Here is an 82,306-nt window from a genome sequence, read left to right as displayed (position 1 = left end):
CCGGAACGGTCGCGGGGATCTTCAGGACGCGGGAGGGCCTGCGGCCCTATCGCAGCCTGCGGCAGCGGCTACAGGATCAGTGAGGCAGGTAGACGGTCAGCATCTGGCCTGGCTTGAGGGCCTGGCCGGCGCGGGGATTCCAGCGCTTGAGGTGTTGCATCTCGACGTTGAAGCGCTTGGCCACCATGTACAGCGAATCGCCTTGCTTGACCTTGTACTGGGTCGACTTCTTGTCGGCGCTGGCGACCATGGTCTTCTTGCCGGAGGCCTTGGCGCTGGTTTTGCTGCTGGCCTTGGCTTTGCTGGTGTCCTGCATGACCAGGGTCTGGCCGACCTTGAGCTGCTTGCCGCTCAGCTTGTTCCAGCGTTGCAGGTCCTTGACGTCGACCTTGTTGGCCTTGGCGATCTGCGACAGGTTATCGCCCCGCTTGACCCGGTAGTTGCGCTTGGCCTGGGCCATTTCGCGACTGTCGGCACCCTCGAACACCGGCTTGAACGAACGCTGGCTGATCAGTTCTTCGGGCTTCATGGTCGACAGGCTGGCGCTCAGCAGTTGCGCCTTGGATGTCGGCACCAGCAGGTGCTGGGGACCGTCGATAGTGGTGCGCTGCTTGAAGGCCGGGTTGAGCTGGAACAGCTCGTCCTCGTCGATATTGGCCACCGCGGCGACCTTGGACAGGTCCATACGCTGGTTGATTTCGACGACCTGGAAATAGGGTTCGTTGGCGATCGGGTTCAGGTTGACGCCATAGGCTTCGGGCGCCAGCACCACCTGGGACAGGGCCAGCAGCTTGGGCACGTAGGCCTGGGTTTCCGACGGCAGCGGCAGGTTCCAGTAGTCGGTGGGCAGGCCGAGCTTCTCGTTGCGCTCGATGGCCCGGCTGACCGTGCCTTCGCCGGCGTTGTAGGCCGCCAGGGCCAGCAGCCAGTCGCCGTTGAACATGTCGTGCAGGCGGGTCAGGTAATCCATGGCCGCGGTGGTCGAGGCGGTGATGTCGCGACGGCCATCGTAGAAGCGGGTCTGGCGCAGGTTGAAGGAACGACCGGTGGACGGGATGAACTGCCAGAGGCCTACCGCGTCGGCCCGGGAATACGCCATCGGGTTGTAGGCGCTCTCGATCACTGGCAGCAGGGCCAGCTCCAGCGGCATGTTGCGTTCTTCAAGGCGCTCGACGATGTAATGGATATAGAGGCTGCCGCGTTCGCTGGCATTCTCGAGAAACGATGGATTGCTGGCGAACCACAGGCGCTGCTGTTCGATGCGCGGGTTGACGCCGATGCCTTCCTGCAACTGGAAACCTTCGCGCATGCGCTCCCAGACGTCCTGGGGCAATTGCGGGCTGGGTTTTTCATTCAGCCAGATGGGTTTCTGCTTGATGCGGGCGTTGAAATTCTGGGTGTGCGAAGCGTCGGTTTGCGGGACGTGGCTCGTGCTTTGGCAGCCCGCCAGAGTGGCGGACACAGCCACCGCGATGGCTTGAGCCAACCGCGTCAATGCGTCTGAATTGATGGATTTACGAATAGATGACGACATTGGCTGGAAGTAAGTTCCGGGCAAAAATGTCGGGCGATTCTAGAAAGCGCACCCGGTGAGGTCAACCATTCAGAATTTTCGTACCAACAGGCAACCCGCTTAGAACTTATCTTTCCAAGCCCGCAAGGCAGCAAAAACCGCACTCTGAGCCCGGTTATCGAGGCCGTTCCGTTCGTCCGCTTTTTGTTTAACGGATGTTTCACCGGTACGCAGGAAGGGGTTGGTGAGTTTTTCCAGGGCCAGGGTGGAGGGCAGGGTCATTTTGCCGTTTTCCCGCAATTCGCTGACTTTTTGCAGGCGCTCGGCGATGTCCGGGTTGTCCGGTTCCACCGCCTGGGCAAAACGCAGGTTGCTCAGGGTGTATTCGTGGGTGCAGTACACCAGGGTGTCTTCGGGCAGCGCGGCCAGGCGGCTCAGGGAGTGGTGCATCTGCTCCGGCGTGCCCTCGAACAGGCGCCCGCAACCGGCGGCGAACAGGGTGTCGCCACAAAACAGCAGGCCGTGATGGTAGTAGGCAATGTGCCCCAGGGTATGCCCGGGCACCGCGTAGATCTCGAAGTCCCAGCCAAGGATGTTGGCCCGGTCGTTGTCGTTCAGGGCCACGTCGCGCCCCGGGATGTTTTCGTTGGCCGGGCCCCAGACCTTGGCGCCGCTGGCTTTTTTCAGCTGTTCGACACCGCCGACGTGGTCGTGGTGGTGATGGGTCACCAGGATATCGCTCAACTCCCAGCCCGGATGCCGGGCGAGCCAGGCCTGTACCGGTGCGGCGTCACCCGGGTCGACCACTGCGCAACGCTGATGGCGATGGTCCTGTAACAACCAGATGTAGTTATCGGTGAACGCGGGCAGGGCACTGATCTGTATCATCGTTGGAGTCGCCAAGCGGAAAACATTGGCGCATCTTAGAACTTCTTGGCGGGTTGGAGAATGCAATGACCGATAAAGCGTTCGCTCAGGCCGATCCTGACTGGCTGGCTCTCATCAGTGCCGCCCGTGAGTGGCTGTCCGGGCCACTAGGGCAATTTCTGCTGGATGAAGAACGGCGCATGCTCGACGACGAGCTGGGGCGCTTCTTCGGCGGCTATCTGGTGCATTACGGCCCGTCGGCGCAAACCCCGCCGGCGGCGCCTCAGGTGCAGCGCAATGTACGCCTGGGCGCGCCGCTGCCCGGCGTGGAGATCGTTTGCGAAGAGCAGGCCTGGCCCCTCAGCGAGCACGCCGCCGATGTGGTGGTGCTGCAGCACGGCCTGGATTTCTGCCTGTCGCCCCACGGCCTGCTGCGCGAAGCCGCCAGCGCCGTGCGGCCCGGCGGGCATCTGTTGATCATCGGTATCAATCCCTGGAGCAGCTGGGGCCTGCGCCATGTGTTCGCCCATGACGCCTTGCGCAAGGCGCGCTGCATTTCCCCGTCGCGGGTTGCCGACTGGTTGAACCTGCTGGGCTTCGCGCTGGAGAAACGCCGCTTCGGGTGCTATCGTCCGCCGCTTGCCTCGGCGGCCTGGCAGGCTCGGTTGGCCGGCTGGGAGCGCAAGGCCGGTGACTGGCAACTGTCCGGCGGCGGCTTCTACCTGCTGGTGGCACGCAAGATAGTGGTCGGCCTGCGCCCGGTGCGCCAGGTACGCCGCGAGCCGATGGGCAAGCTGGTGCCGCTGCCGATGGCCAAGGTCAACCGCCGGCACAGCGAACCCCCTCTTTAATTCAGCCGGGCCGAATCTGCCCGGCTTGGGCGTTGTCGATCGACGATCGGCAAGCCACAGGTATTTTCGATTGGAAGTCTGGCATGAGCGATAGCGTAGAAATCTTCACCGACGGCGCCTGCAAGGGCAATCCTGGCCCGGGGGGCTGGGGCGCACTGCTGGTGTTCAAGGGCGTGGAGAAGGAACTCTGGGGCGGCGAAGCCAACACCACCAACAACCGCATGGAGCTGATGGCGGCGATCCGCGGCCTGGAAGAGCTCAAGCGCGAGTGCCAGGTGATCCTGGTCACCGACTCGCAGTACGTGATGAAGGGCATCAACGAGTGGATGGCCAACTGGAAAAAGCGCGGCTGGAAAACCGCGGCCAAGGAACCGGTGAAAAATGCCGACCTGTGGCAGCAGCTCGATGAGCAGGTCAACCGCCACCAGGTCACCTGGAAATGGGTGCGCGGCCATACCGGTCACCACGGCAACGAGCGGGCCGACCAACTGGCCAACCGCGGCGTCGACGAGGTCCGCGGTTACAAACAGGCCTGATGCCCTGGACGGGTAGTCAGTCGCAACGCAGCGGCCGTTCGAGCCGCTGCTTCATTTCCCCCATCGCGCGGGGCGAATCCACCAGCACCGCATCCATCTTCAGGCAGGCGGCCGCCTGGTAATCCTCGGCCGTATTGACCCCGATCGCCAGCATCCGCACCTTGCCCCGGGACTGGAAGCAATCCACCGCGGCGGGTGTCCACAGCCGGGCATCCACCTTGGAGCGGGCCTCGCCCAGGGTGAAAGTCTCGACCAACTGCACCGGGCGCCGGTACTCGAAAGCCACCCAACTGGCCGGTGCTGGCGGCGCCGTGCAGCTGTGGGCCAGGGCGACGCTGGCCAGGCGATCCCGAGTGTTGTCCCGGGACTCGAACAGCCGCGCCTGCGGGTATTGCGCGAACGCCTGCTGGTAGCTGGCATCGGTGGAGTAGATCAACACCCGGTTCCAGGCGTGCAGCTGCTCCAGCAATTGGGCGACCGCCTTGGCCTGAGGCGCGGCGGGCAGGGCCTTCATATCGAGAATGACCGGCACGGCGTCGGGGATCGCCGCCAGCGCTTGCTGCAATGAGGGAATGGTCACCGCCTGGGAGCGATAGGGAAATGTCACCTGGCCATCGGTCGCGGTCTGCTTGAAGTTCCAGCCGGCATTCAACGTTTGCAACTGCGCCAGGGTTTTCTCGCTGACCGCGCCGGATGCCGGGGTATTGGCGCTCAGGTCCGCCGGTCGGTACAGCACCGGCACGCCGTCGCGGCTCAGTTGCACCGTCAGCCAGAGCATGTCTGCACGGTTGCGCAGGGCGTTGTCGATGGCCAGCAGGGTGTTCTCGGGAAAGTCCGCGGCACCGCCGCGATGGGCGACGATCAAGGGGGCTTGTCCGGCGTCGGGGCCAGTTGCTGGCAGGGAAGAACAGCCACTGATGAAGGCCGCGGCCAACAGCAGTGGGATCATCTGTCGAGTCTTGAGCATGGGAGGGCGGTTTCCTGGAAGTGAGTGCAAGGCCGGGTGCCTGCACCCGCCCGCCTGAGTGGCCGTACGGTAGCGCAATGGCCTCGCTCATTTAAACAAACGCGTGATGCGCGGGGTGAATTAGTGGCGCGGTTCCGGGGCGATCAAAGGGTGAGGATGGCGCTGGCCAGTTGCAGGTCTGAGTACCCTGGGTTGCCGAGCGTTTGGCGAATGTGCCGCATGGCCGCTTCCAACTGGGCACCGCGGATCTCGCCGGCGCTGGCGACAAAGGCTGCGGCATCGGTCTTGGCGGCGAGCACGAGTTTGTCGTCCTTGAACGAGCTGGTGGCCTTCGAGCTGCCTTCGGTGGCGCTCAAGGCCAGGCTCATGGTGATGTCGGTGCTGATCACCAGGCTGGTGGCCTGGCCGATGTCGGCGAACAGGCAGGCGCAGAGCAGTAATGGCAGTCGGGTTTTGCAGGTGGTCATGGCAGGCTGGAGTCCGCTGAAAATATCGTCGGGCACCCTAACAAGCCGCCGTGCGGCGAACTGCATGAGCTTTGCGAATGATTGTTAAAAACTGCGCAGGCCGGGGACAAGCGAATCCGCCATGCGTGCCATGCCGCGAGAGCGTGCTAAAATCCCGCGCCTTGAAAGACTTCCACCGTTGAGAACTGACCCCTGATGGCCAACAGATCTGTTGTACTCGATACCGAAACCACCGGCATGCCGGTGACCGACGGCCACCGGATCATTGAAATCGGTTGCGTCGAGTTGATCGGACGGCGCCTGACCGGTCGGCATTTCCACGTCTACCTGCAACCGGATCGCGAGAGCGACGAGGGCGCGATCGGCGTCCACGGCATCACCAACGAGTTCCTGGTGGGCAAGCCGCGCTTCGCCGAAGTCGCCGATGAGTTCTTCGAGTTCATCCAGGGCGCGCAGCTGATCATCCACAACGCGGCGTTCGACGTTGGCTTCATCAACAACGAATTCGCCCTGATGGGCCAGCACGACCGCGCCGACATCACCCAGCACTGCACAATCCTCGACACCCTGTTGATGGCCCGGGAACGTCACCCCGGCCAGCGCAACAGCCTCGATGCCTTGTGCAAGCGCTACGACGTCGACAACTCCGGCCGTGAACTGCACGGCGCCTTGCTCGACTCGGAGATTCTCGCCGACGTCTACCTGACCATGACCGGCGGCCAGACCAGCCTGTCCCTGGCCGGCAACGCTTCGGACGGCAATGGCAGCGAAGGTTCGGGCAACCGCGCCAGCGAAATCCGTCGCCTGTCGGCGGATCGCCAGCGCGGGCGGATCATTCGCGCCAGCGAAGCCGAACTGGCCGAGCACCAGGTGCGTCTCGAGATCATCGCCAAATCCGCCGGTGCCCCGGCGCTCTGGACCCAGCTGGCGGAAGCCAAGGCCCAGCAGCAGTAGTTGTTCGTGAGCGACCTTTTGTTACAGGAGGTCGTTGACGGGGTTCCGCGCCGGCCCCCGAGCTTCTACCCTGAGGTGATTGGCGGACCCTTGTCCGCCGCCTCAGGATGCCTGGTGCCATGTACAAAGACCTGAAATTCCCCGTCCTTATCGTGCATCGCGACATCAAGGCCGACACCGTCGCCGGCGACCGGGTGCGGGGGATCGCCAGGGAGCTGGAGCAGGAAGGCTTCAGTATCTTTTCCGCGGTGGACTATGCCGAAGGGCGCTTGGTGGCTTCTACCCATCACGGCCTGGCCTGCATGCTGATCGCCGCCGAAGGCGCCGGGGAAAACACCCACCTGTTGCAGAACATGGTGGAACTGATCCGCCTGGCCCGGGTGCGCGCACCAAACCTGCCGATCTTCGCCCTGGGCGAGCAGGTGACCCTGGAAAATGCCCCGGCCGACGCCATGAGCGAGCTCAATCAGCTGCGCGGCATCCTTTACCTGTTCGAAGACACCGTGCCGTTTCTGGCGCGCCAGGTGGCGCGGGCGGCGCGCAACTACCTCGATGGCCTGTTGCCGCCGTTCTTCAAGGCACTGGTGCAGCACACGGCCGACTCCAACTATTCCTGGCACACCCCGGGGCACGGCGGTGGCGTGGCCTATCACAAGAGCCCGGTGGGGCAGGCGTTTCACCAGTTCTTCGGTGAGAACACCCTGCGTTCGGATTTGTCGGTGTCGGTTCCGGAACTGGGCTCGCTGCTCGATCACACCGGGCCCCTGGCGGAAGCCGAGGCGCGGGCGGCGCGCAATTTCGGCGCCGACCATACCTTTTTCGTGATCAATGGCACCTCGACTGCCAACAAGATCGTCTGGCATTCCATGGTCGGTCGCGACGACCTGGTGCTGGTGGATCGCAACTGCCACAAGTCGGTGCTGCACGCGATCATTATGACCGGCGCCATCCCGCTGTTCCTCTGTCCGGAGCGCAACGAACTGGGGATCATCGGCCCCATCCCCCTGAGCGAATTCAGCCGCGAGTCGATCCAGGCCAAGATCGACGCCAACCCGCTGACCCAGGGCCGGCCGGCGAAGGTCAAGCTGGCGGTGGTCACCAACTCGACCTACGACGGCCTCTGCTACAACGCCGAACTGATCAAGCAGAGCCTGGGCAACAGCGTCGAGGTGCTGCATTTCGACGAGGCCTGGTACGCCTACGCGGCCTTCCATGAGTTCTTCGAGGGGCGTTACGGCATGGGCACCTCGCGCAGCGCCGACAGCCCGCTGGTGTTCACCACCCATTCCACCCACAAGCTGCTGGCGGCGTTCAGCCAGGCCTCGATGATCCATGTGCAGGACGGCGGTGCCCGGCAGCTGGACCGCGACCGCTTCAACGAAGCCTTCATGATGCACATCTCCACCTCGCCGCAGTACAGCATCATCGCCTCGCTGGACGTGGCCTCGGCGATGATGGAAGGGCCGGCGGGGCGCTCGCTGCTGCAGGAAATGTTCGACGAGGCCCTGAGCTTCCGCCGGGCCCTGGCCAACCTGCGCCAGCACATCGCCGCCGATGACTGGTGGTTTTCCATCTGGCAGCCAGAGCGGGTGGAAGGCATCGATCAGGTCAGCACCGCGGACTGGCTGCTGGAGCCGGAAGGCGAGTGGCACGGGTTCGCCGGGGTGACCGACGACTATGTGCTGCTGGACCCGATCAAGGTCACCCTGGTGATGCCCGGGCTCACCGCCGGCGGCGCCCTGAGCGAGCGCGGGATACCGGCGGCGGTGGTCAGCAAGTTTCTCTGGGAGCGCGGCCTGGTGGTGGAAAAGACCGGCCTGTATTCCTTCCTGGTGCTGTTCTCCATGGGCATCACCAAAGGCAAGTGGAGCACGCTGCTGACCGAGCTGCTGGAGTTCAAGCGCAACTACGACGCCAATGTCAGCCTCGCCGCCTGCCTGCCGAGCATCGCCCAGCAGGACATGGCGCGGTACCAGGGCATGGGCCTGCGCGACCTCTGCGACCAGTTGCATGCCTGCTACCGCAGCAATGCTACGGCCAAGCACCTCAAGCGCATGTACACCGTGCTGCCGGAGGTGGCGATGAAACCCGCCGACGCCTACGATCAGCTGGTGCGGGGCGAGGTCGAGGCGGTGTCCATCGATGCCCTCATCGGGCGGGTGGCGGCGGTGATGCTGGTGCCATACCCGCCGGGTATTCCATTGATCATGCCGGGCGAGCGCTTCACCGAATCTACCCGCTCGATCATCGATTACCTGGCCTTTGCCCGTACGTTCGATAGCAGCTTTCCCGGCTTTGTCGCGGATGTGCATGGATTGCAGCATGAAGACGAAGGCAATGGGCGGCAGTACACCGTCGATTGCATCAAGGTTTGAGGACGTTTCCCGCTATGCAGCCAATGATCAATCCCAAGTATCCCGGCCTGTCGGTGCGCGTCGCCGACGAGGGTTTCGCCGCTTACGTCTGGGGCAGCGACTTCAGCTTCGAAGTCAGCGCCTATGCCCAGGCACAGAGCGAACAGGCGGTGGCCAAGTGGCCGTTGCACCACATCACCCCGTACCGCAAGTGCTACGGCATCGACCCCGAAGAGTTCAGCAGCTATCGCGATGCCGCCGACAGCGCGGTGTTCATGGCTTACCTGGACGACGAGCCGGTCGGCCATCTGGTGGTCAGCACCAACTGGAACGGCTACGCCCATATCGACGAGCTGGCGGTGCACGCGCCGGCGCGGCGTCACGGGGTGGCCAAGGCCTTGCTGGACGTGGCGCAGTTCTGGAGCCGCAAGAAAAAACTGCCGGGCATCATGCTCGAGACCCAGAACAACAACCTGGGAGCCTGCCGGCTCTATGAGCGCTGCGGTTATGTGGTCGGCGGCATCGATCACCTGCGTTATCGCGGGATCGACCCGACCACGGCCGAGGTGGCGATTTTCTGGTATCGGCTGTTCAACGACGAGCTGGCACGGGAAGCCGGGGTCTAGCCAGCCAACATGCTTTCGGCCTTTTCCGTGAGGGTTTCCAGCAGCGCCTCCAGGGTCGGTGAGGACGGGTTGCCGCTGCGGGTCAGGGCATAGAGGGTGACCGGGATCGGTGGCGACAGCGGACAGACGTCCAGGCCGCCCTCGCGCGCGCCGAGGGCGGTGAAGGGGTCGACAATCGCCAAACCTTCGCCGGCTTCGACCATGCTGCGCATCATCTGATGGGTCTGTACCCGGGTATGGATGCTCGGGCTGGGGCGCAGGTTCTGCAACTTGCTGTCCAGGGTCACGCTCAGCGGATCCTGGCCTTCCAGGCCGACCATGGCCTGGCCCGCCAGGTCCTGCAGGGAAATGTACTTCTGCTTCGGTTGCAGCCAGCCGTGGGGGGCCAGCAGTTGCAGCTTGCCCTGGGCCAGGGCGGTGCACTGGATATCGGGGTGGTCGGGATTGTGCAGGCTCAGGCCCAGGTCGCCTTCGCGCAGCAACAGGCTCTTGACCATGTCGCGGGTGCCCTGGCTGGCAAGGTTGCACGGGGTGTCGGGAAAACGCCGGCGCAGGGCGGCGATGCTCTGTGGCAACAGCTGCTGGGCCAGGGGCGGGGTGCCGATGATGCGCAAGGGCGGCGCCTGGTATTGCTTCAGGCTGTCGGCCAGGCGTTGCACGGGTTCGAAGGCGTCATACAGGGTGGCGATCGCCGGCTGTAGCTCGCGGGCCTCCCGGGTGGCTTGCAGGCGTCCGCGAACACTGGCGAAGAGCATGAAGCCCGATTGGCTTTCGGCGTCGCGCAGGATCGCTTCCACCTCGGCCACCGGCAGTTGCAACAGCTCGGCGGCCGTGCCCAGGTGACCGGTTTGCAGGAGCGCCTGAATCACTTCGATATGACGTAAACGCATGCTTGAAGTCCATGTCCAGCCGGTGAGGGATTCACACTGAATCCTAACTCATGTCTGCGCATATGACTTCTGCTCATAACGGCACGTTATGAAGGAAGAATGGTCTCGGGTTCGCGAATAAGGGTGATGCCCGCTTGCACGAGGAGGAACTGGTTGTCGTCCATTTTGTTGACGCGGTCGCCAATGGCCAGGCGATAGGTGGTGACGGGCTCCGAGCCGGCGATGCCCTCTGGTGAGGGGGTGGATTCCTGGAACTCATGCACCGAATAGACACGGCCTTCCGCGTCCCTTGCATGAAATTGTCCGACGAGTACTGCTGCCATCTTTAGAGCCTCTGGAGATAAAACACTCAATTCGCGGTCCTGTAGACCCTGCCTTGGCGAAGTAAGTTTAGCGGCGGAAAAAAAATAGTCCGCGGCCCTGATTGCAGCTGGCATGCAGCGGTGTGACGCCTGGAAAAGCTCGCGGAATTTCCTGCGGCGGGTGGCTGTGGGCGGGGTGGATCATCTATAACTACCAGCCTCCTCAACCAGAAGTCGGGAATTCACTATGAGCAACGTCTACACGATTGCAGTGCTGGTCGGCAGCCTGAGGAAGGCCTCGATCAACCGGAAAGTGGCGCTGGCCCTGGCGGAACTGGCGCCGGCCAACCTGCGGTTGAATATTGTCGAGATCGGCGACCTGCCGCTCTACAACGAAGACATCGATGTAGACCCGCCGGCCGCCTACAAGGCGTTCCGCGAGCAGGTGAGCGCCGCCGATGCCGTGCTGTTCGTCACTCCGGAATACAACCGTTCGGTTCCCGCACCGATGAAAAATGCCATCGACGTGGGGTCGCGCCCCTACGGCAAGAGCGCCTGGAGCGGCAAGCCGGGGGCGGTGATCAGCGCATCCCCGGGCGCCATCGGCGGTTTTGGCGCCAACCATCACCTGCGCCAGTCCCTGGTGTTCCTCGATGTGCCATGCATGCAGCAGCCGGAAGCCTACCTGAGCGGCGCCGGTTCGGCTTTCGACGAGGCGGGCAAGCTGTCCGAGTCGGTCAAGCCGTTCCTGCAGAAGTTCATCAACGCCTACGCCCAGTGGGTCGAGCAGCACAAAAAGCTCTGATCCTGGCCCCGCGGGAGTCGGCCAGCCGGCTCCCGCGGCTGATGGGCTATTCCTCTCGCTGTGAGAAAAGCGCTTTACCGCATATCTGAATATTCATATATTCGCCGCTCCATATGCCTGGAGTGGCCCCTGTGTCCGACGCTCTCAACCCCGCCGAACTGTTCAAGGCGCTTGCCGACGAAACCCGCAGCCGCATCGCCTTGCTCGTGACCCGCGAAGGCGAGTTGTGTGTCTGTGAGCTGACCGTCGCCCTGGGCCAGAGCCAGCCGAAGATCTCCCGGCACCTGGCGCTGTTGCGCAGCTGCGGCCTGCTGGCCGACCGCCGCCAGGGGCAATGGATCTACTACCGGCTGCACCCGCAATTGTCACCCTGGGTGACCACACTGCTGCAGGACACGCTGGAGGCCAACAGCCCCTGGCTGCAGGCTGACCTGCAACGGCTGCAGACCATGGCCGATCGCCCCGTGCGCTGCTGCTGAATCCCCACCACCTCACTTTTCCTGTTCAAGGCTGCCCGGCATGCTGACTGCTGCATTGATTTTCCTGCTGACCATTACCCTGGTGATCTGGCAGCCCAAGGGCCTTGGCGTGGGCTGGAGCGCGGTGTTCGGCGCGGTGCTGGCGTTGCTGTGCGGGGTGGTGCAACTGACCGACATTCCGGTAGTCTGGCAGATCATCTGGAACGCCACCGGCACCTTCGTGGCCTTGATCATCATCAGCCTGCTGCTGGACGAGGCCGGCTTTTTCGCCTGGGCCGCCTTGCATGTGGCGCGCTGGGGGCAGGGCAGCGGGCGCAAGCTGTTTGCCTTCATGGTGTTGCTGGGGGCGCTGGTGTCGGCGCTGTTCGCCAACGACGGGGCAGCGCTGATTCTCACGCCGATCGTGATCTCCATGCTGCTGGCGCTGCGCTTCTCCCGGGCTGCGACCCTGGCGTTCGTCATGGGTGCCGGGTTTATCGCCGATACCGCGAGCCTGCCGCTGGTGGTGTCGAACCTGGTGAACATCGTTTCCGCGGACTTCTTCAATATCGGCTTCAACCAGTACGCCGCGGTGATGCTGCCGGTGAACCTGGTCAGCGTGGCCGCGACCCTGGCGGTGCTGCTGTGGTTCTTCCGTCGCGACATTCCGCAAGCCTATGACCCCGAGGAACTGGAACCGCCCGCCAGCGCGATCCACGACAAGGCCACCTTCGTCGCCGGCTGGTGGGTGCTGATCATCCTGCTGCTGGGGTGTTTTGCCCTGGAGCCGCTGGGCATTCCCATCAGCGCGATTTCCGCGGTGTGCGCGGCCTTGCTGCTGGGCATCGCGGCCAAGGGCCACAAGATCTCCACCCGCAAGGTGCTCAAGGAAGCACCGTGGCAGATCGTGATTTTCTCCCTCGGCATGTACCTGGTGGTGTACGGCCTGCGCAATGCCGGGCTGACCACCCACCTGGCCGGCTGGCTCGACCGCTTCGCCGACTACGGCATCTGGGGCGCGGCCATGGGCACCGGGCTGCTGACCGCCGTCCTGTCATCGATCATGAACAACCTGCCGACGGTGCTGATCGGTGCGCTGTCCATCGACGCCAGCCAGGCCACTGGCCTGATCAAGGATGCGATGATCTACGCCAACGTGATCGGCAGCGACCTGGGGCCGAAAATCACCCCGATCGGCAGTCTGGCCACCTTGCTCTGGCTGCATGTGCTGGATCGCAAGGACATCCATATCGGCTGGGGCCGCTACTTCAAGGTCGGTATCGTGCTGACCCTGCCGGTGCTGCTGGTGACCCTGGCGGCGCTGGCCCTGCGTTTGTCGGTGATGTGAGGGGCGGGTTGGTATTCGCCGAAAACCCGCATCCACCACGTAACCCGTAGGAGCGAGCTTGCTCGCGAAGTGTCGTATCTGGCACCCCGCGTTGTCCCTATCGCGAGCAAGCTCGCTCCTACAGGTTCGGTATTTGGCGCAACCCTCACGCTCACCTTGTGCTGAAGGCGTCGTAGAGGCTCAACTCGCCCCAGGCACATTCGGCCAGAGGTCCGCCACCAGGAACAGGCGCTCGGCTTCTTCCCAGTCGCCGGCGCGGTTTTCCGTCAGGCGCACCAGCAACTGCGCCGGCGCGTGCGGATCCAACTCCTCCAGCCAGGCTTGCAGCTGTGGGTCGCCCCAGGTCTGCTCCGCCGGGTAGGACGCCGGCGCCAGCCAGGCCTGGCGCGGCAAGGGTTGCCAGCGCCCGGGCGGGCTTTGCGCGATAAAGGCCGGCCAGTCGCGCTGGTGCAGCCAACGCCCACGCAGGTGCTGCGGGTGGGCGCCGAGGGGCGGCTGCGTGGCACCGGGCCAGGGGTAGAGCAGGTAGCCGCCGAGCCACAGGTGGGCGCTGAAGTCCTGGATATCCATGGCCGCCAGCACTTCCAGGCTGTCGGCCCGGGCGGAGATCGGCAACTGGTGTTCGTTCAGGTGCGCCAGCTTGCGGTCCAGGCGATCGTGGCAGCCGGGGCCCAGCCACAACGCGGTGTTCGCGCCGTTGCCATGTTGCGGGCCGAGGTAGAGCTTGATCGCCAGTTCCAGATGGTGAATGCCGTCGCGATCGCGCAGCAGCATATCCAGCTCGCCCAGGGTGTGGCCGGCGCGGCGGATCGGCAGGTTGGCCGCCAGCAGCTCGACGCCTGGCGCGTGCTGTACGGCAAATTGCCACAGGCGTTCGTAATAGAGGCCCAGGCGCTTTGTCGGGCCGAGGGCCAGCCAGCGGCGCAGGGCGCGGCCGTCCTGATCCAGTTGGTGCAACCAGTGCGCCAGCAGCTGCGGCGCCTGCACCCAGTCGCTGCCGGCCAGTGGATGGCGCTGGGGCCAGGGCGTCTCGTCGAGCATCGGCGGCGCGAGGATGACCCAGGCCAGGTCGCGCACTTCGGGGTGGCGCAACTGGCGGGGGAGGTCGAGCAAGCCGGGAAACAGGATCATTCTGCGAGCATAGCGCCTAACGTCGAGGCTGAAAGGATTTTGTCTATGGCCGGCTTTCGCCCATAATCTCTGCTTTGCCCGTCCCAGAACCCCTGCAGGAGCCCCATGGAGCAATTTCGCAATATCGGCATTATCGGTCGCCTGGGCAGTTCGCAGGTGCTGGACACAGTTCGCCGACTGAAAAGGTTTCTGCTCGCCCGCCACCTGCATGTGATTCTCGAAGACACCATTGCCGAAGTGCTGCCCGGCCACGGCCTGCAGACCTCCTCGCGCAAGCTGCTCGGCGAAGTCTGCGACATGGTGATAGTGGTCGGCGGCGACGGCAGCCTGCTGGGCGCCGCCCGCGCCCTGGCGCGCCACAACATTCCGGTGCTGGGGATCAACCGGGGCAGCCTGGGGTTCCTGACCGACATTCGTCCGGACGAGTTGGAGGTCAAGGTCGCCGAAGTCCTCGACGGCCACTACCTGGTGGAAAACCGTTTCCTGCTGCAGGCCGAAGTACGGCGCCACGCCGAAGCCATCGGCCAGGGCGATGCACTGAACGATGTGGTGCTGCACCCGGGCAAGTCGACGCGGATGATCGAGTTCGAGATCTACATCGACGGCCAGTTCGTCTGCAGCCAGAAGGCCGACGGCCTGATCGTCGCCACGCCGACCGGCTCTACGGCCTACGCCTTGTCCGCTGGCGGGCCGATCATGCATCCCAAGCTCGACGCTATTGTGATTGTGCCGATGTACCCCCATACCTTGTCGGGAAGGCCGATCGTGGTCGATGGCAACAGCGAGCTGAAAATCGTCGTGTCCAAGGATATGCAGATCTACCCGCAGGTTTCCTGCGACGGGCAGAACCATTTCACCTGTGCCCCCGGTGACACCATCACCGTCAGCAAGAAGGCGCAGAAACTGCGCCTGATCCACCCGCTGGACCACAATTATTACGAGGTCTGCCGGACCAAGCTCGGCTGGGGCAGCCGACTGGGTGGTGGAGGCGACTGATGCTCGATCCCGCGCGAAGTTACGACCTGATCGGTGATGTGCACGGTTGCGCCCTGACCCTCGAACACTTGCTGGACAAGCTCGGTTATCGCAAGCAGGGCGGCGTCTGGCGGCATCCGTCGCGCATGGCGGTGTTCCTCGGCGACATCATCGACCGTGGCCCACGGATCCGCGAAGCCCTGCACATCGTCCACGACATGGTCGAGGCCGGCCAGGCGCTGTGCGTCATGGGTAACCATGAGTTCAACGCCCTGGGCTGGGTCACCCCGGCAGCGCCCGGCGGCGGCAGGCATTTCGTGCGCGAACACACGCCGCGCCATGCCCGCCTGATCAACGAGACCCTGGCGCAATTCGAGCAGTACCCCAAGGATTGGCACGATTTCCTCGCCTGGTTCTACGAGATGCCGCTGTTCATCGACGCCGGGCGTTTCCGCGTGGTGCACGCCTGCTGGGACGCCGGCCTGATCGAGCCGCTGCGGGCGCAATACCCCGACGGTTGCATCGACGAGCACTTCCTCCAGGCCTCGGCGGTGCCCGGCAGCTTCGCCAATAACGTGTTCGACCGCCTGCTGCGCGGCACCGACATGCGCCTGCCCCATGGCCTGACCATGACCAGCGGCGACGGCCTGACCCGTTCGTTCTTCCGCACCAAGTTCTGGGAAGACGACCCGCAGACCTACGGCGACATCGTGTTCCAGCCCGATGCGCTGCCCGAACCAGTGGCCCGCACGCCGCTGTCCTCGGCGGAGAAAAACAACCTGCTGCGCTACGGCGTCGATGAGCCCTTGCTGTTCGTCGGCCACTACTGGCGCAGCGGCAAACCGGCGCCGATTCGCTCGAACCTGGCCTGCCTGGATTACAGCGCAGTGCTCTACGGCAGGCTGGTGGCTTATCGCCTGGACCAGGAAACCCGCCTGGATCCGGATAAATTCGTCTGGGTCTATGTCGAGCGGCCGGAGGTGCAGCAATGATGTCGGGCCGCGCGGTCTGCTATTTCACTTCGCAACTGGCTGTCACAAGGATTCACCATGGATGACACGACGCTGGATCAACTGGAGGCCGCGCTACAGGCCTCGCCGGGAAACGTCGCACTGATCGCTCTGCTGCTCAAGGCTTGTCTGGAACGCGCTGATCACAAGCGAGGCCTCAAGCTGATTCCCGAAGATCTGCAGCAACTGCCGGATGCCGAGACGCTCAAACCGCTCGCCGCGCAGCTGTATCTGGTCGCCGGGGAGGCGCAAAAGGCCCTGACGCTGGCAGCAGGTGATGACGCGCATCTGCAATTGCTGCGCGCGCGGGCCCTGGCCGATCTTGATCGACTCAAGGAAGCACAGGTCGAGTACCGCGCCGCTGTCAGCGCTAACCCGGCGCTGGAGGACATGGTGCTGTGGCGCCGGTTGAACGTATCCGTCGTGGACTTTCCGGCTGGAGAAGGGCGCCCGAAGCTGCGGGTGATCTCCAACGACGACACCGATCAAACCGAAGTCCGCCGATTGTTGGTACCGGACACCGAGACTGTGACCTTTAACGACATTGGCGGTCTGGACGATCTGAAAAAGACCATCCACAAAAAAATTATCCTGCCGTACCAGAAGCCCGGGCTGTTTGAACGCTTTCGCAAGCGCGTCGGCGGCGGTGTGTTGCTGTACGGGCCTCCGGGTTGTGGCAAAACCTTGCTGGCCCGAGCGACTGCCGGCGAGTGCAAGGCGAAGTTTTTCAACGTGGCGATTTCCGACGTGCTGGACATGTACATCGGTGAATCGGAGCGTAAGTTGCACGCGTTGTTCGAGCAGGCGAGGGCGCAGGCTCCGGCGGTGATGTTCTTCGATGAAGTCGAAGCGTTGGGCGGCAAGCGTTCCAACACCCGAGAATCGACGTCGTCGAAACTGGTCAGCCAGTTCCTCTCGGAAATGGATGGTTTCACCCATGACAATCATGGCGTGCTGATCCTTGCCGCGACCAACGTGCCGTGGTCGGTGGATTCGGCGTTCCGCCGCCCGGGCCGGTTCGACCGAGTGCTGTTCGTGCCGCCACCGGATCGGGCGGCGCGGGAAAACATGCTGCAACTGATGGTCAAGGGACGCCCGTTGGCCCCTGATATCGATTTCGCGTTTCTGGCAAAACACACCTCGGGTTTTTCCGGGGCCGATCTCGGGGAACTGGTGGAAACCGCCGCCGATGAAGCCATTGAAGAGTCGATCAGTGAAGGTGCCGAGCAACCGATTTGCGACCGACACTTCAAAGAGGCCCTCAAGGTAGTGCGCGCCACTACCCTGGAATGGCTGACCACCGCGCGCAACTACGCGCGTTATGCCAACGAAGGCAATCAGTACGACGAAGTGTTGGCGTTTCTCGACAAGCACGGCAAGGGGCGCTGATGGGAACTCAGAGTATCTACCGGATCGAGGACGAGCCGCGTCCTGGCGCGCTGGCGCGGTTCGCCGTGTCGCCATTCTGGCCGCTGCTGGCGCTGATGATGGGCGGGCTGTGGCTCGGACTGCCGTGGTTCGTGCTCAACTCGGTGGCGGTCGGTAGTCCGACGCGGGTGCGCGAATGGATCTGGGTTGCGGTGGGGGTGGTGGGCAGTGTGATCATCGGTCTGGCCTTGATCAGCCTGCTGAACAATGGCTACCTGAGCACTCAGGCGCAGATTCAATACGCCTTGCTGGTGTTGGTGGTGTGGAAACTGAGCATCGGTTACGTGCTGTTCACCCTGCAAAACGCAACCATCGAGCTGTACCAATATTATGGCGGCGTGCTCAATCGCTTCGCGCCACTGGTCGCGCTTGCGGGGGCCTTTGTGCTCAAGGGGCTGGTGGTCAAGCTGGTGCCTGCGACCCTTTGGTATCTGGTGGTGAGCTGATGAATACGTCTTATCTGCTGCAAGTGGCTTATCAGCGGTTGCAGTCTGCTCACTATGACGGCGCCATCGACAGCCTGCGGCAACTGTTGGCCGATGATCCAGAGTGCGCTGAAGCCCACGCGTTGCTGGCGATTTGCTTGATGAACATGCGCCGGCTGCATGCCGCGCGCCACGAAGCGTCGCTGGCGCTGGCGCTGGATCCGGCGTTGCCGCTGGCGCACTACGCCGCCGCGCATACCGACATGGCCTCGCGGCAATTCAAGAGCGCTGAACAGCACCTGTTGCAACTGCTAGACATGGAACCCACGGAACCGCGCTATTACCGCAGCCTCGCCGATCTGTTTCAACTGACCGGCCGTTTGAGTCAGAGCCAGGCGCTGCTCGAAAAAGCACTGGAATTGGAGCCGGATGACCCCGTCAACCTGGTGGCGATGGCTGAGTATCATCAGGCCTGTGGCCATTGGCAGCAGGCAGAAGGTTTTGCCCGCCAGGCACTCCAGGCGGATCCCGGCCATGCCGGGGCCGTTGTAGTGCTGGGCCGTTTGCGGTTGCGTCAGGGTGACATCAACGGCGCGCGCGAACACGCGATCTGGGCCTTGCAGGAAAACGCCAACAATGTCTCCGCACTGAGCCTGCTGACCGCCGTGAAGGCGCGCAGCAATGTGTTCATGGGCTTCTGGTGGCGGTTCAACAGCTGGCTGACCGAGCGCAGTGCCACCGGCGCCATCATCTTGTTGCTGGCGATGTTCGTGGTTTATCGCGTCACCGTGATCACCCTGACCGCTCAGGGTTACCCCGCAGTCGCCGAAGTCATTGACTGGGTATGGCTGGGTTTTGCCCTCTATACCTTCACCGCACCGCAGATTTTTCGGCGTGCGCTGGAGAAGGAACTGACTCAGGTAAAACTTTCAAGGGAGTTCTAGGACGACAGGCCATTGCGCCTGTCGATCCGCTCGCTGACCTGATGCCCGGCAGTGTGTTGCCACATCAGCGCCGTTAAACTAGCGACATTCATTGGAGAGTGTTCGACCATGTCGTCTTTTGTTGAAATGATTGAAAACATCACCCCGGACATCTACCAGAGCCTGAAACTGGCGGTAGAGATCGGCAAATGGTCCGATGGCCGCAAGCTCACCGCCGAGCAGCGCGAACTGTCCCTGCAGGCGATGATCGCCTGGGAAATGCAGAACCTGCCCGAAGAGCAGCGCACCGGTTACATGGGCCCGCAAGAGTGTGCGTCGAAGTCGATCGAAGTGCCGAACATCCTGTTCAAGTCGGATGCCATCCATTGATCGAGATTGGCCGTGGCTCCATCAGTAAAATGTCGGCGCGCCTGGACGGGGCGGATGTGCAGTATGCCTTTCGTCTTGGCGACACCGAGGTACCGGTCAATCCATTGATCGGCAGCCCCCTGCGCCTGGAATACCTGGGGGCGATCCACTGCATCCATTGCGGGCGCAAGACCAAGACCAGCTTCAGCCAGGGTTACTGCTACCCGTGCATGATCAAGCTGGCCCAGTGCGATGTCTGCATCATGAGCCCGGAACGCTGCCACTACGACGCCGGCACCTGCCGCGAGCCGTCCTGGGGCGAGCAGTTCTGCATGACCGACCACGTGGTGTACCTGGCCAATTCGTCGGGGATCAAGGTCGGCATCACCCGCGCCACCCAGCTGCCGACCCGCTGGCTCGACCAGGGCGCCAGCCAGGCGCTGCCGATCATGCGCGTGGCGACCCGCCAGCAGTCCGGTTTCGTCGAGGATCTGTTCCGCACCCAGGTGGCGGACAAGACCAACTGGCGCGCCTTGCTCAAGGGCGACGCCGAGGCGGTGGACCTGGCGCAGGTGCGCGACCAGCTGTTCGCTTCCTGCGCCGAGGGTCTGCGTGCCTTGCAGGAGCGCTTCGGTCTGCAGGCGATCCAACCGCTTACCAACGTCGAGCCGATCGAGATCCGCTACCCGGTCGAGCGGTACCCGGCCAAGATCGTCAGCTTCAACCTGGACAAGAACCCGATTGCCGAAGGCACGCTGCTGGGGATCAAGGGCCAATACCTGATCTTCGATACCGGCGTGATCAATATTCGTAAATACACGGCCTACCAGCTCGCCGTGCATCAGTAGAAGGATTCGACGCATGCGCACCGAACAACCGAAGATGATTTACCTGAAGGACTATCAGGCGCCCGAGTACCTGATCGACGAAACACACCTGACCTTCGAGTTGTTCGAGGACCACAGCCTGGTCCATGCGCAACTGATGATGCGCCGCAATCCGGTGCATGGTGGTGGCCTGCCGCCGCTGGTGCTCGATGGCCAGCAGCTGGAGCTGCTGTCGGTGTCCCTGGGCGACCGTGAGCTGACGGCCGCCGATTACCAGCTGAACGCCAACCACCTGACCCTGCAGCCGACCAGCGAATCCTTCACAGTCGACACCAGCGTCAAGATCCACCCGGAAAGCAACACCGCCTTGGAAGGCCTGTACAAGTCCAGCGGCATGTTCTGCACCCAGTGCGAGGCCGAGGGCTTTCGCAAGATCACTTACTACCTCGACCGCCCGGACGTGATGAGCAAGTTCACCACCACTGTGGTGGCCGAGCAGCACAGCTATCCGGTGCTGTTGTCCAACGGCAACCCGATCGCCAGCGGGCCGGGCGAAGACGGCCGGCACTGGGCGACCTGGGAAGACCCGTTCATGAAGCCGGCCTACCTGTTCGCCCTGGTGGCGGGCGATTTGTGGTGCGTCGAGGACAGCTTCACCACCATGAACCAGCGCGAGGTCGCACTGCGCATCTACGTCGAGCCGGAAAACATCGACAAGTGCCAGCACGCCATGACCAGCCTGAAGAAGTCCATGCGCTGGGATGAAGAGACCTACGGCCGTGAGTACGACCTGGACATCTTCATGATCGTCGCGGTCAACGACTTCAACATGGGCGCCATGGAGAACAAGGGCCTCAACATCTTCAACTCCAGCGCCGTGCTGGCCCGCGCCGAAACCGCCACCGACGCCGCGCACCAGCGGGTCGAGGCGATCGTCGCCCACGAATACTTCCACAACTGGTCGGGCAACCGCGTGACCTGCCGCGACTGGTTCCAGCTGTCGCTCAAGGAAGGCTTCACGGTATTCCGCGATGCCGGCTTCTCCTCGGACATGAACTCGCGCACGGTCAAGCGCATCCAGGACGTGGCCTACCTGCGCACCCACCAGTTCGCCGAAGACGCCGGCCCCATGGCCCACGCCGTGCGCCCGGAAAGCTTTATCGAGATCTCCAACTTCTACACCCTGACCGTGTACGAGAAGGGCTCGGAAGTGGTCGGCATGATCCGCACCCTGGTGGGCGCCGAAGGCTTCCGCAAGGGCAGCGATCTGTACTTCGAGCGCCACGACGGCCAGGCCGTGACCTGCGACGATTTCGTCAAGGCCATGGAAGACGCCAACGGCATCGACCTCGCCCAGTTCAAGCGCTGGTACAGCCAGGCCGGCACCCCGCGCCTGGCGGTCAGCGAGGCCTATGACGCGAAGGCGAAGACCTACAGCCTGACCTTCCGCCAGAGCTGCCCGCAAACCCCGGACAAGGTGGAAAAACTGCCGTTCGTGATTCCGGTCGAGCTGGGTCTGCTGGACGCCAAGGGCGCGGCCATTGCCCTGCGCCTGGCCGGTGAAGCCACCGCGCAAGGCACTTCGCGGGTGATCTCGGTGACCGAAGCCGAACAGACCTTTACCTTCGTCGACATCGCCGAACAACCGCTGCCGTCCTTGCTGCGCGGCTTCTCGGCGCCGGTGAAACTGAGCTTCCCCTACAACCGCGACCAGCTGATGTTCCTCATGCAGCACGACAGCGACGGTTTCAACCGTTGGGACGCCGGCCAGCAACTGGCGGTGCAGGTGCTGCAAGACCTGATTGCCCAGCATCAGCAGGGCCAGGCACTGGTGCTGGACCAGCGTCTGGTCACCGCGCTGGCTACGCTGCTGGCCGACGACAGCCTGGACCAGGCCATGGTCGCGGAAATGCTCTCGCTGCCGGGCGAGGCCTACCTGGCCGAAATCAGCGAAGTGGCGGATGTCGAGGCCATTCACACGGCGCGCGAGTTCGCCCGCCAGCAACTGGCCGCCAGCCTGTTCGACGGGCTGTGGAAGCGTTACCAGGCCAATCGCGAGGTCTCCCGGACCACCGACTATGTCGCCGAGTCCGCGCACTTCGCCCGCCGCGCCCTGCAAAACATCGCGCTGTCGTACCTGATGCTCACCGAGAAGCCGGAAGTACTGGCGGCCGCCATCGAACAGTTCGACGCCGCCGACAACATGACCGAGCGCCTGACCGCACTGGCGGTGCTGGTCAACTCGCCGTTCGAAGCCGAGAAGGCCAAGGCCCTGGCGGTATTCGCCGAGCACTTCAAGGACAATGCCCTGGTCATGGACCAGTGGTTCAGCGTCCAGGCCGGCAGCATGCTGCCGGGCGGGCTGGAGCGGGTCAAGGCGCTGATGCAGCACAAGGCGTTCAACATCAAGAACCCGAACAAGGTGCGCGCCCTGATCGGCGCCTTCGCCGGCCAGAACCTGATCAACTTCCACGCCGCGGACGGCTCCGGCTACCGCTTCCTGGCGGACCTGGTGATCCAGCTCAACGGCTTCAACCCACAGATCGCCTCGCGGCAACTGGCGCCGCTGACCCGCTGGCGCAAATACGACAGCGCCCGGCAGGCGCTGATGAAAGGCGAGCTGGAACGCATCCGCGCTTCCGGTGAGCTGTCCAGCGATGTGTTCGAAGTGGTGAGCAAAAGCCTCGCCTGACCCCACCCTGTGTAGGAGCGAGCTTGCTCGCGATAAGGCGTGAACGATAACGCGCGGCATCTGGGGCCGCGCGTTGGCTTGAGGTTTTTCGCGAGCAATCGAGCGTCGACCGGCCGCTCCTACAGGGGAGTGGAGCTGTCCGGCTCGCTCTGCAAGGCTTCAGGCAGATTCCGGTGATAGTTCTGCGCGCCTATGGCGTGCAGGATGCCGACCCGTTCAAGCTTGGTGTGGACCTTGAGGTTGGCTTCGCACAGCTTCACCACAATCCCGCGCTTGTGCAGCTGACCTATCACTTCCTCCAGCATCTGCAAGCCCGTGATGTCCATGAAAGGCACGTGTCTCAGGCGAATGATCAGCACCTGCGGGTCGCTGTGGGTCTGGGCCAGCGCGCGCTCGAAAGTCTCGGCGGCACCAAAGAACAGCGGCCCCTCGATGGTGTAGATCAGCACGCCCGGTGGTAGATGCAACTGGCCGTTGCTGTGCAGCTCGTGTTGCAGGTCCTGTTCCACCACCTGTTGCACCTCCACCGAGGAGGCCATGCGCCGCAGGAAGTGCAGCATCGCCAGAATCACCCCGATATTCACCGCGATCACCAGGTCGCTGAACACCGTGAGGGCAAAGGTGGCCAGCAGAATCGCCACGTCCGCTCGGGGTGCCCGTTGCACCATGCGCTTGAAGTGGTGCAGTTCGCTCATGTTGTAGGCGACCACGAACAGGATCGCGGCCAGGGCGCACAGCGGGATATTGGCCGCCAGCGGCGCGAGAAACAGGATGATCAGCACCAGGACTAGCGCATGGGTGATGCCCGCCAGCGGGCTGCTGCCGCCGTTGCGGATATTGGTCGCGGTGCGGGCAATCGCGCCGGTGGCGGCGAATCCGCCGAACAGCGGGGTGGCCAGGTTGGCGATGCCCTGGCCGATCAGTTCCTGGTTGGAGTCGTGGCGGGTGCCGGCCATGCCGTCGGCCACCACCGCCGACAACAGCGACTCGATGGCGCCGAGCATGGCGATGGCGAAGGCCGGGCCGATCAGGTCCAGCACCCGGGGCAGGCTGATCTCAGGCAACTGCAACGCCGGCAACCCCTGGGGAATGCCGCCGAAGGCACTGCCGATGGTGGCCACGCCGTCGAACTGGAACAGCGACTGCAGGACCGTGGCCAGGGTCATGGCGACCAGGGGCGCCGGTAGGCGTTTGAGTTGGGGGACCTTCGGCACCCACAACAGCAGCGCCAGGCTCAGCAGGGCCAGCAGGGTGGTGGCCAGGTGCAGGTCGGGCAGGGCCTGCAGCAGGTGCCAGAGCTTCTGGTGAAAGTACTCGCCGCCGACGGCAGGCAGGCCGAAGAAATCCTTCCACTGGCTGACCCAGATGATCACCCCGATCCCGGCGGTAAAGCCGAGTATCACCGGGGCCGGGATGAACTTGATCAGGGCTCCGAGGCGACTGATGCCCAGCAGGAACAGGATGATCCCGGCCATCATGGTCGCCAGTTGCAGGCCGTCGACCCCGTACTTGGCGGTGACCCCGGCCAGAATCACGATAAAGGCCCCGGTGGGCCCGGCGATCTGCAAGCGGCTGCCGCCGAACAGCGACACCAGCAGGCCGCCGACGATGGCGGTGTAGATCCCCTGTTCGGGCTTGACTCCGGAGGCGATGGCGAATGCCATGGCCAGGGGCAGCGCCACCACGCCGACAATCACCCCGGACACCAGGTTGCGGGCCCAGTGGGCGCGTCCCAGCAATCCGGCTTTCCACGCCTCGCGTATGGCAATCATGGCCCACTCCTGACGTCCGACTCGCAAACCACGCCGCTCATCATAGCCAAAGCCAAGGGGCGCGGCCCATGGCCCGGATCAGTCTTTGTGCGGCTATCTGGTGCCGGCGCTGAGTGGAATCCGCGGTGTTTGTGTTCCAGCCTCGGCTACGCTTCGTGCGTGACCCCCGGTATCGACTGAGCAGTCAGGTTCCAGGCCGGGTACGGTGGTTAACAAAAGATAACGTGGCGTCGATTGTCAGACGTTTCTAAAGCCCGATAGGATAGGTCAGCTTCCGAAGGGGCTCTAGATTGCAGGTTTCAGGACATTGTCCTAACCGCCCCGAACGGCGCCCTGTAAAGGTTGAACGACCTAACAATAATAAATGGGGGAGAGTCTATGAGTGAGCCTGTCATGGGTGTGAGTTCCTGCCGCCCGCCGGCCTTGCGCAGATTTGCGTTGCTGGCTACAGCGCTCTCGCTGTTGGGGGCCGCCCTGTTGCCGGCCCCGGTCCAGGCCGCCGCGTCCGCGGCGGACACTGTCTATTCCACCGAATCGGCCAAGGCCAGCAAGGGCCTGATGCTCGATGTCGTGCATGCCGGTTCGCGCCTGGTCGCCGTTGGCGATCGCGGGCACATTCTCTATTCCGACGACCAGGGCCAGACCTGGACCCAGGCCAAGGTGCCGACACGGCAGCTGCTGACTGCGGTGTATTTCGTCGACGCCAAGCATGGCTGGGCCGTCGGTCACGATGCCCAGGTGCTCGCCAGCGAAGACGGCGGCCTGACCTGGACCAAGCAATTCGAAGACCTCAAGCGCGAAGCGCCGCTGCTGGACGTGTGGTTCCAGGACACCAGCAACGGGTTTGCCGTGGGTGCCTACGGCGCGCTGCTGGCCACCACCGATGGCGGCAAGAACTGGGAAGACGCCAGCGACCGCCTGGATAACGAAGACCAGTACCACCTCAACGCCATCGCTGCGGTGAAGGACTCCGGCCTGTTCATCGTCGGCGAGCAGGGCAGCATGTTCCGCTCCGCCGACTGGGGGCAGACCTGGGAACGCCTCGAAGGCCCTTATGAAGGTTCGTTCTTCGGCGTGATCGGTACCGCCCAGCCCGCCACGCTGCTGGCTTACGGCCTGCGCGGCAACCTCTATCGCTCCAGCGATTTCGGCAGCACTTGGGAGCAGGTCGAGCTCAAGGCCGCTCGCGGCAGCCTGGAGTTCGGCCTGTCCGGCGCCACGCTGCTGGACGACGGTTCGTTGGTGATCGTCGGTAACGGCGGCAGCGTGGTGCGCAGCACCGACAACGGCGTGACCTTCAGCGTCTACAACCGTCCGGACCGGATCTCCCTGGCAGCGGTGACGGCAGCCGGCAATGGCAACCTGATTCTGGCGGGACAGGGCGGTGTGCGCTCGACCTCGTCGAATGGCGCCGATCTCGGAAAATAATCAGGGCAAGCAAGCCGGGCCAATAATAAGAAGGCGGGAACACTTCCATGAGCAGTCATCAAACCGACAAGGCGACGTTTCTCGAACGTCTGATTTTCAACAACCGCCCGGCAGTGATTGTGATCTGCCTGCTGGTCAGCGTTTTCCTGTTCTGGCAGGCCACACTGATCAAGCCGTCCACCAGCTTCGAGAAAATGATCCCGCTCGAGCATCCCTTCATCGAGAAGATGATGGAGCATCGCAACGACCTGGCGAACCTGGGCAACACCGTGCGTATCTCGGTGGAGGCCAAGGACGGTGACATCTTCACCAAGGACTACATGGAGACGCTGCGGCAGATCCACGACGAGGTGTTCTATATCTCCGGCGTCGACCGCTCGGGCCTGAAGTCGCTGTGGAGCCCCAGCGTGCGCTGGACCGAGGTGACGGAAGAGGGCTTCGCCGGCGGCGAAGTGATCCCGCAGAGCTACAACGGCTCGGCCGACAGCCTCGACCTGCTGCGCAACAACGTGCTCAAGTCGGGCCAGGTCGGGCGCCTGGTGGCCAACGACTTCAAGTCGAGCATCGTCGACATCCCGCTGCTGGAGTCCTACCCGGACCCGCAAGACCAGGGCAAGCTGCTGGCCCTGGACTACCAGAAGTTCTCCCACCAGCTTGAAGAAAAGATCCGCGACAAGTTCGAGGCGCAGAACCCCAATGTGAAGATCCACATCGTCGGTTTCGCCAAGAAGGTCGGCGACCTGATCGACGGCCTGATCATGGTGGTGATGTTCTTCGGCGTCGCCTTCCTGATCACCCTGGTGCTGCTGTACTGGTTCACCTGGTGCATCCGCAGCACCATCGCCGTGCTCATCACCACCCTGGTGGCGGTGGTCTGGCAACTGGGCCTGATGCATGCCGTGGGCTTTGGCCTCGATCCCTATTCGATGCTGGTGCCGTTCCTGATCTTCGCCATCGGCATTTCCCACGGCGTGCAGAAAATCAACGGTATCGCCCTGCAATCCAGCGGCGCCGACAACGCCCTGACCGCGGCCCGGCGCACCTTCCGCCAGCTGTTCCTGCCGGGGATGATCGCGATCCTCGCCGACGCCGTGGGCTTCATTACCCTGCTGATCATCGACATCGGGGTGATCCGTGAGCTGGCCATCGGCGCGTCCATCGGCGTGGCGGTGATCGTGTTCACCAACCTGATCCTGCTGCCGGTGGCGATTTCCTATGTCGGCATCAGCAAGCGGGCGATCGAGCGCAGCAAGAAGGACGCTACCCGCGAGCATCCGTTCTGGCGCCTGCTGTCGAACTTCGCCAGCCCGAAAGTCGCCCCGGTGTCGATCTTCCTGGCCCTGCTGGCCTTCGGTGGCGGCCTCTGGTACAGCCAGAACCTGAAGATCGGCGACCTCGACCAGGGCGCGCCGGAACTGCGTCCGGACTCACGCTACAACAAGGACAACAACTTCATCATCAACAACTACTCCACCAGTTCCGACGTGCTGGTGGTGATGGTCAAGACCGCTTCCGAAGGCTGCTCGCGCTACGAAGCCATGGCGCCGATCGACGAGCTGATGTGGAAGATGCAGAACACCGAGGGCGTGCAGTCGGCGATTTCCCTGGTGACCGTGTCCAAGCAGATGATCAAGGGCATGAACGAGGGCAACCTGAAATGGGAAACGCTGTCGCGCAACCCGGACGTGCTGAACAACTCCATCGCCCGCGCCGACGGCCTGTACAACAACAACTGTTCGCTGGCGCCGGTGCTGATCTTCCTCAACGACCACAAGGCCGAGACCCTCGACCGCGCGGTGCATGCGGTGCAGGAGTTCGCCAAGGAGCACAACAAGGACGGCCTGGAGTTCCTGCTGGCGGCGGGTAACGCCGGGATCGAGGCGGCCACCAACGAAGTGATCAAGCGTTCGGAGCTGACCATCCTGGTGCTGGTGTACATCTGCGTGGCGGTGATGTGCATGATCACCTTCCGCTCCTGGGCGGCGACCCTGTGCATCGTCTTGCCGCTGGTGCTGACCTCGGTGCTGGGCAACGCCCTGATGGCGTTCATGGGCATCGGCGTCAAGGTCGCGACCTTGCCGGTGGTGGCGCTCGGGGTGGGGATCGGCGTGGACTACGGGATCTACATCTACAGCCGCCTGGAAAGCTTCCTGCGTGCCGGCCTGCCGTTGCAGGAAGCCTACTACCAGACCCTGAAATCCACCGGTAAGGCGGTGCTGTTCACCGGCCTGTGCCTGGCCATCGGCGTCGCCACCTGGATCTTCTCGGCCATCAAGTTCCAGGCCGACATGGGCCTGATGCTGACCTTCATGCTCCTGTGGAACATGTTCGGCGCGCTGTGGCTGCTGCCGGCGCTGGCGCGGTTCCTGATCAAGCCGGAGAAACTGGCGGGGCAGAAGGGCCACTCGCTGTTCGCCCACTAAGCTTCGAGGCCTCAAGCAAAACCGCGACCCAGGTCGCGGTTTTTTATTGCCCGCCAAGGCACACCGGCCTGTAGCCGCTGCCGAGCCCGCGAGGCTGTGATCGACCGGCACGGTCGCAGCGGTCTTCCGGGCCCAGGAGGGCCTGCGGCCCTGGCGCAGCCTGCGGCAGCGGCTACAAGGAGTGAGGGTGCTGGCGAACTTTGTAGTGCCACTACAGCCGCGCCGCGCCGGACCCGCTATCATGGCCGCTTTCCATTGCTGACTGACTACCATGACTGCCGCTACAGACACTTTGCTGACTGCCCTCCAAGCCTGCGACATGCTGGAAATCGACGGGCTGCATGCCTTCGACTTCACCCTTGACGACCAACAGCTGCTGATCGAATGCATGGACGGCCGCGCGGCCAAGCGCTGGAGTTTCAGCCTGGCCCAGGTCAACGCCGCGACCTTCGACGACAGCCTGCAGAGCTGGACCATAGTCGGCGATTCCGGTGAGCACCGCCTGGTGTGCATGAGTGCTTTCAGTGCCCGTAACGATGAGGAGGATGAACATGAGGATGCGTAACTTCTGGCCACTGCTGATGGCTGGCAGTGTCGGCGCCATGGCCGTGCAGGCCGCGCCGGTCGAGACCCAGGAACTGCTGGTCGGTTCCTACACCCAGGGCCAGAGCGAAGGCATCTACCGCCTCAAGTTCGACGGTCGCACCGGCAAGATCGAGGCCAAGCCGCTGCAGGTGGTCAAGAGCGCCAACCCGTCCTGGCTGACCCTGTCCAAGGATCAGAAGCAGCTGTTCGTGGTCAACGAGAACGGCCCGGGGCAATCCGATCCGATCGGCCGGGTCAGCAGCTTCAGCATCGAAGCCAAGAGCCGCAAGCTGAACCCGATCAACCAGGTGCAGAGCCTGGGCAACGAGCCGACGCATTCCAGCCTGAGCGGCGATGGCCGCTACCTGTTCGTCAGCAACTACTCGGTGGTCGCGGATCCGGGCGGCAGCCTCGCGGTATTGCCGGTCGGTAGCGATGGCAAGCTGTCGCCGGTGGTCCAGCTCAGCAGCCACCCGTCCAGCCGGGTCAACCCCGAGCGCCAGGCTTCGGCCCACGTGCATTCGGTGGTGTCGTCGCCAGATGGCCAGTTCGTGTTCGCCAGCGATCTGGGCGCGGACAAGGTCTTCGTCTACCGCTACGATCCCAAGGCCAACGCCGAACACCCTCTGACCGCGGCCGAGCCGGCGTTCGTCGAGCTGCCGCCGGGTAGCGGCCCACGCCACTTGCTGTTCAGCGCCGATGGCAAGCACGCCTACCTGACCATGGAAATGAGCGCCCAGGTGGCGGTGTTCGACTACCAGGACGGCAAGCTGACCCAGAAGCAGATCCTCGACTTGACCAGCGGCGGCAAGGACAAGAAGGCGGCAGGCGCGCTGCATGCCTCCAAGGACGGCAAGTACCTGTACGTGAGCAACCGCGGCACGGCCAATCAGTTGCTGGTGTTCGCCATCGACGAAGCCACCGGCCAGCTCAAGGAGATCCAGCGGCGTTCGGTGGAGGGCGATCACCCTCGTGAGTTCAGCCTCGATCCGAGCAACAAGTACGTGCTGATCGGCAACCAGAAGAGCAACGAAATCGTGGTGATCGAGCGCGACGCCAAGACCGGTTTCCTCGGCAAGACCGTGCAGAAACTGCCGTTCGACTCACCCAGCGATATCAAATTCCTGGTGCGTCAATAGGCCGCAGGCCCCGGTTGACGGGGCCTGAGCCTTTCTATTAATGACGCTGATATCTGCTACTGCTGGAAAAAATTTCAACCCGCCAACCCTCGGGCGTAGTTTTGCTTCACGGCCCGGCGCATCAAGGCTTCCGGGCAAACAAGCCGACTGCATACGAGGGTTACCCAATGAACTTCAATCTCTTCTCCGTGATCGCCGCTTCCGCCATCTCCGCTACCGTGGCCCTGCCAGCCAGCGCCAACGTGGAAATCAGCGAGAAAAAATCCGCGACCAACACCTACACCCAGAAATACCTGCAACAGAGCGCCAACTTCTACGCCGCGCTGGATCACAAGATCCAACACTGAAATTCCCCGCACCGCCCAGGTATGCAGGAGCGAAGTCACTGGCTTCCCTGAATGGACTCGTCCATCCGGTGGATCAGCAGTGATGTCGCTCCTGCATCACCTGTATGCGACGTTTTCCCTCTTGCCAGGCAAATTAGCTTGGTAATGTCACATCGCCATATGTTTAAATTTGACGCTAATTAATTGACTCCTCCTTTCCAAGGATCGACAGCATGGCGATGCGTCTGGCAGTGGTTCTTCTGTTCCTCTATTCCTCCCCGATTCTCTCGGCTGCCCAGCCCGTCGAAGGCGAGCCGGAAACTTCCCGCGAACGAATGCTGACCCTGCTCCAGGATTGATTGGCCGCGGATTTACGATCAATCCAACTGATGGTGACTATGCACCGAGGTTGTTTCTGCGGCGGGCGCTTTTAACGGATTCTGTGGGCACTGAAACATGCTCACGGAGACCACCATGGCCCACTCGATCCTCACCTCTGCCAAGCGCGGCGCCTATGTCGCCATTGGCTTGTACCTGGCCATGGTGCTCCTGGTCAGCCTCTCGGCCCAGACCCCGTCGACGGTGCAACCACCGATCCAGGTCGTTTACCCGGCCATCCAGTTCGAACACCGCGCGCAAGCCGCCGAGCACGCCCCGGATGCGGGAGTGGCGCTGCTATGAAGGGACGCAGGTTCTGGGTCATTGCCATCCTGGCGTTCATGACCAATGGCGCTTCCTTGCTGGGGATAGGGCAGGGCTCGGCTGGTTCGCTGGCCCGGGCCATCGAATGCAATCACAACATCGCCCACAACATTGAAACCGCCACGGCCCTGGGCCTGTTAGCCGGCAATCCGCCGCTCAAGCCTCGGGCGGCCTTGCTCGGTCCATTCAGCGTGGATTGCTCGGCGCTGCAAATGTGCAGCGTATTCGCCGAACCGGCGCTGGCCTGAAAACGCCGCGATCTTCTGTAGGAGCGAAGCTTGCTCGCGATAGCTGCGCAGCAGCGCTCTATCCATCACACCGCGTTATCGTTGCGGATTTATCGCGAGCAAGCTTCGCTCCTACAGAAGCTGAAAGAGTAGGCTCAGGCCTTGGCCATGACTGCGACAAACAGCTCCGACTCCAGGAACCGCTGCAACCAGCACTGCAAATGCCGATACGGCGTCTGCGCAAACCACTCGCGATCGACATGGGCGAACTGCCGCACGAAAGGCGCCAGGGCCATGTCCGCCAGGCAAGGATGCTCCGCCAGCAGGTAATCCTGCTGGCTCAACAGCTCATCCAGCTGGCGCAGAAACATCTCTCCCTGGCCACGGTAATGCTCCATCGGCTGCTCGGGGTAACGCTCGGCGTATTTGTAGCGATCAAGGTGCAGCTTGAACACCTGGTCGTTTTCCGCAATCAGCGCCTCGATCCGTTGCTGCGCCGGCCCATCGTCCTTCAGCAGCCAGTCCTGCGGATCGTGCTGGGCCAGGGCCCAGCGCATGATGTCCAGGCTTTCGTCGATCACCCGCCCGTCAGCGTTGAGCACCGGCACCGTGCCCTTGGGCGACAGCGCCAGCATCTCGGCCGGCTTGGCCTTGAGGCTGACTTCGACTATCTGCAGCGGCACCCCGCTGTAGCGCAGCGCGAGGCGGGCGCGCATGGCGTAGGGGCAACGGCGGAACGAATACAGGGTATTCATTTCACCTCCAGGGTGCTCAGGCCGTTGCCCTGGCGCCGTACCTGGATCTGCACCGGAATCCGCTCGTGCATTTCCTGCACGTGGGAAATCACCGCCACCTTGCGCCCCTGGGCCTGCAAGCCGTCTAGGGCGTCCATCGCCAGTTGCAGGGATTCCGGATCGAGGCTGCCGAAGCCTTCGTCGATAAACAGCGACTCGATCTTCAGCGTGCTGGAGGCCATGGACGCCAGGCCCAGGGCCAGCGCCAGGGACACCAGGAAGGTCTCGCCGCCGGACAGCGAATGCACCGAGCGCAGTTCATCGCCCATTTCCGTGTCCATCACCAGCAGGCCGAGCATGCTGCCGCCGCGCTTGAGGCGATAGCGCCGCACCAGTTGGCGCAGCTGCGCGTTGGCGTGATGCACCAGCAGATCGAGGTTGTAGGCCTGGGCGATCTTGCGGAAGGTGTCGCCGCTGGCCGAGCCGATCAAGGCATTGAGCCGCGCCCAGCGCTGCCATTCGGCGTAGGCCTGGGCGATCTGCTCGCCCAGCGCCTGGTTGGCGTCTTGCCGGCGCTGGTCCTCGGTCTGCTGGGCGCGCAGTTCGGCGCTCAGCTGTTCGCTGGCGGCCAGCTGGTTGTGCAGCTCGCTCAGGGCGCTGGCCAACTGGTCGGCGTCGAGCTGGCCGTCGTGCTGGGTCTGGTGGCTGTGCAGGCGTTGCTCGCGTTCGGTGACCAGGACCTTGGCCTGTTCCACCGCCTTTTCGCTGGCTTGCAGTTGCTGGCGCAGCGCGGCGACCTGCTGGTCGTCGAGGCTGAGCAGCTGTTCCAGGCCGCCATCGTCCAGCTCCGGGTGCTGCTGGCGCCAGTCGGCGATCCTGCTGCCCAGTTCCTGCTGTTCGGCTTCCAGGGCCCGCAGGCGTTCTTCCTTGCCTTGCAGTTCCGTGCCCAACTGCACCAGCAGGCTGCGGACTTCCTGCAACTGTTGGTTGGCCAGCACATCGGCGGCGCGGGCCTGTTCCACGGCCTGTTCCAGATGCTGCTGCCACTGCTCGGCACTGGCGTGTTCGCCCAGCAGTTGCACGAGCTTGTTGCGGGCGGCCTGCTGTTGCTCGGCCAGGGTATTGAATTGCGCCTGGGCGGCTTGCAGTTGCTGCACCCGGGTCTGCTGGCGGTCCTGTTCCTTGTCCAGGGCCAGCTGGCGCTGTTGCTGCTCCTGTTGTTCTTCCTTCTGCTGGTCGAGCTGCTCCAGGCGTTGCATCACCTGCTGGTCGATCTGCATAAAGGTCGCGGCCGGGTCGCTGCGCAGGGCTTCGAGGGTATCGGTCGGCAGCAGGGTGGCGAAGGCGGACAGCTCTTCTTCCAGGCGCTGGCGATCCGCGCCCAGTTGCTGTTGCTGCTGGGTCAGGTGTTGCGTGGCTTCCTGGCTGGCCTCGATCGCCGCTTGCAGTTGCTGTTGCAGGCGCCCGGCGTCCTTTTGCAGTTTCAGCAGGGCGCCTTGGCGCTGTTCGTCCTGCTGGATGCTCTGGCTCAACTGGCTCAGTTGCTGGTTCAGCCAGGCGTCGCGCTTGCTGGCGTCCTGGTCGAGCAGCGCCGCCGACAACGGATGGGCTTCGATACTCGGCGCCAGGGCCTGCTGCTGGCTTGCCAGTTGCTCCTGTTGCTGGAGGAATTCCTTTTGCTGGGCGATCAGGCCGCCGACCTGGCTGCGCAGTTCGGCGAGTTTTTCCTTGAGTTCATCCACCGCCTTGCGCGCGTTGGCTTCTTCGCTTTCGTCGTGGCGACCCAGGCTTTGCAGCAGCGCCTCGGGTTGATGGTAAGGATGCTCGTGGCTGCCGCAGACCGGGCAGGGCTGATCGTCCTGCAACTGCTCGCGCAGCTCTTCGACACTGGCACTGCGGGCCAGGCGCTGACGCTCCAGCAGTTGCTGGGTCACCGTCAGGGTCTGTTCGGCGACTGTCAGTTCGGCCTTGCTCTGCAGGCCGATCCGGTTCAGCTCTTCGCGCTGGCGTGCGGCGGTCTGCTGCTTGTCCGCCAGTTCCGCGCCGCGCTTGTCCAGTTCCTGCTGGCTGGCCCACAGCCGCGCCAGTTCTTCGAAGGCGCGCTGTTGCTTGCGGTTGTCCTGCAGCAGGTCGCTGAGGATCTGCAACTGTTCGGCCACCGCATGGGGCTCGGCGCCGGCTTCGCTGTACAGCACTTGCAGCTCATCGCGTTGCGCGGCCAGTTGCTGCGCCGCGTTGGCGGCCCGCTGTTGCAGGCCGGGCAGTTCTTCCTGGCCCTTGTTCAGCCGGTTGCCGGCCAGCATCAACTGTTGCAGGCGATCGCGGTAGGCGTTCCAGGCATCGCTCAGCGGCGCCAGATGGCTGCTGTGTTCCAGTTGCTCGGCAATCCGTTGCAGGCGTTCGCCCACCAGGCGCTGCTGTTCGAGCATGGCCTGGATCGCCTGCTGGCCTTGCTCGCTGGCCTGTTGCAGCTTGTCCTTGAGCTCGCCGGCTTCGCCGCAGGTCTTGCCCAGGTGGGCGAGGGTGCTTTGCTCGGCAAAGGCCTCGCGCAGCAGCGGGGCGCTGGCGCTTTGCTGTTCCTGCGCGCCAAGCAACGCGGCCTGTGCCGTGCCCAGTTGTTGCTCCAGTTCGCCCTGGCGTTGTTGTTCTGCGCCTTGTTGCTGGCGCTGTTGCCGGATCTGTTCGCGCAGCGGCGTCAGTTGCTGGTTCAGTTCTACCTGGCGGGCGAACTGATGGCGTTGCGGCGCCAGTTGCTCCAGGCGGGTCAGCCGGGTCCGCTCGCTGGCCAGGCCTTCCCAGGCTGTCTGCGCCTGTTGCAATTGTTCGGCGGCGCTCTGCTGCTGGTCCTGCAACTGCTGCAGTTCCTTGAGCCAGGCGTGTTGCAGCTCCAGCTGCTTGAGCTGCGCCTGCTGGGCCTTGAGCTGTTGCTGGGCGGCGTCGAAACGCTGGTCCAGCTCGGCGCGGGCCTCGGGCTCCAGCGGGGTGATGCCGCTGGCCTGGGCCTTGAGGGTCTTGTGCTGTTCCTCGGCTTCCTTGCTCTTGCTGTAGGCGCGCCGCCCGAGCTGGCTGTAGATCGAGGTGTTGGTGAGCTTTTCCAGCAGCTCGCTGCGTTCCTTGTCGTCGGCCTTGAGGAAGGCGCTGAACTCGCTCTGGGCCAGCATCACCGCGCGGGTGAACTGCTCGAAGTTGAGCCCCAGCTTGGCTTCGATCAGTTGCTCGTAGTCGCGCTTCTGGCTGGCCAGCAGTTGATTGCTGTCCAGGTCGTGCAGGCTCTGCTTGCTGGCCTGCAGCTTGCCGTTGGCCTTGTCCCGGGCGCGGTTGGTTTCCCAGCGCGCGCGGTAGCGATGGCCGTCGATGCCGACGAAGTCGACCTCGGCGTAACCGCTGCCGGTGCCACGGCGCAGCAGGGTGCGCGGGTCGCTGGTGAGCATCTCGCTGTCCACCTCCGGCACCTTGGTTTCGCGGCCGATATTGTTCAGCCGCGGCACCGCGCCGAACAGTGCCAGGCACAGCGCATCGAGCAGGGTGCTCTTGCCGGCGCCGGTGGGCCCGGTGATGGCGAACAACCCGGCGCTGGCCAGGGGCTCGGCGCTGAAGTCGATTTCAAAGGGGCCGGCCAGGGAGGCCAGGTTCTTCAAGCGGATGGCGAGAATCTTCATGGCTGCTCCTCCTCGTGCTGCACTTCCTGGAGCAATTGCGCGAAGTCCTTGAGGGTCTGTTCATCCACCTCGCTGCCGTAACTGTCCAGCCAGGCGCGGCTGAACAGGTCCTGGGGGCTGAGCTGGTCCAGCTCCACCAGTTGCGCGGCGCCGTCGTCGCCTTCGCGGCCGCCATTGCCGGCGTATTCAGCGGCGATCCGCACCAGGCGCACGGCCTTGCCCTGCAGGGCGCTTTCCACCTGCTGGCGCAGGTCCGGTTGCGGCTCGTCCAGGCGTACCCGCACTTCCAGCCAGGGCTGGCGCTGTTCTTCGGCCAGCAGGTCGATGTCCGGCAGCTCCGCCAGTTGCAGCAGGATCTCCGCCAGCGGCGCCGGGCCCAGGCGTTGCAGGTTGACCGCGCGCGGGATCAGCCGCGGCTCGACGCTGACCAGGGTTTCGCCGTCGAGCTGGATATCGAGGATCTGGTGCTGGTAGCCGATCTCGGAGAACGACAGCGGAATCGGCGAACCGCTGTAGCGAATGCGTTCCTCGCCGTTGACCTTCTGCGGCTTGTGCAGATGCCCCAGGGCCACATAGCTGATGCTTGGGCCGAACAGGCTGGCGGGCAGGGCCTCGGCATTGCCGATGATCAGGCTGCGCTCGGAGTCTTCCGACACCGAACCGCCGGCCATGTGCGCGTGGCTGATGGCGACCAGCGCCTGGCCCGGCTGGCGCTTGGCATTGGCCGCGGCGATCAGCCATTCATGCACCTGGCCGATACCCCGCAGGTAATCGTCCCCCAGGTGCGCGCCCGTGACCTCCGCCGGCCGCAGGAACGGCAGCGCCAGGCACCAACCGGCAATCGCACCGCTGGCATCGGGCAACGGTAGCAACAGACGCTCGCTGTCCAACTGCCCGTCGTCCAGCCACAGCACCCGGCCCAGGGCATGGGTGCGCAGACGCCGCATCAAAGGTGCCGGCAACTCGATGCGCGAACCGGAGTCATGGTTGCCGGCAATCATCACAATGGTCAGCCCAGGCTGCTGTTCATGGGCGCTGACAATAAAGTCGTACAACCGCTCCTGGGCTTTGACCGGCGGATTGACCGTGTCGAAGATATCGCCAGCAATCAACAGTACGTCAGGGCTGTGCAGCGCCAGCTGACGCAACAGCCATTCAAGAAAGCAGGCATGCTCGAAATCGCGTTCCTGGCCATGGAGGTTCTGCCCCAGGTGCCAGTCGGAGGTGTGAAACAGACGCAAGGCAAACTCCGCAAACAATCAGGTGAGCCGCAGGGAAGAGGAGAGCGGCGTGAGGGGGGAGAGTTTAATGGTAAATCGGGTGTGGGGCTCGGTCTGATGGCCGATGGCGTCCTTTTGATGGCAGGCTGGACTCCGCGTACGGCCGCAGAGGGCGCCTATTGGCTCTCGCCTGTCAGTAGTGGGGGTAACTGGGCTGCCTCGGGCTGCGGTATCTGTTCCCAAGTAACCCGGGTCCCGTTCGGCAAGTTGACCGGATCTCCAGTCGTGATGCTTATCGTAAAGGCTTGGACCACTGTTTCGTCGACACTCCGCCCCAGTACATAGTGTTCATTGCGAGCCCTGTACCAGATCCCTCCCAGATGTAGCCAGGTATCTGAACTGACATGGCGCGGATAAAAGGCGCCTATGGGCCGCGCCAGGTCCTGTGCACGGTTACCGAACAGCCTGTGGATCGCAACCGTGAGTGGCAGCACCACGCCGTGGGGGTTCTTGCGGTGTTCTGCTTGGGGTCGATAAAACATCGATGGCTCCGCTACGGCGTTGGGGATCATAGGTTTTATAGCCGAGAATTCCCCGCCTTTCAGGCAAACGCGGTCTGGATAAATGCCTCCAGCGCCTGTTCTTCCAGGATTTCGATGGAGAAGTGCCCGAAACGCTTGGGCAGCCAGATGAGGCTTGCCCCGGATGGGGATTGCAGGTTGGCGCGGGTCAGTGGCTGGCCGTTTTCGTCGGCGTAGCGTACGTGCAGGCCGCCGCGTTCCCAGACGAGTGTCCTGGAGATCCGGGCCTTGAGTATCCGGGCGTAGTAGGCGCAGGCAGCTTCCAGGTCCTGCACCAGTACATCGACGTGACTGAATTTCAACTCCATTGAATCACTCCTGACGAACCGGCCCCCATGGTAGCCAAGCTCGCCTTGGAACTCGATGGGGCTGCGTGGTGGATCAGTCTCGACGCTTGATTTCTATCAGGCCCTTTGCGGCCGTTTAGCTGCTATTTTCACAACCATCGATAATGGCCGCTTGTGAGGTCCCGCTGGTGCGTCACGCTCGAAGACCGACCCTGCGGGGGCCATCAACGAAATGCTCAAGCGTTGCAGCGTCGATGAATGGCTCTGGCATGGCCAACAGTGGCGGGTTGTGAAATGCGGATTACCGTTATTCAAAAGAATGATGTCGAATTGCCAGATTGCTGGCATGATCTGGTCAAGCATTGAGCAAACAGGATTCGAGCAAAAGGATGTGTTCCGATGAATATCAATGCGGTTGTAATCAACCCCTTCAAGGCCTGGCTAAGTGAACTGTTGCTTAATCGCGAGCTCTTCAAGGGGCCGAATGGTAGGCCGCTATACAGCTATCAGCTCACCGAGAGTGAATACGCTTCGTTACGTGATCTGCTTAAGCAGCATCTGCTGCGCAGCGACAACCCTGCCCATTTGCTGCATCTAGGTGCCTGCTTTTGCCTATTCGTCAGTGAGCAGTATCGGCGCAACTACAACCGATCTTGGTCTTGGTCTGGCGCCGAGACAGAATTAGGAGTCCAGCTCAACCCCGCCGACCACGCAACGCTGACCCAAAAAGGTCTCGACTACTGGCAGCGCCCCGTTCGGCGGCGTGAAAGTAGGCACGACTGGCTGGGTTCCCTGTTTGCTGAAGGCGGGCTACCCTGGCCGTTGGTGCAGGATGACAGACACGGCTTTGGCCGAGCGGTTAAGCGTGGAATCAAGCACTTCTTCCGTACCGAGGGAAACCGCCGGACCACCTCGGACTTGATGTCGGATTTCGAGGAGGATCTGCCGCTAGCGTTCCAAACCCTGGAAACACGTCAGCTCCTGGCTGGTATCGTTGACCAATTGATGTACTTGGTTGAAAACTATCCACTTAAGGACCAGCAGGATCCAGCCGGCTATTTGGATAATGCCGCGCCCTATTGGTCCGGGGCGTTTCCCATCCCGCTCGACGAAACTAACGCACGCCGCTTGATCAACGACTGGCTGCGTGATGCAGGGCAGAAACGTCAGGAGCGCAAGGAGGCCCTCGAAAGGGCGCGGGATTTTACCTGTGAACATGTACTTCAAGGCGTGCTGCCCGCGTGGGCGATTCGCACCGAACTGATCCTGCCACAACGCACCACATTCACCATCGACCTTACCCGGCTCAGTAGCACTCGGCTGGATGTCGCCTACTACGAAGGCGAGCACATACTGGCCCGAGGGGGCGCAGTTTACGGACAACTGAGCGGCGATAATCTGCAGGTTCGCTTTAGCAATACGCAGGTCACCCTGGAGCGCCGCCACATATCAGAGCCAGTGACGATGCGCCTGCTAGACAATGGGCGGGTGGTCCACCGCTTCCAGTTTGAGGACAGCGCGATTGACTTCCAGTACACGCCTCTGGTCTTCGAGCGCCGCGCGGAGCGTTGGCAGCTGGCGGGGACATCCTCTTGCAGGCTGTCGGGTGACAAGGCGCTGATCCGCTTGCCTTTAGGATTTGAGCTGAACGCAGAGCTAGACTCAGCGACCGAGACTGTCCTCGACAAGGAGGCCGGCCATTGGGTCGAAGTGACTGCGGATATTTCGTTGCACTTTAAAGAAGACTTCTATCGTATTGAGCTCAATCAGGAGCAGTGTGAGGTGCTGAAACCAGCGCTCATCGGCAACCAGGCTCAGTACGACAGCAATCCCACGACCATTTTCCTCGGCTGGCCCAGTCTTGACCTGCCGGAAGGCTTCATTTACGGCCGCGACGAGTTGGTCGAATTCGCCAATGGCCAGCAGTTGGACACGCTAAGGCGTTCTGGGTTTTATGGCCTGGTTAGTTACAGCCTGCGTAGCAAGAGCGGGAAAACCCTGCTGCAGCGTCGAATTGCCGTACTTCCCAGGGAGTTCAGCCTGGGATTATCTCCCGGCATTCAAGGGCAACCGGCACGGATCACACTCAAGAGTGCGCAGCAGCTAGATTGCCGAATCGTGAGTGACAGCCTGAAATGCCGACCACTGCCCGATGTGCAAGCAAACGGTTTCTTACTGCAGCACGACAGTCAGAGGCCTCCCGCCAGCTTTGTTCTGGAGCTTGGCACTGAAGGGAATCAGCAGGCTATACAGTTGCGTCTGCCGTACCCCTACCAAGGTGCGCGCTTACTTGATACGAATCTACAGCCTATCAGCAGCAATGAGCTCAGCCTAAGCGAGCTGCTCGGCCATCGTGTTGCTCTGGCCTCAGGCCAGCCGCAAGGTCAGAGTTTTTTTCTGGTACTGGAGTTGGTGAGCGAATCAGCGCTGCGCCCTCAGCGGGTGTATGAGGTAAGGGTTGGCCAGGATCCGGTCCAACTGAGTCTGTACAGCTATCAAAACGACATCTTGCAGATGCTGGGTGCAGTGGACGAACAGGATGCCTTCATCAAACTCCATGTGGAAACCGAGCAACGCCTGCTCAGCCTGAACATCCGACGCTACAACGGGCGCTTGGCCTGGCAAGGTCAAGATATCTTTGCCATCTGCGATATCAGCTCGCCCAATGTACTCGACACCGCGCAAGTCGAGGCCATGCTGATGTCCGACCCCAAGCACACTTCGTTGGTACTGGCGGAAAGGACAAGCCAGGATGTTGGCACGGGCGTGTTTGAGATACCCAACGCGATGCAGCGCAGGGGCCCCTGGCTGATTTATCCATCCCAGGACAGCATCATTCAGTTCCGTCCAGCGTTATACGCATCGAATACCCAGGGCATCGAAATGGTGAGCGAGGTCGGCTCGCTGCACCGGGCGACAGAGGTTTTCCATCCCGAGCGCAACCCGGAAGTGATCAATCAACAGATCGCTGCGATGGCCGAAGACTTCGGTCACAGTGGCTGGCAATACTTGGCCGACCTTAAACAGCACTTCGCGCACCTGCCTCTGTCGTCGTTCGAAAGCTGGAAGGCGCTTTCGCGCCAACCACGTGCCACGGCCTTAGCTGTGCTACGCCTGGAAATGGACGAGGCATTCTGCAACCGGGTACGCGATGAGCTGGCGGTGATCTGGGAGGCAACGCCGTTGCGCCTCTGGGCTGAGGTCTATCAGTACTTCCTACGCAGCCTCCATGAGCTGGGCTTGCCGGAGGTCTTGATCCGCAATCTTGAGGAGAATCGGGCTTCTGTCTTGCGTGCAGTCGTATCCGGTTTTGACCATGTCGACGATTATCTGCATACAGGTAAGTGCGCTTCACTCACCAAAGTGCCGCCTGAAGCTGCTCTACCCATTTGGTGCGGGCAACTGCGCCAGGTTCATGGCTCGAACAGCCGCTGGCCGACGGAGCTGAGTTCCGAACTTGGATCCTGGATCTCCCGTCAACAACTGCCGGAACAGCTCAAGACGCTCTCTACGACGGGTTATGCCAATGCGGTGATCTATCTGCCGATCTTCATGGCTTTTGTGACTGCCGAAAAGGCCCGGCTGAATGACCTGAGCGTGCCATTGCCCTATCTGAAATTCGCCATCCGCATGCTCGCCGACTTTGACAGGCAAAGCTGGTTCAATCCAGTTCATGCACTGATGGTGTCTTATCTACTGGCCACGCAGAGCGAGGCATAAGGATTTTCAATGCGTTTCTTCAGGGACTTGATCGAGCAGAGCCTCAACCGTACGCGAGAGGCAACACTGGGTGTGCTGGGCATCAACCATGCGGGGCTGCGTCACCACCTTAGCGAGAGTCTGGTGGGTGAGTTGGGGGCTGAGGGCTGCTTTCTGGCACCACCAGTGTTTGAACACACCTTTGGCTGGCAGGAGTCCGACAAACGCTTGCAGGATTTATCACCCAGCTTGCTGTCTGAGAGTCTGCTGAGCACCCTGCAGAATGCCCACGCCTATCAATTTCCGAGAAGCGCGAAGCCATACGCCCACCAGCTTCATGCCTGGCGCATGCTTCTGGCCGACAAAGCCAAATCGGTGGTGATTACTAGCGGCACCGGCTCGGGTAAGACGGAATGCTTCATGGTGCCGATCCTCGAGGATCTCATTCGTGAACGTGAGCGGAGCAAGGCACCTCTGGTTGGTGTGAGGGCACTGTTTCTCTATCCGTTGAATGCGCTGATCAACTCCCAGCAAGAACGCTTGGATGCCTGGACGCGGGCCTATGGTCAAGACATTCGTTTCTGTCTCTATAACGGCAAGACCGAAGAGACCGAGGGCATCGTGCGTAAAGAGCAGGTACTGAGGCCCAACCAGATTCTGTCCCGTCAACTACTGCGCAAGGAGCCTGCCCCCATCCTGATGACCAACGCCACCATGCTGGAGTACATGCTGGTACGTCAGGTGGACAATCCGATCTTGGAGCTTTCCCGACAGCAGCAATCTCTGCGCTGGATCGTCCTCGATGAGGCGCACACTTATATTGGCTCACAGGCGGCTGAGATGTCGCTGTTGCTGCGGCGTGTGGTTCAGGCATTCGGCAAGCATCCCGAGCAGATCCGCTTTGTGGCAACGTCCGCCACCATTGCCGGCGCCGATGTCGAAGAGCATTTGAAGCAATATTTGGCCAACCTCGCCGGCGTAAGGCTTGAACAGGTCGAGGTCATCAGTGGTTCGCGTGAGTGGCCCGATCTGCAATTGCACAAGTCGCAGCACACATTGACCTTGCAAGATATGCAGGCTCTTGAGCCTGATATTGAGGACTCTCTTGTTCGCTTCGAAGCATTGTGTCAGCACCCCGTCGCCCAGGCTCTCCGACACGCTGTGGTCAGCTCACCCAAGCCGCTGGATCTCAATGACCTGATCCGTGCCGTCAGTGACGAACTGCAGGGCAGCACCCAGCTGGCCCGACAGCAGGAGGTTCTTGATTGGCTAGATGTACTCACTGGAACTCGACCCTCCCCATCGAAGCCTCCCTTCTTGAAGCTGCGCGCCCACTTCTTCCAGCGCATGCTGCATGGTCTATGGGCCTGCGTCGATCCGAACTGTAGCGCCAAATCCCAGCATTTGCAGGAGTGGCCATTTGGCAATGTCTATGTCAACCAACGCGCCCACTGTGAATGCCAGGCCCCTGTCTACGAACTGGGCTTCTGCGATGACTGCAAGACGCCACATTTGATTGCAGAAGATCGAAATGGCGAGCTGCATCAGCTCAGCCCTTATACAGGCGATGAGTTCTCCTTGAGCTATGAACATGAGGACGATGATTCCTCTACAGGTAGTGCGATTACCGGTCCCAACCACAAGGTTCCTGTTCAACGTATTGTGATTGCTGGATTACCTGCGGCCCATGAACCCTATCAGTCTGATCGAGTCGATCTGGAAACCCTGAAGGTCGGCAGCCTGCTGGGGCAGAGACCTCTTCACATTGTTTTTGCTGAGGAGAAACAGGCATGTTGCAGTGAATGTGAGCACGCTTTTCCGGACGGCCGGAGTTTCCTGAGAAAAGCTTATTTGGGGGCGCCATTTTACGTGGCGAATGCGGTTCCAACCGTATTGGAGTTCTGTCCTGATCCCGATAAGGAGGATTGTGATGGTCGCTCCCCAGAGGAGCTACCAGGGCGCGGACGTAAACTGATTACCTTTACTGACAGCCGTCAAGGTACGGCACGTATGGCGGTGCGTATGCAGCAGGAAGCAGAGCGCTCTCGTCTGCGTGGCTTGGTGTTTGAGACGCTGCGTAATGCGCAGGCCAAAATTGATAGCCAGCCGCAGGATATGCCAACCGGTGATTACGATGCACTTATTATTCAGGCAGCCAACCTGGAGAGGCTCGGTATGGCGAGTATGGCGAGCGATCTTCGCTCCCAAGCCGAAGCCATGCGCTCAGGAAACCTGGGGCAGGATCGTGTTGCCGAAGTTGACTGGGAGCAGATGGTTCGCGAGCTGGCTGCCACAAAAGACATTGAGCAATCCATTCTTGAGTACAACCGTTATGCGAACCCAGCACTGTTCGATGGTAGTCAGGGCGGCACAACCATGGCGCGCCTGTTGTTGGCCAGGGAGTTTGCCCGTCGCCCCAAGAGCCAGAACAGCACGGAAACACTGGGATTGGTTCGTGTTAGCTACAAAGGTTTGGAGACGATAAATAGTTGCCCACCGCTCTGGGAGCAGACCGCGGCAATGTCAGCAACAGGTGATCCCGGCAGCAAATCTAAGCTGACGCTCAAGGACTGGCAGGACTTTCTGAAAGTTGCACTGGATTTTTATGTGCGAGACAACACCTTCGTGCGCTTGAATCGAGACATGCAGCTTTGGATGGGCAGCCGATTCACACCCAAGTCTCTGTTCCCGCCGAAGAGCGATATCGACGAAAGTCATGTCATCAAGAAATGGCCACAAGTCAGAGCTGGCAATCCCCCGAGGCTGGTGAAGCTCCTTGAGATGGCCACGAGTCTGAGCCGAACTCAGAGTATCGATGCCGATAAAATCAACGGCTGGCTCGATGCCGCTTGGTACACACTGGTAAAAGCTACCATTTTGGAGTCTACGGATGCCGGCCATAACCTCAGGTTGGAGTCCTTAACGTTTTCGTTACCGGCCACAGGCTGGGTATGCCCACTTACGCATCGAATTTTTGATACAACGTTTAGAGGCCTTACACCTTATCTTCCTATCAAGCAGCTCCCTCGAGACTACCGGTGTCAACCAGTCCAGCTAGCCTCTCTCAGTCGCCTGCAGGTCGATGGAAGTGCTACTGCTAAGCTAACTCAGATCAGAACACGCGTTGATCAGGATCCGGTAATTGAAAAGCTTCGATATGAAGGTCTCTGGTCGAACTTGAGCGACAGAACGGTTGAGGGTGGTTTCTATTACCGAACTGCAGAGCATTCTGCTCAGCAGTCTGCTCAGAAGCTGGATACCTACGTAGACCTGTTCAAAAAGGGCAGGATCAATGTACTGAACTGCTCCACCACTATGGAGATGGGTGTCGACATCGGCGGTATTTCCGCCGTGGTGATGAACAACGTACCACCACACCCGGCAAACTATCTTCAGCGTGCTGGACGGGCAGGTCGCAGGAGTGAGGCGCGTGCCATTGCCTACACTTTGTGCAAGGCCGATCCGCACAATCAAAGGGCATTCGCTCAGCCAAAGTGGCCATTCATCACTGCCATTCCCGCGCCAAGCATTACTCTGAGTTCGGCGAGGATTGTGCAACGACATGTGAATTCACTGCTGCTCGCCATATTCTTGCGCACTCAGACTCAAAGCGATGGCGACCGTACTAAGCTGACCTTGCACTGGTTCTTCGGCGCGGATGAGTCGCCATGCCAGCGGTTCATCAGCTGGTTGGCCAGCTGCCCAGATAAATATGCAGAGCCGGTGTACATGCTGGCTAAAGGAACTTGCCTGCAGGGGCGAGCTATATTGGCCATCGCCGCGGATACCCGAGACGCCATACAGGAGATAGAGAGTCGCTGGTTAGAGGAGCTTCGCAAGCTAAATCACAAGCAACTGGCTGCCAAGGACGAGCCTTACAAGAAAGCTCTCGAGTTGGAAAAGAAACGGCACTGCGATGAATACTTGCTCAGAGACCTTGCTGCCCGTGCCTTCTTGCCAGGGTACGGCTTTCCCACCGATGTGGTGACACTGAGTACCTACAATATCGAGGACTTCAAGCATAAGCGTGAGCGGAAGAGTAGTCGCGAAGACAGCGTCTTCAACAACAAGGAGCTACCGTCACGCGGGTTAAACATAGCTATCCGTGAATACGCTCCAGGATCTCAGGTAGTCATCGATGGCCGGGTGTACCGCTCGGCTGGCGTGAGCCTACAGTGGCATGCCAATGGGCAGGTCAACGAGGCGCAAAAATTTGATATTGCTTGGCGTTGTTCGCATTGCGGAGCAGCGGGCGTTAAAGAAAACGCCTATACAAACAGTGCGGAGTTGACCTGTACTCATTGTTCAGTCCCCATTCCGTTCTCCGAGCAACGCAAGGTGCTGCGCCCCGGAGGGTTTGTCACTGATTTCTATGAGTCAACAAGTAACGATATCTCGTCGCAAAAATATATCCGCGTCGAGCGCCCGCGTATCCAGGTTGTCGGTTCCAGCATTGCTCTACCCGACCCTTGCTGCGGTTTCGTCCGCTTTGGTCATGGAGGCAGCGTTTTCCATCATTCCTCCGGTGAACATGAAAAAGGCTATGCCGTTTGCATGACCTGTGGACGCGCTGAGTCGATGCTGGCATCAGGAGACATTCCGAAAGCGCTTCTTCCGGATCAATCACACCGACCGGTGGGCGGTATTACGGGTAGCCACAAGGAACACGATTGCCCAGGTTCATCCGTACAAGTCAATATTTTCCTTGGCTACCAGATCCACACTGACGTGTTGGAAGTGTTTTTGAAAAGCCCTCTCACTGGCCACTGGCTGGGAGCCGGCACTAAAGAACAAGCTATCGCCATGACGCTGGCAGTCGCTATGCGCGATGTGATTGCAGATCAGCTCGGCATTGCTACTACAGAGATGGGGTTTGGTTTCCGCCTAGACAAAGATCTGGAAAGCGGCCAGACCCGCAGCGTGATTCAGCTGTTCGACGAAGTCAGTGGTGGTGCTGGCTTTGTCCTTGCTGGACTCGATGATCTATCGAGTTTACTGGAGAAAACCCGAGCGAAGCTCGAGTGCCCTGTTAGCTGCGAAAATGTCTGTTCTCATTGCCTGGCGGGCCAAGACAGCCGAGTTGAGAGGGAGGAGCTGGACCGCAGAATGGCGCTGAAGTGGATCCAACAATCTGGTTTGATAGAGCATTTGGAACTGCCAGCCGATCTTTCAAGGATTCCTGGAGCGCGTTACTGCTCAGTTGGACCGCTGCGCTACCTGAACTCTGCTATCAACAAAATCGACCGTAGTGTTATTGGTAACTCGATAACAGTGCTATTGCAGGGCGATGCGGAGGATTGGGAAATCGATCACCCTGAATTTCGCGAGCGTCTCTTAATCTGGCAGCTAGCGGACAAACTGCCGGTCAGAGTTGCACTACCTACGGGAGCCGCACGCGGCAGTGAGTTGAAAAACAGCCTGGCGGTACTGGCTCACCTAGGAGTGACGGTGCTTGAAGTCACCAGAGGGGTTCTTCCTGAAGGCCTTTTCCTGACGACTCAAATCACCTCTGGAGATATTTGCAAAAGCTTGCTTTGTAACGAGCCGGCGCCAGCAATGCCTGGCGCTCAATGGCTTGGGGGCAATGGCAGTTCTGTTTGGGTTAGTACACAGAAATTACCCGCCCTCGAGGGTAGAATCATCGACACGAGTGGCTGGCGCCGGCAAGAACAGGACGCCAGGGTCATCCAGGTCACCAATGAACTGAGTGGGCCTGTACGTGAGTTAGGCAAACGACTGCAAGCACTGATCGGTCAACAGGCTCCAGAGGTAGCTGAGTTACTGGCGAACGACAGAGTCATAAGTCTTAGCTATTCAGATCGATATCTTAAGTCACCTTGGTCGTTAATGCTCCTCAGCGGATTCTTGGATATCTTCAAAAACTCCGAACTCAAGAGCCTCAGCATCCAGACACTCGCTGCCAGCTCTGGGCAAACGAGCTCGTTGATATCACATGACTGGTTGCATGCCGCGGATCAAGAGTCTGTGCTGAGCCTATGGCTGGGTAGCCAGTTCTCTCTGCAGCCTACGATCGATATCAAAGAGCACACTCGGGATCTGCAGCACAGCAGGGAGATTTCCGTGGTTTGGGTTTCTGGAAAGCGCTGCAAGATATTTTTTGACCAGGGGATGGGCTATTGGCGCGGCCGCATGCCTCATCGGGCTCAAATGGGTTTCGACTTTTACAGCGATTATAAGGGCCAGGCGATGCAGATGTTGGAGAAGTACAAAGATGCAAGCATGGTTCCAAGTGGGGACTGGTCGACTTACATTAGCGTTGTAGTAGGTTGACTCAGTGACCACCTTTCTCCACATACTCGACGACTGTTCGATTGACTGATCGCTTTTGGCCGAAAGCGCACCGTCAATAAAATCTGCAGTGTCCATCCTCATCAAGCTTGCCCACTACGGGCAAGCACATTCATACCCACATCAACAGCCGCAATCGCATCCTGCCGACAAAGTCCCGACACCACTGCCACGCGGAAGCCAATCCGCGTGTTTTGTATTGCTCAAACAGTTCAAAGTGCTCCAGGCACAGTCCGGCGGCCCGCAGCTCGGGGCAGTCGGGATGGGCCAGCCGTGACAGGCTGGTAGTGAGCATGGGGTAAGGCTGGGCCGACTGGATAAGCCAGCCCAGTTCGGTCTGCCCGGGATTGCAGAACAACAGCTGGCAGCGGCCGCCCAGTTGCTGGTCGAGAATTGCGTTCAGGCGGTCACACAGTTGAGCGGCTGGGAGCGATGTGCCGCGCAGATGGGTGACCAGCAGAAAACGGTGGTTGTAGGTGGGAATCAACGCAGGCCCTGCCTCAAGGGGGAGAGGGCAGGGATTAACACACTCTCGTTACGCATTGAGGAATAGGAAATGTCCTAAAGTGGCCCTGGCCGGCTCCAGGGTTTCCTGGGTTATTTCGGGTACAGCGGCGGCAAACTGCTGGTGTCGGCCAGCGGGGTCTGCACCTGTTCGGAGATGGGGATGGCGCGGATCGCGCGCCACAGTTCTTCGCCTTGCCAGTAGTGGCCGGTTTCGCTGTAGAGCGCGCCGTTGAGGCCGTCCAGGGCGTCGGACAGGGGCACGAAGCGGGCGGCCATGTCGGCCAGGGTTTCCGGTTGCTGGCGGGCCCAGGCGTCCAGGGCCTGGCGGGTGGCTTGCGGGTCGTTGGCCAGGCTGGCGCGCTTGAGGTCGTCGAGCAGGGTGCGCGGGCTGGGGCCGGTCTGAGCGGCGCGCAGGATTGCCGGTTGCCAGCGCGCGCGCCACCAGAGGCCGAAGCCGAGCAGGGTGGTGCAGGCGAGGAGCAGGGTGCTGAGTTTCCAGGCCCACAGGGTATCGCTGTCGCCACCGGCGCCAGTCGTTGCCGCGCCAGCCGGGGTGTCCACCACCAGGCTCGGGTTGTTCGCCACCTGCAGGGTGCGCGCCGGCAGGCTGCTGCGTTCCAGGTGGTCCTCATGGGTGTTCCACCAGACCACTTCCACCGTCGGCAGGTCGATGCTGCCACTGCGATTCGGTACCAGGGCCTGGCTGTCTTCGCGGCTGCCGATCAGCCCGCGGTCGCTGACCTGATTGCTCAGCTGCGGTTGGTCCGGGTAGCTGCGCAGGCCGTTGGCCTCGGTCACTGGCAAGGGCGGCAGTTGCGAGCTGGACAGGCCCTCGGCCTTCAGGGTCAGGCTGCGGGTCAGCGAGTCGCCGACCTGGCTGTGCTCCGGCTCGGGGTTCCAGCTTTCCCCCAGGCTCAGGCTGCGGGCCGGCAGCCAGGGCGCGTCGGCCGGGTATTCGACCGGCTTGGCCTTGACCGTCAGTGGCATCTGCGCCGAACTCACGTGCATCAGCTTGCCCGGCTTCAGGCCTTGGGGCGTCGAGTCCTGGCTGCCCGCGGCATCGGCCAGGGTGGCGCTGAAGGTCAGTTCCGGAATGTTCAGCACGCCACTGTGCTGGGGGAAGATCGCGTAGCGGATCTCGATCACGCCGTGGCGCACGCCGTTGATGACTTTCTCATAGGTGCGCGACTCGCCGAGCTGTTCGACCCGGGCGTCGTCGATCTGCAGCGGCGTCAGGCTGCTGTCGTCGTACAGCGAAACCGAGTGGTAGATGTGCAGGGTCAGCACCGCCTGGGCCTGTACGTAGACGCTGTCCTGGTCGAGGCTGGCGTCGATGAACACCGGTTCCAGCGGCGCGCTGTCGCTGCGGCTTGCGCTTTGCAGCACCTGCAGGGTGATCGACTGGCTCTGCACGTCGCCCAGTTGCAGGGGCGGGATTACCACGGTGCCGGTGGTCTTGGGCAGCAGGGTGATGATCCAGCGGGTGATGGCGCGGTTGTCGCCGTTGAGGCTGGTCAACTGGTTGACCTGGCGCGTGCCCTGGACCTCGAACTGCGCTTGCAGCGGCGTCAGGTCGGGTTTGCCGAACAGCGTGACATTGTTGGATTCCAGGGTCAGCTCGACGGTTTCCCCGGAGTTCACGCGGCTGCGGTCGACACTGGCGACCAGCCCCTCGGCCCGGGCAGCAAAGGCGCCGAGCATCAGCACAAGCGTGAGTAAGAGGGTGGTGAAGCGGGTCATCGAATTTTTCCCTGATCCTGATGTTGTTGCTGTTCGTACCAGAACTTGCGGCGCAGCAGTTCGCCCGGATCGTCCGGAATCTGCCGTAGCCATTGTTCCAATGCCTGCCGGTGTTCGCCGTCGAAATTGTCCTGGGCATCGCGCAGCGGCGGGGTGGTGGTCTGTTCGTCGCCCAGTTCGCTGCCGGGAATCGTATCGTTGCCCGGGGTGGCGACCTCGTCGTCCGTTGCCTCGTCGGCGCTGGCGGGGTGGCCGTTCTCCGGTGGCTGCTGGCCCGGGGTGACCGGTGCCTGGGTCGCCGCGCCGGCTTGTGGCGGCTGGCGGGTTTCGTCGTTGTCCTCGCTTTCGCCCTTGGCCGGTTCTTCCGCTGGCGCGGGTTCGGTCTCCTGCAACAGGCGTTCGACCAGGGCCTTGTTCTTTTGCGCGGCCGAAAGCTCCGGTTGCAGCTCCAGGGCCTGTTCGTAGGCATCCAGCGCGGCTTCCAGCTCGCCGCTCTTGGCCAGGGCGTTGCCACGATTGTAGTGGGCGCGGGCGTCGTTGCCTTCGGCGAAGCGCTGAGCGGCAGCGGCGTAGTTGCCGGCCTCGTACAGCGCCACCCCTTGCCACTGCGGGTCCTCGAAATGCTGCGCCGCCTCGCCGGGCCGCTTCTGTTCCAGCAGGCGCTGGCCTTGCTGGTCGGGGCGCAGCCACAGGTCGTTGAACTCGAAGGCGTAGCTGGGTTGCGGTGCGGCGAACAACAGCAACGGCAGGCAGAACAGCCAGCCGCGGCGCCCGGCGCAGGCGGCCAGCAGCAACAGCGGCAAGAGCAGCCAGTAACCCTGGTCGGCCCAGGTGTCCAGGCGTAGGGTCTGGCCGTCGCTGCGCAGGTTCTGCGGACCGCTGAGCAGGCCCAGGCCGCGCAGATCGTTATCGTCCAGGCGCGCCGGGCGATAGCGCCCGCCGACCTCGCCGATGAAGCGCTTCAGGCTCGGGCTGTCGAGGCGCGACATCAGAATCGCCCCCTGTTCGTCCTTGAGAAAGCTGCCGTCTTCCTGGGCCACCGGCGAGCCCTGGCGGCTGCCGATACCCAGCATCAACAGTTGCGGCGCCTGGCCGCCGAGGGCCTGGCGGATGCCCTGGCGTTCCTGTTCGCTGAGGGACGAGCCGATCAGCAGGATCCGGCCCTGGCCCAGCGCGCCCTGGTCCAGCAGCTTCAAGGCCTTTTGTAGTGCCAGGTCGGCGCGATGGCCGGGCTGGGGCATGATCGACGGCTTGAGGGCTTCCAGCAGGTTGCGGCTGGTGGCCAGATCATCCGACAGCGGCACCAGGGTGTGGGCGCTGCCGGCATAGACCACGATCGCCGTCTGCGCATCGCTGCGCACCTGCAACAGGTCCAGCAGCTTGCGCCGGGCCTGTTCCAGGCGATTGGGTGGCACGTCGCCAGCGAGCATTTCCGGGGTCAGTTCCAGCAGCACCACCAGCGGGTCGGCCGGTTTCTGGCTGGTTTGCTCGACCCGCTGCCAGCCGGGACCGAGCAGGGCCAGCACGGCGAGGATCCAGGCCAGGCCGAGGGCGACCCATGGCAGCTTGCTTTCGCGACCGCTGCCGCCGCTGAGCAGGGCGGCGTGAAAGGCCGGCGGCAGGATCATCTGCCAGCGCCCGGCGCGTTTCTGTCGGTGCCACAACTGCCACAGCAGCCAGCCGAGCAGCGGCAACAGCAGCAGCCACCAGGGGCGGAACCAGTGGGGCCAGAGTTCGGCCCAGAACGGCGCGCTCATCGACGCCTCCGCAAACGCAGGCGTTTCAGCCGTTCGCGCCAGTGGGGCAAGGGCTGCAGAAAGCGCTCGCGGGTGAAGAAACGGTGCAGCGGATGGTCCGGCCAGCGCTCGCGCACCACCAGCAGCATGCTCAGCAGCAGCGCCCCGGCCAGCGGCCAGCTGTACAGCGCCTGCGCCGAACGGGCCTGGGTCGGCTGCTGGGTCACGGGTTCCAGTTGGTCGAGGGTGTCCTTGATCGCTTGCAGTTCCTGGCCGTCGCGGGCGCGGAAGTAGCGCCCGCCGGTGGCTTCGGCGATGGCCTTGAGCGCCGGCTCGTCGAGGTCCAGGCTCGGGTTGAGGCCGAGGAAACCCAGGGTGGCGCTTTGCTCCGGGTCGGCGCCGATGCCGATCGGGTAGATCTTCACGCCTTCTTCGGCGGCCAGGCGGGCGGCGGTCAGCGGGTCGATTTCGCCGCCGTTGTTGGCGCCGTCGGTGACCAGGATCAGCACCCGGCTCTGCGCCGGCCGCTGGCGCAGGCGCTTGAGCGCCAGGCCGATGGCGTCGCCGATGGCGGTGTTCTTGCCGGCGATGCCGATCTTCGCTTCGTCCAGCCACACGCGCACGGTGTGCCGATCGAAGGTCAGCGGCGCTTGCAGGTAGGCTTTGCTGCCGAACAGGATCAGCCCGACGCGGTCGCCTTCGCGGCGTTCCAGGAAGTCGCCGAGCAGGTGCTGGACCAGGTTCAGGCGGCTGACGTCTTCGTCCTGCCATTGCATGTCGGGGAAGTCCATGGAGCCGGAGACGTCCACCGCCACCAGCAGGTCGCGGCCGCTGGCGGCCACGGGCAGCGGTTCGCCCAGCCATTGCGGGCGGGCGGCGGCCACCAGGAGCAACAGCCACAACAGAATGAAGGGCGCCTGCTGGCGCCAGGTCGGCAGGTTGGCCCGGGCGCGGCGCTTGGCCAGGCCCTCCAGGTCACTGAGGAAACTGACCTTGAGCGCCGGTTCGCCGCTGTCGGCCACCGGCAGCAGCACCCGCAACAGCCAGGGCAGCGGCAGCAGGGCGAAGATCCACGGCCAGGCGAACTCAAACATGTTTGCGAATCCAGATTTCCACCGCCTGGGTCAGGCCGGCGATGGCCTTGTCGTCGAGCTTGCACTCGGGCTTGTAGGCGCCTTCCACCAGGACCATCCAGCGCGTGAGGCCGGCCGCCGGGCAGCGGTTGTCGAGGAATGCCAGCCACTTGCGGCCGTTGAGGGTGTGGCTCTGGCTGTAGGGGTAATGGTTGCGGCACAGGCGCTTGAGCAGGCCGTTGAGCTGTTGCAGCCAGGCACCGGCGGGCGCGCCGTCGTAGGGCTTGGGCAGCAGCGCCAGTTCGGCCAGCGCCGCCAGGCGCACCGGGTCCAGCGGTTGTTCGGCGCGGGGCAGGGGCTGCTGGCGTGGCCAGAAGCGCTTGAGTTGCCACAGGCCGAAACCGAGCAGCGGCAACAACACCAGCAACAGCCACCAGCCCGGCGCCGGCGGCCACAGGTCGATGGCGGGCGGGGCGATCAAGGGTTGCAGTTGGTCGAGGCTGCTCATCGGGCTTTCCCCGGGCGTTGCGGGTTCAGGTACTCGCGCAGTTGCTCGACCATTTCGCTCTGGGTGCTCAGGGGCATCAGCAGCACCCGCAGCTTCTGCGCCAGCAGTTCCCAGCGGGCGATGCGCGCTTCGCTCTGGGCCCGATAGGCCTGGCGCAGTTCGTAGTTGAGGGTGTCCAGTTCCAACTGCGCGCCGCGTTCGGCGAAGCGCAGCAGGCCGGCGGCGGGCAGGGCGTGGTCCAGCGGATCGGACAACGGCATCAGCAGCAGGTCGCAGTGCCGCGACAGCAGGCTCAGTTGCTGTTCGGCGGCGTCGCTCAGGGCGCGCTCGTCGCAGATCACTATCACCAGGCTGCCCGGGCGCAGCACTTCGCGGCCACGGCGCAGGGCGGTGCCGAGGGCGTCGCCCTGCGGTTCGGTTTCGCTGTGCAGCGACTGGTTGACCCGCACCAGGCGGTTGAGCAGTTGCAGCAGGCTCTGTTTGCTGCGCCGTGGCTTGATTTCGTAGTGGTCGTCGTCGCCGAACACCAGGCCGCCGACCCGGTCGTTGTGGCCCAGGGCGGCCCAGCCGATCAGGCTCGCGGCCTGGGCGGCGAGCACCGACTTGAACATCAGCCCGGAGCCGAAGAACAGCCGCCGGCTCTGCTCGACCATGATGAAGATCGGCCGTTCGCGTTCTTCGTGGAACAGCTTGGTGTGGGGTTCCTGGGTGCGCGCGGTGACGCGCCAGTCGATGCTGCGCACGTCGTCGCCGGCCTGGTAGACCCGCACCTGGTCGAAGTCGACGCCACGGCCGCGCAGCTTGGAGTGGTGCAGGCCGACCAGCGGGCTGCGCTGGCTCGGCGTGGAAAACAGTTGCACTTCGCGCACGCGATGGCGCATCTCGATCAGCTCGGCGAGGCTGACGCGGATGCCCGGGGCATCGACTGAGCTGGCGTTCATCGGGGTCAAGCGACGGCTACGACGTCGAGAATCCGCTGGACCACCCGGTCCTGATCGATGCCGGCGGCTTCTGCTTCGAAAGACAGAATGATGCGGTGGCGCAACACGTCGAACAGCACCGCCTGGATGTCCTCGGGGCTGACGAAGTCGCGCCCGGCCAGCCAGGCGTGGGCGCGGGCGCAGCGGTCGAGGGCAATGGAGCCCCGCGGGCTGGCGCCATAGGCGATCCACTCGGCCATCTCCGGATCGAACTTGGCCGGGGTGCGGGTGGCCATCACCAGCTGCACCAGGTATTCCTCCACGGCGTCGGCCATGTACAGGCCGAGGATTTCCTTGCGCGCGGCGAAGATCGCCTGCTGGCTGATGCGGCGCTCGGGTTTGGTTTCGCCGTTCAGCGCTTCGCCTCGGGCCTGTTGCAGGATGCGCCGCTCGACGGTGGCGTCGGGGAAACCGATCTTGACGTGCATCAGGAAACGGTCGAGCTGGGCCTCGGGCAGCGGGTAGGTGCCTTCCTGCTCGATGGGGTTCTGCGTGGCCATCACCAGGAACAGCGGCGACAGCTCATAGGTGCTGCGGCCGACGCTGACCTGGCGCTCGCCCATGGCTTCGAGCAAGGCCGACTGGACCTTGGCCGGGGCGCGGTTGATTTCGTCGGCCAGCACCAGGTTGTGGAAGATCGGCCCTTGCTGGAACACGAAGCTGCCGGTTTCCGGGCGATAGATTTCGGTGCCGGTGATGTCGGCCGGCAGCAGGTCGGGGGTGAACTGGATGCGATGGAACTGTGCTTCGATGCCTTCCGCCAATTCTTTGATGGCCTTGGTCTTGGCCAGGCCCGGGGCGCCCTCGACCAGCATGTGGCCGTCGGCGAGCAGGGCGATGAGCAAGCGCTCGATGAGTTTTTCCTGGCCGAGAATCTGCGTTGAAAGAAAGGTTCGCAGCGCGAGTAGCGCTTCACGATGTTCCATCGATGACTGTTCCTGCAGAGGGTGACCGAGGGCGTTCGAATAACGCCAGGGCTGGGGGCGTTACTTTAATCTATCCGGGCCCCTGGCGACTAACGGCAGCTGGCAAATTTCTGTAAATAGTGGGTAATTGGCCTCAGTAAGCCTTGCCGCCGTTCAGCTCTCAAGGAGCGCTTATCCGCAACGGAAATCCGTACGATTCGAAAAGATCCCAAACGTCCTCGCGATCGAAGAGCCGCCACCCCAGTGTCGTGAACCGCATCAGCTCATCCTCGCCGGGAAAGGAGTAGTAGGCCCCGGCAGATGGATCTTGAGGCGTCCCCGCCATGGGCTCATCGCGCTCCAGGCGCCTGATTGCGTCCATGATGAGACGCGCGCCTGGTTGATAAAGTGAAAGGATGTGCCACAGCAAGGAGCGCTCCTTTTCGACTGCCACACGCGCAGTCTCAATGATGCGACCCACATCAATGCCGGGACTGTCGATCCAATGGAGCGTACAACCGATCTCCGGGTCCCCGTTCAGCAGCGCCCGGAAGGTCGCGAGAACACCTCGATATTGAGGCAAGAGGCCAGAGTGAAGATTGAGGACGCCGCGTGGTGGAATTGCCAAGGCTTCATTCTTCAGGATTTGACCAAAGCGGATTGAGATGAACAGATCCGCTCCCGCATCCTGCAGCATTTGCAGGCCCGCAGGATCCCTCAAGCTGGGCAACACCCGCACAGGAACCCCAAAGCGTTGCTGCAGTTCTGCAAAACCGAATCGATGCCCGCTGCTGACCTGGTCGCTCGCTCCGATTGACCCAGGGGTCAAGGCATTGAAGAGATCCTGCTCGATCAATGCCAGTTGTCCGAGCATGCGTGGCACCTTCCTGCCCGATCCCACTCTCTCCGAGAGGAAGATTCCCACTGTGCTCTGGTGAATCTCGGGCAACAGGAAATTGAGAGTGAGATTGCTCTCCACGTCCCGGTTCACCAGAAAAGCGATTCGCAACTTCAGACCTCCTTCGGCAGACCTGTCTTGAGATGCAGCAACGGCCAATTCAACACAAGCGGATCGATTCCATTCCCATTGTTTGGCCACGACGTATGGACGCAAGGCTCGATCTGCTCGATCAATTCCGGCATCAGACCCAGCATAGTTGCTCTTTCGTCATTGCTAGGTCCCCCGGCAGCTCCTGGCCGTTCTCTGCCGATCATGGTTACAACGCGTGCGGGTGAAATCCGATGCAAGGGGATGGCAGCGGGTGCCTGACGTGCCGCCATCGCGGCGCGTCAGTGGTGGGGGCTCAGTTCTTGAAGCTGGAGTGCTTGCGGCCCTGGTCGCACAGGGCGAAGACCACCACCATCACCGCCGAGACCGCCAGGATCAGCGCCACGCCGTCGGTCGAGTGAGTGGCCGAGTTGGCCACCAGGGCCAGCCCACCCAGGGGCGCCAGGCCGCCGGCGATGGCGGTGCCGATTTCCCGGCCGGTACCGAAACCGGAGGAGCGGGTCTGGGTCGGGAACTGGCGGCTGAGGAACGAGCCCTGGGGGGCGAACATCATCGGCGCCAATACCCCGGTGCCGATGGCGATGGCCAGGTAGATCATCAGCGGTTCGCCGGTATTGAGCAGGCTCAGGAAGGGATAGGCGAACAGCACCGAGCAGAGGCCGCCGAGCATCAGCACCTTCTTGCTGCTCCACTTGTCGCAGAGCCAGCCGAAGCAGGGCACGGCGACGATCGCCACCAGGCTGGCAATGGTCACTGACAGCGAAGTGACATGGGCCTCGACGCCTTTGTACTGGGTCAGGTAGGCCAGGGAGAAGGTCTTGAAGATGTAGCTCAGGGCGTTGTAGCCGATGGCCACGAACAGCACCACGGCCAGGCCCTTGAGGTCGTTCTGGAACAGCAGCTTGAGGGGCGAGACCTGGGTCTTGGTGTTGTCTTTGTCGTGCTCTTTATCCGGCTTCTCGAACTGCGGGGTTTCCGGAATGCTGCGTCGTACCCAGAGGCCGACGCCGACCAGGGCGATGCTGCAAACGAACGGAATGCGCCAGCCGCCGGAGAGCAGGAACTCGTTGCCGTTCATGGTCAGCAGGTAGACGGTCAGCGACGACAGCAGCAGGCCCAGGTTCAGGCCCAGTGCCGGCCAAGCCCCCTGGCTGCCGCGCTTGCCTTCGCTGGCGTGTTCGTAGGAGGTCACCGCCGCCCCGGACAGCTCGGCGCCGGCGCCCAGGCCCTGGATGATCCGCACCAGCACCAGGATGATCGGCGCCCAGATGCCGATCGAGGCATAGCTGGGAATCAGGCCGATCAGGGTGGTGCACACGCCCATCATGCAGAAGGTGATCACCAATACCTGTTTGCGCCCGAACCTGTCGCCCAGGTAGCCGAACAGGATGCCGCCGAAGGGCCGGGCGATAAAGCCTATGGCAAAGGTGGAGAACGCCAGCAGCGAGGCGACTTTCGGGTTGCTGGGGTCGAAGAAGATTTTCGAGAAGACGATGGCCGCCATGGTGGCGTACAGATAGAAGTCGTACCACTCCAGCATCGAACCGAAGATGGTCGCCGCCGCCACCTTGCGCAGGCGCTTTTGTTTTTGTTGCGGCGTTTCGCATGCGGCCGGGGCCGCCTCATGTACTGACATCTGAGGATTCCTTGTTGTTTGTAGTTATTTTCAAGCGGGCGCGAGGCACCCGTGCAGCAGGGATCAACGGGCTTTGCGGATTCTCTCGGCAATCATCTGGCCGATAGGGATGGCCGAGGTCGCGGCCGGCGAGGGGGCGTTGCAGACGTGGACCATGCGCGGGGTTTCGGCGAACAGGAAGTCGTGCACCAGGGTGCCGTCGCGCATCACTGCCTGGGCGCGAATTCCTGCTTCATAAGGCAGCAGGTCGTCGACTTCCAGGGACGGGCAGTATTTGCGGCACTGTTCCAGGTAGCCGCGCTTGAACAGCGAGTTTTTCATTTCCGTAGTGCCGGAACCGAGGTTGTTCCAGAGGGTTTTCCAGAAGCCGGGGAAGGCTGCGTACTCGGCCACGTCGCGCCAGTTGACGGAGAACTTGCGATAGTTCTCCCGGCCCAGGCCGAGCACGGCGTTGGGCCCGACCGTGACGCTGCCGTCGATCATCCGGGTCAGGTGCACGCCGAGAAACGGCAGCTCCGGGTCGGGAATCGGGTAGATCAGGTGATTGACGATGTTGTTCTTCGCCGCCGGCAGGCGGAAGTATTCGCCACGGAACGGGATGATCTGGTGGTCGATTTTGACCCCGGCCAAGGCCGCCAGGCGATCCGATTGCAGGCCGGCGCAGGCCACCAGCTGGCGGGCGTTCCAGACCTTGTCGTCGCTGCTGATGGTGACCTGGTCGGCGCTTTCGACGATGGCGCGCACTGTGGTCTGCAGCTGCACTTCGCCGCCGGCCTTCTGGATGACCCGGGCCATGGCTTCGCACACCTGCTTGTAGTCGACGATGCCGGTGGCATCGAGGAACAGGCCGCCGAGGCCGACGATGTTCGGTTCGCGCCGTTGCAGTTCCTTTGCGTCCAGCTGTTCGACCTTCAAGCCGTTCTGCTGCGAGCGTTCATACAAAGCGTGCATGCGCTCGACTTCCAATGGTGTCGAGGCCACCAGCAGCTTGCCGCAGACCTCGAACTTGATCTGGTGCTGGGTGCAGAAATCCTTGGTCGCCTGGGCGCCGCGCTTGCACAGGTCGGCCTTGAGGCTGCCCGGGGCATAGTAGATGCCGGCGTGGATCACCCCGCTGTTGTGGCCGGTCTGGTGCTGGGCCAGGACGTTTTCCTTTTCCAGAATCAGCAGCGAGGCGCCGGGCTGGCGTTCGAGCAGCGCCATGGCGGTGGCGAGGCCAACGATGCCGCCGCCGATGATGCAGTAGTCGTAGATCATGCAGATGTCACCTTGGTTATTCTTGTTTGAGTCTGATCATCAGGTTGTCAGACAAAGTTAGCCAAACAAAGGACGCCGCACGGCAGCGTCCGCAGACAGTGGAGTTCAGGCAGTGGATTCAGGGCTTCAATCGATACTCGGCAGGTCGATTTTCAAGCGTTTGGCCGCAGCCCGCAGGTGCGCTTCGGCGCAGGCGGCGGCCTGCTGCCGGTCGCCGGCGGCGATGGCTTCGTACAGCGCCTGGTGTTCGCGGCCGGCATCGGCGGAACCGCCGACCGAATGGGCCGCCGAGTTTTCCCAGGCGGTGCGCCGCGCTTCGGCCAGTTGGCCACGGAGAAAATCATGGAAGGCGACGAAGTAGTGGTTCTTGCTGGCGTCGGCGATGGCCCGGTGGAACTCCACGTCGGCCAGGGCGGCCGCGGCCAGATCGTTGCGCTGGTCATGCATTTCCTGCAGGGCGGTGCGCATGCGTTGCAGGTCGGCGTCGTCACGGCGCTGGGCGGCGATGGACGCGGCCTGGGTCTCGATCCACAGGCGCATTTCGAACATCTGCACCAGATCGGGCTTGCGTCCCTTCTGGCTGGGAAAACGGAACACGCTGCCGCTGGGGTTCTGCGAAATGAACGAGCCCAGCCCGCGGCGGCTGACCAGGATGCCGTCGGCCTTGAGCTGCGCCACGGCCTCGCGCACCACCGAGCGGCTGACATTCAGTTGCTCGGTCAGTTGCTGCTCGGTCGGCAGGCGCGATTCGGCGGTCAGGCGACCGGCGTCGATTTCCTTGCGGATGGCGTTGACCACTCGTTCGACCAGGGTGTCGGGGCGCTGGAGCTGAAGCATGGAGGAGGTGGCTCGTAAGTCAGGTTGTCAGACAATGCCGGGGCGCCGGTTTCTTGTCAAGAAACCAGTCAGTTGCTCACAGCGGGTTGAATCAGCGCTGGTAGATCAACGCTCGCAGATCAAAGCTCGCAGATCAAAGCTCACTGATATAGGTGCCGGTGCCCTTGAGGATGTTCTGCAGGGTTTGCTCGACTTCCGCCAGGTCCGCCGCCGCGGTGTTGTGCTTGATCTCCAGGTGGTCGCTGCCATTAAGCGCGTCGGCGTCGGTCGCGGCGATTTCGATCAGCAGGCGGGTCGGGCCCAAGGTGACTTTCACCCCGTCCAGGGTCGAAGGTTCGCCGTCCAGGGTGATCTCCAGTTCGTCCTCGTCCGGGTAGCGGGTCATCAGGAACATTTCGCCCTGGTTGCTGTGGCAGCAGAGCATGGCCATGTTGTCTTCTTCGTCGTCGCACGGATTGGCGATCAGGTGGGCGGTGGTCATTTGCATGGGGCGAGTCCTGGGTCTGGCTCCGACGGGGGAGCGGGGCGAACAAAGTGCAATTCTGCCAGCCCGGGGGAATTTCTGCTGCTTTGTGTGTCAGAGAACAGGTCACGCTGGCGTCGCCGCAACTGTCCGTTTCTGGTACGACAGTCCCGTAAAACCGCGCTGCGGCCGCCGTTTTGTCTGGCGGCTGCTAGTGTTGTTCAGGGGCTGGCCCGCCAGTTGCCTGTCAATGACCGAATATGTCGCAGCACCGCAAGCAGCGGGCTTGCCGCACTCGTTAAGCTGCGCAACGGATGTGCACCTGTAAAGGCATTGCCTGGTGGGCCAGGACAGTCGTTTTTGCAGATGCCCATCCGGGAACGGTGAATGTGACCTGAGCGTCTCGTACAGCTTCACCACCCTGTCATCCTGCAACCTCTGCCCGAGATCCAGGAGCAGGATGACCGACACCCCCGCAAGGGGGATTTGCATGCGACGCTTTCATCAATAACAAGCCCAAGCGGAGTACCACAGATGGCGTTCTTCACCGCAGCCAGCAAGGCCGACTTCCAGCACCAACTGCAAGCGGCACTGGCGCAGCACATCAGTGAACAGGCACTGCCACAAGTGGCGCTGTTCGCTGAACAATTCTTCGGCATCATTTCTCTGGACGAACTCACCCAGCGTCGGCTGTCCGACCTGGCGGGCTGCACCCTTTCTGCCTGGCGCCTGCTTGAGCGCTTCGACCACGCGCAATCGCAAGTGCGCGTCTACAACCCCGATTACGAACGTCATGGCTGGCAGTCGACCCACACCGCGGTCGAAGTGCTGCACCATGACCTGCCGTTCCTGGTGGACTCGGTCCGCACCGAACTGAACCGTCGCGGCTACAGCATCCACACCCTGCAGACCACCGTGCTGAGCGTGCGTCGCGGGAGCAAGAACGAGCTGCTGGAAATCCTGCCCAAAGGCACCCAGGGCGAAGGCATCCTGCAAGAATCGCTGATGTACCTGGAGATCGACCGCTGCGCCAACACCGCCGAGCTCAATGTCCTGAGCAAGGAGCTGGAGCAGGTGCTTGGCGAAGTCCGCGTTGCGGTCGCCGATTTCGAGCCGATGAAAGCCAAGGTCCAGGAACTGATCGATGGCATCGGCAACAGCCAGTTCGAGATCGACGCCGATGAAAAGGGCGAGATCAAGAGCTTCCTGGAATGGCTGGTGGGCAACCACTTCACCTTCCTCGGCTACGAAGAGTTCGTGGTGCGCGAAGACCAGCACGGCGGCCATATCGAGTACGACCAGAACTCCTTCCTCGGCCTGACCAAGCTGCTGCGCGCCGGCCTCACCGTCGACGACCTGCGCATCGAAGACTACGCCGTGAACTACCTGCGCGAACCGACGCCGCTGTCGTTCGCCAAGGCCGCGCACCCAAGCCGCGTGCACCGTCCGGCCTACCCGGACTACGTGTCGATCCGCCAGATCGATGCCGACGGCAATGTGATCAAGGAATGCCGCTTCATGGGCCTGTACACCTCGTCGGTGTATGGCGAAAGCGTGCGGGTGATTCCTTATATCCGCCGCAAGGTGGAAATCATCGAACAGCGCTCCGGCTTCCAGGCCAAGGCGCACCTGGGCAAGGAACTGGCCCAGGTTCTTGAAGTGCTGCCCCGCGACGACCTGTTCCAGACCCCGGTGGACGAGCTGTTCAACACCGTGATGTCGATCGTGCAGATCCAGGAACGCAACAAGATCCGCGTGTTCCTGCGCAAGGACCCCTACGGTCGTTTCTGCTACTGCCTGGCCTATGTGCCGCGCGACATCTATTCCACCGAAGTGCGGCAGAAGATCCAGCAAGTGCTGATGGATCGCCTGAAAGCCACCGACTGCGAGTTCTGGACCTTCTTCTCCGAGTCCGTGCTGGCGCGCGTGCAACTGATCCTGCGGGTCGACCCGAAGAACCGCATCGACATCGACCCGCTGCTGCTGGAAAAAGAAGTGGTGCAGGCCTGCCGCAGCTGGCAGGACGACTATGCCGCACTGACCGTCGAAAGCTTCGGCGAAGCCCACGGCACCAACGTCCTGGCCGACTTCCCGAAAGGCTTCCCGGCCGGCTACCGCGAGCGCTTCGCCGCGCATTCGGCGGTGGTCGACATGCAGCACCTGTTGAGCCTGTCCGAGGCCAACCCGCTGGTGATGAGCTTCTACCAGCCGCTGACCCAGTCCACCAGCCAGCCGCTGCTGCACTGCAAGCTGTATCACGCCGATACCCCGCTGGCGCTGTCCGATGTGCTGCCGATCCTGGAAAACCTCGGCCTGCGCGTGCTTGGTGAGTTCCCGTATCGCCTGCGTCACGCCAGCGGCCGTGAGTTCTGGATTCACGACTTCGCCTTCACCGCGGCCGAAGGCCTGAACCTGGATATCCAGCAGCTCAACGACACCCTGCAGGACGCCTTCGTCCACATCGTCCGTGGCGATGCCGAGAACGATGCGTTCAACCGCCTGGTGCTGACCGCCGGCCTGCCATGGCGCGACGTCGCGCTGCTGCGTGCCTACGCCCGTTACCTGAAGCAGATCCGCCTGGGCTTCGACCTGGGTTATATCGCCAGCACCCTGAACAACCACACCGATATCGCCCGCGAGCTGACCCGGTTGTTCAAGACCCGCTTCTACCTGGCGCGCAAGCTCACCGGCGATGACCTGGAAGACAAGCAGCAACGCCTGGAGCACGCGATCCTCACCGCCCTGGACGACGTCCAGGTGCTCAACGAAGACCGCATCCTGCGTCGCTACCTGGACCTGATCAAGGCCACCCTGCGGACCAACTTCTACCAGACCGACGCCAACGGCCATAACAAGTCGTACTTCAGCTTCAAGTTCAACCCGCACCTGATTCCCGAGCTGCCCAAGCCGGTGCCGAAGTTCGAGATCTTCGTCTACTCGCCGCGCGTCGAAGGCGTGCACCTGCGTTTCGGCAACGTCGCTCGCGGCGGCCTGCGCTGGTCCGATCGTGAAGAAGACTTCCGTACCGAAGTCCTCGGCCTGGTAAAAGCCCAGCAAGTGAAGAACTCGGTGATCGTGCCGGTGGGCGCCAAGGGCGGCTTCCTGCCGCGTCGCCTGCCGCTGGGCGGCAGCCGGGACGAGATCGCGGCCGAAGGCATCGCCTGCTACCGCATCTTCATCTCCGGCCTGCTGGACATCACCGACAACCTGAAGGACGGCGCCCTGGTGCCGCCGGCCAACGTCGTGCGTCACGACGACGATGACCCGTACCTGGTGGTGGCGGCGGACAAGGGCACTGCGACCTTCTCCGACATCGCCAACGGCATCGCCATCGACTACGGCTTCTGGCTGGGCGACGCGTTCGCTTCCGGCGGTTCCGCCGGCTACGACCACAAGAAGATGGGCATCACCGCCAAGGGCGCGTGGGTCGGCGTACAGCGCCACTTCCGCGAGCGCGGCATCAATGTCCAGCAAGACAGCATCACAGTGGTGGGCGTCGGCGACATGGCCGGCGACGTGTTCGGTAACGGCTTGCTGATGTCCGACAAGCTGCAACTGGTCGCGGCCTTCAACCATATGCACATCTTCATCGACCCGAATCCGGATCCGGCCACCAGCTTTGCTGAACGCCAGCGCATGTTCGACCTGCCGCGTTCGGCCTGGAGCGACTACGACACCAGCATCATGTCCGAAGGCGGCGGCATCTTCTCGCGCAGCGCGAAGAGCATCGCCATCTCGCCGCAGATGAAAGAACGCTTCGACATCCAGGCCGACAAGCTGACCCCGACCGAGCTGCTCAACGCCTTGCTCAAGGCGCCGGTAGACCTGTTGTGGAACGGCGGTATCGGTACCTACGTCAAGGCCAGCACTGAAAGCCACGCCGATGTCGGCGACAAGGCCAACGATGCGCTGCGGGTCAACGGCAACGAGCTGCGCTGCAAGGTGGTGGGCGAGGGCGGCAACCTCGGCATGACCCAGCTGGGTCGTGTGGAGTTCGGCCTCAATGGCGGCGGTTCCAACACCGACTTCATCGACAACGCCGGTGGCGTGGACTGCTCCGACCACGAAGTGAACATCAAGATCCTGCTCAACGAAGTGGTGCATGCCGGCGACATGACCGACAAGCAGCGCAACCAGTTGCTGGCGAGCATGACCGACGAAGTCGGTGGCCTGGTGTTGGGCAACAACTACAAGCAGACCCAGGCCCTGTCCCTGGCGGCCCGTCGCGCCTTCGCGCGGATTGCCGAGTACAAGCGCCTGATGAGCGACCTGGAAGGCCGTGGCAAGCTGGATCGCGCCATCGAGTTCCTGCCGTCGGAAGATCAGCTCAACGAGCGCGTCGCCGCCGGCCACGGGCTGACCCGTCCGGAACTGTCGGTGCTGATCTCCTACAGCAAGATCGACCTCAAGGAGCAGTTGCTCAATTCCCTGGTCCCGGATGACGACTACCTGACCCGCGACATGGAAACCGCGTTCCCGCCGACCCTGGTCAGCAAGTTCGCCGAAGCCATGCGCCGTCACCGCCTGAAGCGCGAGATCGTCAGCACCCAGATCGCCAACGACCTGGTCAACCACATGGGCATCACCTTCGTGCAGCGCCTGAAGGAGTCCACTGGCATGAGCCCGGCCAACGTGGCGGGCGCCTATGTGATAGTGCGTGACATCTTCCATCTCCCGCACTGGTTCCGCCAGATCGAAGCCCTGGACCACCAGGTCTCGGCTCAGGTGCAGCTGGAGCTGATGGACGAGCTGATGCGCCTTGGCCGTCGCGCCACCCGCTGGTTCCTGCGCAGCCGCCGCAACGAGCAGGATGCCGCGCGCGACGTCGCGCACTTCGGTCCGCACCTGGCGGCGTTGGGCCTCAAGCTCGACGAACTGCTGGAAGGCCCGACCCGCGAGGGCTGGCAGACCCGCTACACCGCCTACGTCGAAGCCGGCGTGCCTGAGCTGTTGGCGCGCATGGTGGCAGGTACCACCCACCTGTACACCCTGTTGCCGATCATCGAGGCCGCGGATGTCACCGGTCACGACGCCGCCGATGTGGCCAAGGCCTACTTCGCCGTGGGCAGCGCCCTGGACTTGCCGTGGTACCTGCAGCAGATCAGCGATCTGCCGGTGGCCAATAACTGGCAGGCCCAGGCACGCGAAGCCTTCCGCGACGACGTGGACTGGCAGCAGCGGGCGATCACCATCTCGGTCCTGCAAATGGCCGACGCGCCAGAAGACATGGAAGCCCGCGTGGCCCTGTGGCTTGAGCAGAACCAGAGCATGGTCGAGCGTTGGCGCGCGATGCTGGTGGAAATCCGTGCCGCCAGCGGCACCGACTACGCCATGTACGCGGTGGCCAACCGCGAACTGCTGGACCTGGCCATGAGCGGTCAATCGGGCCTTGTAACGGCCTGATCGAGCGCTAAATGAAAAAGCCCCGTATCGCGAGATACGGGGCTTTTTTTATGGCCTCACGAAATGTTGTAACCGCTTCTGTAGGAGCGAAGCTTGCTCGCGATCCGCGCAGCGGCCAGACGCCTTTTTATCGGCTGGGCTTTGTGCTGGCTGTACTGACGTCATCGCGGGCAAGCCTCGCTCCTACAGAAGAAACGCGTGGTCTGCGTAGGGGCCCCAGGCGCTTACTGCTTCAACGGCGTCAGCACCTCATCCTCAAGGAATGTTGTAACTGCTTCTGTAGGAGCGAAGCTTGCTCGCGATCCGCGCAGCGGCCAGACGCCTTTTTATCGGCTTGGCTTTGTGCTGTCTGTACTGACGTCATCGCGGGCAAGCCTCGCTCCTACAGAAGAAACGCGGTCTGCGTAGGGGGGCAGGCGCTTACTTCTTCAACGGCGTCAGCACTTCATCCTCAAGGAATGCTGTAGCCGCTTCTGTAGGAGCGAAGCTTGCTCGCGATCCGCGCAGCGGCCAGACGCCTTTTTATCGGCTGGGCTTTGTGCTGTCGGTACTGACGTCATCGCGGGCAAGCCTCGCTCCTACAGAAGAAACGCGTGGTCTGCGTAGGGGGCCAGGCGCTTACTGCTTCAACGGCGTCAGCACTTCATCCTCAAGGAATGCTGTAGCCGCTTCTGTAGGAGCGAAGCTTGCTCGCGATCCGCGCAGCGGCCAGACGCCTTTTTATCGGCTTGGCTTTGTGCTGGCTGTACTGACGTCATCGCGGGCAAGCCTCGCTCCTACAGAAGAAACGCGTGGTCTGCGTAGGGGGGCCAGGCGCTTACTTCTGCAACGGTGTCAGTACCTCATCCTTGGCGTCCTTGAGCATGAACACCAGCAGCCGGGCCGGTTTGCTGGTGCTGGCGTTGGCCGACACCGGGTGCTGCGAGCCGGCCGGTTCGTACCAGGATTCGCCTGCCTTGTAGGTGATGGCCGGTTCGTCGTTGACCCTTGAGGTGATCTCGCCTTCGAGCACATAGGCCAGGGCCGCGCCCTTGTGCATGTGCGGCACCGTGGCCTGGCCCGGCGCGTAGTCGACGGTGAGCATCAGCGCGGTCTTGCCCGGCAGGTTGTTCAGGGCATGTTCCTGCAGGATCCTGGTTTTTTCCTGGCCGTACTCCGGGTCATGGGCGGCGGCGCCCAGGGAGGTGAGCAGGGTCAGGCCGGCAAGGGCGGAAGTCAGGGCAGCGAGGGTCTTCATGGTCGGTTTCTCCGGTTCGAAAGGGGCCGATTCAAGGTAAGCCCGCTGGCCCGACCGGCCTATAACCAATCCCGGCAAAGAACCGCAGACCAATGCCTCAGTGTTCGAAGTCGAGGGCGCAGGCCAGGCGGCTGGCCAGCAGGTCGATGAAGCCCTGGGCCGCCGGCAGATGAAAATGCGCCTGCATCTCGGCCGCCGAGCGCCATTGGCCGCGCACGCTCCAGCGGTGCGTGTCCGTACTGTCGCGGCGCAGTTCATAACCCAGGCAGCCAGGCGCCTCGCGCAGGGCGGTCAGAAGATGGTTCAGGTGCTCGCCAAGCTCGTCCGAGCGGCCCTGGGCGGCGCGAATCTGGACGCTGTTGGTCGCGGTACTGGACATGTCCAAGCCTCCGGAAATGCTGTAGCCGTTGCGCCGAGCGGTGACGGAGCGCGGTGCGGCGCGAACAGCTGGGTGGACGCTCAGGGTAGGGCGCCAAGGTGACAAGTCCAATAACCAATCCCGAGAAAAAACCGGGGCCAATCAGGCGATTTGTTGCAGGATGTCACGCACCTTGTCCAGGGCCGGGTTGATGTCCAGGGTCTCGATGGCGCCAAAGCCGATGAACAGTCCGTCCCTGACCGGCTCCTGATAAAAGAAGCTGTGCAGCGGGTAGAGCCCGACCTCGACCTTCTTCGCCAGCTCCAGCAACAGCGGGATGTTCACCGGCACCTTGCACAGCGCCGCCATGTGGAAGCCGGCGGTGGACGGCACCGCCTGCAGCCAGGGCGAGAGGTCGCCGTTCAGGCGCTGCAGGATACGCTCGCGGCGCCCGGTGTACACCGTGTGGCAGCGGCGGATGTGCTTGAGCAGGTAACCCTCGGCGATGAACTTGGCCAGCGCCCATTGCGGCAGGGTCGAGGTGTGGCAGTCGGTGAGGCGCTTGGCCTTGATCACCGCGCCGAGAATCGCCGGCGGCAGCACCGCGTAGCCCAGGCGCAGTTGCGGCAGCATGGTCTTCGAGAAGGTCCCGACATAGGCCACCACGCCACGTTTATCCAGGCTTTGCAGGGAGTTGGTGGGCCGCCCCTCGTAGCGGAACTCGCTGTCGTAATCGTCCTCGATGACGATCGCCCCCAGCTCCCGCGCCCGCTCCAGCAGGGCCTCGCGGCGGGCCTGGCTCATGGGCATGCCCAGGGGGAACTGATGGGACGGGGTGACATAGATCAGCCGCACGCCGTCGGGAATCCGCTCGACCTGGATGCCTTGGTCATCCACCGGCACGCCGATCACCGTCGCGCCCTGGGCGCTGAACAGCAGGCGCGCCGGGGTGTAGCCGGGGTCTTCCATGGCCACCAGGCTGCCGGGTTCCAGCACCACCCGGGCGATCAGGTCCAGGGCCTGTTGCGCGCCGTTGCACACCACAATGTCGGCATCGCTGCAGACCACGCCGCGGGAGAACGACACATGCCCGGCAATCGCGCTGCGCAGCGCCGGAAGGCCTTCCGGCTGGCTGTAGAAACCGCCGCTCTGGGCGATCCGCCGCAGGGCGTCCTGGGTGCAGCGCCGCCACTCTTCCTGGGGAAACTGATTGCGGCTGGTGGCGCCGCCGATGAACTCGTAGCGCGAGGTGCCTTCCAGGGTCGGATGGCGCAGGGGCGTGGGCAACTCCTGCCATCTTTCCAGGCTCTGCGCGCAGGCCAGGTCGGCGGCGCTCTGCTTGGGTTCGGCCTTCACCGGGCGGGCATTGACGAAGGTGCCGCGACCGATCCTGCCGATCAGGAAGTTCTCGTAGGTCAGCAGGCTGTAGGTGTCCGACACCGTCTTGCGCGAGATTCCCAGTTGCTCGGCCAGCAGGCGGCTCGGCGGCAACTGGGCGCCCGCCGCCAGTCGCCCGCACTCGATGGCGTCGCGCAGTTGCCGATACAGCTGGTCGGCCAGGTCCTTGCGCCCGTTGATGACGACATGCAGTTCCATCGATGAGATTCCAAAACGATCAGTGCCCGCCAGATTACCCGCCTGGCCGGGTTTGGTGTAGCGGCCTGGTATCGGGATTGGCCTGGCATCCTGGCGCGTACTGCGTACGCGATCGCAGCCTTCGGCAGCGGCTACAAGGTACGACGCTGTCTTCGGGCTGGGCGGTGTAGCCGCTGCCGCAGGCTGCGATAAGCCCGAAGGGCTTCGGCGGCCTTGAGCCCGACACCGCCCGGTGGACTGCCGATAAACCCCCGGATTGGCTATAGGGGCAGGCCGGCGCGGCCCTTAGGCTAGGGGGAAGATGAATGCAACGCCCACGGTGACCACGATGGAACCCCGCCTGGACTACTACAGCGCCTCGCCGGAAGCCCTCAAGGGCCTGTTGATGCTCGAGGCCCAAACCTTCGGCCTGTCCATCGACAAGCCCCTGCTGGAGCTGGTCAAGATCCGCGTCTCGCAACTCAACCACTGCGCGTTCTGCGCCGATATGCACGCGGTGCAGGCGCGCCAGAGCGGGGAGAGCGAACGGCGCCTGAACGTCCTGAGCGTCTGGCACGATTCGGCGCTGTTCAGCCCGCGGGAACGCTTGGCCCTGGCCTGGAGCGAGTCGGTGACCCTGTTGTCCGACGCCGCGGTGCCGGATGAGTTGTTCCAGGCGGTGCGCGGCGAGTTCAGCGAGCGCGAGCTGGTCGACCTGACCGTCGCGGTGGCCGCCATCAACTGCTGGAACCGCCTTGCCGTGGCGTTCCGCCAACAGCCCAGCATTTAACCCGGATCTCTTTCAATCCCAACAAGGTAATGCCCAATGAAACTGCTGCACGTCGATGCCAGCTCCAAAGGCGAACGTTCCAACTCCCGGGCCCTGGGCCGCTACTTTATCGAGCGGCTGCAAGGCCAGGGCGTCGACCTTAAGATCGACTACCTGGACCTGGCGGTGGATACGCCGCCCCATGTCAGCGAGGCCTTCGCCATCGCCACCTACACCGCTCCCGATGCCCGCACGCCACAGATGCGCCAGACCCTGGCGGCCTCGGATGCCCTGTGCCAGCGGGTGATGGAAGCCGATGCCTGCCTGTTCGCCATGCCGATGTACAACTGGTCGATGCCTTCGACCTTCAAGGCCTTCATCGACAGCATCACCCGCACCGAGCTGACCTACCTCAATACCCCGGACGGCATCGTTGGCCAGCTGACCCGGCAGAAGGTGCTGTTCCTCACCAGCCGTGGCGCTGACCTGCGCCCGGGCAATCCCATGGCCTGGATGGACGCGCTGACCCCGGCGCTGAAAGCAGCCTTTGCCTTTATCGGTGTGCAGAGCCCCGTGTTCGTCGATGCCCAGCCGCTGCAATTCGCCAACCCCGAAGCCCGCGAGCAAGCCCTGGAACGGGCAAGGGGTGAGCTGGATGCCGTGGCCCGGCAGTGGGCGGCCTAGACGGCTTTGCCGTCTATCGCGAGCAAGCCTCGCTCCTACAGAAGTGCGCGATCCCCGTAGGAGCGAGGCTTGCCCGCGATAGGGCCCGAACGGCCAACGCCAAACCTCAAGGCCGCTGCGGCTTCACCGAACTGCCAAAGGTATTGCCCATCCGCGTGCTGGTGGCCGCCGGGGTGGACAGGCCCATCTGGTTTGGCGGGCGCTTGTGGATCGGCACCTGCATGGCTTCCTGGTTCTTCTGCTCTGCCTTGGCGCCGTCGGGGTTGTTGCCCATCTGCTTGCTCAGGCAACCGTAGTCCGGGGCCTTGTAGCCACCCACGCTGACATCGACACAACCTTCTGTGGGCGCTTTGCCAGAAGCAGCGGCGGGCGCCTCGACCGGCGTGGCGGCGTGGCCGGCCAGCGGCAGGGCGCCGAGCATCAGGCTGGCGACAAGGGTGCAAAGCTGTTTCATCGGGGGCCTCCTGGCGGGCCCGGGAGGGGCCGTTGCGGTCCTTGAGTGTAGAGCAAGGCGCGTGGCGAAAAGGTGATGGTTTTTTTGCGGGTGCCGTAACACCAGATTCATAAACTGGCCTCAGGATGACGGTTTTCAGGGACAAGCCAGCCGTGCAGCGACGCCGAGCAAAGGTCGGGTATCGGTCTTTCTTTCACGCGGGGTTCGCGCGCTGCGGTCTTGCGCTGCTGCTGGTGCTGGCGGCGGGTATGGCGCGGGCGGCACCGCAGGAGCCGCCGATGGTGGATTCGCACCGGCTGCTGGACCTGAACATCGCCGCGCAAGACCTGGCCGAAGCGCTGGAACTGTTCAGTCGCTCGACCGGGATGGCGGTGCTGGTGGACCGCGAGCTGACCCGCGGGCGCCGCTCGGTACGGGTCCAGGGGCGCTACAGCGCCCGGGATGCCCTGAGTCGCTTGCTGACAGGAAGTGGTTTGATGGCCCGTTATGCCCGTTCCGATGCCTTTACCCTGCAAGTCGCCCAGCTCAGCGATGGGCCCGCCCCCAAGGGCGCGGGCGGCAACGCCGGGGCCTGGGCCAGTGACAGTTTCGCCAGTGCGCTGCAACGCGCGGTGGAGGCCGGCCTGTGCCGTTCGGAACTGACCCGGCCGGGTCGCTATCGCGCGGTGCTGCAACTGTGGATCGACCGTGGCGGGCATATCGAGCACAGCCGCCTGGTCACCACCACCGGCGATCTGCGGCGCGACGAGGCGCTGGTACAGAGCCTGAGCGAGACCTGGGTCGAGCGGCCCGCACCGAGTTCGCTGCGCCAGCCAGTGACCTTGCTTCTGATACCTGACAGCGCAGGAAAACGCATGGATTGCAGACAACGCCAAGGAGCCTCCGGGGCATGAAGAATACCGGGCACAGTGCGATGGTCAGGTTGTTCCTGACCTCCTACGACGACTTCAAGGTGCGTCTGCGACGGCGCCTGGGCTCGGAGGACCTGGCCAACGATGTGCTGCACGAAACCTACCTGCGGGTCGACCGCATGGAAGAGCCGCCGAACCTGGCCCAGCCCAATGCCTACCTCTATCGCATGGCCCTGAACATCGCCGCCGACCGCCGCGAGGCCGATGCCCGGCTGCTCACCGGCAGCGAGGTCGAGGAGCTGTTGCAGATCAGCGATGAAGCCCTGGACCCGTCGCGGGTGGTGGGCGGGCAGAAGGAAATCCAGTCCCTGCTCAAGGCGCTTTACGAGCTGCCGGCGCGGCGGCGCAAGATCTTTATTGCCGCGCGCCTGGAGGAGGCGCCGCACCTGGAAATCTCCCAGCGCTTCGGCATTTCGACACGGATGGTCGAGAAGGAAATCAAGGCTGCCCTGGGCCACTGCGCCTCGCGCCTTGAAAGAAAAGTGATTCAGCGGTTCGGTCCCGGCGCCGGAAAACCGTCCTAGTCACTAAAGGCCCCGATTAATCCGTGAGTACCCGCACGCTTGAACATCTTTAGCATCTCCACTTCTCGGGCCACACCGGACCACCGGCTGCGCAACGAGGCCCAGGACTGGCTGCTCCTGCTGACCTCGGGGCGGGCCACCGCCGCCGACGCCCGGGCCTTGCAGCAGTGGTGCGCGCAGAGCCCGCAGCATGCCGCGGCCTTCGAACAGGCCAAGTTGCTGTGGCACAGCCTGAAGCCGGCCGCCGAACAGTGCCAGCAGCAGACCCAGCCGCGGCGCTTCGGGCGCCGGGCCTTTCTCGGCGGGGCACTGGCGGCCTCGGTGGCGCTGGTGGCGGTGCGGGTTTCGGTGCCCGGCGGTTTTGCCGGGCTGAGCGCCGACTACCGCACCGAGGTCGGCGAGCAGCGCCGGGTCGAGCTGGAAGACGGGCTGAGCCTGGAACTCAACACCCAGACCCGCATCAGCCGGCGCGAGCTGGCGCAAGGCGGGCAGGGCATCGAACTGCTCGAAGGCGAGGTCGAGGTGTCGAGCCAGGGCGCGCTGCCGGTGCGGGTCCAGGCCGGCAATGGCTGGCTCAGCGCTTCGCAGGCGCGTTTCAACGTGCGCAATATCAACCACAGCGTCTGCGTGACCTGCATCGATGGCGCGCTGCAGGTCGAGGTCGCGGGCCGGCTGATCCGCCTGGACAGCGGTCGCCAGCTGACCTACGACAGCCGCCAGGTCGGCGAGCCGAAGGCGGTGGACCCGACGGCGGTGATCGCCTGGCGCGAGCAGGTGCTGGTGTTCGACAACGCCACCCTCAACACGGTGATCGACGAGATCAACCGCTACCGCCCGGGCATGCTGGTGCTGCTCAACGCCGAACTGGGCAAGCGCAAGGTGCAGGCGCGTTTCAACCTCAACCAACTGGCCGGCGTGGCCCTGCTGATCCGCGACGCCTACGGGGCCAAATGCACCGAGTTGCCAGGGGGCGTGGTGCTATTGAGCTGAAGCACAGAACCCGTAGGAGCGAAGCTTGCTCGCGATAGCGTCCATTCAGATCAACCGCGTCGCCTGGATCGCGGGCAAGCCTCGCTCCTACAGAATCGCCGTCGACACCAATGCCCCGTTACCGTTGCGTAGCCGCTGCCGAGCGCAGCGAGGCTGCGATCGAGGACGAAGTCCTCGCAAAACCTGAACATGCGGTTTTCCAGGAAGAACAGGTTGTCCGGTTTTACGGCCGTAGGCCGTTCGCAGCCTCGCAGGCTCGGCAGCGGCTACAGGTGGCGCGCCAGCACCAAACCTGTAGGAGCGAAGCTTGCTCGCGATAGCGTCCGTTCAGATCAACCGCGTTGCCTGGATCGCGGGCAAGCCTCGCTCCTACAGAATTGCTGTCGACACCAATGTCCGTAACCGCCGCATAACCGTGCGTGGCTGCTGTGTAGCCGCTGCCGAGCGTAGCGAGGCTGCGATCGAGGTGGGCGGCATTCCGACGAAGTCCTCGCAAAACCTGTGTATGCGGTTTTCCAGAAGGAACAGGTTGTCCGGTTTTACGGCCGTAGGCCGTTCGCAGCCTCGCTGCGCTCGGCAGCGGCTACAGGTGCGGTGTCCAACCGGTCTATTCCAACGGCCCCAACACCTGCCGATAACGTTCTTCACCTTGGGGCGTCTGCCGTACCAGGCGGATCTCCAGGCCTGGCGGGTTCTCCTTGCGGTTGCCGCTGAGCTGGCGCCAGCCCTTGTCCCTATCCCAGACCCGCAGCTGCAAGTCGCTGACGTGCTCCAGCACCGCCACGCCGTTTTTCGGCGCGGGCAGCGGGTAACGATCGCGGGCCGGCGCCGCCGCGCGGTACAGGGTGTCGCCCTTGAGCCACCAGCGCACCCGTTGCAGGCCTTCGCCGGGCGTCGCCGCGGTGCGGATCACATCCAGGCGGAAGGTGCCGCTGTCGGCGCTGCGCACGGTCAGGGCCGGCGGCACATCGGGGGCTTCGGCATCGGCCCCGGCCGGCACTGGCTCCATCAATTCCACGCTGGCCCGCAGTGCCACGTCCCGTTCCAGCTGGTGCAGGGTGCGCAGCAGCTCTTCGGTCTGCTCGCTGCTGGCCTGCAAATGGCTGTCGGCCCGGCTGACGCTGTCCAGCCCACGCCAGGCGATCACACTGACCACGGCCATCAGCAGGATCGCCACCATCACCTCGATCAGGGTAAAGCCGCCTTGCCGCTTATTGATCCGGGCCCTCATGGCAGCGCCACCACCCGTACCACGCCGGTGGCGGTGCGTTGCACCGTCAGGCTGTTTTGGCCGTCGGACAGTTGCACCTGCAGCGGCGCGTCTATCCATTCGGCGTTGAGCACCAGCCGCGGGCCGGGCTCGATGCGCACTTTGATCGACGAACTTTCCCAGGGCCGCGGGCGCAGCTGCGGGTCGTCCTTGAACTGGTCGAGGCCGCGACCGTCGTCGCTGGGCCGGCTGAAGGCGAAGCCCTTGGCGTCCGCCCGCCAACTGATGGGGCGGCCATCCACGCGCGCCTCGGCCTGGGCCACCTGGAGCAACTGGGCCAGGCGCTCGGCATCCTTGCGCAGGCCCTGCAGCGGGTCGGGGCGGATGCTCAGGCTGATGGCGGCGCTGGCGATCCCGATGATCACCAGCACCACCATCAGCTCGATCAGGGTGAAGCCCTGTTGTCGGGATGGGGTCATGGGGCGCGCCTCCTGTGCGTCGCTTTTCATCCTGCCCGGTGAATGTGAAATAAAAACGTGACCATTGCGCGGTAGGCTGCGAAGACGGACAAACAGGAGGTCCTTGCCATGGCATTCGTCCATCGATTTTCCCCGCCGCAGCTGGTGCAGTCCCTGGCCCTGCTGGCGATCGTGGCCGGGGTGGCGACCTGGTCGTCGCTGCTGCTGACCCCCGCCGAGTCGCGCACCCCGCAGGCGCCGCCGCAAGCCCTGGCCGCCCAGGCCCAGAGCCCGGCGCAGCAGTGGTTTTCCAACCAGCCGCTGGCGCTGGACATCAAGGTCACCGGGCTGATGGCCAGCCCCCGTGGCGCGGTGGCGATTCTCAGCCTCAACGACGCGCCGCCGCGCAGCTTCCTGGTGGGCGAGCGCCTGGCCCAGGGCGTGCAACTGGTGGCCATCGAGGGTGACGGGGTGGTGATCGAACGCGGCGGCGAGCGCTCGCGGCTGGATGTCAGCAAGTTGCCGGAGAGTCCGGCGCTGCCGGTGCTGACCCGTCAATGACGACCCTGTACGAAATAAACAGATTCCCTTGTAGGAGCGAGCTTGCTCGCGATGGACGTTAACGATAACGCGTGTTGAATGGATGNGAACGCGGCGCTCTCGGGCCCATCGCGAGCAAGCTCGCTCCTACAGTACGACCCCTAGCGATTGGGGTTCTTCGGCACCCGCGCGACCAGGGTGTCCAGGCGCGCCAGGGGCGGGGCCTCGCGGCTGCGGTCGAGGACCAGCACGCTGACCCTGGACAGCCGCGGGTCGGGGCTGGGGGCGATGTTCTGCTCGCAGCGCAGCTTGAGCCGGCCCTGGTCGCACTCGATGTTCTTGGTCCCGGGCGGCAGGCGGCCTTCCAGGCGCAATTCCGCCAGGCGCGACTGGGCCGCCAGCAGGGCGATGGATTTATCCCGCAGCAAACCGTTGCTCTGGGTCATCAACCCGGCCACGCGCACTGCCGCCGACATGGCCACGGCAATGATCGCCAGCGCCACCAGCACCTCGATCAGGGTGAAACCCCGCTGTTTGGCTGGCCGCCTGGCGGGTGGTTTGGGGAATGGCTGGCGTGGCCCAGGCATGGACGTCTCGTGGCGCAAATGAAGGCTTGCAGCCTAACCGGCAAATTTGACCGATTGGCTACGGACGCTCCCGAGCAACGTCAATATCACTGACATATTTTCTTGTAACACTGCCCGACGAATCGAAATCAAGCCAAGGAACGTCGAGATGGATGTCGTGCGCTTCACGTCACACCCCCAGTCCAACCCCAAGCCCCACCGCCCCCGCGGCCAGGGCGGTTTCACCCTGATCGAGATCATGGTGGTGGTGGTCATTCTCGGGATCCTGGCCGCGATGGTAGTGCCCAAGGTGCTCGACCGTCCGGACCAGGCCCGAGCCACCGCGGCCAAGCAGGACATCGGCGGGCTGATGCAGGCCCTCAAGCTCTATCGCCTCGACCACGGCACCTACCCGAGCATGAACCAGGGCCTGAAAGTGCTGGTGGAGCGCCCTGCGGACGCCAAGAACAGCAACTGGCGCTCCTACCTGGAACGCCTGCCCAACGACCCTTGGGGGCGTCCTTACCATTACCTGAACCCGGGGGCCAACGGCGAAGTGGATGTGTTCTCCCTGGGGGCCGACGGCCAGCCAGACGGTGACGGCGTGAATGCCGATATCGGCTCCTGGCAGTTGTAAGCGCCGCCATGACAGCCCGTTCGCCGACAGCGGCGAAACAGCGTGGCATGGCCATTATCAGCGCCTTGTTGATCGCCGCCGTGGTGGCGGTGATCGCCGGCGGCATGCTGACCCGCCAGACCCTGTTCACCCGCGGGCTGGAAAGCGAGCAGTTGCGGGTCCAGGGCAGCTGGCAGCTGCAGGGCGGTATGGAAGTCAGCCGCCAGCGCCTGTGGGAAGACCGCCAGCGCGACGTGCTGACCCGCCTCGACCAGAACTGGGCGCGGCCGATCCAGCTCGCGGCCCTGGGCCCGGGCGCCGGGCCGTTCGAGGGGCGGCTGGAGGACGAGCAGGGCAAGTTCAACCTGCGCAACCTGCTGGCCAATGACCGGCTCGACCCCTTGCAGATAGAGAGTTTCCAGCGCCTGTGCGAGCTGCTCGGGGTCAACGCGACCCTGGGCCAGCGCATCAGCCAGCGGGTGATCGCCTCCTACCCACGGCTGTTGAGCCCGGAAGGTACGGTGGCGCCGGCCAATACTGGCTTCCAGAGCGGCCGCGACACTTCGCCGGAGGCCGCACGCAAACCGCTGCTGGCCAAGCAGCCGATGCTGCGCAGCCTCGACGACCTGCTGGGGGTCAATGGCGTCGATGAAAAGCTGCTGGCGCGCCTGGAGCCCTTTGTCACCATCCTGCCGGCCAATACCTGGGTCAACGGCAACACCGCCAGTGCCGAAGTGCTCGCCGCGACGGTGCCGGGGCTGGCGCTGCCACGGGCCAAGGCGCTGATCGCCGAGCGCGACAGCGGCCAGTGGTTCATCAACCAGGGTGACTTCATCAACCGCCTGCGCATGCCGAACGTGCCGGCGGACGCGGTGCGGGTCGGCATCACCAGCGAGTGGTTCCGCCTGCAAGGCCAGGCCCGCGGCGAACGACGTCGGGTCAAGCTGCTGGCCTTGCTGCACCGCAGCGAAGACAACATGCCGCGGGTGATCTGGTCGCGGGTGGGCGTATGAGCCGCTTGCGCGTCAGCCTGCCGCCCTTGCACACACTGACGGCCGAGAGCCGGGTGAGCTTTGCCCGGCTCCAGGCTAAAGAAGGCCAGGTCAAGGAAGCCGGCGAAGCCAGCCTGAGGCAGCTGGGGCAGGTGCCCAAGACGCCGGCCGTGGAGTGTTTCCTGCACCCCGAGGACAGCCTGCTGGCGAGCATCGAGCTGCCGGCCCTGGCGCCGGCCAAGGTCAGCGCGGCGGTGGCCTGTGCCGCCCAGGCGCTGATTCTTGGCCACAGCGACAGCATGTACGTGGCCCACAGCCCGCGCGACAGCGACGGTCAGGTGCACATCAGCTGGTTGCCGCGCGAAGCGCTGGCGCAGTTGGGCCGGGTGCTGGAGCAGGCCGGCCTGAAACTGCGCGGCCTGTACCCGGCGCCCTATGCCTTGCCGGTGCCGGCGGCGGGCCAGTTGACCGCCTGTCTGCAGGACCAGCACCTGTTGCTGCGCCACAGCCCGCAGCAGGGCAGTGTGCAACCGCTGCCGGAAGACGCCTTGCAGGCCCTGCTGGCCAACGGCGCCGGGCTGCAATGGGTGGGCGAGGCGGCCCCGCAAGGGGCGCTGGAGCAACTGCCGGACAGCTGCCGCTGGACCGGCCCATCACCCGACTGGGGCCTGCACGGCGGCGTGCAGAACAACACTGCTCGCCAACAGGGCTGGGGCCGTGCCGCGGCGCTGTGTGCGGCGGCGCTGGTGGTCTGGACCCTGGGTCTGAACCTCTACGCCGCGCGTCAGGCGGCCCAGGGCCAGCAGCTCAAGGCGCAGATGAGCCAGCGGGTGCAACAGGTGTTCCCGGAATTGCCGGTAATCCTCAACCCCCTGCAACAGGCGCGTCAGCAACTGGCGGCGCGGCAGAGCGGGGCCAGCGGCGATGCTCCGCAAAGCTTCAACAGCCTGGTGCAGCAGGCCAGCAACGCCATGCCTTTCGTGATCGGCGGAGTGGAGCAACTGAACTACCAGAACGGCGAATTGCAGCTGAGCCTGCTCAGCGACACCCGCGTCCCCGCAGCCGACAGCGGCTGGCAGGGCCTGCTGACCCAGGCCGGGCTCGAAGCCAGCCCCGGCGACCAGGGCTGGACCCTGCGCGCAGCCAGTGGCATGGCGTCCGGCGCGGTGCCGATGGAAGCCGAAGACAGCGAGGAAGACGAGGATGAATAAGCTGACCCTCAACCACTACCGGCAGCGCTGGCAGCGTCAGGCTACCCAGGCGCGGCTGTACTGGAACGGTCTGGCCCTGCGCGAGAAACGCCTGCTGACCGGCGCGGCGGCGGTGCTGGGCGGCCTGCTGGTGTGGCTGGTGCTGATCGAGCCAGCGTTGAAAAAGATCGATTACTGGCAGGCCGAGATCCCCAAGCTGCGCTCCCAGTCCGAAGCCCTGGAGCTGGTGCTGCACCAGGCCGGCGGGCCCCGTGGCGGTGAGCCGGGGCAGAGCCTGGAGCAGTCCCTGCGCCAGACCCTGGACGCCGCCGGCCTGCAGGGGCTGTACCAGTTGCAGGTGGCGGGCGAGGGCGAATCCCAGGCCTGGCACTTGAGTTTTCAAGAGGCCCCGGCGGATGCCGTGGTCGGCTGGCTGCTGGGCAATCCCCGGCAGTTTTCCCTGGAAGTGATGGAGGCCCGCCTGCAGCGCGCGGGGCCGGCCGACATCGATGGCACGGCCGGCAAACTGTCCGGAACCGTTCGCATGGATCAGGCGCTGGGCGCTAAGGAAGCTTCATGAAGTGGTCAGGCTCTTTCTATGCTCGCCAGTCGCGCAAGGCGCTGCCCTTGCTCCTGCTGGGGCCGCTGGCCCTGGCGCTGGCGGCGTGCAGTAACAACAAGGAACCGCAGCCGCCGTTGCTGGTGGACAGCGAACTGGGGCGGCCCCTGGGCGAGACCAATCGCAGCGGCGGCGACGTGGTGGCCGAGCGGGAGCGGGCCCAGGCACAACAGACCCAGCGTCCCAGGTACCAGCATCCGATCAGCCGTGCGGGACGCGCCCCCGGTGCTCCCGCCGCCAGCAGCACGGTGGTGCGCAATCCCTTGGGCGACCAGCCGGTGCGCCTGAATTTCGTCGATGTCGATATCCAGGCCGTGGTCCGGGCGCTGGCGCGTTCCACCGGCCAGCAGTTCCTGGTAGACCCGCGGGTCAAGGGCAACCTGACCCTGGTCAGCGAGGGTGAAGTGCCGGCCCACCAGGCCTACGACATGCTGCTGGCGGCCCTGCGCATGCAGGGCTTCAGCGTGGTCGACGTCGGCGGCGTGGCCCAGGTGGTGCCGGAAGCCGACGCCAAGCTGCTCGGCGGGCCGATCTACAACGCCGGCAAGCCGTCGGCCAACGGCATGCTGACCCGCACCTTCCGCCTGCAGTACGAAAACGCGGTGAACCTGATCCCGGTGCTGCGCCCGATCGTGTCGCCGAACAACCCGATCAACGCCTACCCGGGCAACAACAGCATCGTCATCACCGACTACGCCGAGAACCTCACCCGGGTGGCGCAGATCATCGAAGGCATCGACATCCCCAGCGCCCTGGACACCGACGTGGTGCCGGTGCAGAACGGCATCGCCGTGGACATCGCCGGCATGGTCTCCGAGCTGCTGGAAACCCAGGGCGCCGACCCGACCCAGAAAGTCAGCGTGGTCGGCGATCCGCGTTCCAACTCGATCATCATCCGCACCGGCAGCCCCGAGCGCACCGAGCTGGCGCGCAACCTGATCTACAAGCTGGACAACGCCCAGAGCAACCCGAGCAACCTGCACGTGGTGTACCTGCGCAACGCCCAGGCCGGCAAGCTGGCCCAGGCCCTGCGCGGCCTGCTCACCGGCGAGAGCGACAGCGGCACCGGCGACAACGCGCGGGCCATGCTCGGCAGCATGGGCGGCATGAGCCAGGGCGGCAGTTCCAGCAGCGGCCAGAGCGGCAGCAGCAGCTCCAGCAGTGGCAGCTCCAGCCTCAGCGGCAGCAGTAGCTCCGGCAGCGGCTATGCCCAGGGCGGCAGTTCCAGCAGCAGCCAGGGCGGCACCCAGGCGTCCGACCAGAACCCCGCCTTCAGTGCCGGCGGCGTGACCATCCAGGCCGATGCCACCACCAACACCTTGCTGATCTCCGCGCCGGAACCGCTGTACCGCAACCTGCGGGAAGTCATCGACATGCTCGACCAGCGCCGCGCCCAGGTGGTGATCGAAAGCCTGATCGTCGAGGTCAACGAAGACGACGCCGCCGAGTTCGGCGTGCAGTGGCAGACCGGCAACCTGGGGGGCAGCGGCGTCATCGGCGGCGCCAACCTCGGCGGCAGTGGCCTCAACCTCAACGGCAAGACCAGCATCGACGTGCTGCCCCAGGGCCTCAACGTCGGCCTGGTCAACGGCACCGTGGACATCCCCGGGATCGGCAAGATCCTCGACCTCAAGGTGCTGGCCCGGGCCCTGAGGAGCAAGGGCGGGAGCAACGTGCTGTCGACCCCGAACCTGCTGACCCTGGACAACGAAGCGGCGAGCATCTTCGTCGGCCAGACCATTCCCTTCGTCACCGGCAGCTACGTCACCGGCGGTGGCGGCAACAGCAACAACCCGTTCCAGACCGTGCAGCGCGAAGAGGTGGGCCTGAAGCTGAATGTGCGGCCACAGATTTCCGAGGGCGGCACGGTCAAGCTCGACATCTACCAGGAAGTCAGCAGCGTCGACCAGCGTGCCTCGGTGGAGGCTGGTACCGTGACCAACAAGCGCGCGATCGACACCAGCATCCTGCTCGACGACGGCCAGATCATGGTCCTCGGCGGCCTGCTGCAGGACGGCTACAGCCAGAGCAACAGCGCGGTGCCGTGGCTGTCGACCCTTCCCGGGATTGGCGCGCTGTTTCGCAACGAAGGCCGCTCGACCAACAAGACCAACCTGATGGTGTTCCTGCGGCCCTACATCATTCGCGACAGCGCCGCGGGGCGCAGCATCACCCTCAACCGCTACGACTTCATGCGCCGCGCCCAGGGCGGCCTGCAGCCGGACCGCAGCTGGGCCATGCCGGACATGCAGGCGCCGCAACTGCCTTCGGCGGAGCAGGGGGTGCCGGGGGTTGTGCCGGTGGCGTCGCCCGCGTCGGGGCAGGTGCCGAGGGCGAGGATCAAAGCGGTGCCGGTTCAATGAGTTCGTTTGTTGCGCTTACGCGCCGGGTGTCTGACGGGGTACATATCCGTTGCTGCGGTAACGGCGGCTTATGGTTCCGCCCTTACGGCGGGTCACTTTTGGCAAACGCCCCAAAAGTAACCAAAAAGTCTTGCCCCTCCATTCGGTGCCTCGCTAAGGCTCGGCATGCCCTCACTCCGGCATTGCTCCGGGGGCCCGCCGCCACAGGCCATCCATGGCCTGGGGCGGCTAGCGCGGCATCCCTGCCGCGCTACCCCCTACGCAACGCCTGCGTTCGGCCTCTGGGAAAGGGGCGGGTGGATCAAGAGCAAGAGCCACAGCAAGAGCCACAGCCAAGCGCGTTTTACGCGCTTCTTGTAGCCGCTGCCGCAGGCTGCGATCGGCTGC

Annotated in this window: 69 protein-coding genes; 38 read left to right on the top strand and 31 right to left on the bottom strand. The window is 63.4% G+C overall.

The window, feature by feature from the left end:
- Positions 1 to 76: 76 nt before the first annotated feature.
- Entirely contained in the window at positions 77 to 1,534 is a 1,458-nt protein-coding gene (locus ACTJKT_RS28925; protein WP_440789820.1) for a transglycosylase SLT domain-containing protein, read from the bottom strand.
- A gap of 99 nt (positions 1,535 to 1,633) precedes the next feature.
- On the bottom strand, positions 1,634 to 2,401 hold the full coding sequence (gloB, locus tag ACTJKT_RS28920) for a hydroxyacylglutathione hydrolase (RefSeq protein ID WP_440789818.1): 768 nt from the start codon (positions 2,399 to 2,401) through the stop codon (positions 1,634 to 1,636).
- A 65-nt stretch (positions 2,402 to 2,466) separates the two neighbouring features.
- Between gloB and ACTJKT_RS28915 the strand changes: the two genes are divergently transcribed.
- Both ACTJKT_RS28915 and rnhA read left to right on the top strand, forming a co-directional pair.
- Positions 2,467 to 3,231, top strand: coding sequence for a class I SAM-dependent methyltransferase (locus ACTJKT_RS28915; protein ID WP_025809202.1), 765 nt, complete (start codon positions 2,467 to 2,469; stop codon positions 3,229 to 3,231).
- Positions 3,232 to 3,314: 83 nt separating this feature from the next.
- A complete protein-coding gene (gene rnhA / locus ACTJKT_RS28910; RefSeq protein ID WP_009048707.1) occupies positions 3,315 to 3,767 on the top strand; it encodes a ribonuclease HI in 453 nt (150 codons plus the stop codon).
- A gap of 16 nt (positions 3,768 to 3,783) precedes the next feature.
- Here the strand turns inward: rnhA and ACTJKT_RS28905 are convergent, their stop codons facing one another.
- Together ACTJKT_RS28905 and ACTJKT_RS28900 are read right to left on the bottom strand one after the other, a co-directional pair.
- Positions 3,784 to 4,734, bottom strand: coding sequence for a glycerophosphodiester phosphodiesterase family protein (locus ACTJKT_RS28905; RefSeq protein WP_440789815.1), 951 nt, complete (start codon positions 4,732 to 4,734; stop codon positions 3,784 to 3,786).
- A gap of 143 nt (positions 4,735 to 4,877) precedes the next feature.
- Positions 4,878 to 5,201 (bottom strand): DUF2388 domain-containing protein, encoded by a 324-nt coding sequence (locus tag ACTJKT_RS28900; RefSeq protein WP_440789813.1) that lies wholly within the window; start codon positions 5,199 to 5,201, stop codon positions 4,878 to 4,880.
- A 195-nt stretch (positions 5,202 to 5,396) separates the two neighbouring features.
- Between ACTJKT_RS28900 and dnaQ the strand changes: the two genes are divergently transcribed.
- The 3 genes from dnaQ (at position 5,397) to ACTJKT_RS28885 (ending at position 9,135) form a co-directional block, all read left to right on the top strand.
- Positions 5,397 to 6,155: a DNA polymerase III subunit epsilon gene (dnaQ, locus tag ACTJKT_RS28895; RefSeq protein ID WP_124303869.1), complete on the top strand. Its 759-nt coding sequence runs from the start codon at positions 5,397 to 5,399 to the stop codon at positions 6,153 to 6,155.
- A 119-nt stretch (positions 6,156 to 6,274) separates the two neighbouring features.
- Entirely contained in the window at positions 6,275 to 8,530 is a 2,256-nt protein-coding gene (locus ACTJKT_RS28890) for an Orn/Lys/Arg decarboxylase N-terminal domain-containing protein (protein WP_025809198.1), read from the top strand.
- A gap of 14 nt (positions 8,531 to 8,544) precedes the next feature.
- The gene (locus ACTJKT_RS28885) at positions 8,545 to 9,135 is read left to right on the top strand and encodes a GNAT family N-acetyltransferase (RefSeq protein WP_440789811.1); all 591 of its coding nucleotides are present in this window, start codon (positions 8,545 to 8,547) and stop codon (positions 9,133 to 9,135) included.
- Here the strand turns inward: ACTJKT_RS28885 and ACTJKT_RS28880 are convergent.
- Together ACTJKT_RS28880 and ACTJKT_RS28875 are read right to left on the bottom strand one after the other, a co-directional pair.
- On the bottom strand, positions 9,132 to 10,025 hold the full coding sequence (locus ACTJKT_RS28880; protein WP_440789809.1) for a LysR substrate-binding domain-containing protein: 894 nt from the start codon (positions 10,023 to 10,025) through the stop codon (positions 9,132 to 9,134). The two genes, ACTJKT_RS28885 and ACTJKT_RS28880, sit on opposite strands and share 4 nt — an antisense overlap.
- A gap of 86 nt (positions 10,026 to 10,111) precedes the next feature.
- The gene (locus ACTJKT_RS28875) at positions 10,112 to 10,348 is read right to left on the bottom strand and encodes a hypothetical protein (RefSeq protein ID WP_440789807.1); all 237 of its coding nucleotides are present in this window, start codon (positions 10,346 to 10,348) and stop codon (positions 10,112 to 10,114) included.
- 226 nt (positions 10,349 to 10,574) lie between these two features.
- On the opposite strand from ACTJKT_RS28875, the gene ACTJKT_RS28870 reads away from it, so the two are divergent.
- The 3 genes from ACTJKT_RS28870 (at position 10,575) to ACTJKT_RS28860 (ending at position 12,938) form a co-directional block, all read left to right on the top strand.
- Complete coding sequence (locus ACTJKT_RS28870) at positions 10,575 to 11,132, top strand: NADPH-dependent FMN reductase (protein WP_440789805.1); 558 nt, start codon at positions 10,575 to 10,577, stop codon at positions 11,130 to 11,132.
- 131 nt (positions 11,133 to 11,263) lie between these two features.
- Positions 11,264 to 11,611 carry a metalloregulator ArsR/SmtB family transcription factor gene (locus ACTJKT_RS28865; protein WP_440789803.1) on the top strand — a complete coding sequence of 116 codons (348 nt, stop codon included), beginning with the start codon at positions 11,264 to 11,266 and terminating at the stop codon, positions 11,609 to 11,611.
- A gap of 40 nt (positions 11,612 to 11,651) precedes the next feature.
- Positions 11,652 to 12,938: an arsenic transporter gene (locus ACTJKT_RS28860; protein ID WP_440789801.1), complete on the top strand. Its 1,287-nt coding sequence runs from the start codon at positions 11,652 to 11,654 to the stop codon at positions 12,936 to 12,938.
- A gap of 180 nt (positions 12,939 to 13,118) precedes the next feature.
- On the opposite strand, the gene ACTJKT_RS28855 is transcribed toward ACTJKT_RS28860, so the two are convergent.
- Entirely contained in the window at positions 13,119 to 14,069 is a 951-nt protein-coding gene (locus ACTJKT_RS28855) for a DUF1853 family protein (RefSeq protein WP_440789799.1), read from the bottom strand.
- A 105-nt stretch (positions 14,070 to 14,174) separates the two neighbouring features.
- Between ACTJKT_RS28855 and ACTJKT_RS28850 the strand changes: the two genes are divergently transcribed.
- The 8 genes from ACTJKT_RS28850 to pepN all read left to right on the top strand — a co-directional run bounded on the left by ACTJKT_RS28850 (position 14,175) and on the right by pepN (position 22,718).
- A complete protein-coding gene (locus ACTJKT_RS28850; RefSeq protein ID WP_025809190.1) occupies positions 14,175 to 15,065 on the top strand; it encodes an NAD(+) kinase in 891 nt (296 codons plus the stop codon).
- Complete coding sequence (locus ACTJKT_RS28845; RefSeq protein WP_102678102.1) at positions 15,065 to 16,036, top strand: metallophosphoesterase; 972 nt, start codon at positions 15,065 to 15,067, stop codon at positions 16,034 to 16,036. The genes ACTJKT_RS28850 and ACTJKT_RS28845 overlap by 1 nt, the downstream gene beginning before the upstream one ends.
- Positions 16,037 to 16,093: 57 nt before the next feature.
- Positions 16,094 to 17,443, top strand: coding sequence for an AAA family ATPase (locus tag ACTJKT_RS28840; RefSeq protein ID WP_440789796.1), 1,350 nt, complete (start codon positions 16,094 to 16,096; stop codon positions 17,441 to 17,443).
- Positions 17,443 to 17,928, top strand: coding sequence for a hypothetical protein (locus ACTJKT_RS28835; protein WP_440789794.1), 486 nt, complete (start codon positions 17,443 to 17,445; stop codon positions 17,926 to 17,928). The genes ACTJKT_RS28840 and ACTJKT_RS28835 overlap by 1 nt, the downstream gene beginning before the upstream one ends.
- Complete coding sequence (locus tag ACTJKT_RS28830; protein ID WP_440789792.1) at positions 17,907 to 18,851, top strand: tetratricopeptide repeat protein; 945 nt, start codon at positions 17,907 to 17,909, stop codon at positions 18,849 to 18,851. The genes ACTJKT_RS28835 and ACTJKT_RS28830 overlap by 22 nt, the downstream gene beginning before the upstream one ends.
- Before the next feature lie 108 nt (positions 18,852 to 18,959).
- On the top strand, positions 18,960 to 19,220 hold the full coding sequence (locus tag ACTJKT_RS28825; RefSeq protein ID WP_007920905.1) for a YeaC family protein: 261 nt from the start codon (positions 18,960 to 18,962) through the stop codon (positions 19,218 to 19,220).
- Entirely contained in the window at positions 19,217 to 20,047 is an 831-nt protein-coding gene (locus tag ACTJKT_RS28820; protein ID WP_440789790.1) for a DUF2797 domain-containing protein, read from the top strand. Before ACTJKT_RS28825 ends, ACTJKT_RS28820 begins: the two co-directional genes overlap by 4 nt.
- 13 nt (positions 20,048 to 20,060) lie before the next feature.
- Positions 20,061 to 22,718, top strand: coding sequence for an aminopeptidase N (gene pepN, locus ACTJKT_RS28815; RefSeq protein WP_440789788.1), 2,658 nt, complete (start codon positions 20,061 to 20,063; stop codon positions 22,716 to 22,718).
- A gap of 119 nt (positions 22,719 to 22,837) precedes the next feature.
- Here pepN and ACTJKT_RS28810 read toward each other — a convergent pair whose 3' ends face one another.
- The gene (locus tag ACTJKT_RS28810) at positions 22,838 to 24,490 is read right to left on the bottom strand and encodes a SulP family inorganic anion transporter (RefSeq protein ID WP_440789786.1); all 1,653 of its coding nucleotides are present in this window, start codon (positions 24,488 to 24,490) and stop codon (positions 22,838 to 22,840) included.
- Between the two features lie 378 nt (positions 24,491 to 24,868).
- Here ACTJKT_RS28810 and ACTJKT_RS28805 point away from each other — a divergent pair, with 378 nt between their 5' ends.
- From ACTJKT_RS28805 to ACTJKT_RS28770, 8 genes are all read left to right on the top strand, one after another.
- Positions 24,869 to 25,918: a WD40/YVTN/BNR-like repeat-containing protein gene (locus tag ACTJKT_RS28805; RefSeq protein WP_440789784.1), complete on the top strand. Its 1,050-nt coding sequence runs from the start codon at positions 24,869 to 24,871 to the stop codon at positions 25,916 to 25,918.
- 47 nt (positions 25,919 to 25,965) lie between these two features.
- Positions 25,966 to 28,341 (top strand): efflux RND transporter permease subunit, encoded by a 2,376-nt coding sequence (locus ACTJKT_RS28800; RefSeq protein ID WP_097303246.1) that lies wholly within the window; start codon positions 25,966 to 25,968, stop codon positions 28,339 to 28,341.
- A gap of 271 nt (positions 28,342 to 28,612) precedes the next feature.
- Positions 28,613 to 28,906: a DUF5629 family protein gene (locus tag ACTJKT_RS28795; protein WP_440789782.1), complete on the top strand. Its 294-nt coding sequence runs from the start codon at positions 28,613 to 28,615 to the stop codon at positions 28,904 to 28,906.
- Positions 28,893 to 30,065 carry a lactonase family protein gene (locus ACTJKT_RS28790; RefSeq protein ID WP_440789780.1) on the top strand — a complete coding sequence of 391 codons (1,173 nt, stop codon included), beginning with the start codon at positions 28,893 to 28,895 and terminating at the stop codon, positions 30,063 to 30,065. Before ACTJKT_RS28795 ends, ACTJKT_RS28790 begins: the two co-directional genes overlap by 14 nt.
- A 167-nt stretch (positions 30,066 to 30,232) precedes the next feature.
- Complete coding sequence (locus ACTJKT_RS28785) at positions 30,233 to 30,412, top strand: hypothetical protein (protein WP_007923220.1); 180 nt, start codon at positions 30,233 to 30,235, stop codon at positions 30,410 to 30,412.
- Between the two features lie 212 nt (positions 30,413 to 30,624).
- Positions 30,625 to 30,750, top strand: a complete 126-nt coding sequence (locus ACTJKT_RS28780) for a hypothetical protein (RefSeq protein ID WP_256581581.1) — start codon at positions 30,625 to 30,627, stop codon at positions 30,748 to 30,750.
- A gap of 115 nt (positions 30,751 to 30,865) precedes the next feature.
- Positions 30,866 to 31,072, top strand: a complete 207-nt coding sequence (locus tag ACTJKT_RS28775) for a hypothetical protein (RefSeq protein ID WP_440789778.1) — start codon at positions 30,866 to 30,868, stop codon at positions 31,070 to 31,072.
- Positions 31,069 to 31,341 (top strand): hypothetical protein, encoded by a 273-nt coding sequence (locus ACTJKT_RS28770; protein ID WP_440789776.1) that lies wholly within the window; start codon positions 31,069 to 31,071, stop codon positions 31,339 to 31,341. Before ACTJKT_RS28775 ends, ACTJKT_RS28770 begins: the two co-directional genes overlap by 4 nt.
- A 134-nt stretch (positions 31,342 to 31,475) precedes the next feature.
- On the opposite strand, the gene ACTJKT_RS28765 is transcribed toward ACTJKT_RS28770, so the two are convergent.
- From ACTJKT_RS28765 to ACTJKT_RS28750, 4 genes are all read right to left on the bottom strand, one after another.
- Entirely contained in the window at positions 31,476 to 32,075 is a 600-nt protein-coding gene (locus ACTJKT_RS28765; RefSeq protein WP_440789774.1) for a glutathione S-transferase, read from the bottom strand.
- Complete coding sequence (locus ACTJKT_RS28760; RefSeq protein WP_440789772.1) at positions 32,072 to 35,713, bottom strand: AAA family ATPase; 3,642 nt, start codon at positions 35,711 to 35,713, stop codon at positions 32,072 to 32,074. The genes ACTJKT_RS28765 and ACTJKT_RS28760 overlap by 4 nt, the downstream gene beginning before the upstream one ends.
- Positions 35,710 to 36,954: an exonuclease SbcCD subunit D C-terminal domain-containing protein gene (locus ACTJKT_RS28755; protein WP_087092893.1), complete on the bottom strand. Its 1,245-nt coding sequence runs from the start codon at positions 36,952 to 36,954 to the stop codon at positions 35,710 to 35,712. The genes ACTJKT_RS28760 and ACTJKT_RS28755 overlap by 4 nt, the downstream gene beginning before the upstream one ends.
- A gap of 580 nt (positions 36,955 to 37,534) precedes the next feature.
- On the bottom strand, positions 37,535 to 37,822 hold the full coding sequence (locus ACTJKT_RS28750) for a VOC family protein (RefSeq protein WP_440789770.1): 288 nt from the start codon (positions 37,820 to 37,822) through the stop codon (positions 37,535 to 37,537).
- 378 nt (positions 37,823 to 38,200) lie between these two features.
- Here ACTJKT_RS28750 and ACTJKT_RS28745 point away from each other — a divergent pair, with 378 nt between their 5' ends.
- Both ACTJKT_RS28745 and ACTJKT_RS28740 read left to right on the top strand, forming a co-directional pair.
- On the top strand, positions 38,201 to 41,521 hold the full coding sequence (locus ACTJKT_RS28745) for an STY4851/ECs_5259 family protein (RefSeq protein WP_440789768.1): 3,321 nt from the start codon (positions 38,201 to 38,203) through the stop codon (positions 41,519 to 41,521).
- 9 nt (positions 41,522 to 41,530) lie between these two features.
- On the top strand, positions 41,531 to 47,791 hold the full coding sequence (locus ACTJKT_RS28740; protein ID WP_440789766.1) for a DEAD/DEAH box helicase: 6,261 nt from the start codon (positions 41,531 to 41,533) through the stop codon (positions 47,789 to 47,791).
- A 130-nt stretch (positions 47,792 to 47,921) separates the two neighbouring features.
- Here ACTJKT_RS28740 and ACTJKT_RS28735 read toward each other — a convergent pair whose 3' ends face one another.
- The 12 genes from ACTJKT_RS28735 to ACTJKT_RS28680 form a co-directional block, all read right to left on the bottom strand.
- The gene (locus ACTJKT_RS28735) at positions 47,922 to 48,296 is read right to left on the bottom strand and encodes a hypothetical protein (RefSeq protein WP_440789764.1); all 375 of its coding nucleotides are present in this window, start codon (positions 48,294 to 48,296) and stop codon (positions 47,922 to 47,924) included.
- Positions 48,297 to 48,406: 110 nt separating this feature from the next.
- On the bottom strand, positions 48,407 to 50,056 hold the full coding sequence (locus ACTJKT_RS28730; protein WP_440789762.1) for a BatD family protein: 1,650 nt from the start codon (positions 50,054 to 50,056) through the stop codon (positions 48,407 to 48,409).
- Positions 50,053 to 51,813: a VWA domain-containing protein gene (locus ACTJKT_RS28725; RefSeq protein ID WP_440789760.1), complete on the bottom strand. Its 1,761-nt coding sequence runs from the start codon at positions 51,811 to 51,813 to the stop codon at positions 50,053 to 50,055. Before ACTJKT_RS28725 ends, ACTJKT_RS28730 begins: the two co-directional genes overlap by 4 nt.
- Positions 51,810 to 52,886 carry a vWA domain-containing protein gene (locus tag ACTJKT_RS28720; protein ID WP_025809168.1) on the bottom strand — a complete coding sequence of 359 codons (1,077 nt, stop codon included), beginning with the start codon at positions 52,884 to 52,886 and terminating at the stop codon, positions 51,810 to 51,812. Before ACTJKT_RS28720 ends, ACTJKT_RS28725 begins: the two co-directional genes overlap by 4 nt.
- Entirely contained in the window at positions 52,879 to 53,373 is a 495-nt protein-coding gene (locus ACTJKT_RS28715; RefSeq protein ID WP_097303264.1) for a DUF4381 domain-containing protein, read from the bottom strand. Before ACTJKT_RS28715 ends, ACTJKT_RS28720 begins: the two co-directional genes overlap by 8 nt.
- Entirely contained in the window at positions 53,370 to 54,314 is a 945-nt protein-coding gene (locus tag ACTJKT_RS28710) for a DUF58 domain-containing protein (protein ID WP_440789758.1), read from the bottom strand. The genes ACTJKT_RS28715 and ACTJKT_RS28710 overlap by 4 nt, the downstream gene beginning before the upstream one ends.
- A 5-nt stretch (positions 54,315 to 54,319) precedes the next feature.
- Entirely contained in the window at positions 54,320 to 55,279 is a 960-nt protein-coding gene (locus ACTJKT_RS28705) for an AAA family ATPase (RefSeq protein ID WP_009048745.1), read from the bottom strand.
- A 160-nt stretch (positions 55,280 to 55,439) separates the two neighbouring features.
- Positions 55,440 to 56,132 carry a formyl transferase gene (locus ACTJKT_RS28700; RefSeq protein WP_440789755.1) on the bottom strand — a complete coding sequence of 231 codons (693 nt, stop codon included), beginning with the start codon at positions 56,130 to 56,132 and terminating at the stop codon, positions 55,440 to 55,442.
- Between the two features lie 430 nt (positions 56,133 to 56,562).
- Complete coding sequence (locus ACTJKT_RS28695) at positions 56,563 to 57,903, bottom strand: MFS transporter (protein WP_440789753.1); 1,341 nt, start codon at positions 57,901 to 57,903, stop codon at positions 56,563 to 56,565.
- 63 nt (positions 57,904 to 57,966) lie between these two features.
- Complete coding sequence (lhgO, locus tag ACTJKT_RS28690) at positions 57,967 to 59,160, bottom strand: L-2-hydroxyglutarate oxidase (protein WP_440789751.1); 1,194 nt, start codon at positions 59,158 to 59,160, stop codon at positions 57,967 to 57,969.
- A gap of 126 nt (positions 59,161 to 59,286) precedes the next feature.
- Positions 59,287 to 59,997: a FadR/GntR family transcriptional regulator gene (locus ACTJKT_RS28685; protein WP_440789749.1), complete on the bottom strand. Its 711-nt coding sequence runs from the start codon at positions 59,995 to 59,997 to the stop codon at positions 59,287 to 59,289.
- Positions 59,998 to 60,130: 133 nt separating this feature from the next.
- The gene (locus ACTJKT_RS28680; protein ID WP_009048749.1) at positions 60,131 to 60,484 is read right to left on the bottom strand and encodes a hypothetical protein; all 354 of its coding nucleotides are present in this window, start codon (positions 60,482 to 60,484) and stop codon (positions 60,131 to 60,133) included.
- Between the two features lie 510 nt (positions 60,485 to 60,994).
- On the opposite strand from ACTJKT_RS28680, the gene ACTJKT_RS28675 reads away from it, so the two are divergent.
- Positions 60,995 to 65,863, top strand: a complete 4,869-nt coding sequence (locus ACTJKT_RS28675; protein ID WP_440789747.1) for an NAD-glutamate dehydrogenase — start codon at positions 60,995 to 60,997, stop codon at positions 65,861 to 65,863.
- Between the two features lie 817 nt (positions 65,864 to 66,680).
- On the opposite strand, the gene ACTJKT_RS28670 is transcribed toward ACTJKT_RS28675, so the two are convergent.
- From ACTJKT_RS28670 to pdxR, 3 genes are all read right to left on the bottom strand, one after another.
- Positions 66,681 to 67,100: a cupin domain-containing protein gene (locus ACTJKT_RS28670; RefSeq protein ID WP_440789745.1), complete on the bottom strand. Its 420-nt coding sequence runs from the start codon at positions 67,098 to 67,100 to the stop codon at positions 66,681 to 66,683.
- A gap of 97 nt (positions 67,101 to 67,197) precedes the next feature.
- Entirely contained in the window at positions 67,198 to 67,479 is a 282-nt protein-coding gene (locus tag ACTJKT_RS28665; protein ID WP_307950858.1) for a putative quinol monooxygenase, read from the bottom strand.
- Positions 67,480 to 67,620: 141 nt separating this feature from the next.
- Positions 67,621 to 69,054, bottom strand: a complete 1,434-nt coding sequence (gene pdxR / locus ACTJKT_RS28660; RefSeq protein ID WP_440789742.1) for a MocR-like pyridoxine biosynthesis transcription factor PdxR — start codon at positions 69,052 to 69,054, stop codon at positions 67,621 to 67,623.
- A gap of 328 nt (positions 69,055 to 69,382) precedes the next feature.
- Here pdxR and ACTJKT_RS28655 point away from each other — a divergent pair, with 328 nt between their 5' ends.
- Complete coding sequence (locus ACTJKT_RS28655) at positions 69,383 to 69,823, top strand: carboxymuconolactone decarboxylase family protein (protein WP_440789740.1); 441 nt, start codon at positions 69,383 to 69,385, stop codon at positions 69,821 to 69,823.
- A gap of 36 nt (positions 69,824 to 69,859) precedes the next feature.
- Positions 69,860 to 70,486 carry an FMN-dependent NADH-azoreductase gene (locus ACTJKT_RS28650; protein WP_440789738.1) on the top strand — a complete coding sequence of 209 codons (627 nt, stop codon included), beginning with the start codon at positions 69,860 to 69,862 and terminating at the stop codon, positions 70,484 to 70,486.
- Between the two features lie 106 nt (positions 70,487 to 70,592).
- On the opposite strand, the gene ACTJKT_RS28645 is transcribed toward ACTJKT_RS28650, so the two are convergent.
- Positions 70,593 to 70,940 carry a hypothetical protein gene (locus ACTJKT_RS28645; RefSeq protein ID WP_440789736.1) on the bottom strand — a complete coding sequence of 116 codons (348 nt, stop codon included), beginning with the start codon at positions 70,938 to 70,940 and terminating at the stop codon, positions 70,593 to 70,595.
- 278 nt (positions 70,941 to 71,218) lie between these two features.
- Here ACTJKT_RS28645 and ACTJKT_RS28640 point away from each other — a divergent pair, with 278 nt between their 5' ends.
- Genes ACTJKT_RS28640 through ACTJKT_RS28630 form a run of 3 tightly spaced genes read left to right on the top strand, consistent with a single transcriptional unit; the run spans position 71,219 to position 73,365 of the window.
- A complete protein-coding gene (locus ACTJKT_RS28640) occupies positions 71,219 to 71,833 on the top strand; it encodes an STN domain-containing protein (protein WP_097303276.1) in 615 nt (204 codons plus the stop codon).
- On the top strand, positions 71,830 to 72,375 hold the full coding sequence (locus ACTJKT_RS28635) for an RNA polymerase sigma factor (protein WP_087091143.1): 546 nt from the start codon (positions 71,830 to 71,832) through the stop codon (positions 72,373 to 72,375). Before ACTJKT_RS28640 ends, ACTJKT_RS28635 begins: the two co-directional genes overlap by 4 nt.
- 39 nt (positions 72,376 to 72,414) lie before the next feature.
- A complete protein-coding gene (locus tag ACTJKT_RS28630; protein WP_440789733.1) occupies positions 72,415 to 73,365 on the top strand; it encodes a FecR family protein in 951 nt (316 codons plus the stop codon).
- A 607-nt stretch (positions 73,366 to 73,972) separates the two neighbouring features.
- On the opposite strand, the gene ACTJKT_RS28625 is transcribed toward ACTJKT_RS28630, so the two are convergent.
- Together ACTJKT_RS28625 and gspH are read right to left on the bottom strand one after the other, a co-directional pair.
- Positions 73,973 to 74,596, bottom strand: coding sequence for a type II secretion system protein GspJ (locus tag ACTJKT_RS28625; RefSeq protein ID WP_440789731.1), 624 nt, complete (start codon positions 74,594 to 74,596; stop codon positions 73,973 to 73,975).
- Positions 74,593 to 75,054 (bottom strand): type II secretion system minor pseudopilin GspH, encoded by a 462-nt coding sequence (gene gspH / locus ACTJKT_RS28620; protein WP_097303279.1) that lies wholly within the window; start codon positions 75,052 to 75,054, stop codon positions 74,593 to 74,595. The genes ACTJKT_RS28625 and gspH overlap by 4 nt, the downstream gene beginning before the upstream one ends.
- A 108-nt stretch (positions 75,055 to 75,162) precedes the next feature.
- Here gspH and ACTJKT_RS28615 point away from each other — a divergent pair, with 108 nt between their 5' ends.
- Positions 75,163 to 75,594 carry a type II secretion system protein N gene (locus ACTJKT_RS28615; protein ID WP_025809148.1) on the top strand — a complete coding sequence of 144 codons (432 nt, stop codon included), beginning with the start codon at positions 75,163 to 75,165 and terminating at the stop codon, positions 75,592 to 75,594.
- A 140-nt stretch (positions 75,595 to 75,734) separates the two neighbouring features.
- On the opposite strand, the gene gspI is transcribed toward ACTJKT_RS28615, so the two are convergent.
- The gene (gspI, locus tag ACTJKT_RS28610) at positions 75,735 to 76,160 is read right to left on the bottom strand and encodes a type II secretion system minor pseudopilin GspI (protein WP_440789728.1); all 426 of its coding nucleotides are present in this window, start codon (positions 76,158 to 76,160) and stop codon (positions 75,735 to 75,737) included.
- Positions 76,161 to 76,308: 148 nt separating this feature from the next.
- On the opposite strand from gspI, the gene gspG reads away from it, so the two are divergent.
- From gspG to gspD, 5 genes are read left to right on the top strand one after another with little or no spacing between them, the layout of a single operon-like run.
- Positions 76,309 to 76,776: a type II secretion system major pseudopilin GspG gene (gene gspG / locus ACTJKT_RS28605; protein WP_440789726.1), complete on the top strand. Its 468-nt coding sequence runs from the start codon at positions 76,309 to 76,311 to the stop codon at positions 76,774 to 76,776.
- 8 nt (positions 76,777 to 76,784) lie between these two features.
- Positions 76,785 to 77,768: a type II secretion system minor pseudopilin GspK gene (gspK, locus tag ACTJKT_RS28600; protein WP_440789724.1), complete on the top strand. Its 984-nt coding sequence runs from the start codon at positions 76,785 to 76,787 to the stop codon at positions 77,766 to 77,768.
- The gene (gene gspL / locus ACTJKT_RS28595; protein WP_440789722.1) at positions 77,765 to 78,958 is read left to right on the top strand and encodes a type II secretion system protein GspL; all 1,194 of its coding nucleotides are present in this window, start codon (positions 77,765 to 77,767) and stop codon (positions 78,956 to 78,958) included. The genes gspK and gspL overlap by 4 nt, the downstream gene beginning before the upstream one ends.
- Positions 78,951 to 79,517, top strand: a complete 567-nt coding sequence (gene gspM / locus ACTJKT_RS28590) for a type II secretion system protein GspM (RefSeq protein ID WP_440789720.1) — start codon at positions 78,951 to 78,953, stop codon at positions 79,515 to 79,517. The genes gspL and gspM overlap by 8 nt, the downstream gene beginning before the upstream one ends.
- Positions 79,514 to 81,919 (top strand): type II secretion system secretin GspD, encoded by a 2,406-nt coding sequence (gene gspD / locus ACTJKT_RS28585; RefSeq protein WP_440789718.1) that lies wholly within the window; start codon positions 79,514 to 79,516, stop codon positions 81,917 to 81,919. Before gspM ends, gspD begins: the two co-directional genes overlap by 4 nt.
- Positions 81,920 to 82,306 lie beyond the last annotated feature (387 nt).

This window comes from Pseudomonas sp. 22526 (assembly GCF_052044735.1).
GTDB classification, from domain to species: Bacteria; Pseudomonadota; Gammaproteobacteria; order Pseudomonadales; family Pseudomonadaceae; genus Aquipseudomonas; species Aquipseudomonas piscium.
This window is presented reverse-complemented; position numbering and strand designations above follow the sequence as displayed.

What these genes read in the sequence shown, in the direction of transcription:
- ACTJKT_RS28845 (WP_102678102.1), top strand. Translation starts at nt 15,065, where the DNA reads ATGCTCGATCCCGCGCGAAGTTACGACCTGATCGGTGATGTGCACGGT.
- gspD (WP_440789718.1), top strand. Translation starts at nt 79,514, where the DNA reads ATGAAGTGGTCAGGCTCTTTCTATGCTCGCCAGTCGCGCAAGGCGCTG.
- ACTJKT_RS28720 (WP_025809168.1), bottom strand. Translation starts at nt 52,886, where the DNA reads ATGTTTGAGTTCGCCTGGCCGTGGATCTTCGCCCTGCTGCCGCTGCCC.
- ACTJKT_RS28685 (WP_440789749.1), bottom strand. Translation starts at nt 59,997, where the DNA reads ATGCTTCAGCTCCAGCGCCCCGACACCCTGGTCGAACGAGTGGTCAAC.
- ACTJKT_RS28705 (WP_009048745.1), bottom strand. Translation starts at nt 55,279, where the DNA reads ATGGAACATCGTGAAGCGCTACTCGCGCTGCGAACCTTTCTTTCAACG.
- ACTJKT_RS28800 (WP_097303246.1), top strand. Translation starts at nt 25,966, where the DNA reads ATGAGCAGTCATCAAACCGACAAGGCGACGTTTCTCGAACGTCTGATT.
- ACTJKT_RS28770 (WP_440789776.1), top strand. Translation starts at nt 31,069, where the DNA reads ATGAAGGGACGCAGGTTCTGGGTCATTGCCATCCTGGCGTTCATGACC.
- lhgO (WP_440789751.1), bottom strand. Translation starts at nt 59,160, where the DNA reads ATGATCTACGACTACTGCATCATCGGCGGCGGCATCGTTGGCCTCGCC.
- ACTJKT_RS28695 (WP_440789753.1), bottom strand. Translation starts at nt 57,903, where the DNA reads ATGTCAGTACATGAGGCGGCCCCGGCCGCATGCGAAACGCCGCAACAA.
- ACTJKT_RS28715 (WP_097303264.1), bottom strand. Translation starts at nt 53,373, where the DNA reads ATGAGCAGCCTCGACCAACTGCAACCCTTGATCGCCCCGCCCGCCATC.
- ACTJKT_RS28750 (WP_440789770.1), bottom strand. Translation starts at nt 37,822, where the DNA reads ATGGAGTTGAAATTCAGTCACGTCGATGTACTGGTGCAGGACCTGGAA.
- ACTJKT_RS28655 (WP_440789740.1), top strand. Translation starts at nt 69,383, where the DNA reads ATGGAACCCCGCCTGGACTACTACAGCGCCTCGCCGGAAGCCCTCAAG.
- ACTJKT_RS28905 (WP_440789815.1), bottom strand. Translation starts at nt 4,734, where the DNA reads ATGCTCAAGACTCGACAGATGATCCCACTGCTGTTGGCCGCGGCCTTC.
- ACTJKT_RS28675 (WP_440789747.1), top strand. Translation starts at nt 60,995, where the DNA reads ATGGCGTTCTTCACCGCAGCCAGCAAGGCCGACTTCCAGCACCAACTG.
- ACTJKT_RS28805 (WP_440789784.1), top strand. Translation starts at nt 24,869, where the DNA reads ATGAGTGAGCCTGTCATGGGTGTGAGTTCCTGCCGCCCGCCGGCCTTG.
- pepN (WP_440789788.1), top strand. Translation starts at nt 20,061, where the DNA reads ATGCGCACCGAACAACCGAAGATGATTTACCTGAAGGACTATCAGGCG.
- ACTJKT_RS28710 (WP_440789758.1), bottom strand. Translation starts at nt 54,314, where the DNA reads ATGAACGCCAGCTCAGTCGATGCCCCGGGCATCCGCGTCAGCCTCGCC.
- ACTJKT_RS28760 (WP_440789772.1), bottom strand. Translation starts at nt 35,713, where the DNA reads ATGAAGATTCTCGCCATCCGCTTGAAGAACCTGGCCTCCCTGGCCGGC.
- ACTJKT_RS28785 (WP_007923220.1), top strand. Translation starts at nt 30,233, where the DNA reads ATGAACTTCAATCTCTTCTCCGTGATCGCCGCTTCCGCCATCTCCGCT.
- gspG (WP_440789726.1), top strand. Translation starts at nt 76,309, where the DNA reads ATGGATGTCGTGCGCTTCACGTCACACCCCCAGTCCAACCCCAAGCCC.
- ACTJKT_RS28825 (WP_007920905.1), top strand. Translation starts at nt 18,960, where the DNA reads ATGTCGTCTTTTGTTGAAATGATTGAAAACATCACCCCGGACATCTAC.
- ACTJKT_RS28875 (WP_440789807.1), bottom strand. Translation starts at nt 10,348, where the DNA reads ATGGCAGCAGTACTCGTCGGACAATTTCATGCAAGGGACGCGGAAGGC.
- ACTJKT_RS28780 (WP_256581581.1), top strand. Translation starts at nt 30,625, where the DNA reads ATGGCGATGCGTCTGGCAGTGGTTCTTCTGTTCCTCTATTCCTCCCCG.
- gspI (WP_440789728.1), bottom strand. Translation starts at nt 76,160, where the DNA reads ATGCCTGGGCCACGCCAGCCATTCCCCAAACCACCCGCCAGGCGGCCA.
- gspK (WP_440789724.1), top strand. Translation starts at nt 76,785, where the DNA reads ATGACAGCCCGTTCGCCGACAGCGGCGAAACAGCGTGGCATGGCCATT.
- rnhA (WP_009048707.1), top strand. Translation starts at nt 3,315, where the DNA reads ATGAGCGATAGCGTAGAAATCTTCACCGACGGCGCCTGCAAGGGCAAT.
- gloB (WP_440789818.1), bottom strand. Translation starts at nt 2,401, where the DNA reads ATGATACAGATCAGTGCCCTGCCCGCGTTCACCGATAACTACATCTGG.
- ACTJKT_RS28645 (WP_440789736.1), bottom strand. Translation starts at nt 70,940, where the DNA reads ATGAAACAGCTTTGCACCCTTGTCGCCAGCCTGATGCTCGGCGCCCTG.
- dnaQ (WP_124303869.1), top strand. Translation starts at nt 5,397, where the DNA reads ATGGCCAACAGATCTGTTGTACTCGATACCGAAACCACCGGCATGCCG.
- ACTJKT_RS28810 (WP_440789786.1), bottom strand. Translation starts at nt 24,490, where the DNA reads ATGATTGCCATACGCGAGGCGTGGAAAGCCGGATTGCTGGGACGCGCC.
- ACTJKT_RS28795 (WP_440789782.1), top strand. Translation starts at nt 28,613, where the DNA reads ATGACTGCCGCTACAGACACTTTGCTGACTGCCCTCCAAGCCTGCGAC.
- ACTJKT_RS28855 (WP_440789799.1), bottom strand. Translation starts at nt 14,069, where the DNA reads ATGATCCTGTTTCCCGGCTTGCTCGACCTCCCCCGCCAGTTGCGCCAC.
- ACTJKT_RS28640 (WP_097303276.1), top strand. Translation starts at nt 71,219, where the DNA reads ATGGTGGATTCGCACCGGCTGCTGGACCTGAACATCGCCGCGCAAGAC.
- ACTJKT_RS28625 (WP_440789731.1), bottom strand. Translation starts at nt 74,596, where the DNA reads ATGAGGGCCCGGATCAATAAGCGGCAAGGCGGCTTTACCCTGATCGAG.
- gspL (WP_440789722.1), top strand. Translation starts at nt 77,765, where the DNA reads ATGAGCCGCTTGCGCGTCAGCCTGCCGCCCTTGCACACACTGACGGCC.
- ACTJKT_RS28635 (WP_087091143.1), top strand. Translation starts at nt 71,830, where the DNA reads ATGAAGAATACCGGGCACAGTGCGATGGTCAGGTTGTTCCTGACCTCC.
- ACTJKT_RS28900 (WP_440789813.1), bottom strand. Translation starts at nt 5,201, where the DNA reads ATGACCACCTGCAAAACCCGACTGCCATTACTGCTCTGCGCCTGCCTG.
- gspM (WP_440789720.1), top strand. Translation starts at nt 78,951, where the DNA reads ATGAATAAGCTGACCCTCAACCACTACCGGCAGCGCTGGCAGCGTCAG.
- ACTJKT_RS28880 (WP_440789809.1), bottom strand. Translation starts at nt 10,025, where the DNA reads ATGCGTTTACGTCATATCGAAGTGATTCAGGCGCTCCTGCAAACCGGT.
- ACTJKT_RS28775 (WP_440789778.1), top strand. Translation starts at nt 30,866, where the DNA reads ATGGCCCACTCGATCCTCACCTCTGCCAAGCGCGGCGCCTATGTCGCC.
- ACTJKT_RS28680 (WP_009048749.1), bottom strand. Translation starts at nt 60,484, where the DNA reads ATGCAAATGACCACCGCCCACCTGATCGCCAATCCGTGCGACGACGAA.
- ACTJKT_RS28740 (WP_440789766.1), top strand. Translation starts at nt 41,531, where the DNA reads ATGCGTTTCTTCAGGGACTTGATCGAGCAGAGCCTCAACCGTACGCGA.
- ACTJKT_RS28665 (WP_307950858.1), bottom strand. Translation starts at nt 67,479, where the DNA reads ATGTCCAGTACCGCGACCAACAGCGTCCAGATTCGCGCCGCCCAGGGC.
- ACTJKT_RS28915 (WP_025809202.1), top strand. Translation starts at nt 2,467, where the DNA reads ATGACCGATAAAGCGTTCGCTCAGGCCGATCCTGACTGGCTGGCTCTC.
- ACTJKT_RS28615 (WP_025809148.1), top strand. Translation starts at nt 75,163, where the DNA reads ATGGCATTCGTCCATCGATTTTCCCCGCCGCAGCTGGTGCAGTCCCTG.
- ACTJKT_RS28870 (WP_440789805.1), top strand. Translation starts at nt 10,575, where the DNA reads ATGAGCAACGTCTACACGATTGCAGTGCTGGTCGGCAGCCTGAGGAAG.
- ACTJKT_RS28885 (WP_440789811.1), top strand. Translation starts at nt 8,545, where the DNA reads ATGCAGCCAATGATCAATCCCAAGTATCCCGGCCTGTCGGTGCGCGTC.
- ACTJKT_RS28745 (WP_440789768.1), top strand. Translation starts at nt 38,201, where the DNA reads ATGAATATCAATGCGGTTGTAATCAACCCCTTCAAGGCCTGGCTAAGT.
- ACTJKT_RS28790 (WP_440789780.1), top strand. Translation starts at nt 28,893, where the DNA reads ATGAGGATGCGTAACTTCTGGCCACTGCTGATGGCTGGCAGTGTCGGC.
- ACTJKT_RS28840 (WP_440789796.1), top strand. Translation starts at nt 16,094, where the DNA reads ATGGATGACACGACGCTGGATCAACTGGAGGCCGCGCTACAGGCCTCG.
- pdxR (WP_440789742.1), bottom strand. Translation starts at nt 69,054, where the DNA reads ATGGAACTGCATGTCGTCATCAACGGGCGCAAGGACCTGGCCGACCAG.
- ACTJKT_RS28765 (WP_440789774.1), bottom strand. Translation starts at nt 32,075, where the DNA reads ATGAATACCCTGTATTCGTTCCGCCGTTGCCCCTACGCCATGCGCGCC.
- ACTJKT_RS28835 (WP_440789794.1), top strand. Translation starts at nt 17,443, where the DNA reads ATGGGAACTCAGAGTATCTACCGGATCGAGGACGAGCCGCGTCCTGGC.
- ACTJKT_RS28850 (WP_025809190.1), top strand. Translation starts at nt 14,175, where the DNA reads ATGGAGCAATTTCGCAATATCGGCATTATCGGTCGCCTGGGCAGTTCG.
- ACTJKT_RS28730 (WP_440789762.1), bottom strand. Translation starts at nt 50,056, where the DNA reads ATGACCCGCTTCACCACCCTCTTACTCACGCTTGTGCTGATGCTCGGC.
- ACTJKT_RS28725 (WP_440789760.1), bottom strand. Translation starts at nt 51,813, where the DNA reads ATGAGCGCGCCGTTCTGGGCCGAACTCTGGCCCCACTGGTTCCGCCCC.
- ACTJKT_RS28860 (WP_440789801.1), top strand. Translation starts at nt 11,652, where the DNA reads ATGCTGACTGCTGCATTGATTTTCCTGCTGACCATTACCCTGGTGATC.
- gspH (WP_097303279.1), bottom strand. Translation starts at nt 75,054, where the DNA reads ATGACCCCATCCCGACAACAGGGCTTCACCCTGATCGAGCTGATGGTG.
- ACTJKT_RS28650 (WP_440789738.1), top strand. Translation starts at nt 69,860, where the DNA reads ATGAAACTGCTGCACGTCGATGCCAGCTCCAAAGGCGAACGTTCCAAC.
- ACTJKT_RS28890 (WP_025809198.1), top strand. Translation starts at nt 6,275, where the DNA reads ATGTACAAAGACCTGAAATTCCCCGTCCTTATCGTGCATCGCGACATC.
- ACTJKT_RS28670 (WP_440789745.1), bottom strand. Translation starts at nt 67,100, where the DNA reads ATGAAGACCCTCGCTGCCCTGACTTCCGCCCTTGCCGGCCTGACCCTG.
- ACTJKT_RS28700 (WP_440789755.1), bottom strand. Translation starts at nt 56,132, where the DNA reads ATGCTCGGACAACTGGCATTGATCGAGCAGGATCTCTTCAATGCCTTG.
- ACTJKT_RS28925 (WP_440789820.1), bottom strand. Translation starts at nt 1,534, where the DNA reads ATGTCGTCATCTATTCGTAAATCCATCAATTCAGACGCATTGACGCGG.